Here is a 113,320-nt window from a genome sequence, read left to right as displayed (position 1 = left end):
AATGGCATCGCCGATCTCTTCGTCACGCTCCAGACCGCCGACCGCCACCCTTCCAAGCCCCACCCGGAAATGCTGGAGCAGGCCATGTTCGAAGCGGGCGCGCGGCCGGGAGAAACGGTGATGATCGGCGACACCGGCTATGACATGCGGATGGCGCAGGTGGCCGGCACGCGCGCGATCGGCGTCGACTGGGGCTATCACCACCCGCGCGAACTGGAGGCCGCCGGCGCCGAATGGGTTGCCGAAACCCCGGCGGAACTGTGCGAGTACCTGCTGAAATGAGCGAAAGGGATCCCGCCGCCGCGCGCTTCGCGATCATCCAGGCCGTGCGCCTGACGGGGGTGGCCTGCGTGATCGGAGGCATGATCATCGCGACCGGGCGCTCCTCGCTGCCGGACTGGATCGGCTATGTCCTTCTGGCAAACGGCCTCGTCGATGTCTTCGTCATTCCCCCGATCCTCGTGCGGAAGTGGCGCACACCGAAATGAAACGTTTCTACAAGGAAGTGACCGTCGGCCAGACGGATGAAAGCTGGCGCGTGCTGCTCGATGGCCGTCCGATCAGGACCGCCGGCGGACGCCCGCAGATCGTTCCGACGCAAGACCTCGCCCGGGCTCTCGCGGATGAATGGTCGGCGCAGGGCAAGCAAATCGACCCGGCGCTGTTCGCCTTGCGCGACCTCACCGACTTCGCTCTCGACGCTGTCGCCGTCGATCGGGCCGACGTGATCCGCGCCCTGCTGCCCTACGCGGAGACCGACACGCTATGCTACCGGGCCGATCCCGAAGACGCCCTGTTCGCTCGGCAGCTCGATGTCTGGGAACCGCTGCTGGAACAGGCGGAAGCACGCTGGGCGCTGCGCTTCGCCCGAGTCTCCGGCATCGTTCACAAGCCGCAGCCGCCCGAGACGCTCGCGGGGATCGGCCAGCTTCTCGAGGCGGAAGGTGCCTTCTCACTGGCGGCACTGCGCATGCTGACCAGCCTTGCCGGTTCGCTCGTCATCGGCCTTTGCGCGATCCAGCCCGGTGCCGATGCCGAAGCGCTGTGGAACGCCGCCAATCTCGAGGAAGACTGGCAGGCCGAGCTGTGGGGCGAGGACTGGGAAGCCGCCGAAAGGCGCAGCATGCGCTTCGAGGCGTTCGCGCTCGCCATGCGCTTCGCCGCGCTGGCGCGGTGAAGGCGAAAGGCCGCCGCTTGGGTATCTAATGCTGCCTCCCGGACACGCCAACTTTGCGGACGCTGGTTTTCTAACTCGAAATGAGGATGCCATGTTCGGAACGCTGGTCTGTTGGTAGGTTGGGGTGGGCGTGACACCCTATGCGGCGCGCAGGCAATTGAGTGGATCGGGACTCATGGATGATGGATTGCCAAAAGGATGGCGGGAACTCGCTGCGCATTGGGCGGCTGAGAAAGACCGGATTCGCGAACTCCACTTGTTCGGCTCACGCGCCAAAGGGAATTTCACAGATGAGAGTGACGTCGACATAGCCTACGTGCTGACAGGGACCGATCCCGGCGAAGTGCTGGCCTATTCCATATGCGAAGCCGCAGGTTGGGAAGGTGAGTTACAGGTCCTCCTAGCCTCTCCGGTCGATCTGGAAATGGCCGACCCGCTCACCGATAGGATTGTAAGGCCTGCCGTCAGGGAGCATGGCCAACTCATCTATCGTAAGCCTAGCTACTTGCCAGTGGATGAGCAAAGTCAGGCACCCAGTGCGAAGGAAAGCATGCGATGACTGACGATGGAGAATTGCTACCCGGCTCCAAGACGCCCCATCCTGCGCAATCTACGGCAGCGCGACCCGATAGTTGGCCGGAAGGTGTGCGCCCCATATCAGTGGATGGATTGAATCACCTTGGAGTTGGGAATGACGGCACACTATTTTGGGATGGCCATCCTGTCGAAGTCGCTAAGCGCGTTACGCTTTCATTTTGGCAAGGACTCGGTGCTCTCCTAACTGTTGCCGCCGCCCTTGCTGGTGGCGGTGGTGCCGTGGCGTCTGCGTGGGTCGATTGGCACCCAATTCCAGCCTGTACGACCACTCGACCATAAAGTCGGCGTCCGCTTCCCTAACTTTCCAGTCATACAGCCGGTTCGGGCCGTGTCCTGAAAGCCGCTACATCTTCTTGGGCAAAAGGCAAAACCCGCCCCGGCACGGGGCCGAGGCGGGTTCGCATGCTAGCGGACAGAAAGGCCAGACGCTCTCTGCCCTGTCCTTGCCGAGGCAGGAATCAGAACTCGACGCCGAGCCCGACCAGAACATTGTGACGGCTGAAGTCGCTCTCGTAGTTCGAGTAGCGGTATTCGCCCTTCACGAAGACATTGTTGCTCAGGGTGTACTGCGCACCGGCACCGAGACGGAAGCCGTCGCCGTTCTCACCATCCGAATCGCTGGTCACGCCATCGTCGTAGGTCAGGCGGATACGGGCATTGGTGTAACCACCCAGAACGTAGAGCTTGGCCTTCTCGCCAACGGTCGTGCCGAGACGGACAACGGCCGAAAGGTCACGGCCGGTCTTGAGGCACAGCTCGTCACCGGCGGCGAACACGTCGCTTTCGCATTCCTTGGTGGTGCTGTCGGCAACGGTGCCCTGCACGCCGACGAACATGCCGCCCGAGAGCGGAATGTCGTAACCGGCCGAGATGCCGTAGCTCACGCCCTCGTCGGATTCGCCCTCGACGGAAACGACGTCGAGACCGCCTTCGGCCTGGACCCACGCCTGCGCATTGGCGGCAGCCGGGATCGCGAACAGCGCTGCGGCGCCGGCGATTGAAAGTTTCCTCATGTATTGGTCCTCCATTTCATTTTCTCCGGCTGCTGAGCCGGTGGGAGGCGCCGAATACAGGGTCAGATGCTCAAGTCAACACAACTACCCGTAAGCCCGTCTCAAATTATTTTTTCGTTACAGCATGGCAACACACAGGACGATACCGGATAGGTTTATTCTTCAAAGATAGAAATTATTGCAACCAAGGTTGACTTTAATTCAACCAGAACAGGGATCGAAAGCGCGGCAACAAAACTCCCGGCCGGCGCCAGCCGCTATTCGCCCTTGATCCAGTCGGCGACCTGCCGCGCGACGTCGTTTGCGGCCTGGTTCAGCGCCGGCCCAACCCATGCCGCCTCGGGCTTCACGTTGTTCACCACAGCTTCGAAGCGGCGGGTCGCGATCTCACCGCCACGCTCGCGGCGCATGGCATCGAAGCGGACGACCACCGCGCCGGTTGCCGCATCGTAGCCCATGCGCTGCAGGCGCCCGCCCACAAGCGTCTTTCCGGTAACTTCGTACTCGGTGCCTTCGACCACCAGCCTGCCGGTCGCGGTGCGAATGGCCTCCGCCAGAACGCCGCGGAACTGACGCGCCGGCTTTTCGACCCAGGACACGTCCTTGAGATAGGCGATGCTCGAATCGTTGACCTGTACCGGCACGCGCAACACATCGAGGCTGCGGTCGGCTTCGGGGTCGAGCACCACGATCGCCTCCGACAGTTGCCCCGTCGCCTGCGAACCGACCTCGGCGCCTGCTTCCGGAGTGAGCCGCAACAGTTGCTCCGGCACTTTCGCGCCAAGGCTGATGCAACCGGCCAGTGCCAGGCTGACCGAGGCGATCACCGCGCCCCTTGCCGCGCCGGCGGCTCGCACACGCATCGTCACATTCCTCATCATGATCCCCATCATGACCCTCGTCATGGCTTGTAATCCGGCAATTTCTGGCCCTTGAGCAGCACTCCGGCGCCCTGCTCGTCGATCTTCTCGGTGAGGTTGCGCAGCGCCCTGCTGGTCTCACGCAAGTCGCGGATCGCGGCATCGGCGGCAGGCAGCGTCTGCTCGGAAACCCTTTGCAGCGCCGGTTGCGTGGTCTCCAGGGTCCTGTCGAGCTCGTCCATCGACTTCTGCGCGGAGTTCAGCGTCGCGCGAAGCTGCGCGGCGAGCGAATTGCCCTCGCTGCCCAGCAGCGCGTCGGTCTTTTCGGCGACCCCTTCGAAAGCGGTCAGCGTCCTCGTCGCCTGCTCCAGCGCGCCCTGAAGCTCGCGCATGGCCCCTTCGACCTGCGGCGTGGCGCGCGAAAGGTCGCGGGTCATTTTGTCGGTGTTGCGCAGGATGCCGGTGATCGATTTCCGGTTATCCTCCGACAGGAGCAGGTTGAGGTTTTCGGTCATGGTCGCCAGACGCTCCATCAGCAGCGGGGCGTTCGTCAGAAGTTCGCCCAGGCCGCCGCGCTTGGTCGGGATCACCGGGACGCCTTCGGGTCCCAGTTCCGTTAGCGGCGGGGCGCCCTTGATGGCGCCTTCCAACTGGACATCGGAAACGCCCGTGAAACTGCCCTGGATGGTCGCCGTGGTGCCGACCGTCACCGGCACTTTCTCATCCACCTTGACCCGCACGCGCACGAAGCTGGGGTCCTTGGGCCACAGTTCGATGTGCGAGACCTGGCCCACGGGCACGCCCGCGTAATTCACCTCGGATCCCCGGGCGAGGCCGTCCACCGACTGCTTGAAGAAGATGTCGTACTCGTTGCGATCGCCCTTGTTGAGGCCCGCGATCCAGACGATGAACGCCGCCAGCAGCGCCAGCAGTACCAGCGTGACGGCTCCGACCCAGACGTTGTTGGAACGCGTTTCCATGTGCCTCGCCTATTTCCCCGCTTTTCCGGACTTGTCCATGGTACCCTGCCCCACCCCGCCATTTTCAACGGATGCGTCTTTGGCATGTTCCGGCTGCACGGCCAGATCGTCCTTGGCCGCAAGCGCGGCGCGGCCGCGCGGACCGTTGAAGTATTCCTGGATCCACGGATGATCGAGCGCGAGCAGTTCGGGGATCGTGCCGCAGGCGATCACCTCCTTGTCCGCCAATACCGCCACCCTGTCGCAGATCGCATAGAGCGTGTCGAGGTCGTGGGTGATAAGGAAGATGGTGAGCCCCAGCGTTTCCTTCAGCTCGCGCGTCAGGCTGTCGAACGCAGCGGCGCTGATCGGGTCGAGCCCGGCGGTCGGCTCGTCGAGGAACAGCAGTTCGGGATCGAGCGCGAGCGCGCGGGCCAGGCCGGCCCGTTTGCGCATGCCGCCCGAAAGCTCGCTGGGATACTTGTAGGCGGCCTCTTCCGGTAGGCCGGAGAGCTTGACCTTGAAGCGCGCGATCTCTCCGCGCAGGTGATCGGAAATCTCAGGGTAGAACTGCTTGAGCGGAACTTCGACGTTCTCGCCCACCGTCAGCGTCGAGAACAGCGCGCCCCCCTGGAACAGCACCCCCCAGCGCGAGCGGATGTCGATGTCATCGTCTTCCTCGCGCGCCATCATGTCGCGACCCAGCACGGTGATCTCGCCGGCGCTCGGCTTCTGCAAGCCGATGATCGCGCGCATCAGCACGGATTTGCCCGTACCCGAGCCACCGACCACGCCGAGAATCTCCCCCTTGCGGACCTTCAGCGAAAGATTGTCGTGGATGACATGCTCGCCGAAGGCGTTGCGCAGGCCCTTGACCTCGATCGGATATTCCCCGGTATCGGTCATGCCCAGCCGATCTCCGTGAAGAAGATGGCGAAGAAGGCGTCGAGCACGATCACGGTGAAAATCGCGGTAACCACCGACTGCGTCGTGCGCTTGCCCACTTCCTCCGAATTGGAAGTGACCTGCATGCCCTGATAACACCCCGCGATCGCGACGATCAGCGCGAAGACCGGCGCCTTGATGAGTCCCACCCAGACGTCGGTGATCGGCACCACCGCCTGCGTGCGCTGCAGGAACGTCCAGAACGGGATGTCGAGCGCGAAGTTCGAGATGAAGGCGCCGCCGATGATCGCCAGCACCGCCGACCAGAAGCCGAGCAGCGGCATCATGATCATCGAGGCGAGCACGCGCGGCACCACCAGCGCCTCCATCGGCGAGACGCCGATCGTGCGCATGGCGTCGACTTCCTCGGTCAGCTTCATCGTGCCGATCTGCGCGGCGAAGGCCGAGCCCGAGCGGCCCGCGACCATGATCGCGGTCATCAGGATGCCCAGCTCGCGCATCGAGAGGCGCCCGGTGAGGTTGATCGTGTAGATCTCCGCGCCGAACTGCGCGAGCTGCACCGCGCCCTGCTGGGCGATGACGATGCCGATGAGGAAGCTCATCAGGCTGATGATCCACAACGAGTTGATCCCCACGTATTGCATGTGGTGGACCAGCGCCTTCACGCGCAGCCGCGAGGGGTGGCGGATGATGGTGCCCAGCGCGAAGATCAGCTCGCCCAGGAAGTCGAGCGCCCGCACCGCGCCCCCGCCCCAGCCGCTGACGACCTGACCGAGATCCTCGGCGGTGCGTACGATCAGCGGCGGCCGCGCTTCCGGTTCCGCCTCCTTCCCCTCGACGCTGCCGATCGCGGCGAAGAGGCGCCGGGCCTGCCCGCTGGCGTTGACGATTTCGAGCCCGCGCCGGTCGGCGAAGCGCGAGACGAGCCAGGCGCCGGTCGTATCGATTTCGGTGACACCGGCCATGTCGATCCGGTCGAACCTGCCGGCCAGCGCCTCCAGCTTGTCCTCGAGATCGCCCAGCGAATGGATGCGCAGAGGCCCGTGCAGCGCCAGGGTCGGGACGCCGCCATCGTCGCTTTCCGACAGGGTAAATTCAGCCCATTCCCGCATGCGCGCCCGTATTGAGGCAAAATCCGTGGACCGGCAAGTGGTTCCCCTGATGCGACGACGTGTTCGAAGCGCCACACTCGCAGGCAACTCGGGCGAAACCAAGGCATACGAAGAAGGCCGCGCGCGACTGGCAACTTGCACCCGGCCCCGGTCGCTGGCAAAGCCCCGCGCCATGACTGACAGCGCTCTCGACAAGACTTTCGACCCCGCCCCGATCGAGGCAAAGTGGTACGCTCACTGGGAGGAAAACGGCCTGTTCCGTCCCGAGCGGCCGGACGCCCAGCCTTTCACCATCGTCAACCCGCCGCCGAACGTGACGGGCAGCCTGCACATCGGCCACGCGCTCGACAACACACTGCAGGACGTGGTGATCCGCTACGAGCGCCTGCGCGGCAAGGACGCGCTGTGGGTGGTGGGCACCGACCACGCGGGCATCGCCACGCAGATGGTGGTCGAGCGCCAGATGGAAGCGCGGCAGGACAAGCGCACCAACTACACGCGCGAAGAGTTCATCGACAAGGTCTGGGAATGGAAGCACGAGAGCGGCGGGACCATCACCCGCCAGCTCCGCCGCCTCGGCTGCTCGATGGACTGGTCGCGCGAGCAGTTCACCATGGACCCGCACTTTACGAAAGCGGTGGTGAAGGTCTTCGTCGACCTCTACAACGAGGGCCTGATCTACCGTGACAAGCGGCTGGTGAACTGGGACCCCAGGCTCAAGACCGCGATCAGCGACCTCGAGGTGGAAACGCGCGAGACGCAGGGCGGCTTCTGGCACTTCAGGTATCCGCTGGCGGACGGCGTCAGGACCGCCGAGGGCGCGGACCACATCGTCGTCGCCACCACACGGCCCGAGACGATGCTGGCCGACATGGCCGTCGCCGTTCATCCCGAAGACCCGCGCTACAAGGACGTGATCGGCAAGGACATCCTCCAGCCCATCACCGGCCGCCGCTTCAAGGTCGTGGGCGACGAGCACGCCGATCCCGAGCTGGGCAGCGGCGCGGTGAAGATCACGCCGGGGCATGACTTCAACGACTTCGACGTGGGCAAGCGCGCCGGGATCAGGCCGGCGGACATGCTCAACATGTTCGATGCCGAGGCCAATGTGGTGCAGACGGCGGATGGGCTTATTCCCGAGCGCTTCCTTGGCTTGCATCGTTTCCGCAAAGACGGCGTCGATGGCGCCCGCGAGCTGGTCATCGCCGAAATGAAGCCGGACTTCCTCGTCCCTTACGTGGATAAGGAAGGCAACGAGCACGAGGCCGAGCCGCGCACGATCCAGACACCCTTCGGCGACCGCGGCGGCGTGGTAATCGAGCCGTGGCTGACCGACCAGTGGTACGTCGATGCCGAGACTTTGGCGAAACCGGCGATCGAGGCGGTGCGCTCTGGCGCGATCGAGATCGTGCCGAAGACGTGGGAAAAGACGTTCTTCAACTGGATGGAGAATATCCAGCCTTGGTGTGTGTCACGCCAGTTGTGGTGGGGGCATCAGGTGCCAGTATGGTATGGCACCAAGAATGAAGTTTTGAACTCGCCAGACTTCAATTTCGTAATGGGGGGACCCGGCTTCGTATTCTCACAAGGGCATTACATTGCCGCGTATGGGAAAGATGACGCGCGACAAAAGTTTGCCTCTTACTACGGAGTCGCACCGGACCAGATTGTATTCGCAGATGAAGTGTCAGATCCAGCCGAGCTATTCAGTTCAAAAGAAAAGCCTGTGATCCGTCAAGAACCCGACGTCCTCGACACCTGGTTCTCCTCCGCCCTCTGGCCCTTCGCCACGCTCGGCTGGCCGGAAGAGCAAAATCCTCCCCCCTCGGGGGAGGTGGCAGCGCGCAGCGCTGACGGCGGGGGCGCGGCAAGGCGCGATCTCACCGCCGGACCAGACCCCTCCACCACCCGCTTCGCGGGCGGTCCCCCTCCCCCGGTGGGGGAGGATCGGGCTTCCCTCCTCTCCCGCCATTACCCCAACGACCTGCTGATCTCCGGCTTCGACATCCTGTTCTTCTGGGACGCACGCATGGCGATGCAGGGCATTCACTTCATGAAGGACGCGCCGTGGCGGCGGCTCTACCTGCATGGCCTCGTGCGCGCGGCGGACGGGCAGAAGATGTCCAAGTCCAAGGGCAACGTGGTCGATCCGCTGGGCCTCATCGACAAATACGGCGCCGACGCGCTGCGCTTCTTCATGGCCGCCATGGAGAGCCAGGGCCGCGATGTGAAGATGGACGAGAAGCGCGTCGAGGGTTACCGCAACTTCGCCACCAAGCTGTGGAACGCCGCGCGCTTCTGCCAGTCGAACGGCATCGGCGCGAGCACCTCGGTCGCCGCGCCCGAGGCCACGCTGGCGGTCAACAAGTGGATCATCGGCGAAGTGGTCGAGACGCTGGCCGAACTCGACAAGGCCATGGCCGACCTGCGCTTCGACGCGGCTGCCCATGCGATCTATCATTTCGTCTGGGATCAGTTCTGCGACTGGTACATCGAACTGGTGAAGGGCAACTTCGACGAGGAGACCAAGCTGGTCGCCGGCTGGGTGCTCGACCAGATCCTCGTCATGCTGCACCCTTTCATGCCCTTCGTCACCGAAGAGCTATGGAGCAAGATGGGTGAGCGGCCCGGCTATCCGCTGATTACCGCCAAGTGGCCGGAGCCGAATGCATCGGTTGATGCCGTTGCCAAGGCCGAAGTCGAATGGCTGATCGCCCTGATCGGCAACCTGCGCGGCGCAAAGGCCGAACTCGGGATAGCTCCGGGCGCGCGCCTGACCGCCTACCTTGCCGACCCGAGCGAGGCCACCAGAGCGATCGTCGAACGCAACGGCGCGGCTATCGACCGGCTGGCGCGCCTCGATGCGATCCGGTTCGAAGCGCCCCCGGGTGGCGCGATGCTGCAAGTCGGCGCGGGTGATGCCATGCTGGCGATCCCCCTCGAAGGCGTGATCGACATCGCCGCCGAGAAGGCCCGCCTCGAAAAGGCCCTCGCCGCCGCGCAGAAGGAAGCCAAATCGCTCGAAGGGCGCCTGTCGAACCCCAAGTTCGTCGAGAAGGCCAAGCCCGAGGCGGTCGAGAAGGCCCGCGCCGATCACGCGCACCACGCGGCGGAGGCGGAGCGGCTGGCGGCGGCGCTGGCGCGGTTGGGGTGATGGCTTTGGCTCAATAATGTTCCGTCGCCCCTGCGCAGGCAGGGGCCCAACTGACCTGGCACTCTCGTCCCAACGTCGGCGTGCTGTAGAAAGTTCGGTTGGGCCCCTGCCTGCGCAGGGGCGACGGGGGGGATGAGGCCGCGGCGCATTTGCATTTTCCTAGTGACGCCCCGTCTGCCACTGTCGCCCGATGACCATTCTCCCCCGCCCGAACAACGCCAATCCGGCGCAAGGTGAAACCTCTTCCGCTGGACCCTGTAAACCGTGTAAACCTGACCTGTAACCTTGTGTCTCTAACTCTCGCCACGACCACCCCGGGTGAACCGGAAATCTTCGCCTCGCTGCAGGGCGAAGGCCCATCCATGGGCCGGCCGAGCACGTTCGTGCGCCTCTCGCGCTGCAATCTCGCCTGCATCTGGTGCGACACCGCCTACACCTGGCGCTTCGAGGGCGACAACCGGCCGCACCGCGACGGCCTTTCCTTCGAGCGCAAGGCCAACCAGATCGTGCTTGGTGAGGAAGACGTGGCGGAGCGCATCGCCGCCCTGCCTCCGGACCGCCTCGTCGTGACCGGAGGCGAGCCGCTGCTGCAGGGCGCGGCGCTCGCGCGGATGATCGGGGCTCTCGATGCCTCGCGCCCCGGCATGCACATCGAGATCGAGACCAACGGCACGGTGGCCCCGCATCCGGCGCTCGATCACCGGGTCCACCAGTATAACGTCAGCCCCAAGCTCGCCCACAGCGGCAATCCGGCGGACCTCGCGCTGATCCCGGAACGCCTTGCCGCCTGGGCCGCCGAAGCGCGCGCCTGGTTCAAGTTCGTGATCGCCTCGCCGGAGGATGTCGAAGAAGTGCGCGCGCTCCAGCAAGCCCACGCCATTCCGGGCTCGCGTATCTTTCTGATGCCCGAGGGACGCTCCAGCGATGTCATTCGCGCGCGCTCGGCATGGCTCGCAGAAATCTGCGGAGAGCTGGGCTATCGCTTCACCGATCGCTTGCACATCCACCTGTGGGGCGACACGAGAGGCACATGACCGAAGCGCCCCCGATCCCGGCCGGCGAGATCGAGCCGGAGGCCTCCGGCTCGTCAGCGATACGCGGCGACCTGACCCAGGGGCCGATCTTCCGGACGCTGATGCTGTTCTCGATCCCGATGCTGCTCGCCAACATCCTCCAGACGCTCAACGGGTCGGTCAACGCGATCTGGGTCGGACGCCTGATCGGTGAGAGCGCGCTGGTGGCAACGGCCAATGCGAACCTGGTGATGTTCCTGCTCTTCGCGGCGGTGTTCGGCTTCGGCATGGCGACGACGGTGCGCGTGGGCCAGCATTTCGGCGCTCGGAAGATCGACGCAGCACGCAGCGCCTTCGGCACGGGCGTGGGATTTTGCGTCTTGCTGTCCGCAGGCGTGGGACTGGCCGGATGGCTGACGACGCCTTGGCTGCTGCATCTGCTCGGTACGCCGGAAGCCAGCCTGCTGCAGGCCATGGCCTATCTGCGGGTCGTCTTCGTCACCATGCCGCTGGGCGCGGCCTCGACGATGATCTCGATGGGCTTGCGCGGCACGGGCGACTCGCGCACGCCGCTCTATGCGATGATCCTCACCGTCGCGCTCGACATCGTGCTCAACCCGCTGCTGATCCGCGGCCTGGGACCGTTGCCGTCGCTGGGGATCGCCGGTTCGGCCCTTGCCACCGCCATCGCCAATTTCGCCGGTTGCGCATACCAGGTCTGGCGTATCTACCGCCGCGACCTGCCGCTGCGTCTGCGCGGCGAGGAACTCGGTTACCTCGTGCCCCGGCGCGAGGAACTCGGCTATGTGGTGAGCAAGGGTCTGCCGATGGGCGCGCAGATGCTGATCTCCACGTCGGCGGGGCTGGTCATGATCGGCCTCGTCAACCGCGAAGGCCTGAACGTAGCGGCTGCCTATGGGGCCTCGCTGCAACTGTGGAACTACCTGCAGATGCCGGCCTTCGCGCTCAGTTCTGCGGTGTCCGCGATGGTGGCGCAGACAATCGGCGCGCGCGATCACGCGCGGGTGGACAAGGTGACGCGGGTAGGCATCGCGAGCAACCTGGGGCTGACGAGCGCGATCGCCACGCTGATCGTGGTCTTCGATCACCCGCTCCTGGCCCTCTTCCTCGGCGGCGACAGCCCGGCCATGCCGATGGCCGAGCATATTCAGCTGATCTGCACGACCTCCTTCGTGATCGTGAGCGTCACCATGGTCCTCATCGGGACGCTGCGCGCCTATGGCGTGGTGATGGCGCCTCTGGTGATCATGTTTCTCGGGCTCTACCCGGGCCGGATCGGCTTCTATGCCATTGCCTATCCGTACATCGGCGGAGAGGCCCTGTGGTGGGCCTACCCCATCGGCTCAGCCGTGACGGTGGCGGTGACGGTGCTCTACTACCGCCGCGGGAAGTGGCGGCGGGACGAGGCGCTTTAGGGGACTATAGCGAATTGCGCAAAATCAGAGTCAGGTCGATGCAGATCAAGCGCATGATGCTCTAGCGCCCCTGGGCGCGCCAGCGCCGGACGGTCCGCTGCACCATCTCCTCCTCGCCGCCGGTGCTGTTCCAGAGCTGGGTGAAGGACGGGTCGTCGGAGGCGGGACGCCTGAATTCTTCGAGATCATCGAAGGAGACGCGCGTCGGGATGGTCACGCCTTCGCCGCAGATGATGCACTCGCGGTTGCGCAGCGCCGGAATGGAATCGAGAAAGCCGCGCGCGCCTTCGGGCATCGCCCCGCGCACGAAGGCCTGATCGCGGTCGTTATTGAGGCGCATCGCGATGATCGTGCCGCACTGCGACAGCACGCCCTCGGCAAGGTCGGACGGCCGCTGGGTAATGAGGCCGAGCGAAATGCCGTACTTGCGGCCTTCCTTGGCGATCCGCGACAGCACGCGCCCGACCGACGAGCCATCGGCGTTCTTTTCGTTGGGGACGTAGCGGTGGGCCTCTTCGCAGACGATCAGGATCGGCCGCGTCTTCTCCTCGCGCGACCAGACCGCGAAGTCGAAGACAAGGCGGCTGAGCACCGCGACGACCGTCGAAGTGATGTCCGAAGGCACGCCCGAGACGTCGATGATCGAGATCGGCTTGCCGCGAGAGGGCAGGCGGAACAGCCTCGATATGAAGTCAGCCATCGTATCGCCAACGAGCATGCCGGAGAACATGAAATGGTAGCGCGGATCGCCCTTGAGTTCGTCGAGCCGGTTGCGGATACGCATGTAGGACGCGCTGGAATGCCCCTTGTCGAGCTTGCCCATCGCGTTGTTGATGCTGCTGCCCAGGTCCGAGAGCAGGTAGGGGATCGGCGAATCCACCGTGATCTTGCCCACCGTCTCCGCCAGCCGGTTCTTCATCCGCGCCTCGAGCAGGCACTTGGCCAGAATTTCGGCATCGAGTTGGCGATCGTCCCCGCGCGAGGTGAGCAATATCTCGCAATGCTCCTCGAAGTTCATCAGCCAGTAGGGCATCTGCAGGTTGGAGACGTCGAGGATCACCCCTGTCTCGCGGAACGCCGCCGAGTACTCACCATGCGGATCGATCATGATGATGTGGCCTTCGGGCGCGTGCTCGCAGATCCGGTGCAGGATCAGGGCCGCGCTGGTCGACTTGCCGGTGCCGGTCGAACCCAGCAGCGCGAAGTGCTTGCTGAGCAGCGCGTCGACAAAAAGGCCGGCGCGGATGTTCCTGGTGGGATAGACGTTGCCGATCTGGATCGCGCTGCGCCCGTCGCTCGCATAGATCTGCCGCAGATCCTCGCTCGTCGCCGGATAGACGGGAGCGCCCGGAACCGGATAGAAGGTAACCCCGCGACGAAAGCTGTGGATGCGTTTCGTCAGGCGTTCTTCCTCGCCTTCGCCGAGGAAGTCCGCGTCGGCGACGATGCCGCCGGGAATTGAATGGTCCTGCTTCTGGCTGCGGATGCTGGCGAGCAGCCAGCCGGTACCGACACGAAGCTTGACCTGGCTGCCCACCTGTCCCGACAACGCCACGGTCGCATCGCCGTCCATGGCGACTTCGGCCAGTCTTTCGGTATCCAGTGCGATACGGCTGCCCGCGCCGCCGACCTCGATGACGATGCCGATCGGCGCCTGCCCGTTCTCGCTCGTTCCGGCGCGGCCGTCCGGAGCGCCGGTCCCCTCGGTAGCAGTCGCCTGGGTGAAGCCGTCGATACGCATCTGGTTCATGTGGCACCGGTAAATCGCTGTTGCCCTTGACTAGGGGCGGCCGGTTAACATCGCGCTAAAGAACCGCCCGAAAAGACGGCTCCCGCGGATCAGATCAGCGCGAACAGGCGCCCGGCAAGCCATCCCATCCCGACCGAGACAAAGACCGCAAGCAGGCCATAGGCAAAACCGTAGCCTTCGGCGAAATTCGCAACCGCACGTTCGAATCCGAGCTTGCGGACTTCGACCCGGCTGCTGGCGGAAGCGACGACCCGGCCATCGGAAATAGCGAAAGTCTCGGCGGTATAGGTGCCGATCGGCACGCTTGACGGCAGATCGATGCGCGCCTGGTAGAGCACCTGTTCGCTCACCTGCACGCCGCCCTCTTCCTGGCGGTAGAGGCCGTTCTTGCGATTGAGCTCGACCAGTCCGGCGGAAAAGCGCGCCTGTTCATCGGGGTTGATGGCGCCGATCGGCGAAAGCTGAAGCCACTGCAGGCCCAGTTCATAGATCGCGGCGGTCTTGTCGTCGACAATCTCGGAGATCGGCCGGGTGGAGGCGATGGCGTAGTAGGACGGCGCGGACCGGAACTCGGTGCTTGCGGCGTTGATCCAGATGCCGGCCACCTTTTCCTTCTCGCGCAGGACGATAGACTGGGTCGGCCCCTTGAGAACAACGACGATGTCGTAATCCTGCGCGGCACGCGAGCCTTCGGGCGTGAGGATCGCGCCGAAGAGCAGCAGCTCGGTCCCGGTGAAGCCTTGCTGGAGATCGACTTCATGCTGCGATACTTCGGGCACAAGGATCGGGTCACGCGCGGCGCTCAGCATGACGAGAGCGACAAGGGCCAGCAAGGCCCTCACAGCGGCGCAGCCGTGTAGATGTCACCCGGCCGGTAGCCCAGCCCGAGCGCCATGCGCCCTGCCACCAGCAGGACAATGACGGCCAGGACCAGACGCAACCGCACGGGGCTCGCTTTCTGCGCGAACTGCGCGCCCAGTTGCGCGCCGGTCACCGAACCCAGCAGCAACAGCGACGCGAGGACGATGTCGACGGCCCGCGTCGTCAGCGCGTGCATCATCGTCGTCGCCATGGTGACGAAAAGAATCTGGAACAGCGACGTGCCGACCACGACATTTGCGCTCATGCCGAGGATGTAGAGCATGGCGGGCACCAGAATGAACCCGCCGCCGATGCCCATCAGCATGGTGAGAATACCAGTGGCGACCCCCAGAAGCAGCGGCGCCAGCGGCGAGATGTAGAGGCCCGAGCGGTAGAAGCGCCAGCGCATCGGCAGGCTCGCCACCATCGGGTGATGGCGGCGCTTGCGGGCGGCAAGCGGGACGCCGCTGCGCTCGGCAAGGATCGTCTGGATGCTCTCCTTGGCCATGAGTCCGCCGATAGAGCCCAGCAGGAGCACATAGAGAATGTTGATGACCGTATCGATCTGACCCAGTCGTTCGAGCAGATTGAACAGAAGCGCGCCGATTCCGGTGCCGAAGATGCCTCCCGCCACCATCACCGAGCCCATCTGGTAGTCGACGCCGCCGCTGCGTGTATGGGCAAAGACGCCGGAAACGCTGGCGCCGGTAACCTGGCTGGCCGCCGATGCGGCGGCAACGGTGGGCGGGATGCCGTAGAAGATCATCAGCGGCGTCGTCAGGAACCCCCCGCCCACGCCGAACATGCCCGACAGGATACCCGTCAGCGCGCCAAGCGCGACGATGACCAGGCCATTGACCGAAAGGTTGGCGATGGGAAGATAGACGTCCATTGCTACGTTCTCGCTACCGCAGCATGGGGACGGAGAAAAGCAGCGATTCAGAAACCTGCGGAAAGAGTGATCGCGGGACCCGATCCCGGCTTTGCATTACCCGCGACACGGAACCTCCAGTCGAGCGCGACGCGGCCGTAGGTGCCCCGGCCCAGCGGCATCGAGATCGTCGCGGACGGCCCCAGGTCGAGGCGCCCTGCCCCCTTCTGCACGCCGCCCCAGACAGCCCCTCCCAGGCGCGCGTCGACGGCGCCCAGCCGATAGAGGGAACGATCGAATCGGAACTGGCCGTCCGCGAAAGGCGTTGCGAACATGCCGCCGACATATCCCGCCTGGGCATAGGCCTCGCCGCGCATCGCCAGCGGCAGCTCGAACGGCGGCAGTTCGGTCACGGCCATGACCGCCGGGTGGAAACGGCGCATCCCGGCATGGTCGGTCATCCGCGCTTCGACCGCCGCAACCACCGGCAGCGACGGCATGGGCCGGGCCGCAACGCCGAGAGCGGCGGATGTCTCGCGCAACTGCCCGAGCGTGGAGGTCGTACGCAAGTAGGCGGTCGGGCGATAGCGGCTGCGCGGCGCGATACGGTATCTCAGCACCGCCCCCGCCTGGCTTGCGCCATATGTCGCGGGCAAGGCGCCGGAGACAAGCGCGCCGCCTCCCCCGCTCCGCATCAGCGACCAGGCATCAGCGGACCAGCGCCGGGGCCTTCCGCTCTCTTGTCCCCCACTTGCGGTCGTCCCGCCCGTCGCCGCGACCGGCGGCGGCGAAGGCTGGGCGGCCAGAGCGAAGATGGGCGGCAACCAGGGATAGTCGGAAAGGCGGGGCTCGTGCCGGCTGGCATTCATCGCAAAAGTGTCGCGCCTGTCCGCAGACGGCGGCGCGAACATTCTTGCCGACGGTCCCCAGCTATGCGCCGCCAGCTCCCGGAACGCGGAAGAGGCGTGCCCCGCGCGGGCGCCCGGCGAACGGACCGCCCCGGAAACAGCCCGAGGTACCGCGACGTAGCCGGTGGAGTGCGGGACCGCGCCCGAGCCGGGCAGAGATTGCGCTCCGATCACGGTATCGAACACGAACCCGCCCCGCAGCGCACCGGCCACGCCCGCGCCATGTTCGCTCGCCGCCGCTGCCTTGACCAGCACGGGCGGCTCCCAGGTCGTCAGCCTGCCGCCGATCCAACCTCCCAGCACCGCCAGCAGCGCGACGAGCGGCTGTCCTCGCACGCCGCTCACCCCGACACTCCGGCTTCGGAGCCGGCAGGATGGACATCATGCCGCGTCTTGTCCCAGGCGATCGCTCCGCCGCGAAGGGTCCGGACGTAGCGAGCGAGCGCGCGGCGGCCGGCCATGATGACGATAATGTTGGCGACCGGCATTCGCAGCACGGCGCGCATGCCCTCGGTCCATCCATATTCGCGCGCGGTGAAGACCATGCGGCAGGTGCCGCGCCACAGCAGGCTTGCGAGACAGAGCAACAGCATGGCCTTCAGCGTGGGCGATATGGCCATTTCGGAGCGCCAGCCATAGAACCAGGCGAAGCCGAGCAGCCCCTCGATCACCACCAGCGCATATCCGCAGGTCAGGACGATGGCGGTCAGCGGCCCCCGCCGATCGCGCAAGGCCATCCCCAGTCGGAAAACTTGGTCGCCCAGCCAAGCCGGTCCCAGCCCTGAAACGCAATGCCGTGCATCCAGCGGGTCTTCTGGCGCACCGAATTCGCGAGGCTGGCGGGGAAGTACGCGCGTGTCGCGACAAGCTGCGCGTCCTCGTCGCGAATACGCAGGAACCGCGAGTGTCCGCCTTCGCGCCAGACCAGTACACCCAGCTCATAGTCCTCGGTCAGGCATTCGGCAGCGAAAGGCCCCGCTCCGCCCTCGGCGCGGCGCCTCTCGGCAATCAGCGCAAGGATGTCCCGCGAGAACCCGCAGGCAACGCCCGCCGCCGGAATCGCTGCCCCCAGCGCATCGCGAACGACCAGCGACTTGGCATGGGCTTCGGTGAATTCGTCGGAGTAATGCCCTCCGACCCAGCGCGAGTGCGGTTGCGGCTCCGGGCGGACGGGCAGTTGCACGAAGTCCGCGCTCGAAAGCGCGGAGTCGATGACTGCCAGCTCCGCCGGGTGGACCATATCCTCCGAATCGTGCAAGACGACGCTCTTGAAGCGGTAGCCATATCGTCGTTCGTCGTCGCAAAGGGCGGTGTAGAGGCGGTTCAGGCAATCCGCTTTGGTCGTAGGCCCGGCATTCTCGTGGATGACGACCCGGATACGCGGATCATTGCCGGCTCCGGCCATGGCAGCCGATACCGTCGCCGGGTCGTTGCCATAGCAACCGACGTAGAGGGTGAAGTCATCTTGCTGCCAGACGGACAGAGCATGGTGAACGGTATGGCCAATGACCTGTTCTTCCTGCCAGGCGGCGATCAGGATCGCCGCGCGTCCTTCCAGCGGTGCACTGCCGCGTTCGTGCGAAATCCGCTCCGTGCGCGCTTTCCCCGTCAGTTTCAGCCATATCCAGCACAAATCGAGCGCCATGTCGTCAACCGCACCGACAAGAAACCAGAAGGCGGTGAACAGCAGCATTTCCTACTCGACAAGTTGCAGAAATTTAATCGTGTATTGAACAACATCTCCAAAATGCACGAAGCCCCCCATCCGCACTAAACTTTCTGCACAGAAAGACATTCCTTTACTGGCAGGATATTCCCGCGATCGCGTATCCAGAAAGTCTGACCAAAACCGATTATGACCACGCATCGACATTTCGCCAACAAATTGGCGCGCGCTTTCACAAAGTTAATGGGCGGAGAGGCATCGGCCGGCGTTCTGCTGATCGTCGTCGCCGCCCTTGCCCTGTTCGCCGCCAACTCGACTTGGGCGCACGGCTACCACGACCTGTTCCACGACCAGCTGGCGTGGACGCCGGTCGCGAAGCTCGACACGTTCCACTTGTGGATCAACGACGCATTGATGGCGATTTTCTTCTTCGTCGTCGGCCTGGAGATCAAGCGGGAGATCCTCGACGGAGAGCTTTCGAGCCCGGCCAAGCGCCGGCTTCCCGTGCTGGCCGCCGCCGCGGGCATGATCGTACCGGCGCTGATCTATCTGCTGACGGCCGGGACGGGCCAGACGATGCAGCGCGGCTGGGCCATTCCCGCCGCGACCGACATCGCCTTCGCCGTGGGCGTGCTCGGGCTGCTCGGCAACCGCATTCCGCCCTCGCTGCGGCTGTTCCTGCTGACGGTCGCGATCGTCGACGACCTCGGCGCGGTCATCATCATCGCGCTGTTCTACACCGCGCAGATCAAGCTGGCGTGGGGCGTGGGCGCGCTGGTCATCCTGGGCGCCCTGATCTTCGCCAACCGCGGCGGTGTGCGGCACGTATGGATCTATCTGCTGCTCGGCATCGGCCTGTGGTACTGCGTGCTCTACAGCGGCATCCACGCGACGATCGCGGGCGTCGTCTTCGCGTTCACCATTCCGCTCAAGCTGCGCGGCGGCGACAGCATGCTGTTGCGCCTGGAGCACGCGCTGGTGCCGTGGAACAGCTATATCATCGTGCCGCTGTTCGGCTTCGCCAACGCCGGCGTCGCGCTGGCGGGTATCGGCCTCGCGGGCCTGCTCGACCCGGTTCCGCTCGGCATTGCCCTCGGCCTGTTCGTCGGCAAGCAGCTCGGCATCTTCACGGCCATCGTGGCGTCGGACCGCCTCGGCTTCGCGCCGCGCCCCGCCGGGGCGAGTTGGGTCCAGTTGTGGGGCATGTCGGTCCTGTGCGGCATCGGCTTCACGATGAGCCTGTTCATCGGTGCGCTGGCGTTTCCCATGCATCCGGTGCTGATCGAGGAAGCCAAGCTCGGCGTGCTGGTCGGCTCGCTGTTCTCCTCGCTGCTGGGCTATGCAATCCTGCGCCTGGCGGCGCGGCCACCCGCGCCGCCTGTCGAGGGCTGAACCGGAACCGCCCGGCCTACCACTCCCCGACGTTGGGCATGCTGGCCCAGGGCTCGGCGGACTCCAGCGTGCCGTCCTGCAGGAGTTCGACCGATATCCCGTCGGGGGTGCGAACGAAGGCCATGTGCCCGTCTCGCGGCGGGCGATTGATCGTGACGCCGGCGTCCATCAGTCGCTGGCAGGTCGCATAGATGTCATCGACCCGGTAGGCGAGATGGCCGAAATTGCGTCCGCCGCCGTATTCCTCCTGCGAGCCGTCCTCGGCCGGCCAGTTGTAGGTCAGCTCGACCTCGGCGTCCTCCTGCCCGGGGGCGGCGAGGAAAATGAGCGTGAAGCGCCCTTTCTCGTTCGAGAACCGCCGCGTCTCCCTCAGGCCGATCAGTCCGAAGAAGCGGACCGTCGCTTCCGGATCGGTCACGCGAATCATGGTGTGGAGGTACTTCGTCACGGGCATATTCCTTCAACTCGTCGCAATGGAAGAACCGTTCATCGACGATACAGTCATTCCACGGCATCAATAGGCAGCCACCAGGGAGAACCGCAATGCCCGACGATAGCCCAGAAGTCGCCGCCCGCTCCACCGCGTTCCTTGCCCAGCCCCAAACGCGTCGCTGGCTGGCGAGTTCCGCCATTCTCGCGGCGGGCCTGATCGTCGGCGGCTATGCCCTCGGCGATGGCCTGAAGCGAGCCCATCGCGCCGACCGGTCGGTCACCGTGCGCGGCCTTGCGGAGCGCGACGTGACCGCCGACCTTGCTACCTGGACGATCACCTACTCCTCGAGCGCGAGCAACCTGTCGGAAGCGCAAAGCGACGTGGACGATGACACGGCGCAGATACGGCAGTTTTTCCGCGAACTTGGCTTTCCCGCCGATACGCTCCAGCCCACCGGCGTCAACGTGTCACAGTACAAGGACAACGGCGTGCCGACCTTCACTGTGCGTCAGCGGATGACCCTGCGCAGCAGCGACATCAAGCGCGCCCAGGAAGCCGTCCGGCGCCAGTTCGAGCTCGTGCGGCGCGGCGTGATCCTCGAGGAAGGTTCGGGGATGTCCTACACCTTCACCGGGCTCAACGGCATCAAGCCGGAAATGGTCGCCGAGGCCACGAAGGACGCGCGCGCCGCCGCCGAGCAATTCGCCGAGGACAGCGGCGCCGAAGTGGGCGCGATCAAGACAGCGACGCAAGGGTACTTCTCGATCGACGCGCGCGACGGAGATTCCGGCGGTGGCTGGGGCGTGTCCGATACGCCCTACAAGAAGGTCCGCGTCGTCACCACGGTCGACTTCTACCTGAAGTAGTGTCCCGGCATCCCCGAAAACGGAAAAACCCGCCCGGACATATCCGGACGGGCTCCTCCTGCGAAGCGGATTCGCTTCGGTTCGCTGTCGATCAGAACGAAACCGAGAGCGATCCCACAACGGCGCTGTCGGTGAACTTGTAGTCACCGGGCAGATAGTCGCCTTCGGCATCGACGTAGGAGACGCCGAGCGAAAGGTTGTCGTTGACGGCGAACGACGCGCCGACCGACCAGTCGAAGGCCTTGCTGTCGTTGGTGAACGTCAGGAAGCCGTCGGTGTAGCCGAGGTGCGCCGAAAGGCTGATCGGCGTGTTCGGAATGCCCACACCCAGATCGGTGTAGAGATAGAGGTTGTCGCTGTCGCCCAGCGAGTCCTGATCGGGAGCATAGGCGACGCCGGCAGTCACGCTGGCCGGGCCGAAGCTGCCGCTGAGCGAGCCGTAGACCTCGACATAGTCGAAATCACCCGCCGGAGCGTTCGGGTAAGCATAGTAGATCACGCCCACATCGGCCGTCAGGCCGGGGGTGACTTCACCCGACCAACCGCCGTAGAGGTCGAGCTCGGTGTGACCGAAACCGACGGTGTCCTCATCGAGCGACGAGCCCCAGGCGCCGACATAGAAGCCGCTGGCGTGGCCGACGTCGACGCCGCCCTGCACGGCAATGTCGCCGCCCGACAGATCAACGCCGCGGAAGCGGTATTCGGTGACGAGCGAAGCGTTGCCCGAGATGGTGATGTCCGACGGGACACCGGCATCATCCGCGAATGCCGGAGTGGCTGCGAATGCGGTACCTGCGAGAAGGGTTGCGGCGGCAAGGCCGCGGACGGACGTAAGCATAATGTTCCCTCACTAAATTCTTCTGTTGCCTCGTCCCACCTGCGTCGCTGCCTCGGCCCTCTTCCGGGGCCGGTCACAACAGGCGCGCATTGCTGCACCGCAACACGCGCTGGGACAAGAAAAATTTCAATCCTGCAACAATCCAGACAACAAGTGTGGACTTTTTGCCACGCATGCGAGGTGCCCTCCGTCCTTGCCGCTCCCCCGCCGGCACTCTATTTACCATTCATGCTGACCAGGATCAGAAACCTGCTTGGAAAGCCGCAACAGACGATCTGTCCCTCCCTGAATCCGGGAGAGCGGGTCTATGCGATCGGTGACATCCATGGCCGGATCGACCTCTTCGACTCGCTGATCGAGGCAATCGAGGAGGACGATGCGTCGCGGCCCGAGTCGCGCACCACCATGATCCTGCTCGGCGACCTGATCGACCGAGGAGCGGACAGCGCGGCGGTTGTCGCCCGGGCGAAGGAATGGTCGAGGCAGCGGCCTCTCGAATTCATCAAGGGCAATCATGAGGAAATGCTGATCGCCAGCATGACCGATGTCGAAGTCCTGCGCGGCTTCCTGCGATACGGCGGGCGCGAGACGATCCTGTCATACGGTGTCGAGCCGCGCGCCCTGATCGAATCCGACTTTGACGAACTTCAGCGGATGATGGTCGAAGCGATCCCACGGGACGACGTCGAATTTCTCGACGGCTTCCGGCAATACATACGCAACGGCGACTATCTGTTCGTCCATGCCGGCATACGCCCGCAGGTCCCTATCGAAGACCAACGCGGGACGGACTGCCGCTGGATCCGCGAACCGTTCCTCAGCCACGACGGCGATTTCGGAGCCTTCGTGATCCACGGGCATACGATAGCCGAGGAGCCGCAGATCCGTCGAAACCGGATCGGCATAGACACGGGCGCCTACCTCTATGGGACACTGACGGCGATCGGCATCGAGGATACCAACCGGTGGTTCATTCAGGCGCGCAAGGACAAGGCAGGAGCCATCGCGACATTCGCGGCCGCGGCCTGACGCGACGCACCCGCCTCCTCGCCTGAATCGTCTGCCGTCAGCCGGAAGGCTTGTCGCCCTTGACCGTGAACCAGTCGCGAAGGTTCATCGGGAAGGGAAAGACGATGGTGGAGCCGTTGCGTTCATTCGCGAACAGGTTGAGCGTGGAAAGATAACGCAACTGCATCGCTTCGGGCACTTCGCACAGCACCTGCGCTGCTTCGAGCAGTTTGGCGGCGGCCTGGAATTCGCCTTCCGCGTTGATGACCTTGGCCCGCCGTTCGCGCTCGGCCTCGGCCTGGCGGGCGATCGCCCGAACCATGTTCTCGTTGAGGTCGACATGCTTGATTTCGACGTTCGCCACCTTGATGCCCCAGGCGTCGGTCTGTTTGTCGAGGATCTCCTGGATATCGGCGTTCAGCTTGTCACGCTCGGCCAGCATCTCGTCGAGATCGTGCTTGCCCAGCACCGAACGCAGCGTGGTCTGCGCCAGTTGGCTCGTCGCCTCGATGAAATGCTCGACCTGGATGATCGCGCTTCTGGGGTCGATCACCCGGAAATAGACCACCGCGTTCACTTTCACCGAAACGTTATCGCGCGAGATGACGTCCTGAGTCGGCACGTCGAGCACCACCGTGCGCAGATCTGTTCGCACCATCTGCTGGATGAAAGGCACCAGGATGATGAGGCCGGGTCCCCGCACCGACGTGAAGCGGCCGAGGGTAAAAATAACGCCGCGTTCGTATTCCTTCAGGATCTTGATCGCCGCCCAGAGGAAGGAGAGGATCAGGAAGATCAGCGGAATGAAGAAACCGAACTGATTGAATACGTCCATCATTTTTCTCCCGGGCGTCGGTCTGGATCGTCGTCGGCGGCCGATACCGTCAGTTTCAGGCCATTCAGGGCGTCGACGACGACAGCCGCCCCTTCATCAAGCAGCGCGGGGCCGGCCGCGTTCCAGCGTTCGCTCCGCACGAAGACGTGGCCTTGCCCGTCCTTCCAGTCCAGCACCGTACCCGTGCAGCCGACGATCTCCTCCCGCCCCGTCACCACGCGCTGGCGTAGCGAACGAAGGCCGAGGCGGCCGGCGAGGACGAGGAACGCCAGGCTGAACAGCCCCAGCGCCGCGATCACCGACCAGTCGACCCGGAATTCGGGCACGTCGGTGTCGAACAGGATTGTCGCACCCAGCAGGAACGCGACCAGCCCGCCTATGCCTAGGGCGCCGAAGGAAGGCACGAATGCCTCCCCGACCATCAGCGCGACGCCGAGCAGGACCAGCGCCAGCCCGGCCATGTCCACGGGCAGCGCCGCCAGTGCATAGAGCGCAAGGAGCAGCGAGATGGCGCCGACCGTCCCCGGCACCAACGCCCCGGGGTTCATGAATTCGAAGATCAGGCCATAGATGCCGATCATCATCAGGATCAGCGCCACGTTGGGATCGGTAATCGCTGCCAGCAGGCGGTTGGTCCAGCTCGGTTCGAGGCGCGTCAGGGCGATGCCGGTGGTATCGATCCGGTAGTTGGCGCCGTTAATGGTCACTTCCTTGCCGTTCAGTTGCCGGAGCAGCGAAGTCATATCGGCCGCGACGATGTCTATCACGTCTTGCTTCAGCGCGGCGTCGGCCGGAAGACTGGCCCCCTCGCGCACGGCCTCTTCCGCCCATTCGGCATTGCGCCCGCGCATTTCGGCCAGCGAACGGATAAAGGCGACGGCGTCATTGACGGCTTTCTTCTCGGCGGCCGATCCTTGCGCCTTGGTCTCGTCCTCCTTCTCCTTGCCCTTGTCCTCTCCGGGCCCGGCAGGCATCGTGCCGATCTGGATCGGCGTGGCCGCGCCCAGGTTGGTGCCCGGCGTCATTGCCGCGACGTGGCTGGCATAGAGGATGTAGGTGCCCGCGCTGGCTGCCCGCGCGCCGCTGGGATGGACATAGGTGACGACCGGCACCGGAGAGGCCAGCAGGTCCTTGATGATCTCGCGCATCGACGTGCTCAGCCCGCCCGGCGTGTCGATCTCCAGGATGATCAGATGCGCCCCTTCGTCGCGCGCGCGGTTCATGCCGTGGTCGATATAGGACGCGGAAGCCGGGCCGATCGCACCGTCAATCTGCAGCAGATAGGCCGTCTTGGGAGCCTGTTTCACTTCGCCTTGCGCCGAGGCCTGTGACAGCGGAACGAGCGCCAGCAGCAGGCATAGCGCCAATCGCCAGCAAAGCGCGATTCCTCTGGTCACCTCATCCGACATGACTCTTTCCCCCCTTGCGAGAATCGGGAAGTCGAAGGCAGTAAACACCTTCTACCATCACCCCGGCCCCTATTGCGAATCGGTCCGCGCCGACCCACGGACGTCAACGGCATATGAGATCAACGCACCGCTTGGTGCGTCGTTCCGATCGCCCGCCACGTTTGCATGATACCAGCGCGCGCGGCCGCCCTTGCGATCAACCGCCGGCGGACGCTCTCAGCCGCAGTTCCTGATAGACGGCTTCCGCCCGCCTCAGTCTCGCCGGATCGAAAGCATCGGCCTGCTTGCGGGCCAGGGAAAAATCCGGTCTGGCTGTCCGTGGCAGGTCCAGCCGCCAGGTCAGCCGGTTCCAGACGTCAGCGTTGGTGCAAAGCTCTTCGTAACAGACGAAGACGTTCCGCTCATGGACGTCACCGGCCAACGCCTCGTGCGTGCGCGTCCACATTTCCAGCCAGTAGTCCGGCGATTGCGGCGCAAGATCGCCCGGCGGGCCGCCGCCAAACAGGAAAGGGCGATGCCCTTGCCCGAACTCGTGGTGAGCCAGCCAGTCCATGTAGGAACGCACGAACGGGGTTTCACCCTGCATCCGGCAGAACAGCGCATGCTGCCTGTGCAGCGAAGAGGCCTGGTCTGCGGGATGCCGGAAGGGAATAACGAACAGCGCCTCGGGGAGCGCGTCCCGCAGTGCCGGCAGGCGCAGGATGTTGTTGTTGTTCTTCGAAAGATAGCGCTGCTGCCCAGGATCGCCACTGGCAAGGATCGCCGCGATGTAAGACCGGAACCGGGCCAGCACCGCCTCGTCGGGCTGGTAGGGCGCAAGGCCCTCCGGGCGGATGTAGTCGGGACCGGTGAAAATGCGCCAGAAAACCTCGTCGAAAGCCTCGGGACTGTCGGCGCTCACCATGATCCTGTCGCCATGGGCGCGCAGACGCTCCTCGCGCCGCTGCTGCCAGCGCGAGGAAAACCGCTTCCAAAGCTGCGGCGCGAGCACGAAAGGCATGTCGCGATAGGTGAGCGAGCGAAACGGGCCGCTGCGGTGAAGGTGGCGCAGCAGCACCGTCGTGCCCGCCCGCGCGAGCCCGGTGACGAAGACATGATGCAGGTCGCCGACCGCCTTTTCGGTCGCGCCGTTCCCGCGCTGATCGAGATCGAAGCTCAGTTCGGCGACTGCGGGAAGGCCCAAGGCCAGCCGGTGCAGCAGTCTGTCGGCCGCGGTGTAATCATGCTCGAGCAAGGCGCCGCCTCAGCACGTAGTAGACGGTCGCGACCACGAAGCTCGCCGCCAGCCCGGGGGCACTGGCAAGGAATCGCCCCGCCTCGGGCGAAACCGCGTCCGCGAGGACAAGCACGATGCCGATCGCCACTGCCAGCGCCGCGAAGAAGAGCGCGAGTGTCAGCGTATGGCGCGCCATGCACCAGGCATAGGCGGGCATGACCGTTTCCTTCCAGTGGTCGGAAATCCGGCGGGAGGAGAAGACCCACCCGGCCCGGGAGCCGCACTTCATCATCCCCGCCACTGTCCGTTCAAAAGGCAGGCGTGAGAACAGTTCGGCGGCCAGGCAACTCGCGCCGATCACCCAGAGCCAGGTCAGGGCGTCCATGGCGCGGTCATTCGGCCTTGTTCCCGGCCGCCGGGTCCTTTCGCCTGACCCGCCGCGCGAGACGCTTGAAGGGGTACCAGACGAACGAGACCAGCGCGAGAAGCACGGTGGCGACCAGACCGATGAACACGCCGACCGCGCCCAGGCTGGAGCCCGGACCGACGTAGGCATAAGCGGGCGTTGCCGACATGGCGGCAACCAGAACGAGCAGGATGGCTATCTTGGGCATGACTTGACCTTTTCGAATAGGGGGTCGTCGGGAGCAAAATGGATCGCCTCCGAAAAAACGAAGTTCTTTCCGGGATTCTCGGGATCGTGAATCAGGATTTCGGAAGAGACCTTTCCATCCCGACCCAACTCGAAAACCCGCCCCTGTTCGGCGCTTGAGACCAGCATCGCGCCGCTGCCAAGCAATTGCTGCTTGCCGCGAATCCGCGAATAGAAGTTCATGGAACTTCCGTTCAGGATCGTCCGGTACTGATCCGTTCGAGGGTCGTAATTCACCACGCGGCTGAATTTGCGACCCATCTGATTGTCGAAAACACTGATCGTGCCATCCGGTTCCCAATCCGGATCGTGCTGCCTCAATGTGTGGCTGTTGGTCAGCCACTTGATCTTGCGCGTGTGCGGATCGACGACCGCGACCAGGTTCAGCGAGCGCAGGCTTATCAGCAGATCGCCCGCACGGAAGCCGGGAAACCGCGCCGCCAATTCGGGCGGCAGCGGCTCGGCGTCGTTAGCATGGTAGGCGTCCGGATGGTACGCGCCGGCATCGCCGCGCGTGTTCAATCCCAGGGCATTGTCGTCGATGCGGCGCATCTCCAGCACGGTCAGATCGGGATTTGCCCGCCGCAGGTCCTCGATGGAGATGTCCTGGGCAATCCTGCCGGTGCGAAGGTCGATCTTCTGGAGATGATCCTCCGCGCCCACGCCCCAGGCGAAGCGGTCGCCATCGACGGGATATATCGCGTGGTTCAACCGCGCTTCGGACGTCCAGATACGCTTGCCACAAGCGCCGACACGCACGGTCCGATAGTGATCGTCGAAGCCGGCCAGGATCGAGCCATCGCGCAGAACCGCAAATCCGTGGGGAAAATAGGCCGCGCCGACAGTCTCGCCACTCTCGCTGAGAACATCGTGGTCGACCAGCCAGACATGCTCGATTGCGAACCGGGGTGACAGGGCAAGAGCCGCGTACTGGGGTTCGCCGTCGATCCGGAAAATGCCGTAGAGAACCCGCCAGCCCGGTTCGGGCGCGCTCGCCGAAGGCCCTTTCCGCATCACGAGGCCCTCGATGCGGTACGGCGTGTGATTGTCGACGGGCTGATAGCGGGCGCGGTCGCCGAACTCGTCCGGCACGCGGGAGGGACCGAAAGGATCGGTCCTCAGGTCGTTCCATGTGTCGTGGACAAATCTCGGAACGTAAGTCAGCCATGTGATCACCCTGCTGAACGGGTTATCCGGATCAACTGGCGTACGCTGGACCGCGAATGTAAATATAGACAGTCCCAACAGGGCAAGCAAAGCTGCTCGCCCATAGATAAATACTTGGCGAAGCGATATTGCCATTCCCGAAAGACTTTATTCCGCGACATCCGAATGCCAGATTCTATTGGCATCGCCCGGGTGCATGTCCAGTCTTCGAGGGATAGAACGGACGCTGGCCGAGGCGAAGCGGCATCGGCGCATCGTTTTGGCATCCCCAGCCGTTGCCTCGATCGTTCGCCGCCCGCAGTTCTCCGGAGAGAAAATCGCCTCCGTCATCGCCGGATGACGGGGCGATAGCGCCCTAAAGCTGGCGCGACAGCATCCCCTCGACGTCGTCGAGCGCCTGCGCCAGTGGAACGGAAAGAACCCCGCCCTCAGCCGCGCGCCATTCGGCGATGTCCTCGTCGATGGCGATCCCGGCGAAGTCCCGGCCGGTCACGACCCGCCTGGTCACGCTGGCATCCAGCGCGTCCTCCGACACCGGCAGATGCGGCAGCAGGTTTGCTTCGGGCACCCCTGCGAAGCGTACGCCGGTCACGCTGATGTGATAGACGGGCCGCCCATCCTCGATCTCGACCTTCTGGATCTTGACGAGCGAATCGCTGTCCTGCTCCCGCGCCGAGTATTGCCACACCTGTCCTGCGGCATAGTGCGCCTCCCGCGCCTGCGCGGCGGCCGGGGAAACCGTCAGGATCAGGGGCGAGAGCGCGAGAAGATGTTTAATCATTTCGCAACCATGGTCCGCGCCGAAAGCGCGGTCAATCCGGCAGGCCAACGTCCTCGCGCCTCGTCCCGGCCGTGAACAGCCCGGCCGGGGAAGATTAACGCGCGCGCCCAGCCCGCGCTCGGCCGCCGGCGCAAACGAAAAGGGGCCGTGTCGCCACGGCCCCTCGATTCTTCGCCGGGTCTGGAAACCCGTTCGTGCTCAGTCTTCCTTGAGGAAGGCCGGCATGTGGTCCGGATCGCCGCCCTCGCCGCGCTCACGACGCGGACCGCGGTCACGGTCGCCGCCACGGCCACCGCCGCCGCCGCCGCCACGACGCGGGCCACGGCGGTCACCGCCACGGCCACCCTCGCGGCCACCCTCGCGGTCGCCGCGCGGTTCGCGCGGCGGGCGGGTGTCTTCCAGCTCTTCGCCGGTTTCCTGGTCGACCACGCGCATCGACAGGCGGACCTTGCCGCGATTGTCGATCTCGAGGACCTTGACCTTCACTTCCTGACCTTCGGAGACGACATCGGTCGGCTTCTCGACGCGCTCGTTCTTCATTTCGGAGACGTGGACGAGACCGTCCTTGCCGCCCATGAAGTTCACGAAAGCACCGAAATCGACGATGTTGACGACCTTGCCGGCGTAGATCTTGCCGACCTCGGCTTCCTCGACGATGCCGAGGATCCACTTCTTGGCGGCCTCGATCTGGTCGAGGTCCGAAGACGAGATCTTGATCACGCCTTCATCGTCGATGTCGACCTTGGCGCCGGTCTCGGCCACGATCTCGCGGATGACCTTACCGCCGGTGCCGATGACGTCGCGGATCTTCGACTTGTCGATCTGGATCGTCTCGATGCGCGGGGCATGGGCCGAAAGCTCGGTACGAGCCGAGCCGAGGGCCTTGGTCATTTCACCCAGGATGTGCGCGCGGCCGGCCTTCGCCTGCTCCAGCGCCTTGCCCATGATCTCCTTGGTGATCCCGGCGATCTTGATGTCCATCTGCATCGTGGTGATGCCGTTCTCGGTGCCGGCCACCTTGAAGTCCATGTCGCCGAGGTGATCCTCGTCGCCCAGGATGTCCGAAAGCACGGCGAACTCGTCACCTTCCAGGATCAGGCCCATGGCGATGCCCGAGACCGGACGCTCGATCGGAACGCCCGCGTCCATCATCGAGAGGCAGCCGCCGCAGATGGTGGCCATCGACGACGAGCCGTTGGACTCGGTGACGTCCGACAGGATGCGGATGGTGTAGGGGAAGTCCTCCTTCTTCGGCAGGACCGGGTGCAGCGCGCGCCACGCCAGCTTGCCGTGGCCGACTTCGCGGCGGCCCGGCGCGCCGAAGCGGCCTACTTCACCGACCGAATAGGGCGGGAAGTTGTAGTGCAGCATGAATGCCGAGTAGGACAGGCCTTCCAGCCCGTCGATCATCTGCTCGCTGTCCTTGGTGCCCAGGGTCGTGGTGCAGATGGTCTGCGTCTCGCCGCGGGTGAACAGCGCCGAACCGTGGGTCCGGGGCAGGAAGCCGACGATCGATTCGATCGGGCGCACCTGATCGAGCTTGCGACCGTCGATGCGCTGGCCGTCCTTGAGGATGGCGCCGCGCACGATTTCCGCCTCGACCTTCTTCATCGTCTTGATGGCGACCATCTGGGTCTGCGGCTCGGCGTCGGCGAAAGCGGCCTTGGCCTTGGCGCGCGCTTCGTTGAGCGCGTTCGCGCGGGCCGACTTGTCGGTCAGCTTGTAAGCGGCGGCAACGTCGGCGCCGACCACGTCCTTGAGCTTCGCCTTGATGTCGGCGGCGTTGTCCGACAGGTCGATCTGCCACGGCTCCTTGGCGGCTTTCTCGGCAAGGTCGACAATGAGGTTGACGACCTTCTTGCACTCGTCATGCGCGAACATGACGGCGCCGAGCATCTCTTCCTCGGTCAGTTCCCTGGCTTCCGATTCCACCATCATCACGGCATCGCCGGTGGCGGCAACGATCAGGTCGAGGCGGCCATCGGCCAGCGCCGCGTCCTGCTTCGGGTTGAGCGTGTATTCGCCGTCGACGAAGCCGACGCGGCAGGCGCCGATCGGGCCCATGAAGGGCACACCCGAGATGGTGAGCGCGGCCGAGGCGGCAATCATCGCCACGACATCGGGTTCGGTCTCGCCGTCATAGGAGAGAACCTGCGCGATGCAGTTGATCTCGTTGTAGAAGCCCTCGGGGAACAACGGGCGCACCGGACGGTCGATCAGGCGGCTGGTCAGCGTTTCCTTTTCGGTCGCGCCACGCTCACGCTTAAAGAAGCCGCCGGGAATACGGCCGGCGGACGAGAATTTTTCCTGGTAGTGGACGGTCAGCGGGAAGAAGTCCTGGCCTTCCTTCACCGACTTGGCGGCCGTGACCGCGCAAAGCACTACGGTTTCGCCATAAGTGGCAAGGACCGCGCCGTCAGCCTGACGGGCAATGCGGCCGGTTTCCAGCGTGAGGGTCTTTCCGCCCCACTCCATGGATACGGTTTTTACGTCGAACATAGAGATATTCCTCAGCCCGCCGGCCCTATTGCCTGGCGGGGTTTACTGCCGGGGATTCCGTCCCGGTCCGGTGTGGGGCCTGTCATGACCCCGAGGCCCCTCGCCGGATTGCGAGGATACCCAATCTTCCCGTCATCCCGGCGAACGCCGGGACCGGTGCCGGTCTTTAGCCGGAGCCTCGCCGAAATGGCGGGGTGGATCGGCCAGCGGTCCCGGATCAAGTCCGGGATGACGAATGGCAAACGACCCGCCGAAGCGGGCCGAAGCATTGCGTTATTTGCGCAGACCCAGCTTCTGGATCAGCGCGTTGTACCGCGCGACATCCTTCTTCTTGAGGTAGTCGAGCAGCGAGCGGCGCTTGTTGACCATGGCCAGCAGACCGCGGCGCGAATGGTTGTCCTTGTGGTGCGACTTGAAGTGTCCGGTCAGGTTGTTGATACGCTCGGTGAGGATCGCGACCTGAACTTCCGGGCTGCCCGTATCGCCAGAGGCGCGAGCGTTGTCCGAAATGATTTCCTGCTTCTTCTCGGCGGTAACCGACATTCATTCTACTCCGCGACATCCGTAAGGTTGAAACCCCGAACGACCCGCGCGTCTCCGCCCGAAAGCTCCACCAGCGCGACCGGAACCATTCCTTCACGCGCCCAATGCAGCCCGTCTTCGTGGGGCAGCCCGGTGAGAACGCGGCCCTGTCGGACCGCCCTTGCCTGCTCCGAGCTAAGGTCGATGGCCGGGATGTCGTCCAGCCCCGCCTCCAGCGGCAAGAGTACCTGTTCAAGAGGCGCCCCCTGACCGATCTCGTTCAATTTGTCCAGCGAAATCGCATGGGACCAGTCGAACGGCCCGGCCTGCACGCGGCGCAGCATGGTGACCGTACCGCAGCTGCCCAGCGCATGCGCGATGTCGCGCGCGAGGGAGCGGATATAGGTGCCCTTGGAGACGTGCGCGCAAAGTTCGAGGCTTTCGATTGGCTCGACTTCTCCGTTCGTGTCGAGCGAAGTCGAGACACCTTGCGCGCATGTGTCTCGACTTCGCTCGACACGAACGGACCTCAGCTCAAAGATTTCCACGCTCCGCGCCTTCAACGCCACGTCCTGCCCGGCGCGCGCCAGGTCATAAGCCCGCTCGCCGCCCACCTTGAGCGCCGAATAGGCCGGCGGTACCTGTTCGATCGGCCCGGTGAAGCGCGGCAGCACCGCTTCGACCTGCTCCATGGTCGGCCGCACATCGCTGCTGGCGATCACGGCGCCTTCGAGGTCGAGCGTATCGGTCTCCTCGCCGAAGCGCACGGTGAACTCATAGGTCTTGCTGGCATCGAGCATGCGTCCGGTCAGCTTGGTCGCTTCGCCCAGCGCCACCGGCAGGACGCCCGTGGCCAGCGGGTCGAGCGTACCGCCGTGGCCGACCTTCACCTTCTTGCCATAGCCTGCCTCGCGCAAGTTGCGCTTCACTGCCGCGACGGCCTGGGTCGAGCCCAGACCGACCGGCTTGTCGAGAATGATCCAGCCGTGCGGCATCACGAGGCAATGGCGGAAAGCGTCATCGCGCCTCCCAAGGCGCCCGGCGCCGGTTTGTCAACGGCGGCCCGCTGTCGCTACTCGGCATGCTCCGCCGACCAAGCCCGTGACAGCATCGCCCCTCAGGCCCCGGCGACCACCGCGACGAGATCGAAGTAATGCTCGCGAGCCCAGAACACCGGCGGCAGCAGGACCCGCTCCAGAATGCGCCACTCGGGAAAGAAATAGGGAATCACGAGCAGCAGCAGAAACAGCAGCGGCAAGCCGAAGGGCCGCAGGCGCGCGTAAGCCCTGGCGGCATCGCGCGGCAGGGCGCCCTCGACGATATGCGACCCGTCGAAGGGCGGGATCGGCAGCAGGTTGAACAGGGCCAGAAAGATGTTGATGAGGATGAAGTAGTTGAAGCCCAGCGCCGCGAATTGCTCGCCCGGGCCGAACTCACCACCGGTAAAGCGGATCAGCAGCCCCAGCAGCACCGCGCCCACGGCCGCGAGGATCAGGTTCGTGCCCGGCCCGGCGGCGGCCACGGCCATCATGCCCACGCGCCGGTTGCGCAGCCGCCGGAAGTTGACCGGCACCGGCTTTGCCCAGCCGAAGATCGGCGAGCCCACCATGGCGAGGAATCCCGGCAGCACCACCGTCCCGATGGGATCGACATGGCGCAGCGGGTTGAGGCTGAGCCGCCGCTGTTCGCGCGCGGTGGGATCGCCCAGGGCCAGCGCAGTCCAGCCATGGGCCACTTCGTGAAACACGATTGCGATGACAAGGCAGGGGATGAGCGCTGCGGCCTGCAGCAGGGTGTCTTCCATGCCCCGTCATCTAGGGAAGGCACCGCCCGGCCGCAATCACATTCAGACCGGGTAGCCCAGCTCTGTCAGGGGAAGATCGCGCAGCGCCATCAGGCGGTGGTTGCTTTCCGGATAGTGCTCGGCGACGCGCTGCCGCAGCCGGGCCGAGAGGCGCGCGGGGCGGCCGTTGATCACCGGCACCCGGCCGATCAGCCACTTCACGCCGTGGCGCAGCCCCTGTCCGCCCGGCAGATCCACGATCCGGTCCTTGTTGACGACCGACTGGCGTGTAAACAGGTTCACCGCGCGCATCGCCGTCAGCCCGGCGGCGCCGAGCGAGCGGTTCGTCCGCGTCCCCTCCGGCGGCATCGCTTCGAACGAGAGCCCGAGATCGCGTTGCATCCGCGAGATCAGCGCTTGCCGGTCACGCAACCATTCATAGGGATAGACGTGCACGCGATCCGCCCCGAACAGCGCATCGTAATGCGCGACGAGGCGATCGTATTCGAAGTGCTCGAATTCGAACGCCGGCGCCTTCCACGGGCGTGTCAGCGCGCCTCGCACCATTCGGGCGGTCTCGAAGTATCGCCGCTGCCCCCATGTGCCGCCGCCTGAAACATACTGCGCATAAGTCGCCCGGCAGATGTCGAACTGGTTGCGAATGAGTATGACGATCCGTGCATCTGGCAGCACAGCCTTGATCCGCCTCGCCACTTCCGGGGCCAGAAACCCGTGCAGGCCGCCGTTGTGCAGATAGCCAGAGAGGTTCTCCTCGCTCAGCAGCACCGGCCGGTTGCGCCCTTCCAGCGACAGCGCATGGCGCGCGCGATCCGGACAGAAATGCATCCCACAGGGGGCCAGAAATGCCTCCTGCACCGTCTTCCTTGAAAGGAAATCGTGGCTGCTCGCCAAGGGAAATATCTGCTTCTGCAGCCACGTCGTGGCGGTCTTGTGATAGCCAAGATGGACGATCGCGTTCGGCATGTTCGACCCGTGTTTCCCCCGGTTCTCGATACCGGGGGTTTTCGAGGACCGTTGTTGAGCGAGAACTTCACGTATTGGCGAGTGGTATTTCGATTCTCTGCGACAGCCCGCCCCTCATCTGCGGCGGAGCCGCAGACGGGCCGGTGGATAAGGTGCCTCCGGGGCCCGTGCCCGATACCACGGGCAGCTCTCCCCGCTTGAATGAGCGCGGCGGAAGTTCTCTAAGACAATCGGCGCCTGCCGTTGGGAGTTTGGGGATGAGAAAGCTGATCGCCATGTTCACCGTCTTCGGACTGGCGGCCATCGTTGCAGCCTATGTGGGGCACGCACCGGTCGCGAATGACGCGCCGGACACGCTGAACGGCCTGTTCTTGCCGCTGGACGCCGCAGCCGTGGGGCTAACGGGCATCGCCGGGCGCGATGCCGCCGTCCTGACACTGCTCGGCGCGGGGCTGGTTCTGGGAATGCTCGTCGGCCTGTTTTCGACCGAGAGGGCCGACGCGGACGAGGTCGACCTGGGGCCGGGTCCGGTCTGGCATCCCGAACCGCATTCCCAGGACGATCGCATCGCCCGGTTGCGCCGCCGCGCCGGCGCGGAAGTTGTGGAGCGGCCGACCGGCCATCCCGCCTTCGCCGAACCAGACGCCCCGGAATCCGCACCGGCCGATGCCGGCGGTCTGCCGCCCGGTCCGGTCGTACTCGCCCGCAAGTCGCGAACCGGGGATGGCGACTGGACGAACAGTGCCAGCTGGCTGGGTGGACTGCCCCGCCTGGCGGGGGCCGATTGGCCCCGCGACGCCCAGGGGCGCCCCCTGCCTTTCGCCGCGCAGATCGACCTTGCCGAACTCGCCCGGACCTGCCCGCTAAACCCGCTGCCGCACAACGGCTCGCTGGCCTTCTTCCTCGGCACCGGTGCCGTGCTTTCCGTCCCGCCCGGCGATCATGAATTTACCGACCCGCCGGACGGCCTGCTCCCGGCCTACGAGGAAGGCGGCGCCCCGCTGCCCGTCGTGCCGACGCGCCTCAGCCGGTATCTGTTTCCGTTCTGGCCGGTGGAGCCGGTCGCACTGACGCTTTCCAAGGACGCCCCCGATGACGATGTCGACCCGGCGGCGGCCCAAGGCGCCATCGCCCGGATAGTCCGCGAGCGCTTCGGCGAACCGGTGGCCTCGCTGGCTGAGGCCGGCGATGAAACCTTGTGGTGGTACGGCGTCTTCCATCTTGCCGACCAGTTGCATGAGGCTCTGGACAGCGCGGACCGGATTGTCGCGGCGGATGCACCGCTCGATGACCAGACCGGGCAGGAAGCCGCCGCCCTTTCGGCCATGGTGGAGGCGATGGACGGCTTCATCTCCAACCGCGATCCCTGGGAACCGCTCACGGCCGAAGAACGCGATCTCGTCGTCGAAATTCTCGACGAGATCAATCGCCGGCACGGCAGGCTGGTGCGGCATGTCCTGCCCGATTCGCTGGCCCCGCTCCGGGCGATCTGCATCAGGGCGATGGCCTCCGGCGCTCCGGAAGCCTTCGCGGCCCTGCCCGACGAGGTGCGGGCCAGGATCGCGCGCGGTCGCCGTGTGCCGCCCGGACGCCAGCACCAGATGTTGGGCCCTGATGACGGCCGGCACGACGGCGATTTGCTCCTGCTTCAGCTCGCCAGCGATGATCTGATGGAGTGGCGCTGGGGAGGCGGCGGGGTCTTCCGCTTCCGCATCGGACGGCCGGAGGCCGCCGCAGGCGACTGGGCCTGCGCCCGATTGACGTTCGAAGGCGCCTGACGCGACTTCAGGCGCGCGCCTCGCGCAGCAGTATCTCCGACAGCGCTTCGGGCCGCGTGTTCATCACCTGGTGCCCCGCGTCGATGCGGGTGATGCGGCGGGCATGAAGCCTGTCCGCGAAGCGCTCCTGCCATTCGGCCGGCAAGGCCTGATCGCGCAGCGCGACGACATAGCTCGACGGAATGGAACGCAAGTGGTCATAGCGCCAGTCGCTGTAACTGTAGGCACTGGCGGGCCAGCCATCCTTGCCCAGTTTCGCGAGGAATGCGTCCGCTTCCGCATCGTCCATGTCGTTGCAGAACATGACGCGATAGCGCTCTTCCATCGAACCGTCCTCGGTGAAGGGGTATCCGACTTCCTCGACATTGCTGCCGCGCGGTCCATGGCCCATCTGGTCGAGCGTGGTGAGCCCGGCGAGCGGCGCGGAACAGGTCACGTAGACCAGCCGGGAAATGAGCCCGGACGGCGCCATCTCGGTCATCTGCGGCATGGTCATGCCCGCCTGCGAGTGCCCCACCAGCACGACGCCGGACAGACCCTCGCTCTCGATATCGTCGATCAGTTCCTGGGTGATGTCTTCAAAGTCGTATTCGGACGTATCGAGGCCGCGCTTGGCACCGCAGCCCGGCGCATCGAGCGCGAGGCAGGTCGCCTCACCACCCGACTGGCGGTCGATCGCGGCGATCAGTTCTTTCCAGACCCAGCCGCCTTGTCCCCCGCCATGCAGGAATACGAATGGAACCACGTGCTGCCTCCGCTCAATACTGCCGATCCGGAGTGTCTCGCGGACCAGCGTCCGCCACGCAACCCGAATTCGAGAGATCGGCCTTGCGATGAGGCGTGCAAACCGGCCGGGCCGCCGCCTTATTCGAGGTCGCGCCGGACGCGCGGATCGGAAAGCAGCGCGTCGATGCGGCTGGCTTCGTCGAAGCTCTCGTCCGCCCGGAAACGGATCTTCGCGGCGAACTTGAGCCTGAGCCGCTGGGCGACCTCGCGCTGGAAATAGGCGGTGTGGGTGCGCAGCGCCTTGAGCACCTCGTCCTCGTCCTGGCCGAGCAACGGCTTCACGTAGACCGTCGCCTGCCGCAAGTCCGGCGTCATGCGCACTTCGGTGACCGAGACCGAATGCCCCGTCAGCGTGTCATCGTGGACCTGCTGGCGGGTGAGGATCTCGGAAATGACGTGACGCACCTGTTCGCCCACCTTGAGCAGGCGGACGGAGTGCTGTTCGGGAGTGGTTTGCTGGCGTGCCATCGCGTATCCCTGATTTCAGGCCATCTTCGCCAGAATGCGGGCGAGCGAACGCACATTGCGCGCGGTGCCGCGACATCCCAGCCGCCGTTCGATGAATGCGGAGGTGAGCTTGCTGCCGCCCGCGCCATCGACGTAATCGATATAGAGCGCCCTTTCCCCCAGCGCGAGCGTTTCGGCGCCGCGACCGGCATGATCGGCCAGTAGTTTTTCGAAGCTGCCGTCTGGAGGCTGGCATTCGAGGAAAAGGGTATGAACCTGATTGTCCGCGCCGATCCCGGTAAAGGGGTTGTCCTCCACCGCGCTGCGCACTTCCTCCCGGCTGCGCACCGCCACGAAGCTGTCGATATCGAAGCGATCGCGCATCATGTGGGCGAAGAGGTCTTCCAGCCCCTCGGTCGGGCGGTCATCATAATCGAACAGCACGTTGCCGCTGGCGATCACCGTCTCGACGTTCTCGAACTCCTCGCGCTCGAAGGCATAGCGCAAGTCCGCCATCGACAGCCGGTTGCCGCCGACGTTTATGGAGCCGAAGAATGCTGCGTAGCGGGTCATCTTGAAAATTCTATCGTTTTCCGGTATTAGGCGAATACTGCAGTTGATGTTTTTACACCACTGCCTGAGCCCGGGTGTTCCAGCGCCCGGGCTCGCTCATTATCGGAGGCCGGTGTTCCAGCACCAGCCTCCTCACTGGCTACTTGCGATTCAACTCGATGAGTTTGACCACCAGTTGCAGCAGGGCGACCAAAAAGGTCGCCGCGCCGATCACCAGAATTACTGCAGTCTCGATGTTCACATGGATCACCGCCTTTCGGTCGCTGGTTGCGACCCGAAAGGCATAGGTAATCCGGACGGACATCCCGGTTAAATTCCGTTCACATGCGCCCCGGCTCGCCTGACTCCTACGGATGCGGAAAAGGCGGTGTACCGGGCATCGACAGGCTTGCGCCCCATACGCCCTACCTTGGCTTGCCTTACCCGACCGTACGCTCGCGATGGCTCACCTCGAAGACTTCAAGGTGGTCGCCCGGCTTGATGTCGTTGGTATCGGCCAGCACGACGCCGCATTCCAGGCCCGCGCGCACTTCGTCCACGTCGTCCTTGAAGCGGCGCAGTGAGGCGATCGTCGTTGCCGAAACGATGACGTCGTTGCGGGTGAGACGCGCGCTGAGGCCCTTGCGGATGAAGCCTTCGAGGACCAGCAGACCGGCAGCCTTGTCCTTCTTGCCCGCAGGGAACACCTGCTTGACCTCGGCGCGGCCGACGACGGTCTCGACGCGCTCCGGCCCCCAGATGCCCGCCATCTGCTTGGCGACTTCGTCTGTCAGTTCGTAGATGACGTCGTAGTACATCATCGGCGTCTTGGTCTTCTCGATCTGCTCGCGCGCCTTGGCGTTCGGGCGGACGTTGAAGCCGACGATCGGCGCGCCGCTGGCCGAGGCCAGGGTCACGTCGGTCTCGGTGATGGCGCCGACGCCCGAATGCAGGACGCGCACCTTGATCTCGTCGTTCGAGAGCGCGTGGAGCGCATTGTTGATGGCCTCGACCGAACCCTGCACGTCCGCCTTGATGACGATCGGGTACTCGATGACGTTCGCCTTTGCGGCAAGTGCCGAGAACATCGTGTCGAGGCTGGCCGGAGCCGTCGCGGTGCGCTTGGCGGTCGCCTGCTCCTGACGGTAGGCGGCAACCTCGCGGGCACGCTGCTCGCTTTCCACCACGGTGAGGGTGTCCCCCGCCATCGGCACGCCGCCCAGGCCCAGGACCTCGACCGGCATGGCCGGGCCGGCTTCCTTGAGTTGCCGTCCCTTGTCGTCGAGCATGGCACGAACGCGGCCGCTCTCGGTACCGACGACGAAGATGTCGCCGGTGCGCAGCGTGCCGCGGTTGACCAGCACGGTCGCCAGCGGCCCCTTGCCCTTGTCGAGCTTGGCCTCGATCACGGTTGCCTCGGCATAACGGTCCGGGTTGGCCTTGAGTTCGAGCAGTTCGGACTGCAGCAGGATCTTGTCGATCAACTCGTCGAGGCCCTTGCCTGTCTTGGCCGAGACTTCCACGTCCTGCACATCGCCCGACATTCCCTCGACGACGATCTCGTGCTCGAGCAGGCGCTCCCGCACCTTCTGCGGGTTGGCGTCTTCCTTGTCGCACTTGTTGATCGCGACGATCATCGGCACGCCGGCGGCCTTGGTGTGATTGATGGCCTCCACGGTCTGCGGCATGATGCCGTCGTCGGCCGCCACCACCAGGATGACGATGTCGGTGACGTTGGCGCCGCGCATGCGCATCTGCGTGAAGGCGGCGTGGCCCGGCGTATCGAGGAAGGTGACCTTGTCACCGCCCTTGGTCTTGATCTGGTAGGCGCCCATGTGCTGGGTTATGCCGCCCGCCTCGCCGCGTACCACATCGGTGCCGCGCAGCGCGTCGAGCAGGCTGGTCTTGCCATGATCGACGTGGCCCATGATGGTCACGACCGGCGGACGCGGCTTCAGCGATTCCTCGATATCGACATCGCTCGTGGTGTCGATATCGACGTCGCTTTCCGAAACGCGCTCGATATTGTGGCCGAATTCGGTCACGAGCAGCTCGGCGGTGTCCTGGTCGATCGTCTGGTTGACGGTGACCATCATGCCCATGTTGAACATCGCCTTCACCAGGTCGGCGCCCTTCTCGGCCATGCGGTTGGCGAGTTCCTGCACGGTGATCGCCTCGGGCACGATGACATCGCGCACCTGCTTCTCACGCTGCTGCTGCTTGCCGGAGAAATGCGCGCGGCGCTCCTTCTCGCGGGCGCGCTTGAGCGCGGCGAGCGAACGGGCGCGGGCGCCCTCATCCTCGTTGAGCGCGCGGGTGACAGTGAGCTTGCCGGACTGGCGGCGATCGCCGCCCTTGCGCTCGGCACCGCGTGCGGGAGCACTCTTCTTGGCCCCTGCCGCGCCCTTGGGCGCACCGCCGGCGCCGCCGGCCGGAGCCGCATCGGGCTTGCGCGCGACCGTTTCGGGACGCTTGACCGGCGTGAAACGGCGCGGAGCGGGAGCCGGAGCCGCCTCTGGCTGGGCTTCGGCGCTGGCCTCGGCGGCAGGCGCTTCCTCGGGTTTCGCAGCCTCGGCCTCAGCTGCGGGTTCGCCCGCCGGAGCGGCCTGGGCAGCCTCCTCGTCCGACTCGCGGGGCTTGGCGGCCTCTTCCTCGGCGCGGCGATTATCCTCGGCGCGGCGCTTCTCGTCCTCGATGGCGCGCAGCTTCTCTTCCTGCTCGCGGCGGTTGGCTTCCTCCAGCGCCGTGAGGCGGGCACCCTCGGCCTCGCGCAGCAGACGGGCCTGCATCTCCTGGCGGGTCTCGCCCGCGGGGGCAGCGGCCTGCTTCTTCGGCGCGGGCTTGGGCGCGGGCGCCGGCGCGGGCGTCTCCGCCTTGGGCTCGGGGGCAGCCTCGCCGGCTCCGGGCTTGCCGATCAGTTTGCGGCGCTTCACCTCGACCACGACCTTGTTGGTGCGGCCGTGGCTGAAGGTCTGCTTGACCTCACCCGCTTCCACCGAGCGCTTAAGCCCAAGCGGCTTGCGGCCCAGGGTCGGTTTGTTGTCGGTCTCGCTCATAAGTCTCGTTATGCCCTTCAATCTCAAATCGTCGTTGCAGGCGCGGCGCGAGCCTGCCCGTTATCATCATAAATGCCGGCCGCGTGGCTGTCGGCCTGTCCCCGGAAATGCAGGAGACGTTTCAGCAGCGAAACGACTCGCATCGCCGCTCCACGATCGGTCAGCGCCAGGTGAACGACGTTGTCGCGGCCCAATGCCACAGACAGCGTATCCCGGTCCAGTGGCAAGCGCGTGCCCTGCAGCCCGCTTCCTTCCGCCTCGCTCCCGACGCGCCAGGCCTGGTCCAGCTTGCGCGAGCCATCCTCGCTCGCGTCCGCCGCGTGGGCGAGCCAAGTGACGCGGCCCTCGCGCGCGTTCTGCGCGATGCGGTCCGACCCCATCAGCAGCTTGCCAGATTTCAGCTCCAGACCCAACCGTTCGGTGAACGCGCGGATCAGCGCCTGTTCGATCCTGTCGGCCAGATCGTCGGGGATGGAAAGCGGCGCGCCCTTGAACGCGCGCGCGAGCGCACCTTTTAATTTGCCCTTGGCGAGCGCTTTTTCAAGATCCGCGCGCGCGGCGCCCAGCCAAGCGCCGCGCCCGGGGGCGCGCGCATGGACGTCGGGCAGCACCAGCCCGTCCGGCGAAATCGCCAGACGCACCAATGCGTCCCGCCCAGCCTTCTCGCCGGAGAGAATGCAGGTTCTCTCCGGGCTGGCGCCATCGATGTCGGAGCTTACGCGCTCATTGTGAGGATTCCGCATCGGCGGCCTCCTCAGTGTTGGCTTCCGGTTCGTCTTCGAACCAGTGGGCGCGAGCGGCCATGATGATCTCGTTGCCCTGCTCTTCGGTCAGCCCGTACTCGCCGAGCACACCGCCCTTGTCCTCGTCCCGCGCGCGGCGGTTGACCGAACCGTCGCGGCGGCGCTGTTCGGAGCGCTTCTTGGCGATGAGTTCGTCGGTGGCAAGATCGGCCAGGTCGTCGAGCGTCTTGATGCCCGCCTTGCCCAGCGTGACCAGCATGGCCTCGTTCAGGTGCGGGATCTCGGCCAGCGCGTCCTCGACGCCGAGCGAACGGCGCTCCTCGCGGCTCGCCTCCTCGCGGCGCTCCAGCGCTTCCTGGGCACGGCTCTGCAGCTCCTCGGCGAGTTCCTCGTCGAAGCCCTCGATGCCGGCCAGCTCGTTGATGTCGATGTAGGCGACTTCCTCCATCTCGCTGAAGCCTTCGGCGACCAGCAGCTGCGACAGCGTCTCGTCGACGTCGAGTTCTTCCTCGAACATCTTGGAGCGCTCCTGGAATTCCTTCTGGCGCTTCTCGCTCGATTCCTGCTCGGTCATGATGTCGATCTGCGAGCCGGTGAGCTGCGAGGCGAGTCGCACGTTCTGGCCGCGGCGGCCGATCGCCAGCGAAAGCTGGTCATCGGGCACGACGACTTCGATGCGGCTCTCTTCCTCGTCGATGACGACGCGGGAAACGGTCGCGGGCTGGAGCGCGTTGACGACGAAAGTCGCCGTATCCTCGCTCCAGGGGATGATGTCGATCTTCTCGCCCTGCAGCTCCTGGACGACGGCCTGGACGCGGCTGCCCTTCATGCCGACGCAGGCGCCGACCGGGTCGATCGAGTGGTCATGGCTGATCACGCCGATCTTGGCGCGGCTGCCCGGATCGCGGGCGGCAGCCTTGATCTCGATGATGCTGTCGTAGATCTCGGGCACTTCCTGCGCGAAGAGCTTCTTCATGAAGTCGGGATGCGCGCGGGACAGGAAGATCTGCGGTCCGCGGTTCTGGCGCTCGACACGCAGGACGATGGCGCGCACGCGCTCACCGACGCGAGCCGCCTCGCGCGGGATCTGCTGGTCGCGGCGAATCACGCCCTCGGCGCGGCCGAGGTTGACGATGACGTGGCCGAATTCGACCGACTTGATGACCCCGGTGATGACCTCGCCCACGCGGTCCTTGAATTCCTCGAACTGGCGCTCGCGCTCGGCGTCGCGGACTTTCTGGAAGATCACCTGTTTGGCCGACTGCGCATCAATGCGCCCAAGGTCCACCGGAGGCAGCGGGTCGACGATGAAGTCACCGATCTGCGAGCCGGGCTGGAGCTTCTCCGCCTGCTTCTGGTCGACCTGCTTGAAGTAGTCCTCGACCTCCTCGACCACTTCGACGACGCGCCACAGGCGCAGGTCGCCGGTGCGCGGGTCGAGCTTGGCGCGGATGTCGTTCTCAGCCCCGTAGCGATTGCGGGCCGACTTCTGGATGGCCTCTTCCATCGCCTCGATGACGATCGACTTGTCGATCATCTTCTCGGTGGCGACGGCATTCGCGATCGCAAGCAGCTCGGCGCGGTTGGCGGAAATCGCACTGCCCATTGTCAGTCTTCCTGTTCCTCGAGAATCTCGTCGGCGCCGCTCGTATCGAGCGGACGGGTTGCGGCTATCAGCTTGTCAGTAAGGACCAGCCTTGCTGAATGAACGTCGGCCAGCGCAAAGCTCACCCGGCCGGATTTCCTGTCTTCGAACTGCACGGTTTCGCCGTCGAGACCCAGCAGTTCGCCATGGAGCGTCTTGCGGTTGCCTTCGACGGGCGCGGTCAGGCCGATCTTCGCCTCGTGTCCGGCCCAGTTGACGAAGTCCTTGGGGCGGGTGAGCGGTCGGTCGATCCCCGGCGAGCTGACCTCAAGGCGATAGGCCTCGTCGATCAGCGCTTCACCGGCTTCCTCCAGCGCGTCGATGCGGTCGGAGATACGGTGCGAAAGCTTCACGCAGTCATCGAGCACGAGCTGACCGGTCTTCGGATTCTCGGCCATGATCTGCAGCGCATGCTCATCGTCGCCGACTTCCGAACGGCCCAGCAGCTTCACGCGCACGAGATCGAAACCGAGGGCCGTGACCTCCGGTTCGATGACTTCGGTAATGCGCGCGATATCGGCCAAACACAGCTCCGCTGATAAATACATTGCCATTGATGCAACGCGGTTCCGCGCCGGCCCCTTCCGGCGCCAGCCCGAACGTTGTTTCACCAATGTCGGGATTTGGCGCAGATAGGCGCATTGCCTGAAAAAGGCAAGGCCCTCGTTCGGGCGAATGTCGCCTCGTGGGGATTTTTACCGAGAGCCGTCGGAAAATGAAGCACGGCCTGCCGTGCCGGACGCTGACCGTTCCCGACACGACAGGCCGCCACTCCCCCATGGAGCCCTTATTCGTTCCCGCGCCGCCTAGGCGGCCGAACGTTTGCCCGTGCCGGGCATGAACCCGGCCTGGCGCATGCTGACCACCGACCGGCCGCCGACGATCAGATGGTCGTAAAACTCGACTTCCAGCGCGCCCGCCAGCGCGGCAAGGCGGCGCGTCGCGGCAAGATCGGCCGCGCTCGGCCGGGGGTCGCCCGAGGGATGGTTATGGACCAGGACGAAACCCGCGGCATCCGCCTCGAAGACCCGCTGCAACAGGGGCCGGTAGCGCCCGCGCACCGACACCGCATCGCCCTCCAGGCCGATCGTGCGCTCCATCAGCATCCCGCTCCCGTCATAGAGGAGTTCGACCATCGCCTCGCGGCCGAGCCCGCCAATCTCCTTCACGAGCGCCTCGAGAAGCCCTGCGGATGGCGGCCGTATGCTGCACGAGCCCGGGACCAGTCCTGCCAGGAGGGGTCGGCTCCATGACGCTTCAGCCGCATCATGTGCAGAATCGTCCCCAGCAGCAGCGCGATGAGCACCAGGAAGGTCGGGGCTCCGCGCATCAACGCGTAGACGAAGGGCGGCACGCCGATATCTGCCCAGCGCGCGAAGTGCGCGCTCAGACTCAGCAATTGAAGCGAAGCTGCCCATATCGGCCAGATTCTCCGGGCTTGAACGGCCAGAATTCCGAAACCGACGGCGCCGACCGCATCGGTGATCAGCGATGCCGGATCCACACTCACGAACTCGCTCGGGTCGAACAGGATGGCGATCCACTGGACCACTGCCATCACGACGATGACGAGAGCGCCCAGACGCTCGGGCACACCGCCCTTCCATGCCGCCAGTGCGAGAGAAAGGGGCAGCAGCAGGAAAAAGGCCAGTCTTTCGGTCTCTCCCAACACCACCCCCGTCAGTTCTTACGCAACCGCGCGTTCCACATCGTCACCGTCAAGCATCGCATGCTTCGGACATTGGTAGGGAATGTCCATGCGAACGGCCAGCTTCGAGAGATCGGAATGTGCGCGAACCAGTTCGGAGCGCGCCTCCATCAGGCTCTTGTGCATGTTGGCAACCCGTGTGAGGGGGCGCTGACCTTCATGCGCCTCGTTTTCCGTCGCCACCCGGGCGCGCGCCACTTCCGCGAGCAGTTCGCCGGACAAGGCGATAAGCTCGTCCATGCCATCCTCGACAGACCTGATGCTGCGGGAAATCCGCATTCCTGCAATTTCGGGGTTCATTGTCTTCGCCTCCCACTGCGCCATGCGCATCTTCGGATCGGAGGCATGCCTCGTTGCGGCAGGAAGGATCAAATCAGCCTTCCCAGAGCGTCGGCAATCGCGAGCGAGGACGCGAGCGTCATCGCCATGATCATCGCCAGGACAAGAATGGCCACCAGCCGCCCCGTCCTTCCGAACTTTGCATCAAATGCCTCCAGGCCTGACGGACGTGACACCCTTTCATCTAGCCAGTCCGGGTGCGAGGCCATGAGCCCGGCATCGGAAAGGACGAAGACCGGGTCGACCGGCAGGTCCTGATCCGTTGCTTCCTCTTCATCGCCGGGATCGTCGACAGGTGAAATTCCACATGTGGTTTTGCCACATGCCTCCAGGAGTTCCGCATACTTGCGCGCGGTGTCCTTGCGATTGGTCGTCCCCCACTTCTCGCGCACGGCGGAAATCCGTTGATCCACCGTGTTGGGGGCAATGTCGAGCTGGTAGGCGATTTCCTTGGTGGTGCGGTGCATCACCAGCAGGTCGAGCACTTCGACCTGCTTTGGCGTCAGGCTGTCAAGCAGCGTCTTGGCTTCCGCTTCGTTGAACACCGAAAGAACGACTCGCCCCATCAGTTCAGTCCTGCGCGCGCGACTATATCAGTCGAACCACATAGCCGAACCAGTACTAACTTTGGTTAACCAGTTCCAATGAATTTGCGCAAGCCGATCTTGTGGAGAATTTCAAGCGCGGAACTATGCCGCCTCGCGCAACCGATGCTTCTTTATACAGTGCCTTAACTGATCGTAGGTCAGACCAAGGGCCGCGGCGGCCCGCCGCTGGTTCCAGCGGTGCCGGTCCAGGGCGTCGGCCAGCAAGGTGCGTTCGTAGGCATCGACGGCGGCGCGCAAATCGTCGACCGGCCCGACAACCGCGCCGGGTTCTTCGCGCACCGGCGCCACCACCCCGCCGGCCGTCTCGCCGGCCGTCTCGCCAGCCCCCAATACGCCATCATCCTGCCACGGATTGTGGAACGGATCGAAGACGATCTCGGCAATGGGCTGGTCCTCCCTGCCCCAGCGATATACCGCGCGCTCGATCACGTTGCGCAGTTCCCGGACATTGCCGGGCCATTCGTAGGCCTCCAGCTCACCCAGCGCCGATGCGGCAAACCCCGGCCAGCCGCTCCACTCCAGCTCCGCCGCCATGCGCCGGCCATAGTATTCGGCCAGCTCACGAACGTCGCCCTCGCGGGCGCGCAGCGGCGGCAGGCTGATGACCTCGAAGCTGAGCCGGTCGAGCAGGTCGGCGCGAAACTTTCCCTCGTGCGCCATCCGGGGAAGATCGGCGTTGGTGGCGGCGACGATCCGCACGTCGACCGATACCGGATGCGAGGACCCGATGCGCGTCACCTCGCCATGCTCGACCGCGCGCAGCAGCCGTTCCTGCGCGGCCATCGAGAGCGTGCCCAGCTCGTCGAGGAACAGCGTACCGTTGTCCGCCTCCTCGAAGCGGCCCGCCCGCGCGCGGCTGGCGCCGGTGAAGGCCCCGGCCTCGTGCCCGAAAAGCTCGGCCTCGATCAGCGTCTCCGGCAGGGCGGCGCAGTTCATGGTGATCAGCGGCTCGCCCCAGCGGGGAGAGAGGTGGTGCAGGCGCTGGGCGATCAGTTCCTTGCCCGTCCCGCGTTCGCCGATGACGAGAACCGGGCGGCTGATCGCGGCGGCGCGGCTCGCCCGCTCGACCGCATCGAGGAAGGCCATCGACTGGCCGACGAACTGCACATCGCGATCCATGCCCAATTATTAGCGATATTTCCCACTACTTGGCAATCGTCGATCCGACAGATTGCCCGCACGCTGCTGAAAATTCGCGGAAATCCGCCTTTCTCACAAACTGGCACACCCCTTGCTATTTAGCCGGCGTACCGATTGAAACATGGAAAAGCCGAGGGAAATCACGTCATGTCCATGAGCATCGCCAGCACCGACCGCGCCGATCGCCAGCCGAAGGAACCGCGCGTGCGCAGCAAGCTCGACTGGGCGATCGTCGCCAGCGTCATCGCCATGGGCACGCTCAACCTGGCCGTCATGTCCGACCAGCTGGGCGCGACCAAGGCCTACGCCGCCGCGCCCGTCTGCGGAGTGCCGCTGCAATGAGCAGGCTCGACGCGGAAATCGAATTGCTTCAGAATCCGGCGCGGCATGATACCGCCGGACAGGAACGCCATGGTCGCCACACCAGCACTCAGAACTTCGGCCCGACCTACATAAAAGGAAACGTCAGGATGGGTATCTTCTCCCGCACCCGCGACATCATCGCCGCCAACTTCAACGACATGCTCGACAAGGCCGAGGACCCGGCCAAGATGATCCGCCTGATCATCCTCGAGATGGAGGAGACCCTGGTCGAAGTGCGCACCTCCAGCGCGCGCACCATCGCCGACCAGAAGGAACTGCGCCGCCACGTCGCCAAGCTCGACAAGCTGCAGGAGGACTGGTCGGAAAAGGCGCAGCTCGCGCTCAGCAAGGGCCGCGAGGATCTGGCCCGCGCCGCCCTGCTCGAAAGGAAGAAGGCCGCCGACATGGCCGTCCAGCTGCGCGAGGAGATCGCCGTGCTCGACGATGCCCTGCGCGCCTACGAGCAGGACATCGAGAAGCTGCAGAGCCGCCTGCGCGAGGCCCGCAGCCGCCAGAGCTCCATCGCTGCGCGCTTGCAGAGCGCGGAGAACAGAGTCAAACTGCGCACGTTGCTGTCGAGCGAACGCGTCGACGATGCGATGGCCCGGTTCGACCAGCTCGAACGGCGCGTCGATTACGCCGAAGGCCGGGCCGAGGCGCTGGGCATGGCCGACAAGCGTCAGCCGACCCTTGCCGAGGAAATCGCCGCGCTCGCCGATGGCGACAAGATCGAGGCCGAACTTGCCGAGATGAAGCGCTCCATGGGCTCGGACAAGACCGCTGAGGACAAGCCGGAATGATCATGGAGCGGCTGCTGTCATCCCGGAGCACGCTCCGCCCGCGATGGGCACAGGACCGGGAATTTTGGGACACCGTCAAGGGAAGGGACAAACCAGTGTCACGCGGACAATTCTATCTCGACAAGTCGAACGCCAAGCTCGCCGGCGTCTGCGCCGGACTTGCCGACTACACCGGGGTCGACGCGTTCTGGATCAGGCTGGGCGCCGTGCTGCTCACGCTCTTCGGCTTCTGGCTCACCATTCCGGTCTACATCGCGGTCATGGTCCTGGCCGACAAACGCCCCCGCTATCTCTACAGCGACGAGGAGGAAGAGCGGCTGATGCACCGGCTGGAACGCAGCCGCGCGCGCCAGGGCCGCTCGCACCGCCTGCGTTCGGAAATTTCCGAGATCGAGCGCCGCGTCGCCGACATGGAAGCGCACTACACCAGCAGCAACTCGCGCCTCGCGGCCGAGATCGAGAGCCTGCGCTGACCGGACCGATCCACCCAGGGGCCTGACACATGTTCGACTTTGCCTATCTCATTCCGATGATGGCGCTTGCCATTCCGATCATCGCGATCTGGACCAGGCACCGCAAGGAAGTGATCCGGATGGAGCTTGAAGCCACCGCCGAGAAAGCGGCGCAGTATGCGACAAGCAATGCCCAGCTCGAGGAGCGCGTCCGCGTGCTCGAACGGATCATTACCGAGGGCGGATACGACACCGCGCTGCAGATCGAGGCCCTGCGCGACCAGCGCGAGGTTGAGGAAATGCACTCCGCCGAGAGGGACAAGACCGTCAACTAGGCGGATGATCCGGCAGGATACACAGGGGAAAACAGGATAATGAGTTTCTGGACCGCCGTTGTCGTTCTCTTCGCGATCGCCTCCATCACCTGGCTGCGCGCGCAGAAGTACCGGGCGCTGGGGAACGACCGGCCCGGCAATCCCGCCCGCGAGGAAGAACTCGAACACGAGGTGGAGGCCCTGCGCAAGCGCATCTCGGTGCTGGAACGCATCGCCACCGACGAACGGCGCGGCGACGAGCTGGCGCGAGAGATCGAATCGCTGCGTGATTAGGCCGCCGCGATGCGGCCGGCAACCCCGCAGACAGGGCCGCCTGCATCGCGGCGAGGCTTTGCCTTCGGGGGTAGCGCCCCGTTCGGCCGGCGGCAGGGGAGCGAGCCCGTCCCGCCGGCGCCTCGACCGCCAGGGCCGAGTTGGTGAGACGTGTGTTCCCCTCACCGCCGTTCGCATGATGGAACGCCAGCCAAGTCCTGTCCCGAGCCCCTCGAAGGGCCGTGGTGTCAGACCCCCCACGCCGGCCGCACCGTCCGCCGTGTCTTCTCCCTTCCGGCGTTATCCCGCATTCGCCAGCGGGCGATAGGGCGTGCCTGCCCTTCCCCTTCGGCTTCGCAGACGGATGGCGGCGACTGTCCCCGACGGGCTTTGACTCGCTGGGGCGATTGCCACAGAATGCAGCCCGCCAAAGGCAAAGGGTGATCCGTCCATGAGCAGTCCTTTTGAAACCATCCTGCTGGCGCATGATCTGTCTTCGCGCAGCGACCGCCCCGCAAGGCGCGCGGCGCAGCTTGCGGATCGTTGCGAGGCGCGGCTGGTCGCACTGCATGTCATCGACGCGGATCAGAACCGCGTGGTCCCCTCCTATCGTATCGACGCATTGCGCGAGACGCTTTCGGCGCGGCTCCCCCCGGCCGGTTCGCCGGTCGAACTGCAGATCGCCTGTGGACCGACCTCCCGGATCGTTCCCGAAGTCGCGGAGCGGATCGGCGCCGACCTCATCGTCACGGGCGTTACCCGTTATGACGAGTTCGGCGACTATTTCCTTGGCACCACGGTCCATCGCATCGTCCGCCACGCCGGCGCGCCGGTGCTCGTCGTCAAGCGCGAACCCGAGTTCGAATACGACAAGATTGTCGTGGGGACGGATTTTTCCGAATGTTCGGCCAATGCCCTGCGTGTGGCGGCCGCGCAGTTTCCGCGGGCGCGGCTGACCCTGCTGCACGCCTTTCACGTACCCTACGAAGGGCTTGTCAGCCGCGAAGCGCACGAGGCGGAAGTCCACGACGAGGAGCAGCACCGGCTCGAGACGTTCCTGAAGGATGCGAACCTGCCCGCCGAGGCGTTGGACCGCATCGAATTGCTCATGCGCTACGGCAACACCGATCAGGTCTTCGCCGAAGTCTTCGCCGAGAGGAAAGTGGACCTTGTCGTGCTCGGTACGCATGGCCGTGGCGGTATCGGCAATGCGCTACTGGGCAGCACGGCGGAAACGCTGCTGTCATGGCTGGACCGCGACGTTCTCATGGTCCGGCAGCCGCTCCGCCGGAAAGCCGAATAGCGCGCCGTCAGAACGGGATATCGTCGTCGAGGTCGTCGCCGAAGCCGCCCGGCGACGAACCGCCGCCCGCCGCGCCGCCGCCGCGGCCCATGTCGCCGCCGCTCATGTCGCCGCCGCCCGAAGGCGCGCCCCAATCGTCACCCCCGCGCGAGCCGCCGCCCGAACGGCCGCCTTCATTCCATCCACCACCGCCGCCGCCGCGCGAACCGCCGCCGCCCGGCGCGCCGTCGAGCATGGTCAGCACGCCGCCGATGCCGCCGACCGAGACCTCGGTGCTATAGCGGTCGTTGCCGTTCTGGTCCTGCCACTTGCGGGTGCGAAGCTGGCCCTCGATATAGACCTTGCTGCCCTTGCGCAGGAAGCGCTCGGCCACGCCCACCAGCCCGTCCGACTGCAGCACGACGGTGTGCCACTCGGTGCGCTCCTTGCGCTCTCCGGTCTGGCGGTCCTTCCAGCTTTCCGACGTGGCGATGCGCAGGTTGGCGATGCGCCCGCCGTTCTGGAACGACTTGACCTCGGGATCGGCTCCCAGGTTGCCGATGAGAATGACCTTGTTGACGCTGCCTGCCATGATGGAATCGCTTTCTTCTGAATCTCGGGGAATGGGGTAGCGAATGGGGTCGGCGGAGGCCAGTTAAACGCGATGCGTTTTCCCCACCGCGATCCGCCATGACGACAAGGCTACAGCCCGGCCGCCACCGCGGCCCAATACGTCAGCCCCGCCGCCGCGTAAGCCATGGCGAACAGGTAGACGAGCATGAACGTCGGCCACTTCCAGCCGTTGGTCTCGCGCCGGGCGACGGCGATGGTGGACATGCACTGCGGCGCGAAGACGAACCAGGCGAGGAAGGCCAGCGCCATCGGCAGGGTCCATCGGGCCTTGAGCTGATCGCCCAGCTCCACCGCCTGCTGCTCCTCGTCGGTGGCATCGACGGCATAAGTCGTCGCCAGCGAGCTGACCGCCACTTCGCGCGCGGCCATGGCCGGGATCAGCGCGAGCGCCATGTCGCGGTTGAAGCCGATCGGCTCGACCACGACGGCGAGGCCATTGGCGACCCTGCCCGCAATCGACACGTCGACCTGGCTCTCGCCCGGCCTCGCCTGCGGAAAATTGAGCATGACCCAGAGCACGACCGTGACCGTGAAGATGATCGTGCCCGCCCGCCGCAGGAAGATCCACGCGCGCTGCCACAGGCCGATCGCCATGTCCTTGAGCCGGGGAAGCTGGTACTTGGGCAGCTCCATGATGAAGCCCGAGGCGGCACCCTTGGTCACCGAGCGGCGCAGCACCAGCGCGACGATCATCGCCCCCAGCACGCCCGCGACATAGAGCGCGAAGAGCACCAGCCCCTGCAGCCCCACGCCCCAGCCCACGGTCTGGCGGGGAATGAAGGCGGCAATGATCACAGCATAGACCGGCAGGCGCGCCGAGCAGGTCATCAGCGGCGCGATCAGGATCGTGGTCAGCCGGTCCCTGGGATCGCTGATCGCGCGCGTCGCCATGATGCCCGGAATGGCGCAGGCGAAGCTGGAAAGCAGCGGAATGAAGCTGCGCCCGGAAAGACCGACATGCGCCATCATCCGGTCCATCAGGAAAGCGGCGCGGGCCATGTAGCCAGAGGCCTCCATCGCCAGGATGAAGGCGAAGAGGATCACGATCTGCGGAAGGAAGACGACCACCGAGCCCACGCCGCCGAGAATGCCTTCGGTCAGCAGGTCGCGCCCAAGGCCGGTGGGCAGGAATTCGATCGAAAGAGCCGTAAGCCAGCCCACGCCGCCTTCCAGCGCGTCGGCGAACGGTGTCGCCCAGGCGAACACGGCCTGGAACACCACAAAGAGAAAGGCCGCGAGAATCACCGGCCCCGCCCAGGGATTGAGCAGCACGCGATCGAGCCGCGCGTGAAGGCGGTGGCGGCGCGTCTCGGAAAGGATCGCCCCCTCCGCCATGGCGTGCGCGGCGACGCGCCTTTCGATCAGCGACAGGTCGGTGATGCCCGGCCCCGGAAGGCGCGTCTCGGCCGAAGCGATCGCCTCGGCCAGTTCGGCAAGGCCGCGGCCGCGCACGGCCACCGTCGGGACCACCCGCACGCCCAGTTCCTGCTCCAGCAGCGCGGGATCGAGCACCAGCCCGTCACGCTGGGCAAGATCGACCATGTTGAGTGCGATGACCGTCGGCTTGCCGAGAGCGAGAATTTCCTGCGCGAAGACGAGATGCTGTTCCAGGTTCGAGGCATCGAGCACGACCACCAGCGCATCGGGCGCCGATTCCCCGGCGAACTGCCCGCGTATGACCTTGGAAGTGACTTCCTCGTCCGGGCTGGTCGCCTCAAGGCTGTAAGCGCCGGGAAGATCGGTCATCTCCACCGGCTCGCCCGTCGGCAGGACAAAGCGGCCCGCCTTGCGCTCGACAGTGACGCCCGGATAGTTGGCGATCTTCTGGCGCGCGCCGGTGAGCGCGTTGAACAGCGCGCTCTTGCCCGCGTTGGGATTGCCGACGAGGGCAATCTTGCGTTGCCGGCTCACAGGACTTCCACTTCCATCGCGGCGGCATGGGCACGGCGCACCGCGACGATCATGCGGCCGACCGAAACGGCGAGCGGATCGCGCCCGCCGAACACCCCGCGATGCGAGATCGCCACCTTGGCGCCTTCGTCGATGCCCAGCGCGCGCAGGCGCTGCGCCTCCTCCTGGACGAGTTCGTTCCAGGCGACCGCGACTATGCGGGCGTTTTGGCCAATGGGAAGCAAGTCGAGAGTCATGAAATCGCGCTGCCAGATTAATCTATCAATTGCAACTGGCTCGCAATAGCCGCGCCTGTCATTGTCCGCGATCAACAGGTGGCCTGCCGCCACATCAACGCGCCGGATAGCGCAGACGCCCCAGGAACCGGGTCACGCTGAAGCGCTCCTCCGACGCACCCAGCATCCGGCCCTTCGCCTTCTCGAAGCGGATGATCCCCTCTATCCTGCGATCCAGAAAAGCGCGGGTTTCCGCCTTGTTCTCGCTCTTGTCGCGCGCGAAGACATGGAGCGTCGCGGCATAGATCCCAGCCAGGATCGCGCGCTTGGTATAGTGGTTGTAGTCGGTCGCGGTGTCGCCCGCGAGGCGCCACATGGCATCGGCGCTACGCCAGCCGAGCCTGGTAGCGGCAACGGCGTTTTGCGGCATGGCCATGATCGCCAGCGCCCGCGTCAGCGCCTCCTCGCGCCCCGCCACGGCATCGAGTCGCGCCATGACGAGCCGGCGAATGCGCTCGCGGATCGGCAGGCCGGTGAGCGATTCGGCCGAAACCGTCGCCGCCATCCGCGCGTCGACGTGGCCGACCCAAGTCGCGATCATCGCCATCGGCCCGTCGCGAAAGGCGTATTTCGCCAGCTCCGGATCGACATCGGCCATGCGGGCCGCGTGAACGACGGCCTCCATGCTCCAGCCGTCGAAAGCCGCCGCGTCGGCGATTGCCGGGACCAGTTGCCGGCGCAGCGCGTCGAGAGTTTCGGGTTCCTCCATCGCGCGATCAGAGCACCGGGCCATAGACCGCAGCGGCCTTGCCCTTGGTCTTGGCGAGAGTGTCGATGGCCGAAGCGATGGCGCTGTTCTTGCCCTCAAGCGCGGCATAGTCGCGCGCGGACCGGCCCGAGTTGTCGGCGCGGTCGGGATTGGCGCCGGCCTGCAGCAGCGCCTTGACGAGCTGCAGGTCCTTGCGGTGCACGGCGGAGATCAGCGGCGTTTCGCCGGCATCGTTCGAAACGTCGGGCGAGGCATTCTTCTGCAGCAGGAATTCCGCCCCTTCGCGCCAACCGAGATTGACCGCCAGTTGCAGCGGCGTACGGCCGCGATCGTCCGCCGCGTTGACCTTGGCACCGTGGGCGATGAGATAGTTCAGCCAGGTCAGGTCGCGCCGCTGGGTGACGATATGCAGCGCCGTCTCCCCGCTGGTCACGTCCCTGGAGTTGATAATCTGCGACGAGGGATCGAGCAAAGCCGCCTCCACCGCGGCACCGTCCTTCTTCTTCACGGCTTCGAGAAACTTGTAGCCTTCCGAAAAGCCCGACTGCGCCAGGACGGGCGAGGAGAGCATGAAACCGGCCGCGAGAACCGGCAACACCGCCCTCAAAAAGGCCCGCGCGGTTTTCGTCCCGTTCCCGATCATTGCCCTGGACACCTTGAAATTCCTCCGAATTCGTCGCTTGCCTGCGATTGCCATGGTATCGATTCCGGCAACGCATCTTGCATGGGCGCATTTAGCAGAGCATGAACCGCCACGCCATGACCTACCTGAATCGCCGGACCGCCTCCATTGCCCTCGCGCTTGCTCTGGGCCTGTCCCTTTCCGCCTGTCAACAGCAGGAGCCGGCCGAACGTCCGCCGCTCGAAGGCGCGGCCATCGGCGGTCCCTTCACGCTGGTCGACAAGAACGACAAGACCGTCACCTGGGATCAGTTCAAGGGCAAGTGGCGCATGGTCTATTTCGGCTATACCTTCTGCCCCGACGCCTGCCCGATGGACGTCCAGGCGATGATGCGCGGCTTCAACCTGTTCGACGAGGCGCACCCTGCCGAAGCGGCCGAAGTGCAACCGATCTTCATCTCGATCGACCCCGCGCGCGACACGCCCGAGATCGTCGGCCAGTGGACCTCCGCCTTCGGCCCGCGCCTGCTGGGGCTGACCGGCACGCCCGAGCAGGTGAAGACGGCCGCCGATGCCTTCGTCGCCTATTACCAGAAGGGCACTGATACGCCGGGCGGCTACCTGATGGACCACAGCCGCATCGTCTATCTGATGGACCCGAACGGCAAGCCGATCGCCATGCTTCCGGTAGACAAGGGACCCGAGGCGGTCTCGGCCGAACTCGCCAAGTGGGTGAAGTGAACCGCGACGGGCCGTTCTGGGAATGGCCGCTCGACAAGCTCGACCGCGGGCAATGGGAAGCGCTGTGCGACGGATGCGGGCAGTGCTGCCTGCACAAGGTGGAAGACGCCGACACCGGTGAGATCTTCCACACCAATGTCGCCTGCAAGCTGCTCGACCTCAAGACCGCGCGCTGCACCGATTACGCGAACCGCCGCAAGTTCGTGCCCGATTGCCTGACGCTGACGCTGCGGAACGCCGCAAGCCTGGACTGGTTGCCGCCGAGCTGCGCCTATCGCCTGCGCGCCGAGGGGCAGCCGCTGCCCGAGTGGCACTACCTTGTCTGCGGCGACCGCGAGGCGGTTCACCGTGCCGGGATGTCGGTGGCCGGCAAGGTCATCAGCGAAACCGTGGCCGGCCCTCTCGATCATCACATCGTCTGGCCTTATGGAGAGGAGGAGGAGGAGGACGGCGAGGAGGAGGACGGCTGATCCCATGCTCGACTGGCTTCGCCGCGACCCGTATCACGAGCCGGTGATCGAACTCGGCGGAAAGTCGCTGCCCATCGTCATCCGCCGGCTCGACCGCGCGCGGCGCCTCACCATGAGGCTTGCCCCGGACGGCAGCGAAGTGCGGATCACCGTGCCGCCGTGGACCCGCACCGCCGAAGCGATCGCCTTTGCCGATTCGCGCCGGGACTGGCTCGCGCGCCAGCTCGCATCGCTGCCGGTCGCCGAACCGCTGGCACACGGCGCGGCATTCCGCTTCCGGGGCGCCGTCCATATCCTGCGCCACGATCCCGAGGCCCCGCGCCGCCCCGAACGCAATGCCGGGAGCATTGTCGTCGGCGGCCCCGAAACCTCGCTGCAATCGCGGCTCAGACGCTGGCTGGAAGGCGAGGCGCGCGAGCATCTGGCCGCGGACCTTGCCACCTATTGCGCCAGGGCGGAACAGGCGGCCCCGCCGCTCGCCCTGTCCAACGCGCGGCGGCGCTGGGGTAGCTGCGCGCCCGACGGATCGATCCGGATCAACTGGCGCCTCATCATGGCACCCGACACGGTGCGCCGCTCCGTGGTCGCGCACGAGGTGGCCCACCTCGTCCACTTCGACCACTCGCCGGCCTTCCATGCCTGCCTCGCGGGGCTCTTCGAGGGCGACATCCGCGCCGCCAACCGCTGGCTCAAGGCGCATGGCCGCGAACTCTACCTGCCGTTCGGCTAGCGTTCACGGCGCTTAGCGCCTAAATAGGCGCGCATGGCCTTGTTCAAACGATCCGGTTACTGGAAAGACGTCCACCCGACGGGGATGATCGCCGACTTCAAGGCGGTCTGGAAGCAGGCCGGCCACAACCGCTGGCGCATCGCCGTGGTTTCGGCGGCCTGCACTTTCGCGGTGTTCTACGTGATGTTCCAGCAGGAGGGGAAAGGGCCGCAGCCGCCGCTGAAGGTCACATATATCTCGACCCTGCCCGCGCACCGCAGCGATGCCGAGATCATCGCCTCCAATGTCGAGAACCAGAAGCGCAAGGAAGCCGTCAACCGGATCATCGCCGAGCGCGACAAGGAAGTGCGCGACGTCTACAAGACCATCGGCCGCATGTCGGGAATGGATGTCGACGAGATTACCCGCCAGGCCGAAGCGGAAAAAGCCGCCGAGGAAGCGGCGCGGCGCGAAGCCGGACGCCCGCTTCCGAACGGCGTCACCAGCGTCGAACAGGCCGAGGCCGCACAGAACGAAGCCGGACGGTGAGCGCCAGCATGAGCGACGACGCGCGCTGGCTCGCCGCCGCCGCGAGCGTTGCCGCCCGCGCCCGCCCGATCAGCCGCCCCAACCCGGGTGTCGGCGCGGTGATCGTCAGGAACGGCAAGGCCATCGCGCGTGGCTGGACGCAAGCCGGCGGACGCCCCCATGCCGAGGCGGTCGCGCTTGCGGCAGCGGGCGATGCGGCACGCGGCGCGACGCTCTACGTCACGCTGGAACCTTGCGCGCATGCCTCCGAACGCGGCCCGGCCTGCGCCGATCTCGTCGGCGCCTCGGGCCTTGCCCGCGTCGTCGTCGGCTGCATGGACCCCGACCCGCGCACCGCCGGAGCCGGCATCTCCCGGATCGAGGCTGCCGGGATCGCGGCCGATCATGTCCCCTCGCCGGCCTGCGAGAATAGCCTTTCCGGCTATCTCATCGCCAAGCGGCTGGGGCGCCCCGAAGTCACGCTCAAGCTCGCCATGTCGCTCGACGGCAGCATCGCCCTCGGCTCGGGCGAGAGCCGGTGGATTACCGGGGACGAGGCACGCGCGCACACCCACGCGATGCGCGCGAAAGCCGACGCCATCCTCGTCGGCGGCGGCACCCTGCGAAAGGACAAGCCGCTTCTCGACGTACGGCTGCCCGGTCTCGAAGCGCGCAGCCCGGAGCGGTATGTGCTCACGCGGGGACAGGCGCCCAAGGGATGGCGCGCCCTGCCCTCGCCCAAGGCAATCACCTGGATGGAAGGCATCCAGTACCTTTTCGTCGAGGGCGGCGCGGGCGCGGCAGCGGCATTCCTGCACGCGGGCCTTGTCGACCGGCTGCTGATCTACCGCGCGCCGATCCTGATCGGCGGAAGGCCGGGGATCGGCGACTTCGGCCTCCCCTCGCTCGACGCGGCGCACGGGCGATGGCGATTTTGCGAGCGGCGCCAGCTTGGCAGCGACACGCTCGAAGTCTACGAGGCCGAAAACCCCAGCGGGAAATAGGCCATGTTCACAGGAATAGTCACCGCCCTCGGCGAAATCCGCGAAACCCGCAAGACGGGTGACCTGCACGCCGTCATTGCCTGCCCCTTCGATCCGGCGGGGATCACGATGGGCGCCTCGATCGCCTGCTCGGGCGTGTGCCTGACCGTGGTCGACAAGGGCGGCGTTCCGGGAGACGCCTGGTTCGCGGTCGACATCTCGGCCGAAACCGTCGCCCGGACGGTGCCGGGGCGCTGGGAACTGGGTACCAGGCTCAATCTCGAACCGGCGCTGAGGCTGGGCGACGAGCTGGGCGGCCATATCGTCACCGGCCATGTCGACGGCGTGGCGGGGATCGTCGACATCTGCCCGGAAGGCAATTCCCGCCGCGTCGACTTTTCCGTGCCCGCCGAGCTGGCACCCTATCTCGCCCCCAAGGGATCAATCACCATCGACGGCGTTTCGCTGACGGTCAACGACGTGACCGATCAGCCGGACGGCACCTGCCTCTTCTCGGTCAACATCATCCCCCATACCGCCGAAGTCACGACGCTGGGCGCGCTGGCGCAGGGCGACAGGGTGAATGTGGAGATCGACGTACTCGCGCGCTACCTCAAACGAATGCAATCGTTGCGGGGCTGAAAGGCGCTGCGGGGAAACGGCCGAAACAGAGCCCGCCGCCGCAGCAGCGCGGCCTAGCTGCGCGCGTTCGCCGCGCCGCTGCCTTGAAGCGGAGCCGGATCATCGACGGCGGGTGCGACGGCCTCCGGCCCGGCCCGGCCGCGCTGCGGGAGTTCGCGCAGATTGTCCGCCGCGATCCGCAGGGCCGCGACATTCCCCGGGGCAGCATAAGGCAGTTGCCAGGACGGAACGGCCCGGCTGAAGAGATAGCCCTGGACCTGCGTGCAGCCTTGCAGGCGAAGAGCCTCGAGCTGGCTTTCGTGCTCCACGCCTTCGGCGGTCGTGACGATGTTGAGATCTCTGGCAAGCGAGATCACCGACTGCACGATGGCCTGGCAGTCCTCGCGGTCGGCCAGTCCCTCCACGAAGCTGCGATCGATCTTGATCTTGTCGAACGGGAACGAGCGCAGGTAGTTCAGCGAGGAGTAGCCGGTCCCGAAATCATCCAGACTGATCCGCACGCCGACCTTGCGCAGCTTGTGGAGGATGTCGAGCACTTCGCTGCTGTTCTGGATGAGCAGATTTTCGGTGATCTCCAGCTCGAGCCGGTGCGGCGCGACACCGGTCGCCGCCAGAGTGTTGACGACCAACGGCAGGAAACCGCCCGATCGCATCTGTGCCGGAGAAACATTGACGGCCACCGTCAGGTGATCCGGCCACCGCGCCGCGTCCGCCAACGCGTTGCGCAGGACCCATTCGCCGAGCTGGGTTATGAGGCCGCTTTCCTCGGCTACCGGTATGAATAGCTGAGGACCGAGCATCCCCTTTTGCGGATGGTTCCAGCGCACCAGCGCCTCGTAGCCGCTCGTCTCGCCGCTCGATAAGTCGACGAGAGGCTGATAGTGCAGTTCCAACTCTTCGCGCACGACGGCATGGCCCAATCCGATCTCCAGATTGCGGCGCTCCTGCATCTGTTCGCGCATGCTGGCGCTGAACGTCGAGATCGCGTTGCGGCCGCGCAACTTCGCCTCGTACATCGCAAGGTCCGCCGCCTGGAGCAGTTCGTCGGCGGTCTCGCCGTTCTCCGGCGCGAACGCCGCCCCGATGCTGGCGCCCATGGGCATTACCTGCCCTTTGATCTCGATCGGCCTTGCCAGCTCGTCCAGAAGGCGCCGGGCTATATCGAGGCAGGTATCGCGCGAGGGAAGATCGGGCAGCAACACGACGAACTCATCGCCGCCCAGCCTCGCCACCACGTCGCCCGGACGGACCGATTGCTCAAGCCTGCGCGCGACCTCTCTCAGAACCGCATCGCCGGCCGCATGACCGTGCCCGTCGTTGATTTCCTTGAAATGGTCGAGGTCGACGAACAGCAGCCCCGCCGCCCGGCGTTCCGAAAGACGAAGCATCGCCCGCTCCAGCGTCGCGCTGAACAACGTACGGTTGGATAGACCGGTCAACAGGTCGAAATGCGCCATGTAGGCGATTTTCGCTTCCGCGCGCTTCGCTTCGCTGACGTCGGCGATGAAGCCCCGCCACCCGCCTGCCCGCCCGTCCGGCCGTTCAACCGGACGCCCGCTGATCGACCACCACCGTTCCTCGCCGCGAACTTCCAGCGGCAAGGCCAGGTTGCGGAAGCGTTCGCCGCAACCGAGCTTTTCCTCCAGTTCGTGACGATGGACGCCTTCGTGGAACAGGTGGACGAAGGACATGCCATGAAGGCGATCCGCATCGATCCCGCAGGCATCGCAGAAACGCGGCGAAGGATGGTTGATGCAGCCGGTCTCGTCGATCTCGTACAGCCAGTCGCTGCCCTCGTCATCGTACTGGTTGAGCAGCAGGCTGATCGTTTCGTTCGACTGCGCAAGGCGCTTCGTGCGAATGCGCCGCGTGGCGAAGAGGTAGTACAGGTTGTATATCGACCAGTGGAGGAATGCCGAAAGCGCCAGCACCGCGATCGCGACGGATACGGCCGCCATGCCATCGCGCGCGAACATTCCCGTGACGATGGCGCCCCCGCTTGCGACGCTGGCACCCAGCGCGAGGTGCGGCAGGGCGAGCATGCTTATGCCGTCGATCGCCATCATCGCGACCCCCAGTGCCACCAGGCCCTCGTGGTTGCCGTGCGGTGCGATCATGATGCTCCATGCCAGCACCCCGCACCACCAGATGGAGCGGATCCGTATGACTCTTCGTCGGTAGTTGAGAGCGATTTTCGGATCGAACCCGGGCCGCGCTTCGCGGTGGCGCACCCCTGCCTGCATGACCATGACCACTGCCCCCCCGCCGACCGCCGCGCAGGTGAACGCCACGTTCGAGACGGCGCCCACGAGGCTGAGGAGCAAGCTCAGCCTGACAAGTTCAAGAAGCGACAGGGGAAAGCTGCGCAGATAATCACCGCGGCAACGCGCGAACCAGTCCTCTTCGTCCGGTTCGACGGGATGGCGGGTCAACGCCAGGAGGCTGACCGGGGTCTGCTTTATCAATTCGTTGCCGGACTTGCCGAACCGCGCCATTTGCCTGTCTCTCCCGAACCCCGTCCGCATCTAAATGTGACCGTCTGATCCGATCACCGCGCGCACGGATATGTCCGCCCTTGTTGTCATGTAGTTGGGCGGGACGAATACCTTGCAAATGTAAATGCTTACCTAATATAGCAAAGGACGCTAGCCAGGCGGTTCCATAGTGCGCTGTATGCAGGAATTTCTCGAAGCGCGCCGTAGCCAGCACGGCGGCAACGGCGGGCCGCTCCGGCCCAGTACGTGACCCGCGCCCCGGGTTCGCGCCGCCGGTATCATCACGAGAGCCCTTCACATGATGCGAGTATAGGCTACCCTGCCGGTTGCTTCTGTAGCAGAAGGACGGTCCACGGCTCGGGCATTGGCGGCATGATTGCGTTCCTTGACTTCGAGGCCTCATCCCTTTCGGATCGCAGTTACCCGATCGAAATTGGTTGGGTGTTCGAGGACGGCGGGAGCGAAAGCCATCTTATCCGGCCCGCACCCCGCTGGGATGACTGGGATCCGGCAGCCGAAGCGCTGCATGGAATTTCCCGCGCGAAACTGCTGACGGATGGCGAGCACCACGAAGCCGTCGCAAGGCGAATGGTCGAGGCGCTTGCCGATCACGATCTCTACGCGAGCGCGCCCTCGTGGGACGGCAAGTGGCTGAGCACATTGCTGCGGACCGCCAGACTGCCGCGTCATGCCCTGCGGCTGCGGGGCACCAGCGCCCTGCTGGAAGAGACCGCGAGGCGCGTCCTCGCCCCGGTCCTGCCCGGCGCGACGCTGGGACAGGCCGTCGAGGACCTCCTGGCCCAGACCGACGTCCGGGAACAGGAGAGCGCGCCCGCGCACCGTGCCCTGGCCGACGCCAAGGATGAACGCCGCCGCTGGCTCAATGTCCGCGAGGCCGCCCTTGCCGCGGTGCGCGCCCTTGACGGACGGACGATGTAAAAGACCCGTCCCGAAGCCGACGCCCCCTCATCCTTTTGTTCGCCTTTTCACCTGTACGAATTCCGTCCGCCTCGCTAGATGGAGCCGCGAGACGGCAAACCCGTCCACCGATTCCCGGGGAGGACAGTGAGGTGACAGAACTCTGCACGCTTACGCTGCAGTGCAATGATCGCATGGGGCTGGTGGCCGACGTCGGCGCCTTTCTGGCCGGACACGGCTGCAACATTGTCGATGCCCAGCAATTCAACGACCAGCTCAACGGCCGCTTCTTCATGCGCGTCGAATTCGAAGTGCGGCAGGCCGAGCAGATCGAGGGACTGCGCAAGGACTTTTCCGTCATTGCCGAAAACAACGGCATGGAATGGAACCTGCGGCGCAACGCCGATCCGCGCAAGGTGCTCATCATGGTCAGCAAGTTCGACCATTGCCTGGGCGACCTGCTTTATCGGCACCGCATCGGCGAACTGCGCATGGACATCGTCGGGATCGTGTCCAATCATCCGCGCAGCGTGCTGCACACCTCGCTGATCGGCGACATCCCCTATCACCACCTGCCGATCACGCGGGACACGAAGCCGGAGCAGGAGGCGCGGATCAAGGCGATCGTCAACGAGACCGGCGCCGAACTGATCGTGCTGGCCCGCTACATGCAGATCCTCTCCGACGATTTCGCCGCGTTTCTTTCCGGCCGGTGCATCAACATCCATCACTCGTTCCTGCCGGGATTCAAGGGCGCGAAGCCCTATCACCAGGCGCACGAACGGGGCGTGAAGATGATCGGCGCCACAGCCCATTACGTGACGGCCGACCTCGATGAGGGGCCGATCATCCACCAGGACGTCGAAGCGATCGGCCATGCGGACACGCCCGAGGATCTCGTGCGCAAGGGCCGCGATATCGAGCGCCGGGTCCTGGCGAACGCCGTCAGGCATCACCTTGACGGCCGGGTATTCCTGAACGGTGCGCGCACCGTCGTATTCAAGAGCTGATGATGGCAGAAATCATAGATGGCAAGGCGATGGCGCAGCGGCTTCTTGAAGAGACCGCGACGGCCGTAGAGAAGATGCGCGTCGAGCACGGCAGGACGCCGGGGCTGGCCGTCGTGCTGGTTGGCAGCGATCCGGCCAGCGAGGTCTATGTCGGACGCAAGATCGCCCAGTGCCGGAAGGCGGGTATCCGGTCGATCGAGCATCGCCTGCCGGCGACCGTCAGCCAGGCTGAGCTGCTTGCGCTCATCGACGAGCTCAACGCCGATTCCGAAGTCCACGGCATCCTGATCCAGCTGCCGCTGCCCGACCATGTCGATGCCGGGCTCGTGCTCGATCGCATCAGCCCGGCCAAGGACGTCGACGGCTTTCACCCGGTCAACGTCGGGCGGCTTTCGACGGGCACCGGCGGGCTCGTGCCCTGCACGCCGCTGGGCATCATGGTGCTGCTCGACAGCGTCATCGACGACTATCGCGGCCTCAATGTGGTGGTGATCGGCAAGTCGAACATCGTCGGAAAACCGGTGTCGATGCTGCTGCTGGAACGCGAGGCCACGGTCACCGTCACGCATATCGAGACGCGCGACCTGCCCGATGTCGCGCGCAAGGCCGACATCATCGTCGCCGCCGCCGGCGCGCCCCACCTCGTGCGCGGCTATTGGGTGAAGCCCGGCGCGGTGGTGATCGACGTCGGCATCACCAGAGTGCGGGATCACGACGGCAAGACCAGGATCGTCGGCGACTGCGCGACTCACGAACTCGACCATGCCCGCGCCGTGACCCCGGTTCCCGGCGGCGTCGGCCCGATGACGATCGCCTGCCTGCTGTCCAATACGGTCAAGGCCGCCGGAACGGCCGATCCGGCCTGAGGATTACGCCAACGGTTCCGTTTCCCAGACTTCGGTATCGATCTGGGCCTGCGCGCCGCGGGTGTAGCGCGGCCCGGAAACGGCCTCGGGCGTGAAGATGGTGTCAATCCGCGCCAGCGCTTCAGCCGGCACCTCGATCGAAAGGGCAGCCAGGTCCTCGTCCAGGTGGGCCGAGCTCGTGGTGCCGGGGATCGGCACGACATGATCCCCGCGCGAGAGGACCCAGGCGAGCGTGAGCTGCGCGGGCGTGCAGCCCACCTCGCGGGCGATGCCTTCGAGCCGGGCGGCGAGCGCGAGGTTGCGTTCCAGATGCGGCGGCTGGAATCGCGGCATCGCGGCGCGAATATCCTCGGCCGCGACGCCTTCGGGCCCGACCCCGCCCGCAAGCAGCCCGCGCGCAAGCGGCGAGAAGGCGACCAGCGCCACGTCCAGCTCGGCGCAGGCATCGAGCACCGCTATTTCCACATTGCGCGTCCAGGGCGAATATTCGGTCTGCATCGCCGCGATCGGATGCACGGCATGGGCGCGGCGCAGCGTCGCGGCCGACATTTCGGAAAGCCCGATCGCGCCGATCTTGCCTGCCTCCACGGCACGTACCAGCGCGCCTACGGAATCCTCGATGGGCACGTTGCGGTCCAGGCGGTGAAGATAATAGAGATCGATGTGATCCACCCTCAGGCGGCGGAGCGAATCCTCGAGCACGCGGGCTATCGCTCCGGGCGAACCGTCAAGCCCGCGCTTGCCGTCAAGCTCCGCGAGCACGCACTTGCTGGACAGCGTGAATTCCCCGCGCCGGTGCATCAGGGTTCTGCCCAGCAGTTCCTCGTTGCGGCCAGACCCATATAGGGCGGCCGTATCGAAAAGCGTCACGCCCGCGTCCAGCGCATGCAACAGCAACCGCTCCGCCTGCTCGGGTTCCGGCCGGGGGAGGTAGGCGTGCGACAGATTCATGCATCCCAGCCCCATCGCGGAAACGGTGAAGGGGCCGATCTTGCGCGTGGGCAGGTGTGTGTTCATCGGTAAAACTTCTCCTTCAGACGGCGCGGCGGTCAGGGCAGTCGCCGCCGTCCTATCCCAGGCGGCAGCGGGGTACCAATCAGATCGGGTGGGCCATCATTAGATGAGACGAAGCCTCCCCGACAAGAACGCCCCCGGAAAGAACGTCATGTTCTTTCCGGGGGCAAGGCGCCGTCACTCAAGCGGGGGGTGGGTTTGGCGCGACGGCGCCCCGGGGGCTCGATTCAGAATTCGCCGCCGGCGTTGGCGTCCGCGCTGGCGTTGACGCCGACGCCGATACCGGCCGAGGCATTGCCGCCGCTCTTCGAGGCCGAGCCGCTGCCCGAGCCCGAAGCGCCGGCATTCGCGCTGCCTGCTCCGGTCTGCGCGCCGGCATTGGCGGACCCGCTACCCTGACCGCTCGCAGAGCCATTCGCGGTGCTGTCGGCAACGCCCTGCGCCTGCGAACCGGTCGCCGCCGCCTGACCGCTGAGCGCACCGGCGGCATTGCCCGCCACGCCGGTCAGGGCAGAGCCCGAGGGCGCTTGCGGAGCGCTGCCCGCGCCGGTCAGCGCGGAAGCCGCCGAACCGGCGGCCGAACCGCTGGCGCCGGCAGCGCCGGTCGAGCCCGATGCGGCGCCGTTTGCCGCGCCCATGGCGCTGCCACTGGCCGAGCCGGCAACCCCGGTCACGCCGCCGAGGGTATTGCCTGCCAAACCGACGAGGCCGCTCGCCTGACCGCGAGCATTGCCAGCAGCATTGGCCGCCGCGCCGGTTGCCGCCGAAGCGTCGGGCACGGCGGGCGCCGCCACCGACTTCGAGGCCGAGGCATCGCCCGAGGCGCTGCCCGATCCTTCGGCAGCCGAGGTTACGGTGCGGCTGGTGCGCGATACGTCGGCTCTGCCGGCAATGTCCCCCGCGCCGCTGGCCGCACCGCCGATGGTGCCGCCGATCGAGCCGGGGCCGCCGAGAGTGCCGCCCAAAGTGCCGCCAAGCGTACCGCCGAGGCCACCGCCGCCGCCAAGCAGCTGTGCATTGGCGGCGCCGGGGACGGCGACGAGAGCGAGAGTGGCGATGGCCGTGCCGAGTGTGAAGTTCTTCATGGTCCTGCTCCTTCTTTCAATTCCCTTCCCCTCGGCATGAACCTCGCCTCGGGGGTCTCTGTGGGAAGGAACGGATGGCCATTTCGCTTTCATCCGCGAGCAGGCAAAATTTTTTTGAGGACGCGTTTCAGAGGCCCTTGCGGCAGGCGCCGCACAGCACGCCCCGGCCGGTGCGCTTCGAGGCGCCGACCGCCTCGGCATCCACGGTCTTCAGCGCCGTGACCGAACTGCCGAGGCGCGGATAGTGCGCCGCGATCCGGGCAGCGGCGAGCGGCGCGGCATAGGACGTGCCGCGCACGGACACGCGGCCCCGGTCGGGGACCATCGCGGTCATGTCCGCGCCGGGCGCCGCGTAATCGAGATGAAGCGCCCTGCCTGCCTCGATCAGTACCCTGCCCTTGCCGTCCACCCCGGTCACCGCGACGACGCCGGGATAGCTCGCCGGATAGGCGGGAGGCGCCGCCGCGCCGTCGTTCCCCACGGCTGCCACGACGACCAGCCCTTTCGCCCGCGCGGCGGCGATGGCTTTGGCCAGCAGCACGTTTCTGGGTCCGACGAGGCTGATCGAGACGACCGGCACGCCCTGTTCGCGCATCCAGCCCAGCGCCTTGGCAATGGCGAGCGCGTTGCCGCCGCCGGGGTCCGAGCCATAAACGTCGGCGCCATAGATCCGCGCCGCGCCCGCGCCGGCCAGCAGCGAAGCGATCGCCGAGGCATGCTCGTTCGCTTTCGGCGCGCCGCTCGCAAAGCCGCGCTGCGCGGCCAGGCGGTCCGATCCGGCAATGCCCCCGTCGATCACGCCGATGGTCCCGCCCCCCGGAGATGTCGCGGCGGCGGCGGAGGCACCGGCGGCGGTCATGGCGCCGCCCGACGTGAAATGAAGCTGGTCGGCCGTAACCTCGCGTCCGGGCAGGAGCTTGCGCAGATCCCTGAGCGAGCGCTTGAGCGAAAGCCCCTGCGGGACCGACAGCCGTGCGAAGGCGATACCGAGGCCATCGATACTGCCCTGTTCGATCACGCCGTAGCCCTTGCCCCTCACCATTTCGAGGTCATGGCCGGCCGGGTCGAGCAGGAGCACCTCGCCGCGCCGCGCGGGCGCGCCGGTGTCGTCCAGTTCCACCGTCTCCCGGTTTTGCTCGGCGAAGCGGGTGAGCCGCCTCAACCGGTCCCGCGCGAGCGTGCGGGCGCCGCGTGCGACGTCGCGCACCGGCTCCAGCGTATCGCGCGTCACGTCGCCCACCGTGTCCGTAATCTGCCCCAGCGTGCCCAGCGGATCACCCGGAAGCGGCAGGCCGAGCTGCGCACGCGCCGGCCCCGACACCAGCAGGAGCAAAATCGCCATAATGGCGCATCGATTGAGGGCACTGCGGTTCATGGTCTTGTCCGGTAGCAAAAAAGATAGCACTCAGGGATGAAACGTCTCTGTCCATCCGTTTCATCCCCAGGCAAGGATTTCGATGAGCTCGACACGCTTCTGCGAGGACCTGACCGCCATGCTGCCGCGCCTGCGGCGCTTCGCACGCGGTCTGACGCAGGACCATGCCGATGCCGACGACCTGTGCCAGCAAACCATCGAGCGTGCGCTCAAGGCCCGCAAGCAGTGGCAGGAAGGCACGCGGCTCGATGCATGGGTATACAGGATCATGCGCAACCAGTGGATAGATGAAATACGGGCAAGAACGCGGCGGTCGCAGACTTTCGTCCATGAGGACCAAGGGGTGAACGTGGGCATGGACGGCGACAGGGACGCGGAGAACCGGGTCGAACTCGCCAATGTCGACCGGGCGCTGGGGCGCCTGCCCGACGAACAGCGCGAGGCTGTCGTGCTCGTGATGGTCGAGGGCTTCGGCTACAAGGAAGCGGCCGAAATCCTCGGCATTCCGCAAGGAACGCTGACCTCGCGCCTTGGTCGGGGCCGCGAGGCGCTGCTGCGCGAACTGGGAGAAACGGCGTGAGCGTGACCGACGAAGAGCTGATGGCCTTTGCCGACGGGGAACTCTCCGGCGCCGATGCCGCGCGCGTCCAGGCCGCGATCGCCGCCGATCCGGCGCTGGCCGAACGGCTGGAGGCGGAGCGCAAGTTGCGCATGGCGCTGCGCGGGCATCTCGATCCCGTCGCGGACGAGCCGGTGCCACAGGCCTGGACCGCGATGATCGCCGCAGCCGCGAGGGAAGACGCCGAGGACGAACACAAGGTCATCAGCCTCGCCGCCGCCCGCGCGGAAAAGGCCGAGAAAGCCGGGAAAGCCGCGAAGGCCGCGCGCGAAGCCAGGTCCACCGCCCGCGGCCGGCCCTTCATGCAGCGCTGGGGCATGGGCATCGCGATTGCCGCTTCGCTCGCGCTTGGCCTGTTCATGGGTACGCGGATCGCCAGCGGGCCGGTGACGCAACGCGATGGCGCGCTGATGGCCTCGGGCCTTCTGGCCGAGCGCCTCGATACCCAGCTCGCCTCCGCACAAGGCAGCGGCTCGGTGCGCATTCTCACGAGCTTCCGGCGCGAGGGCGGCGATTACTGCCGCGTCTTCGCCTCGGGCGGGACTTCGGGCGTCGCCTGCAAGGACAATGCCGGCTGGGTGCTCGAACGCACGATCAGCGGCGGCGCGGCGCAGCAGAGCCAATACCGGCAGGCGGGCTCGGCCGACATGGAACTGATGGCCGCCGCACAGGAAATGGCCGACGGCGCACCGCTCGACGCCGCGCAGGAGGAAGCGGCGAAGGCGAAAGGGTGGCGGGAGTAGCCCCCGTCATCCCGGGCTCGACCCGGGACCGGTGGCGGTCGTTCGGCGGAACCCCTCGCACGTGAGGTCGCTCGTAAACACCGCCAGCGGTCCCGGGTCGAGCCCGGGATGACGGATTTAACGGGCGAACCTCTCGGCAATCTCGGAAACCGCACCTTCGACCTCCTCGGGCCGGGCCATGGCCGCGCCGATCAGCAGCAGCGCCGGGCCGTCGCCTAGCGCCGTGCGCGCCGCCAGCGGCAGGAGGTCCAGCCGGGTGTGGAAGTGGCGCTCGGCCGGCAGGCTGGCGCTCTCCACCAGAGCCACCGGAGTATCAGCGGGAAGCCCCGCCTCGATCAGCCTGGCAGAGACTTCCGGCGCCGCCGCCTTGCCCATGTAGACCGCCAGCGTGGCTTCGGGATCGGCAAGGCGCGACCAGTTGAGCTTCAGATCCTCGCCGGCGCGGGCGTGAGCGGTCACGAAAGTCAGCTTGCGAGCCAGGCCGCGCAGCGTGAGCGAGGCGCCGAGGCTGGCGGCGGCGGCGCTGGCAGCGGTGACGCCGGGGCAGATTTGCACGCCGACGCCGGCGGCGCGGCAGGCGTCGAGTTCCTCGGTAGCGCGGCCGAAGATCGCCGGATCGCCGCCCTTGAGGCGTACGACTTTCTCTCCGGACAGCGCGGCCTCGACGATCAGCTTGTCGATCGTCGACTGGTCCTTGGAGTGACGGCCGGAGCGCTTGCCGACATGGACGAGGCGCGCCGAGCGGGCGGCCATTTCGAGAATGTCCGGCCCCACCAGCGCGTCATAGAACATCACCGTCGCCAGACCGATCAGGCGTTCGGCCTTGCGGGTGAGCAGTTCGGCATCGCCGGGTCCGGCGCCGACGAGCCATACCGATCCGGGGGGAAAGTCGGTCATTCGGCGGCCTCCTTGTCGAGGGTCAGGCAGGCTTCGAGCAGTTTGGCGATGGCCGGGCGGCACGATCCGCAATTGGTGCCCGCCCTGGTGCAACCGCCGACTTCGGCGACCGTCGCCGCGCCGTCATTGGCGGCGGCGGCGATGTCCATTTCGCCGACGCCATGACAGACGCATACGATCGGGCCGCGATCGGGCAGCGGCACGCTCGGCCGGCCGGCGAGCAGTTCCGCCGCGCTCGCCTCGTCGAGGCCGAGCTGGTCCGCCACCCAGTTCCTGGCCGGAAGTTCGCCCGAGCGCGTGAGATAGGCCGCCGCGATCAGCGCCCCGTCCTCCCCGCGCACCGCGACGCGGCGCATACCGCGCGTGACATCGGCGACTTCCAACCGTTCGCCTTCGGGCAGCAGCGCGCCAAGGTCGATGGTCCCCTCACCCGCGAGTTCGTAGAGCCAGCCCGCCTTCACGCGTGAGCGGGTCCAGTAGAGCAGGCCTTCGGGCGTGATCGCATCGCGGCGGACGACGAAGGCGCGCCATTCGGGGCTGAGGGGGACGACACGCGCCGCGCCGTTCTTGAAGCCGGGCTGGCCGGAGACGGGGTCCACCGCCTGAGAGGGAAGACGGTTAGAGCGCCCTTCCCCGGCCATCGCGTCGGTCCAGTGCATCGGCACGCAGATCTCGCCGCGCCGCTGCCCTTCGGACAGCTGCACCCGATAGACCGCCGCGCCGCTCGCCGTCTCGACGCGGCCGAGGCCGCCCTCGACGAGGGCCAGTTCCCGCGCGTCGGCGGGGTGGACTTCCAGCAGCGGTTCGGGCCGATGCTGGGACAGTGTGGGCGAGAGGCCAGTGCGCGTCATCGTGTGCCACTGGTCGCGGTAGCGCGCGGTGTTGAGCCGCAGCGGGAACTCGGCGCTCGTCGCCGGGGCCGGCGGCGTGACGGAAACGAGCCGCGCCTTTCCCGAAGGGGTCGGGAAGCGCGAGGTAAGCGGCCGCTCGCCGCCCCACTGGAACGGCGTCATCGCTTCATATTCCGCATCGTCGAGGTCGGCTTGCGCGGTCAGGTCCAGCGCCTTGCCGCGCGCCTTGGCAAGCTGTGTCATCCGCGCATATTCGCGGAAGACTTCGGCCGCGTTCGTCCACGCGAAGCTGTCTTCCCAGCCCATGCGCGCGGCGACGTCGGCGATGATCTTCCAGTCCGCGCGCGTCTGGCCCGGCGCCGGGAACAGCGCGCGCTGGCGGCTCACGCAGCGCTCGGAATTGGTGACGGTCCCGTCCTTCTCGCCCCAGCCGTGCGCCGGCAGGCGGACATGGGCGAAGCGCCCAGTATCGGTGTCGGCGATGATGTCCGAGACGACCACGGTCGGGCAGCGCGAAAGCGCTTCGCGCACGAAACGGCTGTCAGGCAACGAGACGGCGGGATTGGTGGCCATGACCCAGAGGAACTTGATCTTCCCCTCGTGAATCGCCCGGAACATGTCCACGGCCTTGAGGCCCGGGCCGGCGCAGAGGTTCGGCGCATCCCAGAAAGCCGCGACATCGGCGCGCTCGTCCTCGGAAAAACCGAGGTGGCACGCGAGCATGTTGGCCAGTCCTCCCACCTCGCGACCACCCATGGCATTGGGCTGGCCGGTGATGCTGAACGGCCCCGCGCCGATCCGATTGATCCGGCCCGTCGCGAGGTGGAAGTTGATGATCGCATTGCCCTTGTCGGTCCCGCCGACCGACTGGTTCGCACCCTGGCTGAACAAGGTGACCATGCGCGGGTGCTCTGCGACGATGTTGCACAGCTTGGCGAAAAGGCCCGCGGTGATGCCGGGATCGCAGTCGAGCTTGTCCCAGAACCCCTCGTCCGCGTCGACATGGTCGCGCAGGAAATCCCGGTCGAGCTTGCCGCGCCGCTTCATCTCGGCGAGCAGGGCGTTGAACAGGGCGGTATCGCCATCGGGCGCGATGGGTATGTGCAGGTCGGCCTGTTCGGCGGTCTCGGTCCGGCGCGGGTCGATAACGATGATTTTGGTGCCGCGCCGTTCGCGGGTCTTCTCGATGCGCTGCCAGACGACCGGGTGGCACCATGCGGTGTTCGAACCGACCAGCAGGACCAGGTCGGTCGCGTCGAGATCCTCGTAGGAACACGGCACCACGTCCTCGCCGAAGGCGCGATTGTGCGCGGCGACGGCGCTCGCCATGCAGAGGCGGGAATTCGTGTCGATATTGCCGCTGCCGACAAAGCCCTTCATCAGCTTGTTGGCGGCGTAGTAATCCTCGGTAAGGAGCTGGCCGGAGACGTAGAAGGCCACACTGTCCGGGCCATGCTCGGCGATGCATTCGCGCATGCGGCCGGCGACCAGATCGAGCGCCTCGCCCCAGTCCGCCTCGCGCTCGCCGATCATGGGAGCCAGCAGCCGGCCTTCCAGCCCGACCGTCTCGCCCAGGTGCGTACCCTTGGAGCAGAGCCGGCCCTTGTTCGCCGGATGCTCGCGGTCTCCGGCAATGGCGACCCCCCGATCGCCATTACCGGAAGCATTGACGCCGGAAACCTCGGCCGTGATGCCGCAGCCTACTCCGCAATAGGCGCAAGTCGTGCGGATGGATTTGTTCACCGCGATCCTCCCCGGAACGGGGGGGTGGCAGCCGCGAAGCGGCTGACGGAGGGGTCGAGAGCCGTCCCCAGGCATAGACGTCGAAGGAGGCTATTCGGCCCCTCCACCACGCTTCGCGTGGTCCCCCTCCCCGTTCCGGGGAGGATCGGGAACGCCATGGCGCTCACGCCGCCGCCCTGTTCTGCTCCGGCGCCGTCACGCCGCCGCCGACAACGGCGGAACGCAGCAGGTAGATGCGGCCGGCATCGACCTTCAGGGGAATCGTCGGAACGCAGCCTTCATCGTCGCCCAGCGCCTTGCCGTTCCTGAGCGAGATGTTCCAGTTGTGCAGCGGGCAGGTGACGACGTCGCCATGGACGATGCCCTGGCTGAGCGGCCCCTGCTTGTGCGGGCACTTGTTGAGAAGCGCGAAGAACTCGTTGCGCATCGTGTGGAACACCGCGATTTCCTCTCCCCCTTCCACGGGCAGGGTGCGGGCGGTTCCCGCTTCGATCTGCGAGATCGGGCCGATATCGAGCCAGTCGCCAATCATTATGCCTTCTCCATTTCCAGCGGACGCACGGTTGCGATGTGCGCGTGCAGGTCCTTGCGCTCGCCGGCGGCGCGCTTGGCCCAGGGATCGTCCTGCATGAACTGCTGCGAATAGCGGAAGCGGGCGGCGTAGGTTTCGATCGCGCCTTCTTCGGCCAGCTTGTCCTTGACGTAGTCGAGGCCGACACGCTCGACCCAGGGCGCGGTGCGCTCGAGGTAGTGGGCCTCCTCGCGGTAAAGCTGGATGAAGGCGGCGCATACGTCCAGCGCCTCTTCCTCTGTCTCGACCTTGCAGAGCAGATCGGTGGCGCGGACCTTGATGCCGCCATTGCCGGCGATATGCAGTTCATAGCCGGAGTCCACGCAGACCACGCCAAAGTCCTTGATCGTCGCCTCTGCGCAGTTGCGCGGGCAGCCGCTGACGGCGATCTTGAACTTGTGCGGCATCCAGCTGCCCCAGGTCATCCGCTCAATCTTGACGCCCAGCCCGGTCGAATCCTGCGTGCCAAAGCGGCACCATTCGCTGCCGACGCAGGTTTTCACCGTGCGCAGCGACTTGCCGTAGGCATGGCCGGAAACCATCCCGGCGGCGTTGAGATCGGCCCAGACGGCGGGCAGGTCTTCCTTCTTGATGCCGAAGATGTCGAGCCGCTGACCGCCGGTGACCTTGACCATCGGCGCGTCGTACTTCTCCACCACGTCGGCGATCGCGCGCAGTTCCGTCGGGTTGGTGAGGCCGCCCCACATGCGCGGGACGACCGAGTAGGTGCCGTCCTTCTGGATATTGGCGTGCATGCGTTCGTTGACGAAGCGGCTCTTCTGGTCGTCCTCGTACTCACCCGGCCAGGCGCAGAGCAGGTAGTAATTGAGCGCGGGGCGGCACGAGGCGCAGCCGTCGGGCGTCGTCCAGTGCAGCTCCTGCATGATCTGCGGCATTTCCCTGAGCTGCTTTTCCACGATGTGCTTGCGCACGTCGTCGTGCGTAAAGCTGGTGCACTTGCACATCGTCTTCGGGCCGGATTCGACCTCGCCGCCGAGCGTCAGGGCCAGCAGGCTCTCGACCAGACCGGTGCATGAACCGCAGGAGGCCGAGGCCTTGCACGTGCCGCGCACGGCGTCGAGCGAATGCGCGCCGCCCTCGATGCACTTGACGACGGTGCCCTTGGAAACGCCGTTGCAACCGCAGATTTCCGCATCATCGGAAAGGGCGGCAACGGCGGCGTTAGGGTCCGCGAGCGCACCCCCGGACGCGAAAGCCTGGCCGAAGATCAGCGCCTCGCGGATGTCGGAGACGTCATCGCCCTTCTTCATCAGGTCGAAATACCAGGAGCCATCGGCCGTATCGCCGTAGAGCACGGCGCCCAGCACCTTGTTCTCCTTGACGATCACGCGCTTGTACACGCCGCGCGCGGCATCGCGCATGACGATGTCCTCGCAGCCCTCGCCGCCGGAAAAGTCCCCGGCCGAGAACACGTCGATGCCGGAAACCTTGAGCTTGGTAGAGGTGATCGAACCTTCGTAGCCGGAGGGGCTTTCGGTCACAAAATCGGCCAGGGCGCGGCACATTTCCCACAGCGGCGCGACCAGGCCGTAACACATGCCCCGGTGCTGTACGCATTCGCCTACGGAAAGGATCGCCGGGTCGGAGGTGACCATGTGGTCATCGACCATGATGCCCCGCTCGACATCGAGGCCGGCGGTCTTGGCCAGCCCCGTCGCGGGCCGGATGCCCACCGCCATGACGACGATGTCGGCGGGAATCTCGGTGCCGTCTTCGAGCAAAACGCCGGCGACCTTGCCGCCTTCACCGAGGATTTCCTTGGTATTGGCGCCGGTCAGGATGGTCTGGCCGCGACGCTCCAGTTCGGTCTTGAGCAGCCAGCCGGCCGCCTCGTCGAGCTGGCGCTCCATCAGCGTGGGCATGAGGTGGATGACGGTGACCTTCATGCCGCGCAGGGAAAGGCCATGCGCCGCCTCGAGACCGAGCAGGCCGCCACCTATGACGACGGCATTGCCGCCCTTCCCCGCCGCGTCGAGCATCTTGTCGACGTCGTCGAGGTCGCGGAAGGTGACCACGCCTTCCAGGTCCTTGCCGGGCACCGGGATGATGAAGGGATCGGAGCCGGTGGCGATCAGCAGCTTGTCATAGGGCTCGACGCGCCCCGAGGCGGCAATCACCGTCATCGCCTCGCGGTCGATGTGGTCCACCTTGTCGCCCGAGATGAGCGTGATGCTGTTCTCTTCGTACCATTCCTGCGTGTTGATGACGATCTCGTCGAAGGTCTTCTCACCCGCCAGAACCGGCGAAAGCATGATGCGGTTGTAGTTCACGCGCGGTTCGGCACCGAAGATGGTGACATCGAAACGCTCCGGATCGCGGGCGAGGATCTCTTCCACGGCGCGGCAGCCCGCCATGCCGTTGCCGATCACCACGAGTCGTTCCCGCGTCTGGCCGGGAAGGTCTCCCTTCTCGAAGTTCATCGGTGCATTCACGTCACGTCTCCGTTCGCAACGCGCACAAAAAAACCGCCTCGGACCTGTTCCACCTGGGGAAGAGGTACGGGCGGCTTCGTTGCCACGCGTCTGTAAGTCTGATGGCGAGGCGCTCAAATCGTCCTACGGTGGACGGCGCCGTCTCGCTGAGACCCCTTTAGCTGATTCGGCGGGTCGCGGGCAAGCCGCTTTTTTGCAGTGCAGCACCAAAGGTGGTCGAGCGCCCCCGAAACCCGTCAATCCATGTGCTTGAGGCCGACTCTCAGATAATCCCACCCGGTGATGAGCGTCAGCACCGCCGCGGCCCAGAGCGTCGTCAGGCCCACCGTATGCGGCACGTTGATTTCAATGCCGAAAAACGGGATGTTCCACCAAGGCATCGCCCCCCCCAGGATCAGCGCCCCCAGCGACACCAACTGGAACGTCGTCTTCCACTTGGCCAGCCGGCTGACCGGAATCGACACCTGCAGCCCGCCCAGGAACTCGCGCAAGCCCGAGACGGCAATCTCGCGCACGAGAATGATCAGGCCGGCGATCACATGCATGTCGCCGACGTAGGGGCCTTTCAGCAGCCCCTGCGCCGTCAGCACGAGAATCACCGCCGCGACCATGATCTTGTCGGCGATGGGATCGAGAAAGACGCCCAGCTTCGACACCGCACCGCTGGAACGCGCCAGATAACCGTCGAAATAGTCGGTCACGCCCATCAGGCAGTAGAGCCCGAAGGCAAGACCATAACCAAAGCTCCACCCCGGCCACCACAACAGGAAGGCCAGCAGCGGCACCGTCAGGATGCGGGAAAGGGTAAGGAGATTCGGCAGTGTCAGCATTTTCGGAACGTGACATAGCCGCTAACGATCGCAGGAATAAAGTGCCGATCAGGGGTTGTGCCCCCCGTCCATCGCATTAAGTGTCGCGCCGACGCGAAAGTTAAGGCGGGTTTCCCGATCCGAGATGAGTACGACGAACGATCTGATCCGGGCCCGACGTTTCCTGCCGCTTTTCATCACGCAGCTGTTGGGCGCGTTCAACGACAACCTGTTCAAGAACGCGATGGTCCTCTTCGTGGTCTATAGCGTCTACAACTCCGAGGCCGATGAGGCCCGGTTCAGCGCCCTGGCCTCCGCGATCTTCATCATTCCCTTCTTCGCGCTCTCCGCGCTTGCGGGCCAGATGGCCGACATGCGCGACAAGGCACGGATCATCCGCGCGGTGAAACTCTGCGAGATCCTGATCATGCTGGTGGGCGGCGCGGGGCTGGCGATGGCCTGGCAGGGGATTGCCCTGCACAGCGTGGCAATCCCGCTCATGCTTCTGGCCCTGTTCGCGATGGGCGTGCATTCGACGTTCTTCGGGCCGATCAAGTACGCGATCCTGCCCCAGCACTTGCGCGAAGGCGAAGTGCTGGGGGGCACCGGACTGGTCGAGGCGGGAACCTATATCGCCGTGCTTGCCGGCACCATCGTCGCCGGCTGGATCAGCGTGGAGGCAGCCGCGATCGCGGTCTTCGCGGTGGCCTGCGTGGGCTATCTGGCCGGGCGGCAGGTTCCGCCCGCCCCCCCGCTGTGCAATCCCGAACCTCTCGACTTCCACGTACTGCGTGCCTCGATCCGGCTCGTGCGCACGACCTTGCATGACCGGCGCGTGTTCCTGGCGATCTGCGCGATCAGCTTCTTCTGGGCGATCGGGACCGTCCTGTTCATCCAGTTCCCACCGCTCGCCAAGAACATCCTCTCGGCCAGCAAGGAAGTCGCCAGCCTGTTCCTGGTGATGTTCTCGGTCGGCGTCGCGATCGGTTCTATCGCGATCAACGCCCTGCTCAGGGGCACCGTCTCGGCCCGCTTCTCGCCGATCTCGGTGATCGGCATGGGCCTGTTCCTCTTTGCCTTCGAGATCGTGTGCGGCGCGTGGAGGCCACAAGGAACCCCCGGCGAACTGATGGACGTCGCCACCTTCGTCTCGCAGCCGCTGGCCATGCCGCTGCTGCTGACGCTGCTGGGCATAGCGGTTTGCGGCGGCATGTTCGTGGTGCCGCTCTATGCGTTCCTCACGACATTCGTCGACAAGTCACAGACCGCCCGCACGGTGGCGGCGAACAATATCGTCAACTCGGGCGCCATGGTGTTCGGCGCGGTATTCGCGATGGTCCTCAGCTCGCTCGGCGTGGCGATCGTCGAGCAATTGCTGGTCGTGGCGGTGTGCTGCATCGCCTCGGCCTGGCTCGGCTACATGCTATTCCGCGCGGAAAAGGCAGCGGCGGCGGTTTGACGACACGTCACCCCCGCATTGAAGCGGAGGGGCGAGCCGGTAATCAAGCGATGAAGATCGAGATCGCCACGAATGAGGCGCAGTAGGCCCGCAGGAAGCCCTGCCAGTCGCCGCCCATCATCTGCCAGCGCAGCTTCGCGAGGGAGTTGGCCTGCTGCACGTCTTCGTCGAGCGGCCTCGCGCGGACATGTAGCGGAAGCGAGCGGCGGAACGGATGTCCGGCGGCATCGTCTGTGAGAACAAGGGCGCGGCGTCTCGTGGCTTTCATGGTGCGGCAATTAACGTTTTGTTTACGCTTGCCGCAAGACGCATGAAGCCGCCCTCCCAAAACGGGACGGAAAGTTACCCTCCCGACCTGGCGACGATGTAGTCCCACTCCTCCGGCGTCACTACCGCGACCGACAGCCGCGAGAGCCTGATCAGCTCCATTTCCGACAGGTTCGGGTCGGCCTTGATCTCCTTCAGCGTCACCGGATTCTTCAGCTTGCGCACCGGCTTCACCTTCACTGCCGCCCATTTGCCTTCGGGATCGGTCTGATCGGCGATGCCCGCCTTGCTGATCGCGGCGATGCCGACGATCTCCTTGCCGATGTTCGAATGGTAGAAGAAGGCCTCGTCGCCCACCTGCATCGCGCGCAGGTTGTTCGCGGCGCGGTGGTTGCGCACTCCGTCCCAGGTTCCCTCGCCTTCCGCGACCAGATCGTCCCAGCTGTAGGCGTCGGGTTCGGATTTCATCAGCCAGTAACGCTTTGCCATGCACCGCCTTTCCAATTCGACTATTGGGTGCGGCATAACGATTCACCACGGATTGCACCACCATGGACCTCGCCGAAATCCCCGTCCTCAGCCTCGAAGACGACCGCAAGGACCTGCCTGCGCTGCTCGGCGAGAGTTTTCGCGCCTTCGGTTTCGCCATGGTGCGCGATCACGGCATCGACGAGGTGCTGATCGACCGCGCGTGGGATCTGACCAGGGCGTTCTTCGCGTTGCCGGTCGAGGCCAAGATGAAATACCGGGCCGGCCGGGGCGGCGCGCGCGGCTATACCCCGTTCCGCACCGAGGTCGCCAAGAACGCGACCGAAAAAGACCTCAAGGAATTCTGGCACATCGGCCGCGACCTGCCCGCAGGCTCGCCGCTCGCCGGCTCGATGCCCCCCAATATCTGGCCGGAGGAAGTCGAAGGTTTCCGCGAGACCTTCTCCGCGCTCTATGCCGCCTTCGACAAGGCCGGCGCCGAATTGCTCTCGGCCATTGCCATTGGCCTGGGCCTCGATGCCCGCTGGTTCGATCCGGCGATCGCGGACGGCAACTCGGTGCTTCGCCTGCTCCACTACCCGCCGGTGGGAGCCGATGCCGGCGGCGCGATCCGTGCCGGCGCGCACGAGGACATCAACCTCATCACCCTGCTGCTGGGCGCCGAGGAAGCGGGGCTGGAACTGCTCGGCAAGCATGGAAAGTGGCTCTCGCTCGCGCCGCCCGAAGGCGCCATGGTAGTCAATATCGGCGACATGCTCCAGCGCCTTACCAACCACGTCCTGCCCTCGACCACGCACCGGGTGCGCAACCCATCGGGCGAGCGGGCCATGCACAGCCGCTATTCGATGCCGTTCTTCCTCCACCTGCGCAGCGACTTCCGCTTCGTCACGCTGCCGCAATGCGTGAGCGAAGAGAACCCGGACCGCTATCCCGACATCATCACCGCCGATGACTACCTGCAGGAGCGCCTGCGCGAGATCGGCCTGATCGCCTGAAGTCTAGGGGCGGCCATCGCACTTTAATCGACCCGAGCGAATGCACGCCCTCAGGGCACGAGAACGGCAGGGTTTACCGAAACTTCAGACTGATCCGCTACTCCACTTGGCGTGCATTCCAAAATCAGGGAGTATCCGGTGGGAGCGACCAAGGCCGTCGACGTGGAAGATGTCAATACCGATGCCACGGAAGAAAGCCAGATCGACGTCGTGGCGCTCGGCATCGTCACGGCCGCGATTCTCCTGTTCGTCGCAACCGGCAGCGAAATCGGCCCCGTAATCGTGCGCTCGCTGATGGAGCGCGGTCCGGGCCCCGACAACTTCATCCTCAACGCCTTCCTGCTCAACATCGCCATCATCATCTTCGGCTGGAGCCGCTACCGTCAGCTCTGCGACGAGATCAAGCTGCGCAAGAAAGCCGAGCGCGAGGCACGCCGGCTTGCCGAGACCGACCCGCTCACCGGCTACCGCAATCGGCGCAGCTTCAACAGCGGTGTCGCCGCCATGCTCGCCGCGAACAATGATGAGGATCGCGCGGTCCTGCTGATGATGGTCGACCTCGACAACTTCAAGCAGATCAACGACTTCAACGGCCACAAGATCGGCGACCTGCTGCTGCAGGAATGCGCCCGCCGCATCACCGCCAGCCTTCCCGGACACGCGCTGGTCGGCCGCATCGGTGGTGATGAGTTCGCGGTCGCGCTTGCATTCGACAGGTCCCATGCGGATCAGCTCGACACCATTACCCAGACGCTGGTGGAACGGATGCGTCAGCCCATCCGCGCCGAGGCCCTGAGCCTTGAAGTGACCGCCTCGATCGGGCTTGCCCGTTCGGACGTCGGTGGTTTCGACGATACGCCGACGGACGTGCGTGCGCTGCTCGAAAGGGCCGATATCGCGATGTACCATGCGAAGCGCAGCGGCCGGGACAGCTACCACTGGTTCGCAGCGCCCATGGCCGACGAGATGCGCTTTCGCGCCGAACTGGAAAACGGCATCCGCCAAGGCGTTTCGCGTCAGGAGTTCGTGCCGTTCTATGAACAGCAGATCGACCTGCAGACCGGCAAGCTCATCGGCTTCGAGATGCTGGCACGCTGGGATTCACCCAAGTTCGGCATCGTCTGTCCCGACCTGTTCATTCCCATCGCAGAAGAGATCGGCGCGATAGCCGATCTTTCCGAAAGCGTGATCGCGCAGGCTCTCGAAGATGCCAAGGGCTGGGACCCCGCCCTCACCTTGTCGGTCAACATCTCACCGCTACAGCTGCGCGACCCCTGGTTTGCCCAGAAGCTCATCAAGCTGCTGCTGGAAGCCAGATTCCCGCCGCACCGGCTAGAGATCGAGATCACCGAATCCTGCCTGCACGAGAACGTCGGCCAGGTCCGTTCGCTGATCACCAGCCTGAAGAACCAGGGCATCAAGGTCAGCCTGGACGACTTCGGCACAGGGTACAGTTCGCTGGCGCAGCTGCGCAGCATTCCCTTCGACCGCATCAAGATCGACCGCAGCTTTGTCTCCAGCCTCGCCGATAACAAGGAAAGCGCCGCGATCGTCAATTCCATCGCGCTGCTCGGCCGGGGGCTCGAGCTGCCGGTCACGGCCGAAGGAATCGAAAACGCGGCGGTGCTCGAACAACTGCTCCAGTACGGCGACATCACGGGGCAAGGCTATTTCTACGGCCGGCCGCAGCCCGCTCGCGAAATCGGCGAATGGCTGAACGGCGTGGAACTGGTCGCGAACCGCAAGTTCCTCGAATCCGAACTGCCCAGGATCATGCAGGAGCGGGATGCGGCCGTTTCGGCGGTTACTGAAAATGATGCGATGCCCCCCGCCGATCCGGCACTGAAGCCCGCGAAAAGTGCCTGAAAAGGTAGCTTCCCACCCGACTCCTCTGGACCTGAGGCCCGCCAGCGCATAGATCGCGCGCCATGCGGATCGATTTCATCAAGATGCACGGCCTGGGCAACGACTTTGTCGTCCTCGACGCGCGCGCGCGCGCTCTGCCGCCGATCGATTCCGCCTTCGCGGCGGCGCTCGCCGATCGCCACACCGGCATCGGCTGCGACCAGCTGATCCTGCTCGAACCCTCGCAGGCCAGCGATTTCCGTATGCGGATATTCAATGCCGATGGCAGCGAGGTGGAAGCCTGCGGCAATGCGACGCGCGCGGTAGGCCTGCTCCACGGCGCGCCGGCGCGGATCGAGACGCTGGGCGGCCTGCTCCACGCGGCGCCGTCGAACAGCGGAATCTCGGTCGAGATGGGCAAGCCCCGGTTCGAGTGGGACCGCATTCCGCTGGCCTATGCCATGGATACCCGTGTCATGCCCGTCGGCTGGGAAGACCTGACCGGCCCCATCGCCGTCAACGTCGGCAATCCGCACGTCATCTTCTTCGTCGACGATCCCTATGCCGTCGACATGGAACGCCTTGGCCCGCTGATCGAGACCGACCCGCTGTTTCCCGAGCGCATCAACGTCAACGTCGCTGCCGTGACGGCGCGCGATGCCATGACCCTGCGCGTGTGGGAGCGCGGCGTGGGCCTCACGCGGGCTTGCGGCACGGGCGCTTGCGCCACGGCCATCGGCGCGATGAAGCGCGGGCTCGTCGATCGGCGCGTGACGGTAAGCCTGCCGGGCGGACCGCTGGTGATCGAATGGCGCGAGGATGACGAGATCGTGATGACCGGACCCGCCACCGAGTCCTTCCGCGGCAGCTTCGACCCGGCCGACTACGGAATCACGGTTTGACCGTCGAAGTCCATTCGCTCGGCTGCCGTCTCAATATCGCGGAAAGCGAGACCCTGCGCGACCTGCTCGGCAGGGCGGATGACCTCGTCGTGATCAATTCCTGCGCCGTGACGGCGGAAGCCGTGCGCCAGACCCGCCAGGCGATCCGCAAAGCCCGCCGCGCCCGGCCCGAAGCGCGCCTGATCGTGACCGGCTGCGCCGCCGAGATAGAGCGCGAGATGCTGGCGCGGATGCCCGAGGTCGACGGCCTCGTCGCCAATACCGCCAAGCTCGATCCGCGCGCGTGGAACGTGCCGGCGGCTGCACAGCCCCGCGAAAAGCGCGGCTATACGCGCGGCTTCGTGCAGGTGCAGAACGGCTGCGACCATTCCTGCACATTCTGCGTGATCCCGCAGGGACGCGGCCCCAGCCGTTCGCGCCCGGTCGCCGACGTGCTGGAAGACGTGGCGATTCATGCCGATGCCGGCGCAGGCGAGATCGTCCTGACCGGCGTGGACCTCACTTCGTGGGGCGCTGACCTGCCGGGCAGCCGCCGCCTCGGCGCCTTGTGCGAAGCGATCCTTGCCCGTTTTCCGGCCCTGCCCCGCCTGCGCCTGTCCTCGATCGACGGCGCGAAAGTCGATCCCGCGCTATTCGAACTGCTCGCCGGCGAAGCGCGGATGATGCCGCATGTCCATCTCTCGCTCCAGCACGGCGACGACCTCATTCTCAAGCGCATGAAGCGCCGCCACAGCCGCGCCGACGCCATCGCCCTTGTCGAGGGCCTGCGCGCCCGGCGCCCGGATCTCGCGGTGGGGGCGGACGTGATCGCAGGCTTCCCGACCGAGGACGAAGCCGCGCATGCCGGCAACGTGTCGATCATCGAGGCGCTGCAGGTAGTCCACGGACATGTCTTCCCCTATTCGCGGCGCCCCGGCACGCCCGCCGCGCGCATGCCCCAGGTCGAACCGGCCATGATCAAGGCGCGCGCCGCCGAACTGCGCGTGGCCGTCAACAGGCAGCGCCAGCGCTGGCTGGACGGGCTTGTCGGCCACCGGCTATCGGTTCTTGCAGAGAGAGGCGGGAGCGGCCATGCCGAGAACTTCGCAAGGGTGCGCCTTCCCGAAGGGACGCAGCCGGGCACGCTGGTCAGCGTTACGCCTGAAAAGGTAGTCGAAGGAATTCTGGAATAATGAGTGACGAAGGCGCGACCACGGACGCCTGGACCGAGCGCCTCTTCGGAGGCTTTCGCAAGACGTCGGAGCGGTTGACCGAAAATCTCTCGGGCATCGTCGGCAAGACCCGGCTCGACGAGGGACAGCTCGACGACATCGAGGACGCCCTCATCATGTCGGACCTCGGCCCGCGCGCCGCCGCCCGTATCCGCGATCGCCTGGCCGAGGAGCGCTTCGAACGCGATGCGGACAGCGAGGCGATCATGGAAGTGGTCGCCCGCGAGATCGCCGATATCCTGCGCCCCGTGGCAAGGCCGCTGGATATCGTGGCTTTCCCCCGTCCCCAGATAATCCTGGTGATCGGCGTCAATGGCTCGGGCAAGACCACGACCATCGCCAAGCTCGCGCATCTGTTCCAGGAGCAGGACTATTCGGTGATGCTGGCCGCCGGCGACACCTTCCGCGCCGCCGCGATCGGCCAGCTCGCGATCTGGGCGGATCGGCTCGGCGTTCCCATCGTCAAGGGGCCGGAAGGCGGCGATCCGGCATCGGTCGTGTTCGACGCGGTGAAGGCGGCGACGCAGCAGGGCATCGACGCGCTGATCGTCGACACCGCAGGGCGCCTCCAGAACAAGCGCGAACTGATGGACGAACTGGCCAAGATCCGCCGCGTTCTGGGCCGCATCAATCCCGAGGCGCCGCACGACGTGGTGCTCGTGCTCGATGCCACCAATGGCCAGAACGCGCTTTCCCAGATCGAGATATTCAAGGAAGTGGCCGGCGTATCCGGCCTGATCATGACCAAGCTAGACGGCACGGCGCGCGGCGGCGTGCTGGTCGCCGCCGCCGAGCAGTACGGCCTTCCCATCCACGCGATCGGCGTCGGCGAAAAGATCGACGACCTTCGCCCCTTCAGCCCGGACCTTGTGGCCCGGGTCATTGCCGGAATTGCCTGATGACCGACAGCGCCCGCACCGAAACCGACCAGAAACCCCGCAGTTCCTGGGTTAACCTGCTGGTGGATTTCGGTCCGCTGCTCGTCTTCTTTCTCGCCTACCGGCACTATTCGCCTACCGGGGACGGGGATACGCTCGGCACCGTGGCCGCCGTGATCAAGGGGACGATGGCGTTCATGGTCGCGACCGTCGTTGCGCTGGTCGTCTCGAAATGGCGGCTCGGGCACATCTCGCCGATGCTCTGGCTGACCACCGCGCTCGTCGTCGGTTTCGGCGCACTGACCGTGGTCTTCCACGATCCCTTCTGGATCAAGATCAAGCCGACCGCGGTCTACCTCATGTTCGCGATCGTCCTGTTCCTGGGCCTGTGGCGCGGCAAGCCGATGCTCAAATACCTGCTGCAGTCCGCCTTCGAGGGTCTCAACGAGGAAGGCTGGATGAAGCTGTCGCGCAACTGGGCCTGGTTTTTCCTGTTTCTGGCCGTTCTGAATACGGCGCTGGTCTTCACCGTCAGCTTCGACACCTGGCTTCAGGCGAAGCTCTGGGGCTTTACGGTGCTCTCGTTCCTGTTCACTTTCTCGCAGCTGCCGATGGTGCTGAAACATGGCATGGGCGAAATCTCGAAGACGGAAGTGCTCGAAAACCCGCCTCACGATTAGGGCAGCCCCTTAATCCCCGGCTTTGTCCTCCAAAACATGTGACATTCCATCCAATCGGCGCAATAAACGAACGCCGCATCGGCAAGCTGGCCGGCATCGGGGCGCGAAGATCCCCGCCGGCGGGCATGCGAAAAGATAATAGGGGGATGTAATGGCTAAACTGTTCGGGAATTTGAATCTTGTGATGATCGTGGGCCTGGTGCTTTCGATCGTGGTCATGCTGGCCTTCGCGCCTTATGCTCCGGTTGACGTGAATTCGGTGTTCCGCTGGCTCCACGTATTCTTCGGCATCCTGTGGATCGGCCTGCTCTATTACCTTAACTTCGTGCAAGTGCCGCTGATGCCGTCGATCCCGGCCGAGCAGAAAGGCGCCGTAACCGGGCACATCGCGCCCAAGGTGCTGTTCTACTTCCGCTATGCCGCACTGCTCACGGTCATCACCGGTGTCGTCATTGCCTGGGCGAACAACTACCTTGTCGAGGCACTGACCTTCTCCGGGGCGGGTGCGATTGCCCTGATCGGCGTGGGCATGTGGATGGCGCTCATCATGGCATTCAACGTGTGGTTCATCATCTGGCCGGCGCAGAAGAAGATCCTGGGCATCGTCGAGGCGAGCGCCGAGGAAAAGGCCGCGGCCGCGCCGCGCGCGCTGATCGCCAGCCGCACCAATACGCTGCTGTCGATCCCGATGATCTACTGCATGGTCAGCGCCAACCTGGGCTGACCGGTCCACCGATACGGAACGGGAGGGGGCGAGGTTCCATTGGAACCCCGCCCCTTCGCTTTTGCCGGGCGAGTCCTGCCGGAAACCATGGGAAGGACGCGCCCTGGCTGTTCTACCAGCTCTTGTAGGGCAGGAACTTGCCCGACATCTTGACTTCGATCCGGTCCCCCTTCTCGTTGGGGATCTTCTCCACCGTCATGTCGAAGTCGATGGCGCTCATGATGCCGTCGCCGCCCTTTTCCTGGATCAGCTCCTTCAGCGTCTCGCCATAGACGCCGACGATTTCGTATAACCGATAGATGCAGGGATCGGTCGGCACCGCCATCTCGAACATCTTCTTGGGATATTCGGCCAGCACGACCGCAGCTTCCTGCGGCAGGCCGAGGCCGGTCGCGACCTTGTCGGCACTTTCGCGCGGGAGCGAGTTCATGCCCAGGCACGCGGAAGTCACGAAGACTTCCTGCAAGCCGGCCATTTCCGCGATCTGCGCCCAGGTTATTCCGCCCGCGCGCTTCTTCTCGTAAATCATGTCGGTGACGTCGGCCTTGGTCATCATCGTGCAGTCTCCTCAAGTCTGGAAGGTGAAACCTTTTGCTCCGTCCCGCCCCCGCTCTCGCGGGTCGCCAGCGAGACGGCGAGCGCGATCGCCAGCAACGCGCTGATCGTCTGCCACAATCGCTCGGGCCTGCGCGCCAGCCAGGGGCGCGGGGCCGGCCCGGTGAGCGCGGTGTTGGGGTGGGCAAGATCGTAAGTGAACTCGGAAAGTTCGTCGTACCGCTCCTCGGGATCGATGGCGACGGCTCGCGCGATCGCGGCGTCCATCCAATCCGGCACGTCGGGGTTGAGCTCGGTCGCGGGGATGTAATGCAGCTTCTTCTGAGCCGCCCGCGTGCGCACGGCGCTGAGATGGGGGCCATAAGGCAGGCTGCGCGTCAGCATGTAATAGGCCACAGATCCGAGCGACCAGAGGTCGGACTTGCGGCTCGCCGGCGCGCCCAGCCAGATTTCGGGCGCGGTGAACTGCATGGTCCCGGCGAACATGTCGTCATCGCGCGGCGCCAGCTCATCGAGCCCGGCCACCAGCGCCGAGCCGAAGTCGATGATCCTGGCAGTGCCCTCGCCATCGACGATCACGTTTGCCGGCCTGAGGTCGCGGTGCAGGATCTCCAGCCGGTGCAACGCATGCAGGCCCGAAGCGACCTGCTTCACAATCGAGCGCAAGGCAACGAGGTCGGTAACCTCCCGCGAGGCGGCCCATTGCTCCAGCGTGGCGCCTTCCACGAATTCGGTGACGCTGTAGGCGTGCTGGCGCGAGGCTCGTGCGGGGGGGGCCTTGAGGACGTGGGTATTGTTCACCCGGCGTGCGATCCATTCCTCGAGCATGAGGCGGCGCACTTCGACCGGGTCAGCCCCATGCTCGGTCGAGGGCACCTTGATCGCGACGCGCTGCCCGGTTTCGCTGTCGCGAGCGAGATAGACGTGGCTGCGGTGCCCCGCATGGAGTTCGCGCTGGATCGCGTAGCCCTCGAACGCCTGCCCCCCTGTCAGCTGCAGTGCCGGCGGCAGCGTCGCCTCCTCGCCGACGAGATCGTCGAGATCGTTTTGCGGCAGGCTGTCGATGCGCAGGAGCTGGATCGTGAGATTGTCGGTGCTGCCCGCCGCCAGCGCCGCATCGGCGAGCGCCCGCGCGGCACTGTCGAGATCCTCGCTGCCCGCCGCCACCAGAAACGCCGAATCCGGCAGCACGTCGTGTACGCCGTCGCTGGTAAGGACGAACAGGTCCCCTTCCGCGACCGGGATCTTGCGGTGGTCTATTTCCACCCGGCGGTCTATGCCGAGCGCGCGCGCCAGATAGCTCTCGCCGCCGCCGAGATAGACGCGGTGCGGCTCCGTGAGCGGCTCCAGCGTCCGCCCCGCTATCCTGGCGATACGTCCGTCGCCGACGTGAAAGACATAGGCCGAGCGCGATTTGATGACGAGCGTCGAGAGGGTACAGACCATACCTCGCTCTCGTTCCTCGTCGGTAAGATTGCTGCCGCGACCGCGCAGGTTCTGCGCGTGCATCCAGGAATTGGTCGCGGTGATAACGCGCTCCGCGCTGGTCCTTACGGACCAGGCTTCGGAAGTCGCGTAATAGTCCATGAGGAAGGATTTTACCGCGGTCTCGGCCGCGGCGGCGCCAAGGGCACTGGTGCTGATGCCGTCGGCCAGGGCAAGCGCTATGCCCTTCGTCGCCAGCGCTTCGCCTTCGGGCACGAGGAGGCCGTGGAAGTCCTGATTGGCCTCCTTGGCCCCGGCCGTCGAATACTGGCCGACCGTGACGGCAAGCCGGGGGCTAGGGGTCACCACGGCTTGCTCGTAAAAGCTGCCGAATAGTCGCGTCTCGCTTCGCGCCGAGACCCGTCTGCATGAATGATCATAAGCGAGAGCCCCCGGATAAACCGGGAGAGCCCATGAAGGCCCTCCCGGTCGTTTGCAGCCAAGGGGATAGCTCAGGCCGCAATCTTGACCACGCGCTTGGGATTCGTCCGCACGTGAGTGGTGTAGAGCATCAGACCAGTGAAGGTCAGGCCGCCGACGAGGTTGCCCAGCACGGTCGGAATCTCGTTCCACCAGAAGTAGTCACCGATGGTGAAGTCACCGCCGAGCATCAGCGCGGTGGGGAAGAGGAACATGTTCACGATCGAGTGCTCGAAGACCATGTAGAAGAACAGCATGATCGGCATCCACATGGCGACGACCTTGCCGGTGACGGTGGTGGAGATCTGCGCGCCGACCACGCCGGTCGAGACCATCCAGTTGCACAGCATGCCGCGCACGAAGATGGTCAGCCATCCGGCCATGCCGTACTCGGAATAACCGACGGTGCGCGAAACGCCGACACCGGCGAGCTTGGCGCCGACTTCGCTGGGCTCGGTCGAGAAACCGTAGGTCCAGTAGATCGCCATGAGCAAGGCAGTGGTCAGCGCGCCGGCGAAATTGCCGGTGAACACCAGACCCCAGTTGCGCATGACGCCGCTCCAGTTGCAGCCCGGCCGCTTATCCCACACAGCAAGCGGGCAGAGCACGAAGACGCCGGTCAGCAGGTCGTAACCGAGCAGGTAGAGCATGCAGAAGCCGACCGGGAACAGAATGGCCCCGGCAAGCGGCTCTCCGGTCTGGACGTTGATGGTCACGGCGAAAGCCGCTGCCAGCGCCAGGGTGGCACCGGCCATATAGGCGCGGATCAGTGTGTCCTTGGTGGACATCAGGATTTTGGATTCACCAGCATCTATCAGTTTGGTGACAAATTCCGAAGGTGCGAGATAAGCCATCGCTTGTTACTCCCCGTTGCAAAATTGGGTCTGCGGCGACCCGTGATTTGACTTTATCCTTGCCGTTAAATGAAGGTTGGCTGCGTTCCGCTCGAGAACTTGGACACGGACTGCAGCCAGAGCCTTCTACTTCAGATCAGTACTTGAACGCGACCTGCAGCCAGAACTTCTCGGTGTCGGTTCCGAAGTTCTTGGCATCGTAATTGGCGTACTTGAGCAGGATCGGGTAACCCTTGACCGCAAAGCCAAGGCTCGCGTCCCATTCCTGGCCGTAGTCGACGCTGCCGAAATCGCTCTCGAACTTGTGGTAGATGACCTGCGCGTTCAGCCCCTTGAGCGGACCGGCATTGCCGAACTTCTTGGACAGGCCGCCGTAGTAGTCGCGCAGGCCCGCCGCCGGCGTGGTCAGGAACAGGTCGGCCCAGCCGTTGAAGGCATGGAGCGTTGCCAGCGGGGTCTGGAACGCGGCGACGCCGTCGTCGCTGCCCAGTTCCTCGTAGCCGCCCTTGAGACCGAAGCCCATTACCGAGACGCCGAGTTCGGCGTTGATGTAGTCCGCCGAGTAGCTCACCGGGTTGAGCTTGTAGTCCTGCTGGTTGGCATAGCTCGCCAGGAAGTCGAGGTTGAAGCCCTCGGCCAGCGGCAGGGCGCCCTTGGCGAGGAAGCCGTAAGTCTGGCTCGAGAAGGCAAGGCGGGTGTCATAGTCGAGCAGATAGGCGAAGGCCTTGACCTTGACCGGCTTGATGTCGAAGCCGCCGTTGGCGAGAATGAAATTGCCGTCGAAGAACTCGTTGGGGCTGTCGATTCCGAAAATGGTACGCTGCGAGATCGAATAGGCCAGGTCGAGCGCGACCGGGCCGACCTTGGTCTCGCCGCGAATGGCGTCGAAGGTCTGCTCGTTCTGACGCCAGCCGACATTGCCGACGAAGCGCGCTGCATCGTGAACGATCCGCTGGCGACCAATCGTCACCGCGCTGCCGCTGGCCTTGTAGGAGAGTTGCAGCCTGTTCAGTTCGACGTTCTGGGGATCGGCGACGACCGAATAGGGCTCTGCGCCTAGGAACCCATTGTTGCCGGGAATGGTGTCATTGTAGTTGTCGATGATGGCCAGTGTGCCTTCGGCCTCGGCCAGCAGCGACAGGCCGTTGGTGGTGACTTCGGCACCGGCGCGCACGCGGATGGTCAGGGCATCGGCATCGAGGTTCAGGTCATCCTGATCGACGTGCTCATAGCGCAGGACGCCCTCGATAATCGGGTCGATGGTGAGATTGTCGCTGACCTTGACCGGATCGCCGGCCTTTGCCTGGGCCGGAGCGGCAATCGCCAGCGACGCGGTAGTGGCGAACAAGGCGGCAAGTGTAAGTGCAGGTTTCATAAGCATAAGCCTCCAAGGGTGCTGTTCCGCGGGGCACCCCTCCAAACATTGGATACGAAGGCAGACGCCGTTGCCCGCCGCTAAGCCTGCCCGGTCTCCCAATCCCCGGGCGATGTCCGCGCGTCGAACGGACGGGCCTCGTTGCCCGCCGCCGCCCCTCATGAGCGCGCGCTTATCTTCCTGCGTCATCCCGGGCTCGACCCGGGACCGCTGGCGGTGTTTACCCACGGCCTCGCCGGGAGGCCGCGCCGAACGACCGCCGCCGGTCCCGGGCGAGCCCGGGATGACGACGCATATTTTGTCAGGCGGCCTTGGTCGCCGGACCGTGATCGTATTCGGCCAGGAAGTGCAGCACTTCCTGCCGGTATTGATAGAACTGCGGATGATCGAGCAGCGCCTTGCGATCGCGCGGGCGCGGCAGGTCTACCTTCAGAATCTTGCCGATGGTGGCGCGCGGGCCGTTGGTCATCATCACCACGCGGTCAGCGAGCAGAATCGCCTCATCGACATCGTGGGTGACCATGATCGCGGTGACCTTGGTGCGGTTCCAGGTCTCCACCAGCACGTCCTGCAGGTCCCAGCGAGTGAGGCTGTCGAGCATGCCGAACGGTTCGTCGAGCAGCAGCAGGCGCGGGGACAGCGCGAAAGCGCGGGCAATGCCAACGCGCTGGCGCATGCCGTTCGACATTTCGGCCGCCATCTTGTCCCTGGCTTCGCCCAGGCCGACCCGGTCGAGGTAGTAATCGACGATGTCGCGGCGTTCGGCCTTGGTGGCATGCGGATAGACCCGCTCGACGCCCAGCGCGACGTTCTGACGCGCGGTGAGCCAGGGCATCAGGCTCGGCGCCTGGAACACGACGGCCTTGTCGGGGCCGGCAACGTCGATCTCCCGGTTGTCGAGAACGATGCCGCCAGAACTGATCTCGTTGAGGCCGGCAGCCATGGTCAGCACGGTCGACTTGCCGCAGCCCGAGTGGCCGATCAGCGAGATGAACTCGCCCTTGTCCATGAGGAGATTGAAGTCCTCGACGACGGCGAGCGGGCCTTTCGGCGTCGGGTAAACCTTGTGAAGCTTGTAGAATTCCAGATAGCGCCGGTCGACCGAGGTTTTCGCAGCCTCCTGATAAGCGGCCGGCAATTCCACTTCCTTCTTGCCGGCAAAGAGATCGAGCGGCACGACCTCGGGCAGCGCGACACTGCTCTCGCCCACGCTCGACCCCTGCTCGTTGAGCTGGCCGAGGTAGCCGACAATCTGCTTGCGCAGCGCCTGGAAGTGATGATCGTCGTTCACCGCCTCGCGGTCGCGCGGACGCGGCACGTCCACTTCGTAGATCTGGCCGATGGTGGCCGAAGGCGCGGGCGTCAGGACCGCCACCCGGTCGGCCAGCAGCAGCGCTTCATCGACATCGTTGGTAACAAGGATGATCGTGCGCTTTTCTTCCTTGCGGATACGCTCGATCTCGTCCTGCAGCTTGGCGCGGGTGAGCGCGTCAAGTGCGGAAAGCGGCTCATCGAGCAGCAGGATTTCGGGCTCCATGGCGAGCGCGCGGGCCACCGCGACGCGCTGGCGCATGCCACCCGAGAGCTGCGCGGGCTTGCGGTCCATGGCATGGCCAAGACCCACGAGTTCGACTTTCTGTTTGACCAGCGCCGCGCGCTCCTCCTTCGAGCGGTCCTTGTGGACGGCATCGACGGCGAGCGCGACGTTCTTTTCCACCGTCAGCCAGGGGAACAGCGAGTAGGACTGGAACACGAGGCCGCGATCCTTGTCCGGCCCCTGGATCTGGCGCCCACGCAGCAGGATCTCGCCCGCGTCGGGTTCGATCAGGCCGGCGATCGAGGAGATCAGCGTGGTCTTGCCCGCCCCCGAGAAGCCGAGGATGGCGACGAACTCGCCTTCCTCGACGTCGAGGTCGATACCGTCGAGCACTTGCGTAACGCCGCCCTGCTGTCCCTTGTAGGACTTGGAGACACCCCGGAGCGAAAGGATCGTGGCCATATGGTGGTTCCCCTCAGACTGTGCGGTTACGGCTGACGAAGGCCTGGAGCATCATCATGATCCGGTCGAGCAGGAAGCCGATCAGGCCGATGACGATGACCGCGAACATGATGCGGGCGAGCGACTGACTGGAGCCGTTCTGGAATTCGTCCCACACGAACTTGCCGAGGCCGGGGTTCTGCGCCAGCATTTCCGCCGCGATCAGCACCATCCAGCCCACGCCCAGCGACAGGCGCATGCCGGTGAAGATGTAGGGCAGCGAGCTTGGCAGCACGAGCTTGGTCAGCTTCTGGAACGTACCCAGCCTGAGCACGCGGCCGACATTGAGCAGGTCCTTGTCGATCGAGGCGGTGCCCACGGCGGTATTGATGAGCGTCGGCCAGAGCGAGCAGAGCATGACGACGATGGCCGAGATCACGAAGCTCTTGGCGAGCATCGGATCGGCGCTGGTGATCGTCGCCGATACGACCATGGTCACGATCGGCAGCCAGGCGAGCGGGCTGACCGGCTTCATGATCTGCACCAGCGGGTTGATCGCCGCGTTGAACATCGGCGAAAGGCCGGCGGCGAGGCCGATCGGAACCGCGAAGAGTGTCGCAAGCGCGAAGCCAAGCGCCACGGTCTTGAGCGAGGTACCGACCTGGTCGAGGAATGTCGGCGATCCGGCATAGTCGAAGGCCACGGCCTGGGTGCCGGCGGCGATGCGCGCATCCTGCACGGCGTAGAACTCGGCCTTGGCCTCGTTCGAAGCCTGCCATTCGCCGTAGAGCGACGCGCCCTGCTCGGCGACTTCCACGGGACCGGGAAGCGCGCCGAGCGAGGTGTCGACCTGCGGAGCGAGAACCGCCCACAGGGCAATGAACGCAACGATGCCGAGGACAGGGGCCATGAGCCCCTTCCCGAATTTCGTGACAAGCTCCTGAACCTTGCCGGGGGCGGCAGCGGGTGCCACCTCGGCAGGTTCGACTTCGGTTGCCACCTGTGCGGTTGCGGTTACAGCCACGGTATTCTCCGTTTCGGCCGGCTTTGCATCAGCAAAAGCGGTTGCCATCGAAATTCTCCTCGGACTCTTTATTCTGGTCTCAGTTTCCGGTGACGCCGGAAGCCGAAACCTTCTGGCCCTTCTTCAGGCCGATCTTGAACTTTGCGAGATAGGCGTTGGGCAGCTTGCCATTGTAGGTCACGCCATCGATGAAGCCGCTCTGCTCGCCCCGGAAACCATCGGTTTCGGGGATCGCTTCCGCCGGGATCACGCCCTTCTCAGCGAGGCCCTTGGCGGCCGCAAGGTAGAGGTCTGGACGATAGACGGCCTTGGCCTGGTCGAAATACCACTGGTCGGCGTGATCTTCGGGGATCTGGCCCCAGCGGCGCATCTGGGTGAGATACCAGATAGCGTCGGAGTAGTACGGATAGCCGGCGAACTTGTCGAAGAAGATGTTGAAGCCGGGGGCATCGCGGGTATCGCCCGGCTCGAACGTGAACTTGCCGGTCATGGAAGCGGCAATCACTTCCTCGTCAGCGCCGACGTAGTTGGCCTGAGAAAGGATCTTCACGGCTTCGGCGCGGTTCTTGCCATTGTCGGCATCAAGCCACTGCTGCGCCTTGATGATCGCGCGCAGCATGGCCGCCGTGGTGCCCGGATACTTGTCGGCGAAGTCCTTGCGCAGGCCCAAGACCTTCTCCGGGTTGTCGTTCCAGATCTCGTCGTCGGTGATGATCGGCACGCCGATCTTCTTCTGCACGGCAGCCTGGTTCCAAGGCTCACCGACGCAGTAGCCTTCGATGGTGCCGGCCTCGAGCGTGGCGGGCATCTGCGGCGGCGGGGTGACCGAGAGCTGGACGTCGGCCGCGACCGTGCCGCCCACATCACCCGGCGTGTAGTAGCCGGGGTTGAGGCCGCCGGCCGCCAGCCAGTAGCGCAGTTCATAGTTATGGGTCGAAACGGGGAAGACCATGCCCATCTTGAAGGGCTTGCCCTGCTGCTTGAAGCTGGTGACGACGGGCTTCAGGACCGATGCCGAGATGGGGTGCGTGGGCTTGCCGTCCGGCCCCTTTGGCAGGTCGGCCTTGACCATGTCCCAGACCTTGTTGGAGACGGTGATGGCGTTGCCGTTGAGGTCGAGGCTGAGGGGGGCGATCAGGTCGGCCTTGGTGCCGTACCCGATGGTCGCCGCGATCGGCTGGCCGGCGAGCATGTGTGCGCCGTCGAGCTGGCCGCCGATCACGCCGTCGAGCAGAACTTTCCAGTTGGCCTGCGGCTCGAGCGTGACGTTGAGGCCTTCCTCGGCGAAGAAGCCCTTTTCCTTGGCGATGGCCAGCGGCGCCATGTCGGTCAGCTTGATGAAGCCGAGCTTGAGCACCGGCTTTTCAACCGCGCCCGGCGCGGCCGCAGCCTTCACCGCATCGCCTGCCGGCGCCTCGCTCTTGCTGCCGCAGCCCGCCAGCGCGACGCTGGCAAGCAATGCGACAACCGCCGCACGGCGCGTAAATCCGAACCCCTGTTTCATGCTCATGCGAACCAACCCCACGTCCGGGCGGCAAACGTAAAAAGAAAAAGCCGCCTCGACGCGAACCCCCTGGGGGTTACATCGGGCGGCTACGTTGCCACTGATTGTTGAAACACGCAGACCGGACACGATAGGCACTCGTCCTTGAGAGCCGTCCGTCCTGCGACACCGAATGTGTAGGCGATTCGTTCCCGGCGCGTAAAGTCTTTTTTGCGGTGCACAAATATTTTGCTGCTACGGCAGCCGGGAAAGGTACCCTTTCATATCGCTCGGATCGAACACGTTTCCGTCAAAAAACCTGTTTGATTCCATTTGCATGGCACCTTGCTGCGTGCCCACGACCATGCTTGCCTCGAGGCTGCCTTCCACCTTCGAACTGGCCCCCGGGAGGGGTTCTCCGGTTCCCAACAGTGCACTGCGGTAAACGTCCGGTCGAAAGACCCGGGCGGCCTTGCGCGCGTCTTCGGGATCGAAGGGAATGTTGTCCCAGCGCACCATCTGGGTGTAGAGCCACTCGGCCTGACTGACCCACGGGAAGTTCGCGGCCTCGCGGTACTGGAACATGAAATCCGGGTAATGGATCGTGGTTCCGCCACGCGAAATCAGCATCCGGTCGGAAATGGCGCGGCGGATCAGTTCCGCCGATCCGTCGAGATATTCGCCCCGCGCGAGAATCGCCGAATTGAGGTCCCAGTTCGCTGGATCGACAAAGTGGGCGCCCGCCCTGCACAGCGCCCGGATCAGGCGCTGAACGGCCTCGCATTTCTCGTCGAGCACCTGTTCGCGCAGGGCCAGGACTTTCTCCACCCCGCGCCGCCAGATCTGCGCGGTGGACAGCACGATCTCGCCCACGCCCTGCTCGACCGCGACACTGTTCCACGGCTCGCCGACGCAGATCCCGTCAACCTCGCCCTGCTTGAGCGCATCGGCGCAGAACGGCGGCGGGACGGTCGTGACGTCGACGTCGACATCAGGCCGGATGCCGCAGCCCGCGAGCCAATATCGCAGCATGTAATTGTGGCTGGAATAGCGGTGAACCACACCGAAGTTCAGCGGCCGCCCGGCTGCCTTGCGCTCGGCGGCAATCTCCTTGAGCGCGGCGCCGACTTTCGCAGGATCGCCGATCTGCCCTTCCGGGCGCACCCGCCGCGCGATTTCCGGCCGCAGCGTCACCGCATTGCCATTGAGACCCAGCACGAAGGGCACCGAAAGCGCCTGCGCCGGCCGGCCGCGCCCCAGCGTCGTGGCAATCGCCAGTGGCGCGATAAGGTGCGCGGCGTCGGAATGGCCGTAGAGCAGGCGGTCGAGCACCGTCGCCCAGCTCATGTCCTTCACGAGTGAGATCGAGACGCCCTCATCCTCGGCGAAGCCGTGTTCCTTCGCGAGGATCGGCAGGCAGGCGTCCACCAGGGGCAGGAAGCCGATGGTCAGTTCGGTGCTCACGTCATTGTCCCCCCATCAGCCGGTCCGCCGTCACGATAGCCTCCGCGATGTCGACTATCCGCTTGCCCTGGTCCATCGCCGCCTTGCGCATTTCCGCATAGGCCTTTGGTTCGGGCAGGCCCCTGCTTTTCATGAGGATGCGCTTTGCCGCATCGATCGTCTCGCGCTCGGCCAACTTGCCCTTGGCTTCGGCAAGGTCGTTTTGCAGCCGCGAGAAGGCATTGAAACGCGTGATCGCGAGATCGAGGATCGGCCGGATCCGGCCCGCCGCGAGCCCATCGACGACATAGGACGAGACGCCTGCCTCCACGGACGCGACGATGGATTCGTCGTCCGATTCGTCGACGAACATGGCGATCGGCCGGTCGAGCGCGCGGCTCACCGCGAAGTACTCCTCGAGCATGTCGCGCGAAGGGTTGCCGAGGTCCATCAGGACGATATCGGGATTGATCTCGCCGATCCGCGCCAGCAGCCCGCGCCTTTCGGTCACCACGAAGATATCGCAGTCTTCGAGGGTGGCCAGCCCCTCCTGAATGATCGAGGCGCGCGCGGCGCTTTCGTCGATTACGGCTATTCGCATGGCGGACCCATTGTGCAGCGCAGCAGTGTCATTTGGCAAGAGCGCAGGCACGAGGGGAGGCCTGGCGAGGCCCTGCCTAATTGCGGCAAAGCGGGTCCATGGCAAGAGGCTTTGTCAGATCGCGCTCACCCGCACTTCGCGCTCATGCCGGCGAACCTCGACGCGGATGCCGCCTTCCTCCTCGCGCGCCTCGTAAACGAAGCCCGCGCTATGCGGATTTTCCCAGTCGGCGGTCGTCTTGGGATGGCCCCCGAGGGTATGCCATTCGACAGTGTCGGGAAAGCGCGCGAACCACCCACGCCGCTTCGTCCGGACCAGTGAGAGCCGGGCGACGTGATCCTCCAGCTCGCGGTCGCGATTCTCCCAGTCGAGCCAGCCGATTGCGTTGTCCTGGCAATAGGCGTTGTTGTTGCCGCGCTGGCTGCGCCCGAACTCGTCGCCGGCGGTGAGCATGATCGTTCCAGTCGAGGCGAAGAGCGTGCCGAGCAGCGCGCGCATATCCGAAGCGCGCCGGGCCTGCACATGCGGGTCATGGGCCGGCCCCTCGATGCCGTTGTTCCAGCTGAAGTTCTCGCCGTGGCCGTCGCGGTTCCCCTCGCCATTGGCCTCGTTGTGGCGACGCTCGTAGGAGACCGTGTCGGCCAGCGTGAATCCGTCATGCGCGGCGAGGAAATTGACCGAGCGGCAGTCCGCGTGCGGCCAGTGCGGCCCGAAAATGTCGGAGGAACCGGCGAGCCGCGTCGCCAGCTTGCCGACGCCCTCCTCGCCTTTCCAGAAGCGTCGCACGTCGTCGCGGAAGCGGTCGTTCCATTCCAGCCAGTGCGCCGGGAAATTGCCGAGCCGGTAGCCACCGGGGCCGATGTCCCATGGCTCGGCGATGAGCACCCGGTCGGCAAGGACCGGATCGTCCGAGATCTCGGCGAAGATCGGCGCGGCGGGGTCGAAGCCCGGACCGCGCGCGAGTACCGGGGCGAGATCGAAGCGGAAGCCGTCGACGCCGCAATTCAGCACGAAATGGCGCATCGCATCGCGCGCGAGGCGGCGCACCACCGGATTGGCAAAGTCCAGCGTGTTGCCGCAGCCGGAATCGTTGACCAGCGCCCCGTCAGCAGCGCGGGCGTAGACCTCATCGTCCAGCCCGCGCAGCGAGAGGACGCCACCCTGCATGTCGCTCTCACCCGTATGGTTGAACACGAGGTCGAGCAGGACGCCGATCCCCTCGGCATGGAGCGCGGCGATCGTATCGCGCAGTTCCGCGACTCCGCCGGGACACAGGCCGGGGTCGAGCGCCATCATCGCGACCGGGTTGTACCCCCAGGCATTGACGAGGCCCAGAGGCGGCAGGTGGCGCTCGTCGATCCAGGCGACGACCGGCATGAGTTCCACGGCGGCGACGTTGAGTTTCCTCAGGTGCGCCAGAACCGCGGGATGCGCCAGCGCGCCCACGGTCCCGCGCAGCGCCTCGGGTACGCCGGGATGCAGCATCGTGAAGGCACGCACGTTGATCTCGTAGATCAGCCCCCCTGCGGCGAAACACGGCGCGTCCTTTGGCAGCGGTTCGCAAGGGGCCGGGACGATCGCGCGAGGCACGATGGCCGCGGTATCCTCGCCGAACAGCCCGAGGCGGCGATCCTGCACGAAGCGGCGGTCGAGTTCGACGGCATAGGGATCGACAAGCAGCTTGGCCGGATCGAACCAGCAGCCCTCCGGCGGCGCCCACCGCCCTTCGGCGCGGTAGCCGTACCGTGCGCCGGCAAGATTGCCAGGAAGCGCGATCGACCAGACCTCGCCCTCGCGGACCATTTCGTGGCGTGTCTCTACCTCGCCTTCGAAGAGGCACAGCCAGACCCGCCCGGCGCGCGGCGACCGGACCGCGAAGCGCGTCAGCCCCTCGCCCACAACGGCGCCCAGCGTGGTCATGCGATGAGCGAGCGGTAGAGATCGGCATAGGCCTTGCCGCTCGCCGTCCATGAGAAGTCGCACTTCATCGCGTTCTTCTGGACGCGATGCCAGACCTCGCCCTGGCGGTAGAGTTGGGCGGCACGCGTGAGCGCCGCCGACAACGCATCGTGGCTCACGCCATCGTGCTGGATGCCGGTGGCGCAACCGGCGGCAAGCGCAGCCGGGTTGGCGTCGATCACCGTATCGGCGAGGCCTCCGGTGCGCGACACGACGGGAATGCAGCCATAGGCAAGCCCATAGAGCTGGGTGAGCCCGCAAGGCTCGAAGCGCGAGGGCACAAGGATCGCGTCGCCCCCGCCCTGCATGCGGTGCGAGAGATCCTCGTCATAGCCGAGGCGGATAGCGACGCGCCCCTGATGACGCGCCGCGCCCTCGAACAGCGCCCGCTCGATCTCCGGATCGCCCGAACCGAGCAGTGCCAGCCGTCCGCCGAGCCCGACCAGATGGTCAAGCACCTGGGGAATCACGTCCATGCCCTTCTGCCAGGTCAGACGCGTGACCGCGATGAACAGCGGCCCGTCATCCTCGTCCAGCCCGAACTCCGCCTCCAGCGCGCGCTTGTTGGCGAGGCGCCTTTCGAGCGTGCGCCAGGTGTAGGTCTCCGCCAGCGCCTTGTCCCTGCCGGGGTTCCACCGGTCGATATCGATGCCGTTGAGAATGCCCGAAACGGCGTTTCCCCGCGCGATGATGAGGCCTTCCAGCCCCATGCCGAACGTGCCGGTGCGTATCTCGCGGGCGTAAGTGGGGCTGACCGTGGTCACCGCAGCGGCGCAGGCAAGGCCCGCTTTCAGCATCCCGACGCCGTCATGGTACTCGACCCCGTGCATAGTCCAGGCGGAGGCGGGCAGCCCCATCTGCGCAAAGGCCTTGCGATCGAACCAGCCCTGGAAGGCCATGTTGTGGATCGTCACCACCGAGGGGACAGCCTCCGTCCCAAGAGGCGCGAAATGCAGATAGGCGGGCGCCATTGCCGCCTGCCAGTCATGCGCGTGGACGAGATCGAAGCCCTGCGGCTTGCCCCGCTTCACGATCGCACCGCCGGCAATATCCGCCGCTGCCCGGCCGAGCGCGGCGAAGCGGCGCCAGTTGTCATCCCAGTCGCGCCCGGCGGCGTCGCTGTAGGGAGAGCCCTCCCGGTCATAGAGCGCGGGCGCATCGAGCACGAGCAGGGGATGTTCCCCGAGCTTGCCCGAGAGCAGCCGCGCCGACGTGCCGAGCAGCGAGTCCCAGCTATGAACGGTACGCGCGCGCGGCAGGGCCTTGAGCACCGAGGGGTAGCCCGGCAACAGGGTCGTCATCGCAACGCCGTGCTGGGCGACGGCGCCCGGCAGGGCTCCAGCAACATCGGCCAGCCCGCCGGTTTTCACCAGCGGCACAGCCTCGGACGCGACGGAAAGGACTTTCATCGGCACCGCTCAGTACCTTCCCGACCAATTGCAGAGAGGCATGCTCACGTCAGCCGGTCGATCATCGGCTTGGTAATCAGGCACACGCCGTTCTCGCTTCGGCGGAAACGGCGTCCATCGAGTACCGGATCCTCGCCCACCACCAGGCCTTCGGGAATGCGCACGCCGGAATCGACGATCGCGCGGCTGAGGCGCGCGCCGCGACCGATGTTGCAATGGGGCAGGATCACGGCCTCATTGACGCTGGCATAACTGCCCATCTTGACGCCTGTGAACAGGAGCGATCGCCGCGCCGTCGCGCCCGAGACGATGCAGTCGTTGGAGATCAGCGAGGAGATCGCCATGCCGCGCCGCCCGTCCTCGTCATGCACGAACTTCGCAGGCGCGGCGACAACGGCGTCGGACCAGATCGGCCATTCCCGGTCGTACATGTCGAGCTTGGGGACTACGTCGGTGAGGTCCAGGTTGGCCTCGAAATAGGCATCCACGGTGCCGACGTCGCGCCAGTACTCCTCGATCTCCTCGGCGGCGCGGATGCAGCTGTCGGTAAAGCGGTGGGCCTGCGCCTTGCCGTGCCTGACGATGTAGGGGATGATGTCGCCGCCGAAATCGTGCCTGGAATCCGGGTCAGCGGCATCGCGGCGCAGCTCCTCGAAGAGGAACCGGGTTTCAAAGACGTAGATCCCCATCGAGGCGAGCGCCATGTCCTCCTGTCCCGGAATGCCCGGAGGATCGGCCGGCTTTTCGACAAAGGCGGTGATGCGGTCCGCCTTGTCGACATGCATGACGCCGAAGGCGGTCGCCTCCGCGCGCGGCACGACAAGGCAGCCCACGGTCACGTCCGCGCCGGAGCTGACGTGCTGTTGCAGCATCAGCTCGTAGTCCATCTTGTAGATGTGATCGCCCGCCAGGATCACCATGTACCGGGGCGCATAGGATTCGATGATGTCGATGTTCTGGTAGACCGCATCGGCCGTGCCTTCATACCACTGCAGTTCGGAAATGCGCTGGCTGGCGGGCAGGATGTCGAAACTCTCGTTGCGCTCGGGCCGCATGAAGTTCCAGGCGCGCTGCATGTGGCGGATCAGGCTATGCGCCTTGTACTGGGTGGCGACGCCGATACGGCGGATGCCGGAATTGATCGCGTTGGACAGCGCGAAATCTATGATCCGCGCCTTGCCGCCGAAATAGACCGCGGGCTTGGCTCGGTTGTCGGTCAGTTCCTTCAAACGGCTGCCCCGCCCGCCCGCAAGAACATAGGCCATGGCGTCGCGCGCCAAAGGCTGACCGATCGGACTTCTCATAACCCTCTCCCCTGCTTCAGCTCCCGTATTCGAGCATCACGGTGGCCAGTGGCGGCAGTGTCACACGGGCAGCCCCGCCCGACACCTCGACCTGCCCCAGATTGCCGGTGCCCGAACCTCCATAATGGACCGAATCGCTGTTCAGGATCTCGTTCCACGTTCCCTCGTGCGGCAGCGGCACCCGATAGTCGCCGCGCAGCGCCGGCGTCATGTTCGCGATCACCGCCACCGGCCTTGCGCCGGGCGCCTTGCGCAGCCAGGCAAAGACCGAGTTTTCGGCATCGTCTACAATCAGCCATTCGAAACAGGCCGCGTCGCAATCGCCCGCGTGAAGCGCCGGCTTCTCGCGATAGAGCCGGTTGAGGTCCTTCACCAGGCTGCGCACGCCTTCATGGGCGGGCGCGTCGCGCAGTTCCCAGTCGAGCGCGCGCTCCTCGCTCCATTCGCGGCGCTGGGCGAATTCCTGCCCCATGAACAGCAGCTTCTTGCCAGGATAGCCCCACATCAATGCGTAGTAGGCGCGAAGGTTCGCGAACTGCTGCCAGTCGTCGCCCGACATTTTGCCCAGCAGCGAGCCCTTGCCATGGACGACCTCATCGTGGCTGAGCGGCAGCACGAAGTTCTCGGAAAACGCGTACATCAGCCCGAAGGTGATGTCGTCATGGTGATAACGGCGATGCGCCGGATCCCGGTGCATATAGCGCAGCGTATCGTGCATGAAACCCATGTTCCACTTGAAGCCGAAGCCCAGTGCCGAGGGCCTTTCCCCACCTTGCACGTCATACGCCGGTTGAGTGACGCCCGGCCAGGCGGTTGACTCCTCGGCGATGGTCATGAAGCCGGGATGCTGGCCATAGAGCGCGCGGTTGGTGGCGCGCAGGAAGTCCACGGCTTCCCAGTTCTCCCGTCCGCCCTGCGGATTGGGAATCCACTCCCCCTCCTTGCGCGAGTAATCGCGGTAGAGCATCGAAGCGACGGCATCGACGCGCAGCCCGTCGACATGGTAGCGCTCCGCCCAGAACAGCGCGTTGTTGACGAGGAAGCTCGAAACCTCCCGCCGGCCGAAGTTGTAGATCAGCGTTTTCCAGTCGGGATGATAGCCGAGCCTGGGGTCCTCATGCTCATAGAGCGCGGTACCGTCGAAGCGGATCAGGCCGTGCTCGTCGGTCGGGAAATGGGCGGGCACCCAGTCGAGGATGACGCCAACCCCGGCGCGGTGTGCCCCGTCGACGAAACGCGCGAAGCCCGCCGGCTCTCCGAAGCGCGAGCTGGGCGCGAAAAGGCCGGTGGTCTGGTAGCCCCATGAAGGATCGTAGGGATGCTCGCTGATCGGCAGGAACTCGATATGAGTAAAGCCCATATCGACCACGTAGGGGATGAGCCGGTCGGCGAGGTCATCCCAGTTGAGGAACCAGTTCCACGGATCGCGCTGCCAGGAACCGGCGTGGACCTCGTAGATCGAGATCGGCACCTTGCGCGGATCGACCGCGGCCCAATGCGCGCGGTGCGCCTCGTCGCCCCAGTCGAGCTTGGCGGGATAAGCCGTCACCGAGGCGGTGTCCGGCCGGACTTCGGACATGAAGGCGAAGGGATCGGCCTTGAGCGGTTGAACCGCGCCATCGCCTCCAACTATGTGATACTTGTAGGCGCGATAGTCGCCGATGTCCGGGATGAAGATCTCCCACACGCCGATGTCCCGGCGGCTCCGCATGACGTGGCGCTTGGGATCCCAGTCGTTGAAGTCGCCCACGACGCTGACGATGCGCGCGTTGGGTGCCCAGACGGCGAAATGGACGCCTTTCGCGCCCTCATGCTCGATGATATGCGCGCCCAGCTTGTCGAACAGGCGCTGGTGCGTTCCTTCCGCGATCAGCAGGTCGTCGAGCGGACCCAGCACGGGACCGAAAGTATAGGGATCGGTTACCAGCCAGTCTCGCCCGTCGGCCGCGCAGCGGTACCGGATAGGCTGCGGAGGGGCCGATATGCGGCCTTCGAAGAGGAAACGTTCATCCACTTTGCCCAGCATGCCAAGGAACTCGCCACCGAGGGCGAAAGCTTCGGCCTGCTCCGCGCCGGGCAGCATTGCCCGGACATGCGTTCCGGTGGGACCGGCATGGGCGCCAAGCAAGGCAAAGGGGTCCGCGTGGGTACCTTGAAGCAGGGATTCGATGGCGCTCTGGGATGGGTTCACCGGACGTTCCAGATGTCCCTGGCATATTCGGCGATCGTCCGGTCCGACGAGAACCAGCCGACATTGGCGATGTTGCGGATCGCGGCTGCCCGCCAGCCGGCCTGGTCCTCCCAACGGGTATCGACCGCGCGCTGCGCCGCGGCATAGCTGTCGAAGTCGGCCGCGCACATGAACCAGTCGTGGTCGTGAATGCCGCCGATCAGCTCGGCATAGCGGTTCGGGTCATCCGGCGAGAACACCCCCGAAGCGATCGCCGAAAGCGCCTGCCCCAGCTCAAGCGAGCTTTCGACCACCTCGCGCGGATCATATCCGTTCGCGCGCTTTTCCGCCACTTGCTCGGCAGTGAGGCCGAAAATGACGATGTTCTCGTCACCGACGCGGTCCCTGATCTCGATATTGGCGCCGTCGAGTGTACCGATGGTCAGCGCGCCGTTGAGCGCGAGCTTCATGTTTCCGGTGCCCGAGGCTTCCATGCCGGCGGTCGATATCTGTTCGGAAAGATCAGCGGCCGGAATGATGCGTTCGGCCAGCGAGACATTGTAGTTGGGCACGAAGACGACCTTGAGCAGGCCCCCTACCGAGGGGTCTGAGTTCACTCTTCGGGCAATGTCGTTCGCCAGCTTTATGACCAGCTTGGCGTTGTGATAGGTCGGCGCCGCCTTGCCACCGAAGATCTTCACGCGCGGCACCCAGTCGCGCTCCGGATGGCTGCGGATCTGGTCGTAGAGCGCGACCGTCTCGATCAGGTTGAGAAGCTGACGCTTGTATTCATGGATGCGCTTGATCTGCACGTCGAACAGCGCGTCGGGATCGAGACGGATGTTCATCGTCTGCTTGATATGGTCGGCCAGCGCGACCTTGTTGGCCCGCTTCACTTCGGCGACCCGCTCGCCCAGCGCGCCGTCGTCGGCAAGCGCATTGAGGTCGGCCAGCTTCTCCGCGTCGTCGAGGAACGCATCGCCGATCGCCTCGCGGATCACCCGCGTCAGCCCCGGATTGCACTGGTGCAGCCAGCGGCGTGGGGTGACGCCGTTGGTCTTGTTGTTGATGCGCTGCGGATAGAGGTGATGGAGATCGGCGAAAACCGTCTTCTTCATCAGCTCTGTATGCAGCGCCGCCACGCCGTTGACCGAATGAGCGCCCACGAAGGCCAGGTTCGCCATGCGCACGCGCCGCTCTCCGCTCTCGTCGATCAGCGAGATCGCCGAAATCCGCGCATCGTCGCAGCCCGCCTTGCGTGCCTCGCGCAGGATGCGGCTGTTGATCGCATAGATGATCTGCATGTGGCGCGGCAGCAGCCGCTCGAACAGCGGCAGAGGCCAGGATTCCAGCGCTTCGGGCAGAAGCGTGTGGTTGGTGTAGGACACCGTCTTCTTGCACAGTTCCCAGGCCTCGTTCAGCTCCAGCCCGTGCTCGTCGATGAAGAGGCGCATCAGTTCGGCCACGGCGACTGATGGGTGCGTGTCGTTGAGCTGGATCGCGGCCTTATCTGGCAGCGTGCGGATATCGTCGGCGTACTGGACGTGGCGGCGCACGATGTCCTGGATCGAGGCAGCGGTGAAAAAATACTCCTGCCGCAGGCGCAGTTCCTGCCCGGCGGGCGTGCCGTCGGCGGGATAGAGTACGCGCACCAGACTGTCGGCGCGGACCTGTTCCTCCAGCGCGCCGAAGTGGTCGCCGGCATTGAAGGCATCGAGCCTGATCGGGTCAAGCGGGCTCGCGGTCCACAGCCGCAGCGTGTTGACGCGCTTGCCCCGCCAGCCGACAACCGGGGTATCGACGGCGCTTGCCTCCACTTCTTCGGCCGGTTTCCAGACGACATCGTCGTCCCGGGCCAAGACCTCGCCCCCGAAACCGATCCGGTAGGAGCATTCCATCCGGTCGAACTCCCAGGGGTTGCCATGGGCCAGCCAGGTCTCAGGCAGTTCCACCTGCCAGCCGTCCTTGATGCGCTGGCGGAACATGCCGTTCACATAGCGGATGCCATAACCGTAGGCCGGAATGTCGAGCGTCGCCAGGCTCTCCATGAAACAGGCGGCGAGCCGTCCGAGGCCACCGTTGCCAAGGGCGGCGTCGGGCTCCAGTTCCTCGATCTCGGCAAGGTCGAGCCCGTGGGCGCGCAGGGCTTCGTCCATCTCGCGGGTCATGCCCATGTTGGACAGGGCATCGCGCAGGAGCCGCCCGATCAGGAATTCCATCGAGAGATAATAGACGCGCTTCGCGCCGCTCTCATAAGTGCGGTGCGTGGACTCTATCCAGCGATCGATGATCGCGTCGCGCAGCGCATAGATCGACGCGTTATACCAGTCGTGCATCTTCGCCGCGCGCTCGTTCTTGCCGATGCGGTGGCGCAGGACCCTGACGATATGCGCATCGAATTCCGATGGACCCGGGGCCAGGATGGGGGAGACAGGATCTGTTGCCATGAGCGACTCCTGAGAAAGGCCGTTCCGGCGCCGTTCCAGGCGGCCGGCCGCGGAACCTGGTTTCGCCTATACGGGGGCGATCCCCGTCCCGTTCCCAATCTTCCGCGTAATGGCTATCACAGCCCGGCATTCCGGCAAGAGCCATTGTGCAGCGCCGAAAAAATAATCGGACGCGACCGCGAGCGCCGCTACAACGCCCTGCCCCCGCCCTAGGAAATACTTGCGCCTCAAGCTAAGTCCGCCCCATGCATGACCTGATTGCGCTCATCGCCGCCGCGCGCCCGCTCTTGGAACAATAGGAATGGACGACGACTCCACCGCAGCGCCCGAAGTCACGCTGCCCGGACAGGGCACCCCGCGCGGCGCGCGTCCAGCGCCGGGTGCCAATGCTCAGCGCGAACCCAACGCCGCATTCGCCCGGAAGATCGCGGCCGCATGGAAGAAGCGCCCAAGATGGGTACGGCGCATCGCGGCCTTCATCCACCTCATCCGCATCCGCATTGCCAAAGCAGTGCTCCTGCCCCAGCTGACCCCGGACCTTGCCTATGACCTGCGCCAGACGGTGCGCAGGGAGGGCCAACTCACCAACGGCTATATCCTGATGTCCGCGCTCGCGGCGGGGATCGCGACGCTGGGCCTGCTGCAATCCTCCACCGCGGTCGTGATTGGCGCGATGCTCGTCTCGCCCCTGATGAGCCCGATCGCGGCGCTGGGCTTCGGCTTTGCCTCGCTCGACGGGCATCGCATCCGCGACGCGGCAAGAGTCGTCGCGATCGGGGCGGCGGTCGGCATCATCACCGGGCTGCTGCTGACCTGGCTCTCGCCGATCCGCAATGCCACGCCGGAAATCCTCGCGCGCACCGAACCCAACCTGCTCGACCTTGCCATTGCGCTCTTTTCCGGCATCGCCGGCGGCTATGCGACCGTGATCGGCAAGGGCGGCACGGCGATCGGCGTCGCCATCGCCACAGCGCTGATGCCGCCGCTGACCGTCATCGGCTACGGCATCGGCGTGCTCCAGCCGATGTTCACGCTGGGCGCGCTGCTGCTGTTCCTTACCAACCTTGCCGCGATCACCTTTGCCTTCGCCGTGATCGCGCGCCTGTCCGGAGCCGCCCGGCCCTTCGGCAAAGTGGAATGGACGCCCCGCTATGTTGCCATTCTGGTTACCGCTTTCCTCGCGCTCGGCACGCCGCTGTCGATGACCCTGATGAAGCTGTCGGAAGAAGCGCAGATCCGCTCCGCCGCACGCAGCGCGATCCTGGAGGCGTGCGGCGAAGAGGGCGTCACCATCGCGCAGCTCGACGTGAATTCAAGCGTGTTCGGAGAGCCTTCGGTCAACGCACTGGTAATCGCCCGCAACTACACCGCCAACGCCGAGGCATCGGCAGAAGAACTGTTACACGAAAAACTCGGGGAGGTGGTGCAGATCAACCTCCAGCAAGTGCTCGCCGCCGACGTGCAGGCACAGACCCGCGCCATGGTCGATGCCGCGATGGAGCGCACCGCCGCCGGCATCGCCGCCGACGTGCCGCCGTTCAACGCGATCCGTCAGAGCGTCGGCCTGCCGACTCGCGCGGTCTGGAGCGACCGCGCGCAGCGCACCGTCTATATCGAACCGATCCCCGCGCCCGAATGGACGCTGGCTGATTACCGCGCGACCGAGCAGCGGGCCGGCAAAGCGGTGCAGGGCTGGACCGTGCGCGTGGTGCCGCCGGCGCGCTCGTCGCTGACCGTGTTGCTCGCCCCGACCGACGCCGCGAACGCCCCCACGGGCGCGATCGGGGCGGACCTCGCGCTGTGGGCCCTTCAGCGCTGGGGCATGGGCAAGGTCACGGTCTCGGGCACCGCCGAACAGAAGCTGCCCGCGCTCGTCAAGCTGCTCATCGATGCGGGGATCGAAGCCGAGGTGCGGCCCTCCGCGCCAGCCACCGGGGCGGCGGACGAAACGGCCGGAACGGAAGCCCCGCCTCCCACCGCGACAATCCGCGTCTACGCCCTCAGTCCTTCTCAGCAGGCCGCTGAAGCGGCGCGGATCGCGGCGGAAAAGGCGGCTGCGGAGAAGACGGCGGAGAAGACGGCGGCGGAGTAGCTTCCTCCCAGGTGCAGTCCCTGATCTCGATGCCGAGGTCCGCGACGGTCTGGCGCATGCCCAGGATGTCGAAGAGCATTTCGCCTTCGCCGATACGGCGGCGGAATTCCACTTCCCTTGCGGCGCGCGCCTCGGCGTTCTCCACCGCCGCAAAGAGGAGCGCGCGCGGGATCACCAGCACCCCGTCCGAATCGCCGACGATGACGTCTCCGGGTTCGACCAGCACCCCGTCCGCGACGATCGGCACGTTGACGGCCGCTGGCCCGCGCTTTTCCGGGTGCTCGACAGAGATTGCGGTGCTCCACACCGGATAGCCCAGCGCGCGGATCGCATCGACGTCGCGCGTGGCTCCGTGGACGACGGTTCCGGCAAGACCCTTCTCCTTCGCGAACGTACAGGCAACGTCGCCCCAGAGCGCGCCCTGATGCCCACCGCCGTTGGTGAGCACGAGCACGTCGCCCGCCTCGGCGGTATGGAGCGCCGCGTGGATCGCCAGGTTGTCGCCCGGATAGTTCCACGCGGTCACAGCAGGCCCGCAGACCTTCTGCCCCGGCGCGATTGGCGCCATGGCGGGGCTCATCAGGCCCATGCGCCCGGCGACGGCGCCAAGCCCCTCGTGCAGGTCGGCAATGCCGAATTTCGCGGCGCGCGCGATCAGGGCGGCATCGGGGCGCGGAACCTTGCTGTAGATGACGGACTTCGTGGGCTGCGTCATTGCAGGACCTCCGGGTTGATCAGCGTGTCCGGGACCTCGCCCCGGCTAACGGTTTCGATGACTTTCGCGACGTTCAGCGCCATGTCCTTCATGCCCGCCTCGGTGACGCCCGCGACGTGCGGCGAAAGCAGGCAATTGGGCAGGCCGAACAGGGGATTGTCGGCGGCCGGCGGCTCCGCGTCGAACACGTCGATCCCCGCGCCGGCGATCTGGCCGGCACGCAAGGCGTCGGCCAATGCCGCCTCGTCGACGATGCCCCCGCGCGAGCAGTTCACGAGGATGGCATGCGGCTGCATCAGGCCAAGCTCAAGCGTGTCGATCATGCCGCGCGTGCCCTCGGTCAGCGGCGTGTGGATCGAGACCACGTCGCGGGCGAGCACGCCGGCAAGGTCCATCGGCTCCACGCCGGCAGCGCGGATCTCTTCGCCCGGCACCATGGGATCGTACGCGCCGACCTTCGCCCCAAAGCCTGCTATGCATATCCTCGCAACGTGGCGGGCGATCCGGCCGAAGCCGATCAGGCCGATCCTCGCGCCGGTCAGGTCGCCCAGCCGGATGCCCCAGCGTTCATCCCAGCGATTCTCGCGCGCCAGTGCATCCATCTCGCGCACTTGCCGCAGCAGCGCGAGCATCATTGCGACCGCGCCCTCGGCAACGGCCGTGGAATTGTTGCCGCCCGGCGTGTTCGCGACCATGATCCCGCGCCGGCTCGCGGCAGAAACGTCAATGTTGTCGACGCCCGCCCCGTGCTTCACGATCGCCTTGAGCCGGGGCATCGAGCCGAAAACATCCTCGCCGAGCTGACTGGTGCGGATCACGATCACGCTGGCATCGACAAGTCGCGGGTCACCGCGCCAGCCTTCTGCCCCGATCACGTCATGGGTGGCGGCGATGCGCTCCACGCCCATAGGATGGATAGGGTCGATAATGCATACGAGTTCGCGCAAAACTGTAATCCTTCGCTCTCTTCGAGCCGATTATGTATACGATACGGCATGTTTCTCGATTTCGTTTCGTGAAAGGTCTTTCGCGCGAGGTCAACACCCGTTACGCCCGCCCCCATAAAAAGTATCCGATCCAGGAGAGCACGATGTTCGCCGCCCCGCCCGCCGTCACCGCCGAAGTCTTCTGCCGCATTCCGGACGGGTTCCGCCGCTTCGGCGAGACGACCGAATGGGCGCGGGTCCAGCTTCACGGCGCGGCGGCGCCGGTTTTCCTCGAAGGCCCGGTGTTCGACGGACAGGGCAATCTGTGGGTCACCGACATACCCTGGGGCCGCCTCTTCAGGATCGCGCCGGATGGCACCTGCGACGTGGGTTTCGAATACGACGGTCAGCCCAACGGCATGAAATTCCTGCGCGACGGGCGCCTGCTCGTCGCCGACCACCACCGGGGCATGGTCATCTGCGACCCGGCGACCGGCAAGACTGAGCCGTGGTTCGAGCGCTACCTGCTCGAACCGTTCCTGGGCTGCAACGACCTGACCGTCGCGAGGAACGGCGATATCTATTTCACCGATCAGGGCCAGTCGGGCTGGCACAACCCCAACGGGCGCCTGTTCCGCGTGCGCGCCGGGACCGCGCGTCTGGAACTGCTGCTGGACGGCATCCCCTCGCCCAACGGCCTCGTGCTCAACAAGGCCGAGACCGCGCTGCTCCTCGCCGTCACGCGGGCCAACGCGATCTGGCGCTGCCCGCTGCTGGGCGACGGCGCCGTTATCAGCAAAGTCGGCACGTTCATCCAGATGTCCGGCGGCTCCGGTCCGGATGGGCTCGCCATCGACGAGAACGACAACCTTGCGGTCTGCCACGTCGGGTTCGGCGCGGTCTGGCTTTTCAGCGATCGCGGCGAGCCCATGCTCCGCATAGATGTGCCCGAAGGCCGCTATACCACCAATGCCGCCTATGGCGGGCCGGACAACAGGTGGCTCTACTTCACCGAATCCAGCACCGGGACGGTCTACCGCGCGGAGATGCCCGTGCCGGGGCGCGAAATCTATCCGGCAAGCGTCTGATGAGACGGAACCGGAAGCCTCGTCGGGCGTTGATGACGGCACTTTGGTTGAGAGGGAATCCCGATGAAGACAAGATACCTCATTCTCGCCTCGGTTGGCGGCCTTGCGCTCGCCGGTTGCGCCCCCAAGGAAGAACCGCCTCTGCCGCCGCCTCCACCACCGGGCGCTGTCTCCGGCTCGGTCGCGGCCGACAGGGACGGTGACGGCATCGTCGACGGCTATTACACGCAGGACGGCGTCTATCATCCGAACTACGTGCCACCGCCGCCGCCTCCCCCACCGCCGCCGAGCACGACCGGTGAGCGCGGCTAAAGGGTAGAGCCGACACACGATGATTTTCCGCCAGTGTTCCCGTGGCCTCGTCTCGGCCGCGTTGTTCAGCGCGTTGGTGATCGCAATTTCCGGTCAGGCTCATGCCCAGGCAGAAGCCGAACAGGTCGCTGCGTCCCGCGAAGCTGTCGTGGCCAGCGCTATCGCCCGGGAAGCTGGCGGAAAAATCGGGAAGTTCTACAAATCCCGCGACTATCGCCCGATCTGGATCGACGGCGATCTGATCGGGTCCGACTCCCAGGTCCTTCTGCGCTACCTGGACGATGCCGGGCTCGACGGCCTCAGAACCTCCCGCTACGATCCGGACGATCTGCGCGAGGATATCGCCCGCGCCGACAGCCACGACGCCAGGGATCTTGCCGAAGCTGAGGTCGCGCTGTCGAAAGCCTTCGTCCGCTACGTGGAAGACATGCGCCGCACCAGGGATGTCGGCATGGAATTCGTCGGCGACGAGCTCAAACCGCCGCGACTGAGCGATGATGCCATCTTGCGGGTCGCGACCCGCAAGGATTTCAGCCGCTATCTCGCCAACATGGGCTGGATGAGCCCGCACTACACCCGCATGCGCGAGCTGCTGCGCTCCGCCCTTGCAAACGGGGTCGACACGCGCGTGGTCGAGACTGTGCGCCTCAATCTCGAACGGGCGCGCGTGCTGCCTTCCGCGGACGTGCGGCACATCGTCGTCGATGCGGCGACGGCGAGGCTCTGGTACTATCAGGACGGCGAGGAAGCCGGTACGATGCGCGTCGTCGTCGGGGCACCCGAAACACAGACACCGATGCTCGCGGGCCGCATCAACTATGCGATCGTCAATCCCTACTGGAACGTTCCCGACTATCTCACGCGGAGCAACGTAGCGCGCAAGATCCTGGCCGGCCGCACGCTGGAATCGATGCACATGCAGGTGCTCTCGGACTGGAGCGCCAATCCACGGGTCATCGATCCGGCCACGGTCGACTGGCAGGCGGTCGCCGCCGGGCAGCAGGACGTGCGAGTCCGCGAACTGCCGGGGCCGTGGAACTCGATGGGCAAGGTCAAGTTCGTTTTCCCCAACGATCACGGTATCTATCTGCACGACACGCCCAACACCGACCTGCTGCGCAAGGCCGGCCGTCATCTCAGCAACGGCTGCATCCGTCTGGAAAAGGCGGCGGAGCTGGGCAAGTGGATGCTGGGCAAGCCCGTCACCACCAAGAGCAAGGAGCCCGAACAGGCGATTGCGCTGCCGGCGCCGGTGCCGGTCTACCTCACCTATCTGACCGCCACGACCGCGAAGAAGCGCGTTGCCCTGCTCGACGACGTCTACGGGCACGACAGATAAGCCCGTAAAACGATCGGCCGAGCGCGCCCGNATCGCGCAAGTAGCGCTCGACCGGCCAGTCCTTCGTATAGCCCGCGCCGCCCAGCGCCTGCACCGCCTCGCCCGCCACGCGAAACGCGCTTTCGCTGGCGAGCAGGATCGCCCCCGCCGCATCGAAGCGGGTGGTGCGGCCGGCATCGCAGGCCCGCGCCACGGCATAGACATAGGCGCGCGCCGATTGCAGCGCGACGTACATGTCCGCGACCTTGGCCTGGATGAGCTGGAAG

The 113,320-nt window shown here is 65.5% G+C and carries 110 protein-coding genes and 1 pseudogene (1 of these 111 cut by a window edge); 40 read left to right on the top strand and 71 right to left on the bottom strand.

Translation table 11 applies throughout. The features are described from left to right. The 4 genes from IEX32_RS07320 to IEX32_RS07305 all read left to right on the top strand — a co-directional run. Nucleotides 1-282, top strand: the final stretch of a protein-coding gene (locus IEX32_RS07320; protein WP_188769987.1) for an HAD-IA family hydrolase. It extends 369 nt beyond the left edge of the window; only the last 282 of its 651 coding nucleotides appear in the window; the start codon falls outside the window, past its left edge; it ends in the stop codon at nt 280-282. After that, complete coding sequence (locus IEX32_RS07315) at nt 279-488, top strand: hypothetical protein (RefSeq protein WP_188769985.1); 210 nt, start codon at nt 279-281, stop codon at nt 486-488. Before IEX32_RS07320 ends, IEX32_RS07315 begins: the two co-directional genes overlap by 4 nt. Further along, nucleotides 485-1,177 carry an ATP12 family chaperone protein gene (locus tag IEX32_RS07310; protein ID WP_188769983.1) on the top strand — a complete coding sequence of 231 codons (693 nt, stop codon included), beginning with the start codon at nt 485-487 and terminating at the stop codon, nt 1,175-1,177. The genes IEX32_RS07315 and IEX32_RS07310 overlap by 4 nt, the downstream gene beginning before the upstream one ends. Nucleotides 1,178-1,352: 175 nt before the next feature. Continuing rightward, nucleotides 1,353-1,736 (top strand): nucleotidyltransferase family protein, encoded by a 384-nt coding sequence (locus IEX32_RS07305; protein WP_188769981.1) that lies wholly within the window; start codon nt 1,353-1,355, stop codon nt 1,734-1,736. Nucleotides 1,737-2,232: 496 nt separating this feature from the next. On the opposite strand, the gene IEX32_RS07300 is transcribed toward IEX32_RS07305, so the two are convergent. The 5 genes from IEX32_RS07300 to IEX32_RS07280 form a co-directional block, all read right to left on the bottom strand. Beyond that, entirely contained in the window at nt 2,233-2,787 is a 555-nt protein-coding gene (locus IEX32_RS07300; RefSeq protein ID WP_188769979.1) for an outer membrane protein, read from the bottom strand. Nucleotides 2,788-3,044: 257 nt separating this feature from the next. Beyond that, the gene (locus IEX32_RS07295) at nt 3,045-3,650 is read right to left on the bottom strand and encodes an ABC-type transport auxiliary lipoprotein family protein (protein ID WP_229736230.1); all 606 of its coding nucleotides are present in this window, start codon (nt 3,648-3,650) and stop codon (nt 3,045-3,047) included. Between the two features lie 38 nt (nt 3,651-3,688). Beyond that, complete coding sequence (locus IEX32_RS07290; protein WP_188769977.1) at nt 3,689-4,627, bottom strand: MlaD family protein; 939 nt, start codon at nt 4,625-4,627, stop codon at nt 3,689-3,691. 9 nt (nt 4,628-4,636) lie between these two features. Further along, on the bottom strand, nt 4,637-5,512 hold the full coding sequence (locus IEX32_RS07285; protein ID WP_188769974.1) for an ABC transporter ATP-binding protein: 876 nt from the start codon (nt 5,510-5,512) through the stop codon (nt 4,637-4,639). Continuing rightward, the gene (locus tag IEX32_RS07280) at nt 5,509-6,624 is read right to left on the bottom strand and encodes an ABC transporter permease (RefSeq protein ID WP_188769973.1); all 1,116 of its coding nucleotides are present in this window, start codon (nt 6,622-6,624) and stop codon (nt 5,509-5,511) included. Before IEX32_RS07280 ends, IEX32_RS07285 begins: the two co-directional genes overlap by 4 nt. Before the next feature lie 172 nt (nt 6,625-6,796). On the opposite strand from IEX32_RS07280, the gene IEX32_RS07275 reads away from it, so the two are divergent. From IEX32_RS07275 to IEX32_RS07265, 3 genes are all read left to right on the top strand, one after another. Then, nucleotides 6,797-9,778, top strand: coding sequence for a valine--tRNA ligase (locus IEX32_RS07275; RefSeq protein ID WP_188769970.1), 2,982 nt, complete (start codon nt 6,797-6,799; stop codon nt 9,776-9,778). Between the two features lie 287 nt (nt 9,779-10,065). Next, nucleotides 10,066-10,812, top strand: coding sequence for a 7-carboxy-7-deazaguanine synthase QueE (locus IEX32_RS07270; protein ID WP_188769968.1), 747 nt, complete (start codon nt 10,066-10,068; stop codon nt 10,810-10,812). Next, nucleotides 10,809-12,227, top strand: a complete 1,419-nt coding sequence (locus IEX32_RS07265) for an MATE family efflux transporter (protein WP_188769966.1) — start codon at nt 10,809-10,811, stop codon at nt 12,225-12,227. The genes IEX32_RS07270 and IEX32_RS07265 overlap by 4 nt, the downstream gene beginning before the upstream one ends. A gap of 61 nt (nt 12,228-12,288) precedes the next feature. Here the strand turns inward: IEX32_RS07265 and IEX32_RS07260 are convergent, their stop codons facing one another. The 6 genes from IEX32_RS07260 to IEX32_RS07240 all read right to left on the bottom strand — a co-directional run bounded on the left by IEX32_RS07260 (nt 12,289) and on the right by IEX32_RS07240 (nt 18,310). Next, nucleotides 12,289-13,977, bottom strand: a complete 1,689-nt coding sequence (locus IEX32_RS07260; protein ID WP_188769965.1) for an ATP-binding protein — start codon at nt 13,975-13,977, stop codon at nt 12,289-12,291. An 89-nt stretch (nt 13,978-14,066) separates the two neighbouring features. Next, nucleotides 14,067-14,819 (bottom strand): TIGR02186 family protein, encoded by a 753-nt coding sequence (locus IEX32_RS07255; protein ID WP_373285423.1) that lies wholly within the window; start codon nt 14,817-14,819, stop codon nt 14,067-14,069. After that, on the bottom strand, nt 14,816-15,730 hold the full coding sequence (locus IEX32_RS07250; RefSeq protein WP_188769963.1) for a sulfite exporter TauE/SafE family protein: 915 nt from the start codon (nt 15,728-15,730) through the stop codon (nt 14,816-14,818). The genes IEX32_RS07255 and IEX32_RS07250 overlap by 4 nt, the downstream gene beginning before the upstream one ends. 47 nt (nt 15,731-15,777) lie before the next feature. Then, the gene (locus IEX32_RS07245) at nt 15,778-16,962 is read right to left on the bottom strand and encodes a hypothetical protein (RefSeq protein ID WP_188769961.1); all 1,185 of its coding nucleotides are present in this window, start codon (nt 16,960-16,962) and stop codon (nt 15,778-15,780) included. Next, nucleotides 16,959-17,348, bottom strand: a complete 390-nt coding sequence (locus tag IEX32_RS20995; protein WP_308421030.1) for a glycosyltransferase family protein — start codon at nt 17,346-17,348, stop codon at nt 16,959-16,961. The genes IEX32_RS07245 and IEX32_RS20995 overlap by 4 nt, the downstream gene beginning before the upstream one ends. Then, nucleotides 17,324-18,310: a glycosyltransferase gene (locus IEX32_RS07240; RefSeq protein ID WP_308421029.1), complete on the bottom strand. Its 987-nt coding sequence runs from the start codon at nt 18,308-18,310 to the stop codon at nt 17,324-17,326. The genes IEX32_RS20995 and IEX32_RS07240 overlap by 25 nt, the downstream gene beginning before the upstream one ends. 162 nt (nt 18,311-18,472) lie before the next feature. Here IEX32_RS07240 and nhaA point away from each other — a divergent pair, with 162 nt between their 5' ends. Next, nucleotides 18,473-19,675, top strand: a complete 1,203-nt coding sequence (gene nhaA, locus IEX32_RS07235; protein ID WP_188769959.1) for a Na+/H+ antiporter NhaA — start codon at nt 18,473-18,475, stop codon at nt 19,673-19,675. Between the two features lie 16 nt (nt 19,676-19,691). On the opposite strand, the gene IEX32_RS07230 is transcribed toward nhaA, so the two are convergent. After that, nucleotides 19,692-20,123, bottom strand: a complete 432-nt coding sequence (locus IEX32_RS07230; protein WP_188769957.1) for a VOC family protein — start codon at nt 20,121-20,123, stop codon at nt 19,692-19,694. A 95-nt stretch (nt 20,124-20,218) separates the two neighbouring features. Between IEX32_RS07230 and IEX32_RS07225 the strand changes: the two genes are divergently transcribed. After that, nucleotides 20,219-20,974: an SIMPL domain-containing protein gene (locus tag IEX32_RS07225; RefSeq protein ID WP_188769956.1), complete on the top strand. Its 756-nt coding sequence runs from the start codon at nt 20,219-20,221 to the stop codon at nt 20,972-20,974. A gap of 91 nt (nt 20,975-21,065) precedes the next feature. On the opposite strand, the gene IEX32_RS07220 is transcribed toward IEX32_RS07225, so the two are convergent. Further along, the gene (locus IEX32_RS07220) at nt 21,066-21,812 is read right to left on the bottom strand and encodes a TorF family putative porin (protein ID WP_188769954.1); all 747 of its coding nucleotides are present in this window, start codon (nt 21,810-21,812) and stop codon (nt 21,066-21,068) included. A gap of 228 nt (nt 21,813-22,040) precedes the next feature. Between IEX32_RS07220 and IEX32_RS07215 the strand changes: the two genes are divergently transcribed. Then, nucleotides 22,041-22,841 (top strand): metallophosphoesterase family protein, encoded by an 801-nt coding sequence (locus IEX32_RS07215; protein ID WP_188769952.1) that lies wholly within the window; start codon nt 22,041-22,043, stop codon nt 22,839-22,841. 37 nt (nt 22,842-22,878) lie between these two features. Here IEX32_RS07215 and IEX32_RS07210 read toward each other — a convergent pair whose 3' ends face one another. From IEX32_RS07210 to IEX32_RS07155, 12 genes are all read right to left on the bottom strand, one after another. After that, nucleotides 22,879-23,655: a slipin family protein gene (locus IEX32_RS07210; RefSeq protein ID WP_188769950.1), complete on the bottom strand. Its 777-nt coding sequence runs from the start codon at nt 23,653-23,655 to the stop codon at nt 22,879-22,881. Further along, on the bottom strand, nt 23,655-25,064 hold the full coding sequence (locus tag IEX32_RS07205; RefSeq protein WP_188769948.1) for an NfeD family protein: 1,410 nt from the start codon (nt 25,062-25,064) through the stop codon (nt 23,655-23,657). The genes IEX32_RS07210 and IEX32_RS07205 overlap by 1 nt, the downstream gene beginning before the upstream one ends. Nucleotides 25,065-25,260: 196 nt before the next feature. Then, nucleotides 25,261-26,298 (bottom strand): sulfotransferase, encoded by a 1,038-nt coding sequence (locus IEX32_RS07200; protein ID WP_188769946.1) that lies wholly within the window; start codon nt 26,296-26,298, stop codon nt 25,261-25,263. Further along, a complete protein-coding gene (locus IEX32_RS07195; protein ID WP_188769944.1) occupies nt 26,285-26,665 on the bottom strand; it encodes a hypothetical protein in 381 nt (126 codons plus the stop codon). The genes IEX32_RS07200 and IEX32_RS07195 overlap by 14 nt, the downstream gene beginning before the upstream one ends. A gap of 7 nt (nt 26,666-26,672) precedes the next feature. Then, nucleotides 26,673-26,894 (bottom strand): hypothetical protein, encoded by a 222-nt coding sequence (locus IEX32_RS07190; protein WP_188769943.1) that lies wholly within the window; start codon nt 26,892-26,894, stop codon nt 26,673-26,675. After that, on the bottom strand, nt 26,882-28,108 hold the full coding sequence (locus tag IEX32_RS07185; RefSeq protein ID WP_188769941.1) for an arylsulfotransferase family protein: 1,227 nt from the start codon (nt 28,106-28,108) through the stop codon (nt 26,882-26,884). The genes IEX32_RS07190 and IEX32_RS07185 overlap by 13 nt, the downstream gene beginning before the upstream one ends. Nucleotides 28,109-28,454: 346 nt before the next feature. Further along, entirely contained in the window at nt 28,455-28,880 is a 426-nt protein-coding gene (locus tag IEX32_RS07180) for a hypothetical protein (RefSeq protein WP_188769939.1), read from the bottom strand. Nucleotides 28,881-29,078: 198 nt separating this feature from the next. Continuing rightward, complete coding sequence (gene pnp / locus IEX32_RS07175) at nt 29,079-31,379, bottom strand: polyribonucleotide nucleotidyltransferase (RefSeq protein ID WP_188769937.1); 2,301 nt, start codon at nt 31,377-31,379, stop codon at nt 29,079-29,081. Nucleotides 31,380-31,652: 273 nt separating this feature from the next. Continuing rightward, nucleotides 31,653-31,922, bottom strand: a complete 270-nt coding sequence (rpsO, locus tag IEX32_RS07170) for a 30S ribosomal protein S15 (RefSeq protein WP_188769936.1) — start codon at nt 31,920-31,922, stop codon at nt 31,653-31,655. 5 nt (nt 31,923-31,927) lie between these two features. Continuing rightward, nucleotides 31,928-32,896: a tRNA pseudouridine(55) synthase TruB gene (gene truB / locus IEX32_RS07165; protein WP_188769934.1), complete on the bottom strand. Its 969-nt coding sequence runs from the start codon at nt 32,894-32,896 to the stop codon at nt 31,928-31,930. 122 nt (nt 32,897-33,018) lie between these two features. Further along, entirely contained in the window at nt 33,019-33,705 is a 687-nt protein-coding gene (locus tag IEX32_RS07160) for a site-2 protease family protein (protein WP_188769931.1), read from the bottom strand. A 42-nt stretch (nt 33,706-33,747) separates the two neighbouring features. Further along, on the bottom strand, nt 33,748-34,668 hold the full coding sequence (locus IEX32_RS07155; RefSeq protein ID WP_188769930.1) for a sulfotransferase family protein: 921 nt from the start codon (nt 34,666-34,668) through the stop codon (nt 33,748-33,750). Between the two features lie 257 nt (nt 34,669-34,925). Here IEX32_RS07155 and IEX32_RS07150 point away from each other — a divergent pair, with 257 nt between their 5' ends. Then, entirely contained in the window at nt 34,926-36,446 is a 1,521-nt protein-coding gene (locus tag IEX32_RS07150; RefSeq protein WP_188769928.1) for a DUF1963 domain-containing protein, read from the top strand. A 7-nt stretch (nt 36,447-36,453) separates the two neighbouring features. On the opposite strand, the gene IEX32_RS07145 is transcribed toward IEX32_RS07150, so the two are convergent. The 13 genes from IEX32_RS07145 to pspF form a co-directional block, all read right to left on the bottom strand. Further along, the gene (locus tag IEX32_RS07145; protein ID WP_188769926.1) at nt 36,454-37,191 is read right to left on the bottom strand and encodes an alpha/beta fold hydrolase; all 738 of its coding nucleotides are present in this window, start codon (nt 37,189-37,191) and stop codon (nt 36,454-36,456) included. A 119-nt stretch (nt 37,192-37,310) separates the two neighbouring features. Continuing rightward, the gene (gene rbfA, locus IEX32_RS07140; RefSeq protein WP_188769924.1) at nt 37,311-37,700 is read right to left on the bottom strand and encodes a 30S ribosome-binding factor RbfA; all 390 of its coding nucleotides are present in this window, start codon (nt 37,698-37,700) and stop codon (nt 37,311-37,313) included. A gap of 15 nt (nt 37,701-37,715) precedes the next feature. Further along, entirely contained in the window at nt 37,716-38,252 is a 537-nt protein-coding gene (locus IEX32_RS07135; RefSeq protein WP_188769922.1) for a DUF1697 domain-containing protein, read from the bottom strand. Between the two features lie 139 nt (nt 38,253-38,391). Then, nucleotides 38,392-38,556, bottom strand: a complete 165-nt coding sequence (locus tag IEX32_RS07130) for a hypothetical protein (protein WP_188769920.1) — start codon at nt 38,554-38,556, stop codon at nt 38,392-38,394. A gap of 115 nt (nt 38,557-38,671) precedes the next feature. Further along, nucleotides 38,672-41,287, bottom strand: a complete 2,616-nt coding sequence (gene infB / locus IEX32_RS07125) for a translation initiation factor IF-2 (protein WP_188769918.1) — start codon at nt 41,285-41,287, stop codon at nt 38,672-38,674. A 23-nt stretch (nt 41,288-41,310) separates the two neighbouring features. Continuing rightward, nucleotides 41,311-42,030: a DUF448 domain-containing protein gene (locus IEX32_RS07120; RefSeq protein ID WP_188769916.1), complete on the bottom strand. Its 720-nt coding sequence runs from the start codon at nt 42,028-42,030 to the stop codon at nt 41,311-41,313. After that, on the bottom strand, nt 42,011-43,636 hold the full coding sequence (nusA, locus tag IEX32_RS07115) for a transcription termination factor NusA (RefSeq protein ID WP_188769914.1): 1,626 nt from the start codon (nt 43,634-43,636) through the stop codon (nt 42,011-42,013). Before nusA ends, IEX32_RS07120 begins: the two co-directional genes overlap by 20 nt. A 2-nt stretch (nt 43,637-43,638) precedes the next feature. Beyond that, the gene (gene rimP / locus IEX32_RS07110) at nt 43,639-44,199 is read right to left on the bottom strand and encodes a ribosome maturation protein RimP (RefSeq protein ID WP_188769912.1); all 561 of its coding nucleotides are present in this window, start codon (nt 44,197-44,199) and stop codon (nt 43,639-43,641) included. 282 nt (nt 44,200-44,481) lie between these two features. Beyond that, on the bottom strand, nt 44,482-44,844 hold the full coding sequence (locus IEX32_RS07105) for a JAB domain-containing protein (RefSeq protein ID WP_229736228.1): 363 nt from the start codon (nt 44,842-44,844) through the stop codon (nt 44,482-44,484). Further along, on the bottom strand, nt 44,841-45,344 hold the full coding sequence (locus IEX32_RS07100) for a hypothetical protein (protein ID WP_188770112.1): 504 nt from the start codon (nt 45,342-45,344) through the stop codon (nt 44,841-44,843). The genes IEX32_RS07105 and IEX32_RS07100 overlap by 4 nt, the downstream gene beginning before the upstream one ends. Nucleotides 45,345-45,362: 18 nt before the next feature. After that, nucleotides 45,363-45,683, bottom strand: coding sequence for a hypothetical protein (locus tag IEX32_RS07095; RefSeq protein WP_229736227.1), 321 nt, complete (start codon nt 45,681-45,683; stop codon nt 45,363-45,365). A gap of 68 nt (nt 45,684-45,751) precedes the next feature. Continuing rightward, nucleotides 45,752-46,288: a helix-turn-helix domain-containing protein gene (locus IEX32_RS07090; RefSeq protein ID WP_229736226.1), complete on the bottom strand. Its 537-nt coding sequence runs from the start codon at nt 46,286-46,288 to the stop codon at nt 45,752-45,754. 123 nt (nt 46,289-46,411) lie between these two features. Further along, nucleotides 46,412-47,449 (bottom strand): phage shock protein operon transcriptional activator, encoded by a 1,038-nt coding sequence (gene pspF / locus IEX32_RS07085; RefSeq protein WP_188769910.1) that lies wholly within the window; start codon nt 47,447-47,449, stop codon nt 46,412-46,414. A 168-nt stretch (nt 47,450-47,617) separates the two neighbouring features. Here pspF and IEX32_RS07080 point away from each other — a divergent pair, with 168 nt between their 5' ends. From IEX32_RS07080 to IEX32_RS07055, 6 genes are all read left to right on the top strand, one after another. Next, a complete protein-coding gene (locus tag IEX32_RS07080; RefSeq protein WP_188769908.1) occupies nt 47,618-47,812 on the top strand; it encodes a hypothetical protein in 195 nt (64 codons plus the stop codon). Then, a complete protein-coding gene (gene pspA / locus IEX32_RS07075) occupies nt 47,809-48,633 on the top strand; it encodes a phage shock protein PspA (protein ID WP_188769906.1) in 825 nt (274 codons plus the stop codon). The genes IEX32_RS07080 and pspA overlap by 4 nt, the downstream gene beginning before the upstream one ends. A gap of 95 nt (nt 48,634-48,728) precedes the next feature. Beyond that, nucleotides 48,729-49,106, top strand: a complete 378-nt coding sequence (locus IEX32_RS07070; RefSeq protein ID WP_188769904.1) for a PspC domain-containing protein — start codon at nt 48,729-48,731, stop codon at nt 49,104-49,106. A 29-nt stretch (nt 49,107-49,135) separates the two neighbouring features. Continuing rightward, nucleotides 49,136-49,420, top strand: coding sequence for a hypothetical protein (locus tag IEX32_RS07065; protein ID WP_188769902.1), 285 nt, complete (start codon nt 49,136-49,138; stop codon nt 49,418-49,420). A 39-nt stretch (nt 49,421-49,459) separates the two neighbouring features. Continuing rightward, entirely contained in the window at nt 49,460-49,693 is a 234-nt protein-coding gene (locus tag IEX32_RS07060; RefSeq protein ID WP_188769900.1) for a hypothetical protein, read from the top strand. 430 nt (nt 49,694-50,123) lie between these two features. After that, on the top strand, nt 50,124-50,975 hold the full coding sequence (locus IEX32_RS07055; RefSeq protein ID WP_188769898.1) for a universal stress protein: 852 nt from the start codon (nt 50,124-50,126) through the stop codon (nt 50,973-50,975). A 7-nt stretch (nt 50,976-50,982) separates the two neighbouring features. On the opposite strand, the gene ssb is transcribed toward IEX32_RS07055, so the two are convergent. The 5 genes from ssb to IEX32_RS07030 form a co-directional block, all read right to left on the bottom strand. Further along, nucleotides 50,983-51,546, bottom strand: a complete 564-nt coding sequence (gene ssb / locus IEX32_RS07050; protein ID WP_308421028.1) for a single-stranded DNA-binding protein — start codon at nt 51,544-51,546, stop codon at nt 50,983-50,985. Nucleotides 51,547-51,656: 110 nt separating this feature from the next. Beyond that, on the bottom strand, nt 51,657-53,498 hold the full coding sequence (feoB, locus tag IEX32_RS07045) for a ferrous iron transporter B (RefSeq protein ID WP_188769896.1): 1,842 nt from the start codon (nt 53,496-53,498) through the stop codon (nt 51,657-51,659). Then, the gene (locus IEX32_RS07040; RefSeq protein ID WP_188769895.1) at nt 53,495-53,734 is read right to left on the bottom strand and encodes a FeoA family protein; all 240 of its coding nucleotides are present in this window, start codon (nt 53,732-53,734) and stop codon (nt 53,495-53,497) included. Before IEX32_RS07040 ends, feoB begins: the two co-directional genes overlap by 4 nt. 94 nt (nt 53,735-53,828) lie before the next feature. Then, complete coding sequence (locus IEX32_RS07035) at nt 53,829-54,482, bottom strand: COQ9 family protein (protein WP_188769893.1); 654 nt, start codon at nt 54,480-54,482, stop codon at nt 53,829-53,831. Nucleotides 54,483-54,489: 7 nt separating this feature from the next. Beyond that, entirely contained in the window at nt 54,490-55,125 is a 636-nt protein-coding gene (locus IEX32_RS07030) for an ankyrin repeat domain-containing protein (RefSeq protein WP_188770096.1), read from the bottom strand. Between the two features lie 116 nt (nt 55,126-55,241). On the opposite strand from IEX32_RS07030, the gene IEX32_RS07025 reads away from it, so the two are divergent. Genes IEX32_RS07025 through IEX32_RS07000 form a run of 6 tightly spaced genes read left to right on the top strand, consistent with a single transcriptional unit; the run spans nt 55,242 to nt 59,176 of the window. Further along, on the top strand, nt 55,242-55,844 hold the full coding sequence (locus IEX32_RS07025) for an SCO family protein (RefSeq protein ID WP_229736218.1): 603 nt from the start codon (nt 55,242-55,244) through the stop codon (nt 55,842-55,844). Next, nucleotides 55,832-56,314, top strand: a complete 483-nt coding sequence (locus tag IEX32_RS07020) for a YcgN family cysteine cluster protein (RefSeq protein WP_188769889.1) — start codon at nt 55,832-55,834, stop codon at nt 56,312-56,314. The genes IEX32_RS07025 and IEX32_RS07020 overlap by 13 nt, the downstream gene beginning before the upstream one ends. A gap of 4 nt (nt 56,315-56,318) precedes the next feature. Continuing rightward, on the top strand, nt 56,319-57,044 hold the full coding sequence (locus IEX32_RS07015; protein WP_188769887.1) for a M48 family metallopeptidase: 726 nt from the start codon (nt 56,319-56,321) through the stop codon (nt 57,042-57,044). A 33-nt stretch (nt 57,045-57,077) separates the two neighbouring features. Continuing rightward, entirely contained in the window at nt 57,078-57,572 is a 495-nt protein-coding gene (locus IEX32_RS07010) for a hypothetical protein (RefSeq protein ID WP_188769885.1), read from the top strand. Nucleotides 57,573-57,580: 8 nt separating this feature from the next. Continuing rightward, on the top strand, nt 57,581-58,555 hold the full coding sequence (ribD, locus tag IEX32_RS07005) for a bifunctional diaminohydroxyphosphoribosylaminopyrimidine deaminase/5-amino-6-(5-phosphoribosylamino)uracil reductase RibD (protein ID WP_188769883.1): 975 nt from the start codon (nt 57,581-57,583) through the stop codon (nt 58,553-58,555). A 3-nt stretch (nt 58,556-58,558) separates the two neighbouring features. Further along, nucleotides 58,559-59,176 carry a riboflavin synthase gene (locus tag IEX32_RS07000; protein WP_188769881.1) on the top strand — a complete coding sequence of 206 codons (618 nt, stop codon included), beginning with the start codon at nt 58,559-58,561 and terminating at the stop codon, nt 59,174-59,176. A 53-nt stretch (nt 59,177-59,229) separates the two neighbouring features. Here IEX32_RS07000 and IEX32_RS06995 read toward each other — a convergent pair whose 3' ends face one another. Then, nucleotides 59,230-61,671, bottom strand: a complete 2,442-nt coding sequence (locus IEX32_RS06995; protein WP_188769879.1) for a putative bifunctional diguanylate cyclase/phosphodiesterase — start codon at nt 61,669-61,671, stop codon at nt 59,230-59,232. A gap of 372 nt (nt 61,672-62,043) precedes the next feature. On the opposite strand from IEX32_RS06995, the gene IEX32_RS06990 reads away from it, so the two are divergent. The 3 genes from IEX32_RS06990 (at nt 62,044) to folD (ending at nt 64,465) form a co-directional block, all read left to right on the top strand. Further along, entirely contained in the window at nt 62,044-62,610 is a 567-nt protein-coding gene (locus IEX32_RS06990; RefSeq protein ID WP_188769877.1) for a 3'-5' exonuclease, read from the top strand. Nucleotides 62,611-62,741: 131 nt separating this feature from the next. Beyond that, nucleotides 62,742-63,599, top strand: coding sequence for a formyltetrahydrofolate deformylase (gene purU, locus IEX32_RS06985; protein ID WP_188769874.1), 858 nt, complete (start codon nt 62,742-62,744; stop codon nt 63,597-63,599). A gap of 2 nt (nt 63,600-63,601) precedes the next feature. After that, entirely contained in the window at nt 63,602-64,465 is an 864-nt protein-coding gene (gene folD / locus IEX32_RS06980) for a bifunctional methylenetetrahydrofolate dehydrogenase/methenyltetrahydrofolate cyclohydrolase FolD (RefSeq protein ID WP_188769872.1), read from the top strand. A gap of 3 nt (nt 64,466-64,468) precedes the next feature. Here folD and IEX32_RS06975 read toward each other — a convergent pair whose 3' ends face one another. The 3 genes from IEX32_RS06975 to IEX32_RS06965 all read right to left on the bottom strand — a co-directional run bounded on the left by IEX32_RS06975 (nt 64,469) and on the right by IEX32_RS06965 (nt 67,906). Further along, nucleotides 64,469-65,482, bottom strand: coding sequence for an aldo/keto reductase (locus tag IEX32_RS06975; protein WP_188769870.1), 1,014 nt, complete (start codon nt 65,480-65,482; stop codon nt 64,469-64,471). Between the two features lie 224 nt (nt 65,483-65,706). Then, nucleotides 65,707-66,564 carry a hypothetical protein gene (locus IEX32_RS06970; RefSeq protein ID WP_188769868.1) on the bottom strand — a complete coding sequence of 286 codons (858 nt, stop codon included), beginning with the start codon at nt 66,562-66,564 and terminating at the stop codon, nt 65,707-65,709. A 127-nt stretch (nt 66,565-66,691) separates the two neighbouring features. Further along, a complete protein-coding gene (locus IEX32_RS06965; protein ID WP_229736216.1) occupies nt 66,692-67,906 on the bottom strand; it encodes a S8 family serine peptidase in 1,215 nt (404 codons plus the stop codon). Between the two features lie 115 nt (nt 67,907-68,021). On the opposite strand from IEX32_RS06965, the gene IEX32_RS06960 reads away from it, so the two are divergent. Both IEX32_RS06960 and IEX32_RS06955 read left to right on the top strand, forming a co-directional pair. Then, nucleotides 68,022-68,519 carry an RNA polymerase sigma factor gene (locus IEX32_RS06960; protein WP_188769862.1) on the top strand — a complete coding sequence of 166 codons (498 nt, stop codon included), beginning with the start codon at nt 68,022-68,024 and terminating at the stop codon, nt 68,517-68,519. After that, nucleotides 68,516-69,301 carry a hypothetical protein gene (locus IEX32_RS06955; protein WP_188769861.1) on the top strand — a complete coding sequence of 262 codons (786 nt, stop codon included), beginning with the start codon at nt 68,516-68,518 and terminating at the stop codon, nt 69,299-69,301. Before IEX32_RS06960 ends, IEX32_RS06955 begins: the two co-directional genes overlap by 4 nt. Before the next feature lie 117 nt (nt 69,302-69,418). On the opposite strand, the gene cobA is transcribed toward IEX32_RS06955, so the two are convergent. From cobA to pgsA, 5 genes are all read right to left on the bottom strand, one after another. Then, nucleotides 69,419-70,198 (bottom strand): uroporphyrinogen-III C-methyltransferase, encoded by a 780-nt coding sequence (cobA, locus tag IEX32_RS06950; protein ID WP_188769858.1) that lies wholly within the window; start codon nt 70,196-70,198, stop codon nt 69,419-69,421. Then, entirely contained in the window at nt 70,195-72,798 is a 2,604-nt protein-coding gene (locus IEX32_RS06945) for a nitrate reductase (RefSeq protein ID WP_373285425.1), read from the bottom strand. The genes cobA and IEX32_RS06945 overlap by 4 nt, the downstream gene beginning before the upstream one ends. Before the next feature lie 157 nt (nt 72,799-72,955). Beyond that, complete coding sequence (nirD, locus tag IEX32_RS06940) at nt 72,956-73,324, bottom strand: nitrite reductase small subunit NirD (protein WP_188769855.1); 369 nt, start codon at nt 73,322-73,324, stop codon at nt 72,956-72,958. After that, nucleotides 73,324-75,804, bottom strand: coding sequence for a nitrite reductase large subunit NirB (gene nirB / locus IEX32_RS06935; protein WP_229736237.1), 2,481 nt, complete (start codon nt 75,802-75,804; stop codon nt 73,324-73,326). Before nirB ends, nirD begins: the two co-directional genes overlap by 1 nt. Nucleotides 75,805-76,052: 248 nt before the next feature. Continuing rightward, nucleotides 76,053-76,646, bottom strand: coding sequence for a CDP-diacylglycerol--glycerol-3-phosphate 3-phosphatidyltransferase (pgsA, locus tag IEX32_RS06930; protein WP_188769851.1), 594 nt, complete (start codon nt 76,644-76,646; stop codon nt 76,053-76,055). A gap of 124 nt (nt 76,647-76,770) precedes the next feature. Here pgsA and IEX32_RS06925 point away from each other — a divergent pair, with 124 nt between their 5' ends. After that, nucleotides 76,771-78,084 carry an MFS transporter gene (locus tag IEX32_RS06925; RefSeq protein WP_188769850.1) on the top strand — a complete coding sequence of 438 codons (1,314 nt, stop codon included), beginning with the start codon at nt 76,771-76,773 and terminating at the stop codon, nt 78,082-78,084. 43 nt (nt 78,085-78,127) lie between these two features. Here the strand turns inward: IEX32_RS06925 and IEX32_RS06920 are convergent, their stop codons facing one another. Both IEX32_RS06920 and IEX32_RS06915 read right to left on the bottom strand, forming a co-directional pair. Beyond that, entirely contained in the window at nt 78,128-78,352 is a 225-nt protein-coding gene (locus IEX32_RS06920) for a hypothetical protein (protein ID WP_188769848.1), read from the bottom strand. A gap of 74 nt (nt 78,353-78,426) precedes the next feature. Continuing rightward, the gene (locus IEX32_RS06915) at nt 78,427-78,840 is read right to left on the bottom strand and encodes an EVE domain-containing protein (RefSeq protein ID WP_188769846.1); all 414 of its coding nucleotides are present in this window, start codon (nt 78,838-78,840) and stop codon (nt 78,427-78,429) included. 62 nt (nt 78,841-78,902) lie between these two features. Between IEX32_RS06915 and IEX32_RS06910 the strand changes: the two genes are divergently transcribed. The 7 genes from IEX32_RS06910 to IEX32_RS06880 all read left to right on the top strand — a co-directional run bounded on the left by IEX32_RS06910 (nt 78,903) and on the right by IEX32_RS06880 (nt 86,075). After that, the gene (locus tag IEX32_RS06910) at nt 78,903-79,835 is read left to right on the top strand and encodes an isopenicillin N synthase family dioxygenase (RefSeq protein ID WP_188769844.1); all 933 of its coding nucleotides are present in this window, start codon (nt 78,903-78,905) and stop codon (nt 79,833-79,835) included. A 138-nt stretch (nt 79,836-79,973) separates the two neighbouring features. Next, the gene (locus IEX32_RS06905) at nt 79,974-81,701 is read left to right on the top strand and encodes a putative bifunctional diguanylate cyclase/phosphodiesterase (protein WP_188769842.1); all 1,728 of its coding nucleotides are present in this window, start codon (nt 79,974-79,976) and stop codon (nt 81,699-81,701) included. 62 nt (nt 81,702-81,763) lie between these two features. Beyond that, nucleotides 81,764-82,582, top strand: coding sequence for a diaminopimelate epimerase (dapF, locus tag IEX32_RS06900; RefSeq protein WP_188769841.1), 819 nt, complete (start codon nt 81,764-81,766; stop codon nt 82,580-82,582). Continuing rightward, nucleotides 82,579-83,754 carry a MiaB/RimO family radical SAM methylthiotransferase gene (locus IEX32_RS06895; RefSeq protein ID WP_188769839.1) on the top strand — a complete coding sequence of 392 codons (1,176 nt, stop codon included), beginning with the start codon at nt 82,579-82,581 and terminating at the stop codon, nt 83,752-83,754. Before dapF ends, IEX32_RS06895 begins: the two co-directional genes overlap by 4 nt. Beyond that, the gene (gene ftsY / locus IEX32_RS06890; RefSeq protein ID WP_188769837.1) at nt 83,754-84,692 is read left to right on the top strand and encodes a signal recognition particle-docking protein FtsY; all 939 of its coding nucleotides are present in this window, start codon (nt 83,754-83,756) and stop codon (nt 84,690-84,692) included. Before IEX32_RS06895 ends, ftsY begins: the two co-directional genes overlap by 1 nt. Further along, on the top strand, nt 84,692-85,351 hold the full coding sequence (locus IEX32_RS06885; protein ID WP_188769835.1) for an inner membrane-spanning protein YciB: 660 nt from the start codon (nt 84,692-84,694) through the stop codon (nt 85,349-85,351). Before ftsY ends, IEX32_RS06885 begins: the two co-directional genes overlap by 1 nt. A 151-nt stretch (nt 85,352-85,502) precedes the next feature. Then, nucleotides 85,503-86,075 (top strand): urate hydroxylase PuuD, encoded by a 573-nt coding sequence (locus tag IEX32_RS06880; protein ID WP_188769833.1) that lies wholly within the window; start codon nt 85,503-85,505, stop codon nt 86,073-86,075. 112 nt (nt 86,076-86,187) lie between these two features. Here the strand turns inward: IEX32_RS06880 and cynS are convergent, their stop codons facing one another. From cynS to IEX32_RS06810, 14 genes are all read right to left on the bottom strand, one after another. Beyond that, nucleotides 86,188-86,628: a cyanase gene (cynS, locus tag IEX32_RS06875; protein ID WP_188769832.1), complete on the bottom strand. Its 441-nt coding sequence runs from the start codon at nt 86,626-86,628 to the stop codon at nt 86,188-86,190. Continuing rightward, nucleotides 86,628-88,421 carry a bifunctional protein-serine/threonine kinase/phosphatase gene (locus IEX32_RS06870; protein ID WP_188769830.1) on the bottom strand — a complete coding sequence of 598 codons (1,794 nt, stop codon included), beginning with the start codon at nt 88,419-88,421 and terminating at the stop codon, nt 86,628-86,630. Before IEX32_RS06870 ends, cynS begins: the two co-directional genes overlap by 1 nt. Before the next feature lie 146 nt (nt 88,422-88,567). Next, nucleotides 88,568-89,389 (bottom strand): formate/nitrite transporter family protein, encoded by an 822-nt coding sequence (locus tag IEX32_RS06865; protein ID WP_188769828.1) that lies wholly within the window; start codon nt 89,387-89,389, stop codon nt 88,568-88,570. 136 nt (nt 89,390-89,525) lie between these two features. Further along, nucleotides 89,526-90,764, bottom strand: coding sequence for an alginate export family protein (locus IEX32_RS06860; RefSeq protein ID WP_188769827.1), 1,239 nt, complete (start codon nt 90,762-90,764; stop codon nt 89,526-89,528). Nucleotides 90,765-91,065: 301 nt separating this feature from the next. After that, complete coding sequence (locus IEX32_RS06855) at nt 91,066-92,763, bottom strand: ABC transporter ATP-binding protein (protein ID WP_188769824.1); 1,698 nt, start codon at nt 92,761-92,763, stop codon at nt 91,066-91,068. Nucleotides 92,764-92,776: 13 nt separating this feature from the next. Beyond that, nucleotides 92,777-93,814 (bottom strand): ABC transporter permease, encoded by a 1,038-nt coding sequence (locus IEX32_RS06850; RefSeq protein WP_188769822.1) that lies wholly within the window; start codon nt 93,812-93,814, stop codon nt 92,777-92,779. 31 nt (nt 93,815-93,845) lie between these two features. Continuing rightward, the gene (locus IEX32_RS06845; RefSeq protein ID WP_229736212.1) at nt 93,846-95,276 is read right to left on the bottom strand and encodes a CmpA/NrtA family ABC transporter substrate-binding protein; all 1,431 of its coding nucleotides are present in this window, start codon (nt 95,274-95,276) and stop codon (nt 93,846-93,848) included. 228 nt (nt 95,277-95,504) lie between these two features. Continuing rightward, complete coding sequence (locus tag IEX32_RS06840; RefSeq protein ID WP_188769820.1) at nt 95,505-96,713, bottom strand: CmpA/NrtA family ABC transporter substrate-binding protein; 1,209 nt, start codon at nt 96,711-96,713, stop codon at nt 95,505-95,507. A 1-nt stretch (nt 96,714) separates the two neighbouring features. Continuing rightward, nucleotides 96,715-97,293 carry an ANTAR domain-containing response regulator gene (locus tag IEX32_RS06835; RefSeq protein WP_188769818.1) on the bottom strand — a complete coding sequence of 193 codons (579 nt, stop codon included), beginning with the start codon at nt 97,291-97,293 and terminating at the stop codon, nt 96,715-96,717. A 114-nt stretch (nt 97,294-97,407) separates the two neighbouring features. Continuing rightward, nucleotides 97,408-99,213, bottom strand: a complete 1,806-nt coding sequence (glgX, locus tag IEX32_RS06830; RefSeq protein ID WP_188769817.1) for a glycogen debranching protein GlgX — start codon at nt 99,211-99,213, stop codon at nt 97,408-97,410. After that, nucleotides 99,210-100,667 carry a glycogen synthase GlgA gene (gene glgA, locus IEX32_RS06825; protein WP_188769815.1) on the bottom strand — a complete coding sequence of 486 codons (1,458 nt, stop codon included), beginning with the start codon at nt 100,665-100,667 and terminating at the stop codon, nt 99,210-99,212. The genes glgX and glgA overlap by 4 nt, the downstream gene beginning before the upstream one ends. 38 nt (nt 100,668-100,705) lie before the next feature. Next, nucleotides 100,706-101,965, bottom strand: a complete 1,260-nt coding sequence (gene glgC, locus IEX32_RS06820) for a glucose-1-phosphate adenylyltransferase (RefSeq protein WP_188769813.1) — start codon at nt 101,963-101,965, stop codon at nt 100,706-100,708. Between the two features lie 16 nt (nt 101,966-101,981). Beyond that, nucleotides 101,982-104,156 (bottom strand): 1,4-alpha-glucan branching protein GlgB, encoded by a 2,175-nt coding sequence (gene glgB, locus IEX32_RS06815; RefSeq protein ID WP_188769810.1) that lies wholly within the window; start codon nt 104,154-104,156, stop codon nt 101,982-101,984. Further along, on the bottom strand, nt 104,153-106,582 hold the full coding sequence (locus tag IEX32_RS06810) for a glycogen/starch/alpha-glucan phosphorylase (protein ID WP_188769809.1): 2,430 nt from the start codon (nt 106,580-106,582) through the stop codon (nt 104,153-104,155). The genes glgB and IEX32_RS06810 overlap by 4 nt, the downstream gene beginning before the upstream one ends. A gap of 301 nt (nt 106,583-106,883) precedes the next feature. Here IEX32_RS06810 and IEX32_RS06805 point away from each other — a divergent pair, with 301 nt between their 5' ends. Then, nucleotides 106,884-108,674, top strand: a complete 1,791-nt coding sequence (locus IEX32_RS06805) for a DUF389 domain-containing protein (RefSeq protein WP_188769807.1) — start codon at nt 106,884-106,886, stop codon at nt 108,672-108,674. Here IEX32_RS06805 and IEX32_RS06800 read toward each other — a convergent pair. Together IEX32_RS06800 and IEX32_RS06795 are read right to left on the bottom strand one after the other, a co-directional pair. Further along, nucleotides 108,583-109,389: a 4-carboxy-4-hydroxy-2-oxoadipate aldolase/oxaloacetate decarboxylase gene (locus IEX32_RS06800; protein ID WP_188769805.1), complete on the bottom strand. Its 807-nt coding sequence runs from the start codon at nt 109,387-109,389 to the stop codon at nt 108,583-108,585. The genes IEX32_RS06805 and IEX32_RS06800 overlap by 92 nt on opposite strands. After that, the gene (locus IEX32_RS06795; protein WP_229736210.1) at nt 109,386-110,336 is read right to left on the bottom strand and encodes a hydroxyacid dehydrogenase; all 951 of its coding nucleotides are present in this window, start codon (nt 110,334-110,336) and stop codon (nt 109,386-109,388) included. The genes IEX32_RS06800 and IEX32_RS06795 overlap by 4 nt, the downstream gene beginning before the upstream one ends. A 143-nt stretch (nt 110,337-110,479) precedes the next feature. Here IEX32_RS06795 and IEX32_RS06790 point away from each other — a divergent pair, with 143 nt between their 5' ends. The 3 genes from IEX32_RS06790 to IEX32_RS06780 all read left to right on the top strand — a co-directional run bounded on the left by IEX32_RS06790 (nt 110,480) and on the right by IEX32_RS06780 (nt 113,054). Next, nucleotides 110,480-111,403 (top strand): SMP-30/gluconolactonase/LRE family protein, encoded by a 924-nt coding sequence (locus IEX32_RS06790; protein ID WP_188769802.1) that lies wholly within the window; start codon nt 110,480-110,482, stop codon nt 111,401-111,403. Between the two features lie 63 nt (nt 111,404-111,466). Continuing rightward, entirely contained in the window at nt 111,467-111,715 is a 249-nt protein-coding gene (locus IEX32_RS06785) for a hypothetical protein (protein WP_188769801.1), read from the top strand. Between the two features lie 19 nt (nt 111,716-111,734). Then, entirely contained in the window at nt 111,735-113,054 is a 1,320-nt protein-coding gene (locus IEX32_RS06780; RefSeq protein WP_188769799.1) for a L,D-transpeptidase family protein, read from the top strand. Nucleotides 113,055-113,073: 19 nt separating this feature from the next. Here the strand turns inward: IEX32_RS06780 and IEX32_RS06775 are convergent. Further along, nucleotides 113,074-113,320 (bottom strand): annotated as a pseudogene (locus IEX32_RS06775) (acyl-CoA dehydrogenase family protein); the annotation flags it as partial.

Origin of the sequence: Novosphingobium endophyticum (assembly GCF_014640675.1) — a bacterium.
Lineage (GTDB): Bacteria > Pseudomonadota > Alphaproteobacteria > Sphingomonadales > Sphingomonadaceae > Novosphingobium > Novosphingobium endophyticum.
This window is presented reverse-complemented; position numbering and strand designations above follow the sequence as displayed.

Excerpts from the sequence above, each read along its gene's own strand:
- IEX32_RS06880 (WP_188769833.1), top strand. The coding sequence starts at position 85,503 with ATGGCTAAACTGTTCGGGAATTTGAATCTTGTGATGATCGTGGGCCTG.
- pgsA (WP_188769851.1), bottom strand. The coding sequence starts at position 76,646 with ATGCTGACACTGCCGAATCTCCTTACCCTTTCCCGCATCCTGACGGTG.
- IEX32_RS06970 (WP_188769868.1), bottom strand. The coding sequence starts at position 66,564 with ATGAAGAACTTCACACTCGGCACGGCCATCGCCACTCTCGCTCTCGTC.
- IEX32_RS06785 (WP_188769801.1), top strand. The coding sequence starts at position 111,467 with ATGAAGACAAGATACCTCATTCTCGCCTCGGTTGGCGGCCTTGCGCTC.
- IEX32_RS06865 (WP_188769828.1), bottom strand. The coding sequence starts at position 89,389 with ATGGCTTATCTCGCACCTTCGGAATTTGTCACCAAACTGATAGATGCT.
- IEX32_RS06885 (WP_188769835.1), top strand. The coding sequence starts at position 84,692 with ATGACCGACAGCGCCCGCACCGAAACCGACCAGAAACCCCGCAGTTCC.
- nhaA (WP_188769959.1), top strand. The coding sequence starts at position 18,473 with ATGACCACGCATCGACATTTCGCCAACAAATTGGCGCGCGCTTTCACA.
- IEX32_RS06835 (WP_188769818.1), bottom strand. The coding sequence starts at position 97,293 with ATGCGAATAGCCGTAATCGACGAAAGCGCCGCGCGCGCCTCGATCATT.
- IEX32_RS07195 (WP_188769944.1), bottom strand. The coding sequence starts at position 26,665 with ATGGACGCCCTGACCTGGCTCTGGGTGATCGGCGCGAGTTGCCTGGCC.
- IEX32_RS07130 (WP_188769920.1), bottom strand. The coding sequence starts at position 38,556 with ATGTCCGTCCGGATTACCTATGCCTTTCGGGTCGCAACCAGCGACCGA.
- pnp (WP_188769937.1), bottom strand. The coding sequence starts at position 31,379 with ATGTTCGACGTAAAAACCGTATCCATGGAGTGGGGCGGAAAGACCCTC.
- IEX32_RS06990 (WP_188769877.1), top strand. The coding sequence starts at position 62,044 with ATGATTGCGTTCCTTGACTTCGAGGCCTCATCCCTTTCGGATCGCAGT.
- IEX32_RS07180 (WP_188769939.1), bottom strand. The coding sequence starts at position 28,880 with ATGATTAAACATCTTCTCGCGCTCTCGCCCCTGATCCTGACGGTTTCC.
- IEX32_RS07135 (WP_188769922.1), bottom strand. The coding sequence starts at position 38,252 with ATGACCCGCTACGCAGCATTCTTCGGCTCCATAAACGTCGGCGGCAAC.
- IEX32_RS07265 (WP_188769966.1), top strand. The coding sequence starts at position 10,809 with ATGACCGAAGCGCCCCCGATCCCGGCCGGCGAGATCGAGCCGGAGGCC.
- IEX32_RS07120 (WP_188769916.1), bottom strand. The coding sequence starts at position 42,030 with ATGCGGAATCCTCACAATGAGCGCGTAAGCTCCGACATCGATGGCGCC.
- IEX32_RS07280 (WP_188769973.1), bottom strand. The coding sequence starts at position 6,624 with ATGCGGGAATGGGCTGAATTTACCCTGTCGGAAAGCGACGATGGCGGC.
- IEX32_RS07205 (WP_188769948.1), bottom strand. The coding sequence starts at position 25,064 with ATGTCGGATGAGGTGACCAGAGGAATCGCGCTTTGCTGGCGATTGGCG.
- IEX32_RS07095 (WP_229736227.1), bottom strand. The coding sequence starts at position 45,683 with ATGAACCCCGAAATTGCAGGAATGCGGATTTCCCGCAGCATCAGGTCT.
- IEX32_RS06805 (WP_188769807.1), top strand. The coding sequence starts at position 106,884 with ATGGACGACGACTCCACCGCAGCGCCCGAAGTCACGCTGCCCGGACAG.
- IEX32_RS06845 (WP_229736212.1), bottom strand. The coding sequence starts at position 95,276 with ATGAGCATGAAACAGGGGTTCGGATTTACGCGCCGTGCGGCGGTTGTC.
- IEX32_RS06925 (WP_188769850.1), top strand. The coding sequence starts at position 76,771 with ATGAGTACGACGAACGATCTGATCCGGGCCCGACGTTTCCTGCCGCTT.
- ssb (WP_308421028.1), bottom strand. The coding sequence starts at position 51,546 with ATGGCAGGCAGCGTCAACAAGGTCATTCTCATCGGCAACCTGGGAGCC.
- IEX32_RS07190 (WP_188769943.1), bottom strand. The coding sequence starts at position 26,894 with ATGCCCAAGATAGCCATCCTGCTCGTTCTGGTTGCCGCCATGTCGGCA.
- IEX32_RS06965 (WP_229736216.1), bottom strand. The coding sequence starts at position 67,906 with ATGGCGATTTTGCTCCTGCTGGTGTCGGGGCCGGCGCGTGCGCAGCTC.
- IEX32_RS07155 (WP_188769930.1), bottom strand. The coding sequence starts at position 34,668 with ATGCCGAACGCGATCGTCCATCTTGGCTATCACAAGACCGCCACGACG.
- IEX32_RS07310 (WP_188769983.1), top strand. The coding sequence starts at position 485 with ATGAAACGTTTCTACAAGGAAGTGACCGTCGGCCAGACGGATGAAAGC.
- IEX32_RS07160 (WP_188769931.1), bottom strand. The coding sequence starts at position 33,705 with ATGGAAGACACCCTGCTGCAGGCCGCAGCGCTCATCCCCTGCCTTGTC.
- IEX32_RS06790 (WP_188769802.1), top strand. The coding sequence starts at position 110,480 with ATGTTCGCCGCCCCGCCCGCCGTCACCGCCGAAGTCTTCTGCCGCATT.
- IEX32_RS06850 (WP_188769822.1), bottom strand. The coding sequence starts at position 93,814 with ATGGCAACCGCTTTTGCTGATGCAAAGCCGGCCGAAACGGAGAATACC.
- IEX32_RS06920 (WP_188769848.1), bottom strand. The coding sequence starts at position 78,352 with ATGAAAGCCACGAGACGCCGCGCCCTTGTTCTCACAGACGATGCCGCC.
- IEX32_RS07150 (WP_188769928.1), top strand. The coding sequence starts at position 34,926 with ATGAGAAAGCTGATCGCCATGTTCACCGTCTTCGGACTGGCGGCCATC.
- IEX32_RS07240 (WP_308421029.1), bottom strand. The coding sequence starts at position 18,310 with ATGCTGCTGTTCACCGCCTTCTGGTTTCTTGTCGGTGCGGTTGACGAC.
- IEX32_RS07315 (WP_188769985.1), top strand. The coding sequence starts at position 279 with ATGAGCGAAAGGGATCCCGCCGCCGCGCGCTTCGCGATCATCCAGGCC.
- ribD (WP_188769883.1), top strand. The coding sequence starts at position 57,581 with ATGAGCGACGACGCGCGCTGGCTCGCCGCCGCCGCGAGCGTTGCCGCC.
- pspF (WP_188769910.1), bottom strand. The coding sequence starts at position 47,449 with ATGGATCGCGATGTGCAGTTCGTCGGCCAGTCGATGGCCTTCCTCGAT.
- IEX32_RS07275 (WP_188769970.1), top strand. The coding sequence starts at position 6,797 with ATGACTGACAGCGCTCTCGACAAGACTTTCGACCCCGCCCCGATCGAG.
- IEX32_RS07015 (WP_188769887.1), top strand. The coding sequence starts at position 56,319 with ATGCTCGACTGGCTTCGCCGCGACCCGTATCACGAGCCGGTGATCGAA.
- truB (WP_188769934.1), bottom strand. The coding sequence starts at position 32,896 with ATGCCGCACGGCTGGATCATTCTCGACAAGCCGGTCGGTCTGGGCTCG.
- IEX32_RS07260 (WP_188769965.1), bottom strand. The coding sequence starts at position 13,977 with ATGAACCAGATGCGTATCGACGGCTTCACCCAGGCGACTGCTACCGAG.
- IEX32_RS06910 (WP_188769844.1), top strand. The coding sequence starts at position 78,903 with ATGGACCTCGCCGAAATCCCCGTCCTCAGCCTCGAAGACGACCGCAAG.
- IEX32_RS07285 (WP_188769974.1), bottom strand. The coding sequence starts at position 5,512 with ATGACCGATACCGGGGAATATCCGATCGAGGTCAAGGGCCTGCGCAAC.
- IEX32_RS06860 (WP_188769827.1), bottom strand. The coding sequence starts at position 90,764 with ATGAAACCTGCACTTACACTTGCCGCCTTGTTCGCCACTACCGCGTCG.
- IEX32_RS07040 (WP_188769895.1), bottom strand. The coding sequence starts at position 53,734 with ATGACTCTCGACTTGCTTCCCATTGGCCAAAACGCCCGCATAGTCGCG.
- IEX32_RS07300 (WP_188769979.1), bottom strand. The coding sequence starts at position 2,787 with ATGAGGAAACTTTCAATCGCCGGCGCCGCAGCGCTGTTCGCGATCCCG.
- ftsY (WP_188769837.1), top strand. The coding sequence starts at position 83,754 with ATGAGTGACGAAGGCGCGACCACGGACGCCTGGACCGAGCGCCTCTTC.
- cobA (WP_188769858.1), bottom strand. The coding sequence starts at position 70,198 with ATGACCGACTTTCCCCCCGGATCGGTATGGCTCGTCGGCGCCGGACCC.
- pspA (WP_188769906.1), top strand. The coding sequence starts at position 47,809 with ATGAGCAGGCTCGACGCGGAAATCGAATTGCTTCAGAATCCGGCGCGG.
- IEX32_RS07210 (WP_188769950.1), bottom strand. The coding sequence starts at position 23,655 with ATGGACGTATTCAATCAGTTCGGTTTCTTCATTCCGCTGATCTTCCTG.
- IEX32_RS07250 (WP_188769963.1), bottom strand. The coding sequence starts at position 15,730 with ATGGACGTCTATCTTCCCATCGCCAACCTTTCGGTCAATGGCCTGGTC.
- glgX (WP_188769817.1), bottom strand. The coding sequence starts at position 99,213 with ATGACCACGCTGGGCGCCGTTGTGGGCGAGGGGCTGACGCGCTTCGCG.
- cynS (WP_188769832.1), bottom strand. The coding sequence starts at position 86,628 with ATGACCAAGGCCGACGTCACCGACATGATTTACGAGAAGAAGCGCGCG.
- IEX32_RS07025 (WP_229736218.1), top strand. The coding sequence starts at position 55,242 with ATGACCTACCTGAATCGCCGGACCGCCTCCATTGCCCTCGCGCTTGCT.
- IEX32_RS07060 (WP_188769900.1), top strand. The coding sequence starts at position 49,460 with ATGAGTTTCTGGACCGCCGTTGTCGTTCTCTTCGCGATCGCCTCCATC.
- IEX32_RS07030 (WP_188770096.1), bottom strand. The coding sequence starts at position 55,125 with ATGATCGGGAACGGGACGAAAACCGCGCGGGCCTTTTTGAGGGCGGTG.
- IEX32_RS07305 (WP_188769981.1), top strand. The coding sequence starts at position 1,353 with ATGGATGATGGATTGCCAAAAGGATGGCGGGAACTCGCTGCGCATTGG.
- infB (WP_188769918.1), bottom strand. The coding sequence starts at position 41,287 with ATGAGCGAGACCGACAACAAACCGACCCTGGGCCGCAAGCCGCTTGGG.
- IEX32_RS07215 (WP_188769952.1), top strand. The coding sequence starts at position 22,041 with ATGCTGACCAGGATCAGAAACCTGCTTGGAAAGCCGCAACAGACGATC.
- IEX32_RS06800 (WP_188769805.1), bottom strand. The coding sequence starts at position 109,389 with ATGACGCAGCCCACGAAGTCCGTCATCTACAGCAAGGTTCCGCGCCCC.
- IEX32_RS07055 (WP_188769898.1), top strand. The coding sequence starts at position 50,124 with ATGAGCAGTCCTTTTGAAACCATCCTGCTGGCGCATGATCTGTCTTCG.
- folD (WP_188769872.1), top strand. The coding sequence starts at position 63,602 with ATGGCAGAAATCATAGATGGCAAGGCGATGGCGCAGCGGCTTCTTGAA.
- nirD (WP_188769855.1), bottom strand. The coding sequence starts at position 73,324 with ATGATTGGCGACTGGCTCGATATCGGCCCGATCTCGCAGATCGAAGCG.
- IEX32_RS07010 (WP_188769885.1), top strand. The coding sequence starts at position 57,078 with ATGGCCTTGTTCAAACGATCCGGTTACTGGAAAGACGTCCACCCGACG.
- IEX32_RS07000 (WP_188769881.1), top strand. The coding sequence starts at position 58,559 with ATGTTCACAGGAATAGTCACCGCCCTCGGCGAAATCCGCGAAACCCGC.
- IEX32_RS06780 (WP_188769799.1), top strand. The coding sequence starts at position 111,735 with ATGATTTTCCGCCAGTGTTCCCGTGGCCTCGTCTCGGCCGCGTTGTTC.
- dapF (WP_188769841.1), top strand. The coding sequence starts at position 81,764 with ATGCGGATCGATTTCATCAAGATGCACGGCCTGGGCAACGACTTTGTC.
- nusA (WP_188769914.1), bottom strand. The coding sequence starts at position 43,636 with ATGGGCAGTGCGATTTCCGCCAACCGCGCCGAGCTGCTTGCGATCGCG.
- glgC (WP_188769813.1), bottom strand. The coding sequence starts at position 101,965 with ATGAGAAGTCCGATCGGTCAGCCTTTGGCGCGCGACGCCATGGCCTAT.
- IEX32_RS07065 (WP_188769902.1), top strand. The coding sequence starts at position 49,136 with ATGTTCGACTTTGCCTATCTCATTCCGATGATGGCGCTTGCCATTCCG.
- nirB (WP_229736237.1), bottom strand. The coding sequence starts at position 75,804 with ATGAACTTCGAGAAGGGAGACCTTCCCGGCCAGACGCGGGAACGACTC.
- IEX32_RS06855 (WP_188769824.1), bottom strand. The coding sequence starts at position 92,763 with ATGGCCACGATCCTTTCGCTCCGGGGTGTCTCCAAGTCCTACAAGGGA.
- IEX32_RS06915 (WP_188769846.1), bottom strand. The coding sequence starts at position 78,840 with ATGGCAAAGCGTTACTGGCTGATGAAATCCGAACCCGACGCCTACAGC.
- IEX32_RS07295 (WP_229736230.1), bottom strand. The coding sequence starts at position 3,650 with ATGCGTGTGCGAGCCGCCGGCGCGGCAAGGGGCGCGGTGATCGCCTCG.
- IEX32_RS07220 (WP_188769954.1), bottom strand. The coding sequence starts at position 21,812 with ATGCTTACGTCCGTCCGCGGCCTTGCCGCCGCAACCCTTCTCGCAGGT.
- rbfA (WP_188769924.1), bottom strand. The coding sequence starts at position 37,700 with ATGGCACGCCAGCAAACCACTCCCGAACAGCACTCCGTCCGCCTGCTC.
- IEX32_RS07035 (WP_188769893.1), bottom strand. The coding sequence starts at position 54,482 with ATGGAGGAACCCGAAACTCTCGACGCGCTGCGCCGGCAACTGGTCCCG.
- IEX32_RS06960 (WP_188769862.1), top strand. The coding sequence starts at position 68,022 with ATGAGCTCGACACGCTTCTGCGAGGACCTGACCGCCATGCTGCCGCGC.
- rpsO (WP_188769936.1), bottom strand. The coding sequence starts at position 31,922 with ATGTCGGTTACCGCCGAGAAGAAGCAGGAAATCATTTCGGACAACGCT.
- IEX32_RS06975 (WP_188769870.1), bottom strand. The coding sequence starts at position 65,482 with ATGAACACACACCTGCCCACGCGCAAGATCGGCCCCTTCACCGTTTCC.
- IEX32_RS07290 (WP_188769977.1), bottom strand. The coding sequence starts at position 4,627 with ATGGAAACGCGTTCCAACAACGTCTGGGTCGGAGCCGTCACGCTGGTA.
- IEX32_RS06995 (WP_188769879.1), bottom strand. The coding sequence starts at position 61,671 with ATGGCGCGGTTCGGCAAGTCCGGCAACGAATTGATAAAGCAGACCCCG.
- IEX32_RS06810 (WP_188769809.1), bottom strand. The coding sequence starts at position 106,582 with ATGGCAACAGATCCTGTCTCCCCCATCCTGGCCCCGGGTCCATCGGAA.
- IEX32_RS07080 (WP_188769908.1), top strand. The coding sequence starts at position 47,618 with ATGTCCATGAGCATCGCCAGCACCGACCGCGCCGATCGCCAGCCGAAG.
- IEX32_RS07090 (WP_229736226.1), bottom strand. The coding sequence starts at position 46,288 with ATGGGGCGAGTCGTTCTTTCGGTGTTCAACGAAGCGGAAGCCAAGACG.
- IEX32_RS07225 (WP_188769956.1), top strand. The coding sequence starts at position 20,219 with ATGCCCGACGATAGCCCAGAAGTCGCCGCCCGCTCCACCGCGTTCCTT.